Annotated in this window: 89 protein-coding genes, 1 other RNA gene and 1 CRISPR repeat array (2 of these 91 cut by a window edge); of the genes, 35 read left to right on the forward strand and 55 right to left on the reverse strand. The window is 44.9% G+C overall.

Annotation, left to right across the window (positions count from 1 at the left end; translation table 11 throughout):
- The 5 genes from ACYQ4O_RS00345 to ACYQ4O_RS00365 all read left to right on the forward strand — a co-directional run.
- Positions 1 to 17, forward strand: partial view of an SLC13 family permease gene (locus ACYQ4O_RS00345; RefSeq protein ID WP_308513496.1) — the 3' portion only. The gene continues 1,510 nt to the left of window position 1, outside the view; the window shows 17 of its 1,527 coding nt (coding positions 1,511-1,527); the start codon falls outside the window, past its left edge; its stop codon occupies positions 15 to 17.
- An 87-nt stretch (positions 18 to 104) separates the two neighbouring features.
- Positions 105 to 1,058, forward strand: coding sequence for a DMT family transporter (locus tag ACYQ4O_RS00350; protein WP_308513495.1), 954 nt, complete (start codon positions 105 to 107; stop codon positions 1,056 to 1,058).
- A 22-nt stretch (positions 1,059 to 1,080) separates the two neighbouring features.
- On the forward strand, positions 1,081 to 1,326 hold the full coding sequence (locus tag ACYQ4O_RS00355; RefSeq protein ID WP_460174410.1) for a type II toxin-antitoxin system RelB/DinJ family antitoxin: 246 nt from the start codon (positions 1,081 to 1,083) through the stop codon (positions 1,324 to 1,326).
- Positions 1,327 to 1,620: 294 nt separating this feature from the next.
- Complete coding sequence (locus ACYQ4O_RS00360) at positions 1,621 to 4,011, forward strand: AAA family ATPase (protein WP_460174411.1); 2,391 nt, start codon at positions 1,621 to 1,623, stop codon at positions 4,009 to 4,011.
- A 202-nt stretch (positions 4,012 to 4,213) separates the two neighbouring features.
- The gene (locus ACYQ4O_RS00365) at positions 4,214 to 5,323 is read left to right on the forward strand and encodes a 5-methylcytosine restriction system specificity protein McrC (RefSeq protein WP_460174463.1); all 1,110 of its coding nucleotides are present in this window, start codon (positions 4,214 to 4,216) and stop codon (positions 5,321 to 5,323) included.
- 152 nt (positions 5,324 to 5,475) lie between these two features.
- On the opposite strand, the gene ACYQ4O_RS00370 is transcribed toward ACYQ4O_RS00365, so the two are convergent.
- Genes ACYQ4O_RS00370 through ACYQ4O_RS00380 form a run of 3 tightly spaced genes read right to left on the reverse strand, consistent with a single transcriptional unit; the run spans position 5,476 to position 8,038 of the window.
- Positions 5,476 to 6,984, reverse strand: a complete 1,509-nt coding sequence (locus ACYQ4O_RS00370) for a sodium:solute symporter family protein (protein WP_460174412.1) — start codon at positions 6,982 to 6,984, stop codon at positions 5,476 to 5,478.
- Between the two features lie 9 nt (positions 6,985 to 6,993).
- Positions 6,994 to 7,254 carry a hypothetical protein gene (locus ACYQ4O_RS00375; protein ID WP_308513492.1) on the reverse strand — a complete coding sequence of 87 codons (261 nt, stop codon included), beginning with the start codon at positions 7,252 to 7,254 and terminating at the stop codon, positions 6,994 to 6,996.
- Positions 7,255 to 7,267: 13 nt separating this feature from the next.
- Positions 7,268 to 8,038, reverse strand: a complete 771-nt coding sequence (locus ACYQ4O_RS00380) for a creatininase family protein (RefSeq protein ID WP_460174413.1) — start codon at positions 8,036 to 8,038, stop codon at positions 7,268 to 7,270.
- A gap of 268 nt (positions 8,039 to 8,306) precedes the next feature.
- Here ACYQ4O_RS00380 and ACYQ4O_RS00385 point away from each other — a divergent pair, with 268 nt between their 5' ends.
- Genes ACYQ4O_RS00385 through ACYQ4O_RS00395 form a run of 3 tightly spaced genes read left to right on the forward strand, consistent with a single transcriptional unit; the run spans position 8,307 to position 12,111 of the window.
- Entirely contained in the window at positions 8,307 to 9,722 is a 1,416-nt protein-coding gene (locus tag ACYQ4O_RS00385) for an FAD-dependent oxidoreductase (RefSeq protein WP_460174414.1), read from the forward strand.
- Positions 9,719 to 11,497: a sensor histidine kinase gene (locus ACYQ4O_RS00390; RefSeq protein WP_460174415.1), complete on the forward strand. Its 1,779-nt coding sequence runs from the start codon at positions 9,719 to 9,721 to the stop codon at positions 11,495 to 11,497. The genes ACYQ4O_RS00385 and ACYQ4O_RS00390 overlap by 4 nt, the downstream gene beginning before the upstream one ends.
- The gene (locus ACYQ4O_RS00395) at positions 11,497 to 12,111 is read left to right on the forward strand and encodes a response regulator transcription factor (RefSeq protein WP_460174416.1); all 615 of its coding nucleotides are present in this window, start codon (positions 11,497 to 11,499) and stop codon (positions 12,109 to 12,111) included. The genes ACYQ4O_RS00390 and ACYQ4O_RS00395 overlap by 1 nt, the downstream gene beginning before the upstream one ends.
- 41 nt (positions 12,112 to 12,152) lie before the next feature.
- Here ACYQ4O_RS00395 and ACYQ4O_RS00400 read toward each other — a convergent pair whose 3' ends face one another.
- Positions 12,153 to 13,622 (reverse strand): FAD-dependent oxidoreductase, encoded by a 1,470-nt coding sequence (locus ACYQ4O_RS00400; RefSeq protein ID WP_460174417.1) that lies wholly within the window; start codon positions 13,620 to 13,622, stop codon positions 12,153 to 12,155.
- A gap of 424 nt (positions 13,623 to 14,046) precedes the next feature.
- On the opposite strand from ACYQ4O_RS00400, the gene ACYQ4O_RS00405 reads away from it, so the two are divergent.
- The gene (locus ACYQ4O_RS00405; RefSeq protein ID WP_460174418.1) at positions 14,047 to 17,094 is read left to right on the forward strand and encodes an autotransporter family protein; all 3,048 of its coding nucleotides are present in this window, start codon (positions 14,047 to 14,049) and stop codon (positions 17,092 to 17,094) included.
- Between the two features lie 243 nt (positions 17,095 to 17,337).
- Here the strand turns inward: ACYQ4O_RS00405 and ACYQ4O_RS00410 are convergent, their stop codons facing one another.
- The 9 genes from ACYQ4O_RS00410 to ACYQ4O_RS00450 form a co-directional block, all read right to left on the reverse strand.
- Entirely contained in the window at positions 17,338 to 17,673 is a 336-nt protein-coding gene (locus ACYQ4O_RS00410) for a transposase (RefSeq protein ID WP_460174419.1), read from the reverse strand.
- Between the two features lie 83 nt (positions 17,674 to 17,756).
- Positions 17,757 to 18,338 (reverse strand): hypothetical protein, encoded by a 582-nt coding sequence (locus ACYQ4O_RS00415; RefSeq protein ID WP_460174420.1) that lies wholly within the window; start codon positions 18,336 to 18,338, stop codon positions 17,757 to 17,759.
- Complete coding sequence (locus tag ACYQ4O_RS00420; RefSeq protein ID WP_460174421.1) at positions 18,335 to 18,727, reverse strand: hypothetical protein; 393 nt, start codon at positions 18,725 to 18,727, stop codon at positions 18,335 to 18,337. Before ACYQ4O_RS00420 ends, ACYQ4O_RS00415 begins: the two co-directional genes overlap by 4 nt.
- Positions 18,728 to 19,032: 305 nt before the next feature.
- Entirely contained in the window at positions 19,033 to 19,335 is a 303-nt protein-coding gene (gene bamE / locus ACYQ4O_RS00425; RefSeq protein ID WP_460174422.1) for an outer membrane protein assembly factor BamE domain-containing protein, read from the reverse strand.
- A 747-nt stretch (positions 19,336 to 20,082) separates the two neighbouring features.
- Positions 20,083 to 20,448: a transfer-messenger RNA gene (ssrA, locus tag ACYQ4O_RS00430) on the reverse strand.
- Between the two features lie 50 nt (positions 20,449 to 20,498).
- On the reverse strand, positions 20,499 to 25,946 hold the full coding sequence (locus ACYQ4O_RS00435; RefSeq protein WP_460174423.1) for a DUF748 domain-containing protein: 5,448 nt from the start codon (positions 25,944 to 25,946) through the stop codon (positions 20,499 to 20,501).
- Positions 25,947 to 25,996: 50 nt separating this feature from the next.
- Positions 25,997 to 26,647 (reverse strand): HAD-IA family hydrolase, encoded by a 651-nt coding sequence (locus ACYQ4O_RS00440; protein WP_460174424.1) that lies wholly within the window; start codon positions 26,645 to 26,647, stop codon positions 25,997 to 25,999.
- A gap of 45 nt (positions 26,648 to 26,692) precedes the next feature.
- The gene (locus ACYQ4O_RS00445) at positions 26,693 to 27,331 is read right to left on the reverse strand and encodes an OmpA family protein (RefSeq protein WP_066591050.1); all 639 of its coding nucleotides are present in this window, start codon (positions 27,329 to 27,331) and stop codon (positions 26,693 to 26,695) included.
- Between the two features lie 597 nt (positions 27,332 to 27,928).
- Positions 27,929 to 28,216, reverse strand: a complete 288-nt coding sequence (locus ACYQ4O_RS00450) for a HigA family addiction module antitoxin (RefSeq protein ID WP_308513484.1) — start codon at positions 28,214 to 28,216, stop codon at positions 27,929 to 27,931.
- A 140-nt stretch (positions 28,217 to 28,356) separates the two neighbouring features.
- Here ACYQ4O_RS00450 and gyrA point away from each other — a divergent pair, with 140 nt between their 5' ends.
- The 9 genes from gyrA (at position 28,357) to ACYQ4O_RS00495 (ending at position 39,379) form a co-directional block, all read left to right on the forward strand.
- The gene (gene gyrA / locus ACYQ4O_RS00455) at positions 28,357 to 31,086 is read left to right on the forward strand and encodes a DNA gyrase subunit A (RefSeq protein WP_460174425.1); all 2,730 of its coding nucleotides are present in this window, start codon (positions 28,357 to 28,359) and stop codon (positions 31,084 to 31,086) included.
- On the forward strand, positions 31,079 to 32,143 hold the full coding sequence (gene serC, locus ACYQ4O_RS00460; RefSeq protein ID WP_308513482.1) for a 3-phosphoserine/phosphohydroxythreonine transaminase: 1,065 nt from the start codon (positions 31,079 to 31,081) through the stop codon (positions 32,141 to 32,143). The genes gyrA and serC overlap by 8 nt, the downstream gene beginning before the upstream one ends.
- A 10-nt stretch (positions 32,144 to 32,153) precedes the next feature.
- Positions 32,154 to 33,290, forward strand: a complete 1,137-nt coding sequence (gene pheA / locus ACYQ4O_RS00465) for a prephenate dehydratase (protein WP_308513481.1) — start codon at positions 32,154 to 32,156, stop codon at positions 33,288 to 33,290.
- Positions 33,287 to 34,387, forward strand: coding sequence for a histidinol-phosphate transaminase (gene hisC / locus ACYQ4O_RS00470; protein ID WP_308513480.1), 1,101 nt, complete (start codon positions 33,287 to 33,289; stop codon positions 34,385 to 34,387). The genes pheA and hisC overlap by 4 nt, the downstream gene beginning before the upstream one ends.
- Positions 34,388 to 34,404: 17 nt before the next feature.
- Entirely contained in the window at positions 34,405 to 35,310 is a 906-nt protein-coding gene (locus ACYQ4O_RS00475) for a prephenate dehydrogenase (RefSeq protein WP_308513479.1), read from the forward strand.
- On the forward strand, positions 35,288 to 36,577 hold the full coding sequence (gene aroA, locus ACYQ4O_RS00480) for a 3-phosphoshikimate 1-carboxyvinyltransferase (protein WP_308513478.1): 1,290 nt from the start codon (positions 35,288 to 35,290) through the stop codon (positions 36,575 to 36,577). Before ACYQ4O_RS00475 ends, aroA begins: the two co-directional genes overlap by 23 nt.
- A 2-nt stretch (positions 36,578 to 36,579) precedes the next feature.
- Positions 36,580 to 37,245, forward strand: coding sequence for a (d)CMP kinase (gene cmk, locus ACYQ4O_RS00485; protein WP_308513477.1), 666 nt, complete (start codon positions 36,580 to 36,582; stop codon positions 37,243 to 37,245).
- Positions 37,246 to 37,342: 97 nt separating this feature from the next.
- Entirely contained in the window at positions 37,343 to 39,040 is a 1,698-nt protein-coding gene (gene rpsA, locus ACYQ4O_RS00490) for a 30S ribosomal protein S1 (protein ID WP_308513476.1), read from the forward strand.
- An 18-nt stretch (positions 39,041 to 39,058) separates the two neighbouring features.
- Complete coding sequence (locus ACYQ4O_RS00495; protein WP_066595594.1) at positions 39,059 to 39,379, forward strand: integration host factor subunit beta; 321 nt, start codon at positions 39,059 to 39,061, stop codon at positions 39,377 to 39,379.
- 591 nt (positions 39,380 to 39,970) lie between these two features.
- Positions 39,971 to 40,296: a CRISPR direct-repeat array (repeat unit 37 nt; unit sequence GTTTCAATTGTACAAACTTACATCCTTCAACTGAAAC).
- Between the two features lie 219 nt (positions 40,297 to 40,515).
- Here ACYQ4O_RS00495 and ACYQ4O_RS00500 read toward each other — a convergent pair.
- On the reverse strand, positions 40,516 to 41,472 hold the full coding sequence (locus ACYQ4O_RS00500; protein ID WP_460174426.1) for a LysR family transcriptional regulator: 957 nt from the start codon (positions 41,470 to 41,472) through the stop codon (positions 40,516 to 40,518).
- Positions 41,473 to 41,633: 161 nt separating this feature from the next.
- On the opposite strand from ACYQ4O_RS00500, the gene argH reads away from it, so the two are divergent.
- The 3 genes from argH to ACYQ4O_RS00515 are packed head-to-tail and all read left to right on the forward strand — an operon-like array spanning position 41,634 to position 45,120.
- Positions 41,634 to 43,142 carry an argininosuccinate lyase gene (argH, locus tag ACYQ4O_RS00505; RefSeq protein WP_308513474.1) on the forward strand — a complete coding sequence of 503 codons (1,509 nt, stop codon included), beginning with the start codon at positions 41,634 to 41,636 and terminating at the stop codon, positions 43,140 to 43,142.
- Between the two features lie 9 nt (positions 43,143 to 43,151).
- Positions 43,152 to 44,483, forward strand: coding sequence for an anaerobic C4-dicarboxylate transporter (locus tag ACYQ4O_RS00510; RefSeq protein ID WP_282164181.1), 1,332 nt, complete (start codon positions 43,152 to 43,154; stop codon positions 44,481 to 44,483).
- A 34-nt stretch (positions 44,484 to 44,517) separates the two neighbouring features.
- Positions 44,518 to 45,120 (forward strand): MarC family protein, encoded by a 603-nt coding sequence (locus ACYQ4O_RS00515; RefSeq protein ID WP_308513473.1) that lies wholly within the window; start codon positions 44,518 to 44,520, stop codon positions 45,118 to 45,120.
- 329 nt (positions 45,121 to 45,449) lie between these two features.
- Here the strand turns inward: ACYQ4O_RS00515 and ACYQ4O_RS00520 are convergent, their stop codons facing one another.
- The 5 genes from ACYQ4O_RS00520 to ACYQ4O_RS00540 all read right to left on the reverse strand — a co-directional run bounded on the left by ACYQ4O_RS00520 (position 45,450) and on the right by ACYQ4O_RS00540 (position 53,642).
- The gene (locus ACYQ4O_RS00520; RefSeq protein WP_308513472.1) at positions 45,450 to 46,883 is read right to left on the reverse strand and encodes an NAD(P)/FAD-dependent oxidoreductase; all 1,434 of its coding nucleotides are present in this window, start codon (positions 46,881 to 46,883) and stop codon (positions 45,450 to 45,452) included.
- Between the two features lie 921 nt (positions 46,884 to 47,804).
- Positions 47,805 to 48,539 (reverse strand): HIRAN domain-containing protein, encoded by a 735-nt coding sequence (locus tag ACYQ4O_RS00525; RefSeq protein ID WP_308513471.1) that lies wholly within the window; start codon positions 48,537 to 48,539, stop codon positions 47,805 to 47,807.
- Positions 48,532 to 49,425: a HipA domain-containing protein gene (locus ACYQ4O_RS00530; RefSeq protein ID WP_308513470.1), complete on the reverse strand. Its 894-nt coding sequence runs from the start codon at positions 49,423 to 49,425 to the stop codon at positions 48,532 to 48,534. Before ACYQ4O_RS00530 ends, ACYQ4O_RS00525 begins: the two co-directional genes overlap by 8 nt.
- Positions 49,426 to 49,559: 134 nt before the next feature.
- Positions 49,560 to 50,846 (reverse strand): DEAD/DEAH box helicase, encoded by a 1,287-nt coding sequence (locus ACYQ4O_RS00535; protein ID WP_460174427.1) that lies wholly within the window; start codon positions 50,844 to 50,846, stop codon positions 49,560 to 49,562.
- 15 nt (positions 50,847 to 50,861) lie between these two features.
- A complete protein-coding gene (locus ACYQ4O_RS00540; RefSeq protein WP_460174428.1) occupies positions 50,862 to 53,642 on the reverse strand; it encodes an SNF2 helicase associated domain-containing protein in 2,781 nt (926 codons plus the stop codon).
- 85 nt (positions 53,643 to 53,727) lie between these two features.
- Here ACYQ4O_RS00540 and ACYQ4O_RS00545 point away from each other — a divergent pair, with 85 nt between their 5' ends.
- The 3 genes from ACYQ4O_RS00545 to ACYQ4O_RS00555 all read left to right on the forward strand — a co-directional run bounded on the left by ACYQ4O_RS00545 (position 53,728) and on the right by ACYQ4O_RS00555 (position 54,957).
- Complete coding sequence (locus ACYQ4O_RS00545; RefSeq protein WP_308513468.1) at positions 53,728 to 54,222, forward strand: 3'-5' exonuclease; 495 nt, start codon at positions 53,728 to 53,730, stop codon at positions 54,220 to 54,222.
- A gap of 238 nt (positions 54,223 to 54,460) precedes the next feature.
- The gene (locus ACYQ4O_RS00550) at positions 54,461 to 54,631 is read left to right on the forward strand and encodes a type II toxin-antitoxin system RelE/ParE family toxin (RefSeq protein WP_308513503.1); all 171 of its coding nucleotides are present in this window, start codon (positions 54,461 to 54,463) and stop codon (positions 54,629 to 54,631) included.
- Positions 54,631 to 54,957 (forward strand): HigA family addiction module antitoxin, encoded by a 327-nt coding sequence (locus ACYQ4O_RS00555; RefSeq protein WP_308513467.1) that lies wholly within the window; start codon positions 54,631 to 54,633, stop codon positions 54,955 to 54,957. The genes ACYQ4O_RS00550 and ACYQ4O_RS00555 overlap by 1 nt, the downstream gene beginning before the upstream one ends.
- Positions 54,958 to 55,034: 77 nt before the next feature.
- Here ACYQ4O_RS00555 and ACYQ4O_RS00560 read toward each other — a convergent pair whose 3' ends face one another.
- From ACYQ4O_RS00560 to ACYQ4O_RS00570, 3 genes are all read right to left on the reverse strand, one after another.
- On the reverse strand, positions 55,035 to 56,732 hold the full coding sequence (locus ACYQ4O_RS00560) for an FAD-dependent oxidoreductase (protein WP_308513466.1): 1,698 nt from the start codon (positions 56,730 to 56,732) through the stop codon (positions 55,035 to 55,037).
- A 68-nt stretch (positions 56,733 to 56,800) separates the two neighbouring features.
- Positions 56,801 to 57,616 (reverse strand): helix-turn-helix domain-containing protein, encoded by an 816-nt coding sequence (locus ACYQ4O_RS00565; RefSeq protein WP_308513465.1) that lies wholly within the window; start codon positions 57,614 to 57,616, stop codon positions 56,801 to 56,803.
- Between the two features lie 2 nt (positions 57,617 to 57,618).
- On the reverse strand, positions 57,619 to 58,503 hold the full coding sequence (locus ACYQ4O_RS00570) for a DMT family transporter (RefSeq protein WP_308513464.1): 885 nt from the start codon (positions 58,501 to 58,503) through the stop codon (positions 57,619 to 57,621).
- A 203-nt stretch (positions 58,504 to 58,706) separates the two neighbouring features.
- On the opposite strand from ACYQ4O_RS00570, the gene ACYQ4O_RS00575 reads away from it, so the two are divergent.
- Positions 58,707 to 60,404 carry a zinc-binding metallopeptidase family protein gene (locus ACYQ4O_RS00575; protein ID WP_460174429.1) on the forward strand — a complete coding sequence of 566 codons (1,698 nt, stop codon included), beginning with the start codon at positions 58,707 to 58,709 and terminating at the stop codon, positions 60,402 to 60,404.
- 9 nt (positions 60,405 to 60,413) lie between these two features.
- A complete protein-coding gene (locus tag ACYQ4O_RS00580) occupies positions 60,414 to 60,824 on the forward strand; it encodes a peptidase dimerization domain-containing protein (protein ID WP_066591099.1) in 411 nt (136 codons plus the stop codon).
- A gap of 175 nt (positions 60,825 to 60,999) precedes the next feature.
- Here the strand turns inward: ACYQ4O_RS00580 and ACYQ4O_RS00585 are convergent, their stop codons facing one another.
- Genes ACYQ4O_RS00585 through ACYQ4O_RS00595 form a run of 3 tightly spaced genes read right to left on the reverse strand, consistent with a single transcriptional unit; the run spans position 61,000 to position 65,218 of the window.
- Positions 61,000 to 62,424 carry a lyase family protein gene (locus ACYQ4O_RS00585; RefSeq protein WP_308513462.1) on the reverse strand — a complete coding sequence of 475 codons (1,425 nt, stop codon included), beginning with the start codon at positions 62,422 to 62,424 and terminating at the stop codon, positions 61,000 to 61,002.
- Positions 62,425 to 62,434: 10 nt separating this feature from the next.
- Positions 62,435 to 63,889: a lyase family protein gene (locus ACYQ4O_RS00590; RefSeq protein ID WP_308513461.1), complete on the reverse strand. Its 1,455-nt coding sequence runs from the start codon at positions 63,887 to 63,889 to the stop codon at positions 62,435 to 62,437.
- A gap of 12 nt (positions 63,890 to 63,901) precedes the next feature.
- Positions 63,902 to 65,218 (reverse strand): anaerobic C4-dicarboxylate transporter family protein, encoded by a 1,317-nt coding sequence (locus ACYQ4O_RS00595; protein ID WP_460174430.1) that lies wholly within the window; start codon positions 65,216 to 65,218, stop codon positions 63,902 to 63,904.
- Positions 65,219 to 65,419: 201 nt separating this feature from the next.
- On the opposite strand from ACYQ4O_RS00595, the gene ACYQ4O_RS00600 reads away from it, so the two are divergent.
- The 8 genes from ACYQ4O_RS00600 to ACYQ4O_RS00635 all read left to right on the forward strand — a co-directional run bounded on the left by ACYQ4O_RS00600 (position 65,420) and on the right by ACYQ4O_RS00635 (position 74,680).
- A complete protein-coding gene (locus tag ACYQ4O_RS00600) occupies positions 65,420 to 66,412 on the forward strand; it encodes a LysR family transcriptional regulator (protein WP_460174464.1) in 993 nt (330 codons plus the stop codon).
- A 109-nt stretch (positions 66,413 to 66,521) separates the two neighbouring features.
- Entirely contained in the window at positions 66,522 to 67,382 is an 861-nt protein-coding gene (locus ACYQ4O_RS00605) for a DMT family transporter (protein ID WP_308513458.1), read from the forward strand.
- Between the two features lie 670 nt (positions 67,383 to 68,052).
- Positions 68,053 to 69,246, forward strand: coding sequence for an ATP-binding protein (locus tag ACYQ4O_RS00610; RefSeq protein ID WP_308513457.1), 1,194 nt, complete (start codon positions 68,053 to 68,055; stop codon positions 69,244 to 69,246).
- Between the two features lie 195 nt (positions 69,247 to 69,441).
- Positions 69,442 to 71,991 carry a molybdopterin-dependent oxidoreductase gene (locus ACYQ4O_RS00615; RefSeq protein WP_460174431.1) on the forward strand — a complete coding sequence of 850 codons (2,550 nt, stop codon included), beginning with the start codon at positions 69,442 to 69,444 and terminating at the stop codon, positions 71,989 to 71,991.
- Positions 71,992 to 72,005: 14 nt separating this feature from the next.
- Entirely contained in the window at positions 72,006 to 72,767 is a 762-nt protein-coding gene (locus tag ACYQ4O_RS00620) for a 4Fe-4S dicluster domain-containing protein (protein ID WP_308514431.1), read from the forward strand.
- A gap of 86 nt (positions 72,768 to 72,853) precedes the next feature.
- On the forward strand, positions 72,854 to 73,378 hold the full coding sequence (locus ACYQ4O_RS00625) for a molecular chaperone TorD family protein (protein WP_460174432.1): 525 nt from the start codon (positions 72,854 to 72,856) through the stop codon (positions 73,376 to 73,378).
- Positions 73,362 to 73,670, forward strand: coding sequence for an ArsR/SmtB family transcription factor (locus ACYQ4O_RS00630; RefSeq protein WP_308514427.1), 309 nt, complete (start codon positions 73,362 to 73,364; stop codon positions 73,668 to 73,670). The genes ACYQ4O_RS00625 and ACYQ4O_RS00630 overlap by 17 nt, the downstream gene beginning before the upstream one ends.
- Before the next feature lie 98 nt (positions 73,671 to 73,768).
- Positions 73,769 to 74,680, forward strand: a complete 912-nt coding sequence (locus ACYQ4O_RS00635) for a permease (RefSeq protein WP_308514425.1) — start codon at positions 73,769 to 73,771, stop codon at positions 74,678 to 74,680.
- A 254-nt stretch (positions 74,681 to 74,934) separates the two neighbouring features.
- Here the strand turns inward: ACYQ4O_RS00635 and ACYQ4O_RS00640 are convergent, their stop codons facing one another.
- Positions 74,935 to 76,206: a glycosyltransferase family protein gene (locus ACYQ4O_RS00640; RefSeq protein ID WP_308514424.1), complete on the reverse strand. Its 1,272-nt coding sequence runs from the start codon at positions 76,204 to 76,206 to the stop codon at positions 74,935 to 74,937.
- Between the two features lie 194 nt (positions 76,207 to 76,400).
- Complete coding sequence (locus ACYQ4O_RS00645; RefSeq protein ID WP_308514422.1) at positions 76,401 to 77,069, reverse strand: Fic family protein; 669 nt, start codon at positions 77,067 to 77,069, stop codon at positions 76,401 to 76,403.
- A gap of 456 nt (positions 77,070 to 77,525) precedes the next feature.
- Between ACYQ4O_RS00645 and ACYQ4O_RS00650 the strand changes: the two genes are divergently transcribed.
- Entirely contained in the window at positions 77,526 to 79,118 is a 1,593-nt protein-coding gene (locus ACYQ4O_RS00650) for an AAA family ATPase (RefSeq protein WP_460174433.1), read from the forward strand.
- 639 nt (positions 79,119 to 79,757) lie between these two features.
- Here the strand turns inward: ACYQ4O_RS00650 and ACYQ4O_RS00655 are convergent.
- The 28 genes from ACYQ4O_RS00655 to ACYQ4O_RS00790 form a co-directional block, all read right to left on the reverse strand.
- Positions 79,758 to 82,649, reverse strand: coding sequence for a conjugal transfer protein TraG N-terminal domain-containing protein (locus ACYQ4O_RS00655; RefSeq protein WP_308514418.1), 2,892 nt, complete (start codon positions 82,647 to 82,649; stop codon positions 79,758 to 79,760).
- A complete protein-coding gene (locus ACYQ4O_RS00660; protein ID WP_460174434.1) occupies positions 82,649 to 84,082 on the reverse strand; it encodes a conjugal transfer protein TraH in 1,434 nt (477 codons plus the stop codon). Before ACYQ4O_RS00660 ends, ACYQ4O_RS00655 begins: the two co-directional genes overlap by 1 nt.
- Positions 84,083 to 84,087: 5 nt before the next feature.
- Positions 84,088 to 84,930 (reverse strand): conjugal transfer protein TraF, encoded by an 843-nt coding sequence (locus ACYQ4O_RS00665; RefSeq protein WP_460174435.1) that lies wholly within the window; start codon positions 84,928 to 84,930, stop codon positions 84,088 to 84,090.
- 18 nt (positions 84,931 to 84,948) lie between these two features.
- Positions 84,949 to 87,264, reverse strand: a complete 2,316-nt coding sequence (gene traN, locus ACYQ4O_RS00670; protein WP_460174436.1) for a conjugal transfer protein TraN — start codon at positions 87,262 to 87,264, stop codon at positions 84,949 to 84,951.
- Positions 87,261 to 88,541: a hypothetical protein gene (locus ACYQ4O_RS00675; RefSeq protein WP_308514410.1), complete on the reverse strand. Its 1,281-nt coding sequence runs from the start codon at positions 88,539 to 88,541 to the stop codon at positions 87,261 to 87,263. The genes traN and ACYQ4O_RS00675 overlap by 4 nt, the downstream gene beginning before the upstream one ends.
- A 2-nt stretch (positions 88,542 to 88,543) precedes the next feature.
- On the reverse strand, positions 88,544 to 89,170 hold the full coding sequence (locus ACYQ4O_RS00680) for a TrbC family F-type conjugative pilus assembly protein (protein ID WP_308514408.1): 627 nt from the start codon (positions 89,168 to 89,170) through the stop codon (positions 88,544 to 88,546).
- 3 nt (positions 89,171 to 89,173) lie between these two features.
- A complete protein-coding gene (locus ACYQ4O_RS00685) occupies positions 89,174 to 90,190 on the reverse strand; it encodes a TraU family protein (RefSeq protein ID WP_308514406.1) in 1,017 nt (338 codons plus the stop codon).
- Between the two features lie 8 nt (positions 90,191 to 90,198).
- On the reverse strand, positions 90,199 to 90,960 hold the full coding sequence (locus tag ACYQ4O_RS00690) for a conjugal transfer protein TraW (protein ID WP_460174437.1): 762 nt from the start codon (positions 90,958 to 90,960) through the stop codon (positions 90,199 to 90,201).
- Positions 90,961 to 90,973: 13 nt separating this feature from the next.
- Positions 90,974 to 91,486, reverse strand: coding sequence for a S26 family signal peptidase (locus ACYQ4O_RS00695; RefSeq protein WP_308514402.1), 513 nt, complete (start codon positions 91,484 to 91,486; stop codon positions 90,974 to 90,976).
- Positions 91,483 to 91,974, reverse strand: coding sequence for a hypothetical protein (locus ACYQ4O_RS00700; RefSeq protein ID WP_308514400.1), 492 nt, complete (start codon positions 91,972 to 91,974; stop codon positions 91,483 to 91,485). The genes ACYQ4O_RS00695 and ACYQ4O_RS00700 overlap by 4 nt, the downstream gene beginning before the upstream one ends.
- Complete coding sequence (traC, locus tag ACYQ4O_RS00705; protein WP_460174438.1) at positions 91,971 to 94,691, reverse strand: type IV secretion system protein TraC; 2,721 nt, start codon at positions 94,689 to 94,691, stop codon at positions 91,971 to 91,973. The genes ACYQ4O_RS00700 and traC overlap by 4 nt, the downstream gene beginning before the upstream one ends.
- The gene (gene traV, locus ACYQ4O_RS00710; protein WP_460174439.1) at positions 94,688 to 95,329 is read right to left on the reverse strand and encodes a type IV conjugative transfer system lipoprotein TraV; all 642 of its coding nucleotides are present in this window, start codon (positions 95,327 to 95,329) and stop codon (positions 94,688 to 94,690) included. The genes traC and traV overlap by 4 nt, the downstream gene beginning before the upstream one ends.
- Entirely contained in the window at positions 95,326 to 96,180 is an 855-nt protein-coding gene (locus tag ACYQ4O_RS00715) for a DsbC family protein (protein ID WP_460174440.1), read from the reverse strand. The genes traV and ACYQ4O_RS00715 overlap by 4 nt, the downstream gene beginning before the upstream one ends.
- Before the next feature lie 11 nt (positions 96,181 to 96,191).
- The gene (locus ACYQ4O_RS00720; RefSeq protein ID WP_460174441.1) at positions 96,192 to 97,424 is read right to left on the reverse strand and encodes a TraB/VirB10 family protein; all 1,233 of its coding nucleotides are present in this window, start codon (positions 97,422 to 97,424) and stop codon (positions 96,192 to 96,194) included.
- On the reverse strand, positions 97,421 to 98,176 hold the full coding sequence (locus ACYQ4O_RS00725; protein WP_304703123.1) for a TraK domain-containing protein: 756 nt from the start codon (positions 98,174 to 98,176) through the stop codon (positions 97,421 to 97,423). The genes ACYQ4O_RS00720 and ACYQ4O_RS00725 overlap by 4 nt, the downstream gene beginning before the upstream one ends.
- Before the next feature lie 2 nt (positions 98,177 to 98,178).
- A complete protein-coding gene (gene traE, locus ACYQ4O_RS00730) occupies positions 98,179 to 98,772 on the reverse strand; it encodes a type IV conjugative transfer system protein TraE (RefSeq protein WP_304703122.1) in 594 nt (197 codons plus the stop codon).
- 6 nt (positions 98,773 to 98,778) lie between these two features.
- Positions 98,779 to 99,072: a type IV conjugative transfer system protein TraL gene (gene traL / locus ACYQ4O_RS00735; protein WP_277030656.1), complete on the reverse strand. Its 294-nt coding sequence runs from the start codon at positions 99,070 to 99,072 to the stop codon at positions 98,779 to 98,781.
- Positions 99,073 to 99,117: 45 nt separating this feature from the next.
- Positions 99,118 to 99,414, reverse strand: a complete 297-nt coding sequence (traA, locus tag ACYQ4O_RS00740) for a TraA family conjugative transfer protein (RefSeq protein ID WP_066591176.1) — start codon at positions 99,412 to 99,414, stop codon at positions 99,118 to 99,120.
- Between the two features lie 106 nt (positions 99,415 to 99,520).
- Complete coding sequence (locus tag ACYQ4O_RS00745) at positions 99,521 to 100,006, reverse strand: lytic transglycosylase domain-containing protein (RefSeq protein ID WP_460174442.1); 486 nt, start codon at positions 100,004 to 100,006, stop codon at positions 99,521 to 99,523.
- A 23-nt stretch (positions 100,007 to 100,029) separates the two neighbouring features.
- Complete coding sequence (locus ACYQ4O_RS00750; RefSeq protein WP_277030660.1) at positions 100,030 to 100,629, reverse strand: DUF4400 domain-containing protein; 600 nt, start codon at positions 100,627 to 100,629, stop codon at positions 100,030 to 100,032.
- Positions 100,626 to 102,614, reverse strand: a complete 1,989-nt coding sequence (traD, locus tag ACYQ4O_RS00755) for a conjugative transfer system coupling protein TraD (protein WP_304703121.1) — start codon at positions 102,612 to 102,614, stop codon at positions 100,626 to 100,628. The genes ACYQ4O_RS00750 and traD overlap by 4 nt, the downstream gene beginning before the upstream one ends.
- Positions 102,611 to 103,408 (reverse strand): hypothetical protein, encoded by a 798-nt coding sequence (locus ACYQ4O_RS00760; protein WP_304703120.1) that lies wholly within the window; start codon positions 103,406 to 103,408, stop codon positions 102,611 to 102,613. The genes traD and ACYQ4O_RS00760 overlap by 4 nt, the downstream gene beginning before the upstream one ends.
- Before the next feature lie 21 nt (positions 103,409 to 103,429).
- The gene (locus ACYQ4O_RS00765; RefSeq protein WP_460174443.1) at positions 103,430 to 108,874 is read right to left on the reverse strand and encodes a hypothetical protein; all 5,445 of its coding nucleotides are present in this window, start codon (positions 108,872 to 108,874) and stop codon (positions 103,430 to 103,432) included.
- 6 nt (positions 108,875 to 108,880) lie between these two features.
- Entirely contained in the window at positions 108,881 to 110,167 is a 1,287-nt protein-coding gene (locus tag ACYQ4O_RS00770) for a hypothetical protein (protein ID WP_277030786.1), read from the reverse strand.
- Between the two features lie 218 nt (positions 110,168 to 110,385).
- The gene (locus tag ACYQ4O_RS00775) at positions 110,386 to 112,008 is read right to left on the reverse strand and encodes a VWA domain-containing protein (RefSeq protein ID WP_460174444.1); all 1,623 of its coding nucleotides are present in this window, start codon (positions 112,006 to 112,008) and stop codon (positions 110,386 to 110,388) included.
- 65 nt (positions 112,009 to 112,073) lie between these two features.
- Positions 112,074 to 113,222 (reverse strand): DUF3150 domain-containing protein, encoded by a 1,149-nt coding sequence (locus tag ACYQ4O_RS00780; RefSeq protein WP_281523648.1) that lies wholly within the window; start codon positions 113,220 to 113,222, stop codon positions 112,074 to 112,076.
- A 151-nt stretch (positions 113,223 to 113,373) separates the two neighbouring features.
- Positions 113,374 to 114,396 (reverse strand): AAA family ATPase, encoded by a 1,023-nt coding sequence (locus ACYQ4O_RS00785; protein WP_281523647.1) that lies wholly within the window; start codon positions 114,394 to 114,396, stop codon positions 113,374 to 113,376.
- A gap of 208 nt (positions 114,397 to 114,604) precedes the next feature.
- Positions 114,605 to 115,343: the 3' portion of a DUF7146 domain-containing protein gene (locus tag ACYQ4O_RS00790; RefSeq protein ID WP_281523646.1), read on the reverse strand. It continues 245 nt past the right edge of the window; 739 of the gene's 984 nt are visible here — the last part of the coding sequence; its start codon lies beyond the right edge, outside the window; the stop codon is at positions 114,605 to 114,607.

Here is a 115,343-nt window from a genome sequence, read left to right on the forward strand (position 1 = left end):
TCAAGCTGCCGGTGTAATCCTTTAAGCAAAACTTTAAGAAACGGCCTCTGATGCGAGTAGGATCAGAGGCCGTAACTATTTCTTCCCTCAATTTCGAATAAAAAATGCAGTCCCTCTGGATGCTTGTAGCGGGCGTTTTTTACGCGCTCTATGGTGTATTCATCAAGTTAGCCGGTGAATGTTCTATCAATTCTTGGCAGATTCTTTTTTACCGATCCGTTTTCGGCGTAGTTGTCTTTTATATCTTGATGAGGGCCAAAGGCATACGAGTGACGACGACTCATCCTGTCGAGCATATTATCCGTTCACTGGCAGGAACAGCATCCATTCTTGCCGGCATCTATTCCATGATGCATTTAAATCTTGGCCTGGCGATGACGCTGAACTTTACGGCTCCTTTGTTCTTAGGGGCGGGCGTAGTCGGATTTTCTTTGTTCAGACACCAAAGCATTAATTGGGGCTTAATTGCCTCTTTGGTGACCGGCTTTTTGGGTGTTGTCATCATGCTTGGACCAACGATTGGCCCGCATGAGTATTTTGCAGCCTGTGTAGGTTTATTTGCAGGGTTGTGTACTGCAACGGCATCCGGGTTCGTTAAACGTTTAGGCGTGCTTATGGAGCCGGAAACGAGGATTATTTTCTATCTGGTTTCAATGGGGGCGGTTGCCGGTACCGTGGGCGTTGTGATGACTGGCGGATTTTCTGCTTGGACTTGGACCAGCGCTATCTACATTCTCGCATTGTGCTTATGCGCCAATCTCGGACAGTTGTGCTTGACAATGGCTTTCAGCCGAGGAAATCTTGTTTTGTCCAGTTCATTGCAGTATTCCGTGATTCTGTTTTCCACTATCTTCGGCGAAATTTTGTTTGCCGAACCTGTGACCCTTCCGGTTGTCGTCGGCATGATCATTATTGTGGCTTCGGGAATTTTTGCTAGTTATCTCGTCCGCAAAATTTCACCTAAAAAGAAAGCTGCGGCATCCTCTACAACAAACGGTGCAGCTTCTGTACAGACCATTGTGAAAGCCTCGACAGAGAACAGTGGAAACCGTGCGTGAGCACACAAAGGATGAGCGGTAAATGGCAGATGTTCTGATCTCCTTTGAAGTTTCAAAAGAAACATTGGATTCAGCAAAATCCGTATTGAAAACAAATGGAATGACTGTTGAGGAACTTTGTCAACAAGTTTTGACTTACATAGCCGAAACTGAAGAAATTCCTTTTCGAAAAATCAGAGCTAGTGAAGAGGATGATGAGCTTGTCGCCGTCGCCAGTAAAAGGCTTCAGGAAACAGGAACAATTCGAGTCAAGCTTGAGGACCTATAAAGTCAAGTAGAAGAAGATTCGAGGCGGGCATTTATCCGCTTGCGTGTTTTTTGAGTCAAGCCTGTTCAGGATTCGCCTGAATAAAGTGGTTCTTGTATAGTATTTTCGAAACTTCATCTTCCAAGAATCTGAGAACGTATTCGAAATCTAGTTATTTAGAGTTAGTAATTCTACTTAATAGGTATGTTCAGAACAGCCTTTGGATAATTTCGGTTCCTAGCTCTGGATCGTTCCGTGTATTCTGTTGAAAATATTATTCACAGTCTGTACTTGAACGAGTGTGGGAGGTTTGAATTGGTATTAGGGCTTGACCAGAATGAATGGGAAAAACAAGCAACGAAAGTTTGGGGTGCTTTTCTAGATCGCTTCCCTTATGAAAAGTTCTCTTCTCTCGCTTTAGATGAGTACTTCCTTGGGGGAGGAGGCAGAGATAACTTTTCCTGGTGGCTTGAGCAAGGCACCAAACTACTAGGGAGCATAAGCGGAGGGACCTGCGCGAAATTTCTCATTTACAAACCGAAAGGAGAAGGTAAGGAACTGAAAATAAGTTCATCGTTGCCGCAAGATCCGAAAGAAGCGTTTACAGAACTCAAAACATTTATCTTATCGATCGCCAGCTTCTCCAGAGCAAAAGATCTAGATTCTCTGAAAGATTTGGAAAATAAATATTTTGGTCCGGCAGTTTTTTGGAAAATTGCCTTTTTATACCAAGACCCGAAGGATCCTTGGATTTATCCCGTCTTTAGCATTTCAGCATTTAGAAATATATTTAAGAAAAGTCCAAAAGTTGATACCTCAAGTCAAGGACAGGAGCTCCTTGCCAAAAAATATAAAGATACTGCTTTCTGGGACGCTTCTTTTCTTATCAATGACTATTTGGACAACTTCTTATGGATTTCTGCCCAAGACCTAGCTGTCGAACTGGGATTCGAGGCCGTTGGTGGAAAAGATGAAGGAAGAGAAGAAACTCTTAAATCTCAACTTTTTTCTCACGAATCGGGAAAACTTTTTCTCGTTACTAAAGACAGCAAGAATCTCAAGATTTATACCCCTTCTCTTCCTTCCGAACTCCGAAAACTTTTGGGAGAAGAAAATGTCGAGATTTACGAATACAGTTCTCAAGAAGAGCGAGCTTCTTTTTTAAATCAAGTAGAAGAACTTAGACAAGGAAAGGTAATTCTTAGATTAACGTTCAAAGAGCTTTCCTCCTTTGATACCTTCTTAAAAGCCTATATCGATGAAGATGTACCATTGAAGGGAGAACCGATGATGCCACCTGAAGTAGAAGAGATTTTGAAACTGCTAAAGTTTAAGAAAAACGTTGTTCTTCAAGGAGCTCCCGGAACAGGGAAGACTTTCTTAGTTCCTGATATCGTTTGTGCCGTTTGCGGTAAGTATACGACCGGAGCTAGCAGGGGGAAGGTAATAGAAGAATTTCGAAAACTTCAAAACGAGGGCCGAGTGATTTTCTGTACTTTCCATCCGTCATTTGACTATGAAGATTTTGTTGAAGGGTACAAACCAGCAGAAGATCTAGAAGAGTCCTCCGATAAATTGACACTTGAAGTTCGTCCAGGCGTAATTAGACAAATATGTGAGAAGATATTATCAAAAGAAAACAGTTCGTTGGATGCCTCCGTTCCGTTGATTCGCGACAACGTTTCTGTATGGAAGGTATCCCTGTGCAAGACACGAGAGAATCCTCTAAGGGATAAATGCTTGGAGGAGAACTTTATTTCCATTGGTTATACAGAACAGGATAAAGATATTACTGACTGGGCTACCGTAACTAATGGCAAGTCTAGCTTGAAAGCCTTTTACGAAAGAATGCAAAAAGGGGACGTTGTTCTTTCTTGTTATTCTTCCACAGAGACCGATGCGGTTGGTATTATCACAGGAGAGCCTGAGTGGGACGATGATCTTGGTGACTATCCAAGAAAGCGTGCGGTTAAATGGATATACAAAAGAAAAAAATCAGAGGCCCCGCTAAACATTGAAGAGCTTAATGACGGTAAGCAGTTAACGCTTTCTGCTATTTATGAATTAAAGTTTTCTTCTGCGCGGTTGCGTCAATTTTTGGAAGAGAAGGGCGTTCTGAGTAAAGAAGCCCAACATCTTTCATCTAAACGCGAAGTCGAACCGTTTGTTCTCGTCATTGATGAAATTAACCGCGGAAATGTAGCCAAGATATTTGGGGAACTAATAACATTACTTGAATCCGATAAACGAAAAGGACAACTTACTGAGGTCGCAATCACTCTTCCGTACTCTCATACAGAGTTCCGCCTTCCACCAAATTTATATATCCTGGGAACAATGAACACAGCCGATAGAAGTATCGGCATGATGGACTACGCTCTAAGAAGAAGGTTTGCTTTTTTCAAAGTTTGTCCTAAGAAGTTGAATGTCCCGGGATTTAACTCGAAGCTTTTTGAGGAAGTGAGTTCTTTGTTTGTTTCTAATTTGGAAGCACCCTTTGAGCCAAGTCAATATTTATCTCCGGAGTACGATCCATTGGACGTCTGGATTGGACACAGCTATTTTATTGAAACGAAAGAAATGCCAATAGCTGAACGTTTCAAATACGAAATTCTGCCAATTTTGGAAGAGTACTTGGCTGATGGAATTTTGCAGCCACATGCAAAGCAAAGAATTCTGGAAATAAAAGATTCTTTGGCGGCTTAAAAATATGTTGGAGTTTAGTGAGCATTATGACGGAAGAGTTGACCTAGCCAAGATTCTCTCTGAGGAAGAATTAGCGAAGATAAAAGGGGAGCATTGGACAAGAAAGGAATTCTTTCCGGGTAACGAATTTGAGAATCAAGAGGTCTTTGATTTTTCGCTTTACAAAGAAGAAACACATCTCAAAACTTCATACTTTGTTGGGATGAGCTGGCTAGTTCCCGGCAAAGTACCTTTCCGCATCAGGCCTAAACTCGATAATTCCGAGGTGGAGATAGATTACTTTCAGATGTTGAAAGTTGCCCTTGAGGAACCTCAGGTAGAAGGGCATTTGAGCAACTTGATTAAAATCGACTTTTCCCAAGAGTCTATGGAGATCAGCGCAAAGGAAGAAGGTCTAACTTTATTTTTGGTTGTTCAATTTGTCTCCCTTCTTGAGAATCTTTTAAGAAGAGGACTTCTAAGGTCCTTTCGTCAAGAAGTCGATAAGTACAACAACAAAATCAAAGGGAAAATTCTCATTTCTCCATCTGTCTCTAAATGCAAAGACGGATTACCCTTAGCAAAAGAATTCGTTTGTGCTCACCAAAATTTCGATGAGAATGTTTTTGTAAATCAACTTTTAAAAACAGCCTTTCTAGCAAGTCAACGACTTTTAGATGGAAATAGAGATTTTTATCAGCAAGATCCATCTTTGAGAAGAAAAACGACATTGATTTCAAAAAAACTTCAAACCATAAGGCCGTTAGAAAGAGGAAAGGCATTGAATCGGGTTAAGTTGAGTCCTTTTTTCAAGAAATATCGAGAACCAGTAAGGCTAGCCCAGTTAATCCTGAGGTTGGAAGGATTGAGTAAATCGAAGGATGCTGTACCAACGGTGAGAGTGCCTCCATACTGGATAAACATGACCAAGCTGTTTGAGTTATACGTTTTCTCGAAACTCAAGAAGTCAATCAGAGAAGGAAAAATTGACTACCACCTGAGATTTAGGTTCAAGGAGCCCGATTTTCTTATAAGAGATTCGGAACTGAGTTTAGGAACCTTTATCGCAGATGCAAAATATAAGCTGCGGTACGCTACCCGAGAATCAGCCCTATGGGAAGATGGCAAACAGCTTGCTGGCTATAGCAGATATTTGCCAATTAGAAAATATTTAAACTTTGAGCCTCATTCGAATATCCCTTGTGTGATTCTCTACTCGGATCAAGGCAAGGAAGAAGATTTTAATTTTGATGATTTGGAGGTTGACTACCTTTTCGAAGACCTCTATAAGATTGGAATTAAGCTACCTCAGAAGCTCATAGTTCAAAAATAGATCTTCTAAGAAAAGGTTGTTGGTAGAAAAGTGAAATAGAAAAGATAAGTAGGCGTTTTCCAGCCAGATTAAGGAATGCATGCACTTTGGGTCATTCCTGAGCATCTTAATGAGAGACAATAGAAGATGCTCAGGATGAAAGGGCGGAAAGTTTAATCCACTACCAGGTTTCCAGGTACAGTTTCTTTCCTTGGTTCATCTTCTTCAGTGAAGAAGTTGTTAAGAGAATCAACTACGGAAGCAGTATGAGCCTGCGGCTTGGTAACGAGAGAAACTCCAATGAAGATGGCTAGAGAAATCATCATGGACCAGAAAGCACCTGATAAACCAAATGGTGCGATCTTGAAGATGAAGGTCATGCTGATCATGCAGACTTCACCAATGATGATTGATGCTAAAGCAGCTTCTTTGGTTGCTCGCTTCCAATAAAGTCCGCCGATAACTGTTGGAACCAAGACAGCAACGCCGCCGTTGGATAGAACCAACAAGTCTGCCAGAGCGGTAGGGCGAGTTAATGCGAAGACGACGGAGGCAAGCCCGATAATCAGCACACCGACTTTTGCTGCGTTATAAAGCGTCTTTTCATCGGAGTTTTTGTTGATGTATTTCTTGTAGATGTCCGTGGCTACCATCGTGGAAGTTGCATGAAGCTGGGAGTCGCCGGTGGACATGGCAGCCGCTAAAGCACCGCTGATGATAAGAGCTGCAAAGACAGCAGGTGTGTATTTAAGCAGCAATTCCGGGAAGATCGTATCCGGAGCCGCAATATCCGGCATCAACAAACGACCAATCATTCCGACGCATGGGGTAAATACATAAATCATCGTCAGATAGATTGAAGAGAATACCGCCGACCATTTCATGACATTCAGACTCTTTCCTGCAAAGAAACGCAATGTGACTTGCGGGAACATCATCATGCCAAATGTAATTACCACCCAACGAGAAATCCAGTCTTGTGGTGTAACCACACCATTTGGTCCGGGCATCGTGAATAATTCCGGTGTATGAGCGTAGGCGGCTTGGTAGGCATCAGCAACGGAAGGGAAGTTTGCAAGGATTACCCAAAGAGAACCGCCGAGTAAGCCGGCAAACATGAAGACACCTTGTGCAGCATCGGTAATTGCTACGCCTTTCATTCCTCCGAGCCATACCAAAGCAATCATCAGAGCGAAGAAGATGAGAGCACCGACGGTGTAGCTCAGCATACCTCCGGAGATTGTTTGGAAAATATAGCTGCATCCGATGGCCTGAATAGCCACGTATGGAATGGTGAAGACCATGGTGATCAAGGTTACCAACAGCCCAATAGTTTTAGATTGATAGACGTCAGAGGCGTAGTCAGAGATGGAAAGATAGCCGTAACGCTTGCCGAGATACCAAAATCTACGGCCCCAAACCCAGAAGAGCACTCCCGGGAGAACTGTCCATAAACCGTTGCACCACCAGCCGATACCGTTTTTATAAGCAAATCCGCCGGCGCCCATGAAGGCATAAGCACTGTGGTAAGTGGCCGAGAAGGTTAGGGTGAGGATGAAGATTCCAAGTCCGCCTCCGGTGGCGAAATCTTTGATGTTTTTCTTATCTTGCTTTGATGCGTAGAGCGCGATGCCAAGAAGCACCACCAGATAGACAACAAGAATAACTAAACCTACATTCATGATTGGCTCCTACAGCTCCGGTCGGGCGACTTGTTCGATTGGACGGTTGTCCTGACGGCAGTTCCAAGCTTTAAGTTTCCATGCTGCCACGACAAAATTGGCAATCATGACCAGGAACCAAAATTCCAGCCATAAATACATGGTTGGCCAGCCAAAGGTTAAAGGATGAACAGTGCAGTAATCATTGACCCAAAAGACGATAGGCGGATTGACCATCAACACGCTCACAAACAAAATGGCGTAAAAGAGTTTGTGTCCTAGGCTTTTCATGGGGCCTCCCGGATTATGAGTTCTGCAAATCTTTGACTACCTTGACCAGGTTTTCAACTAAGTGATCATGGTAGATTTGTCCGCGTTCGGCGTCAGCCTTGCTCGGTTCGCCTGTGCATCCGCCAGACTTTTCAGCGGCTGCTTTTGCATGTTCTAAAGTGCTTGGAACATAGCAAAGCGTGTCATGTTCATAAGTTGGATCAACCGAGTAAAGCGGAGTGTCTTTAATCGGATTATCGACGGCTTTTTCAAGATGAACTAGGTCAGGATAGCGGGCCATCATATGAGAGGTTTCAATTTCTTCTGCATGACCAACAGGCCCGAATCCGAGTTTCTTCACAATGTCTTTACTCATGTAGGCCGGATCAAAGATTTTGACGGTACAGCCGAGTTCGGACTGAGCTTTTTGAGCGCATAGTTGCATCCAGACAACGTTGACAATGCGGTGACCATTGATAAGGATAACTTTGTTCAAACCATGGGCTACTAAGGATTTGATGATGTCGTAAGTCAGTTCGGAGAGCACTTCGGGCCTGACTGTAAGTGTGCCGGGAAGCACCATGTGGTGAGGGCTCCAGCCAAACCAAACCGGAGGAGTGAGAACGGCGCCTGTTTTTTCAGCGGCTTCTCCCCCAATTGTCATTGCAACGTAAGTATCAGTTCCGACAGGCAGATGATAACTGTGTTGTTCAACACTTCCGATTGGGACGATGGCCACGCCTTTACTTTGTTTAATGGCTTCTTTGGCTTCTTCCCAGCTTTTTGTTTGCAGCCAGACGCTCATGTTCTTCTCCATTAATGGGATTGGTAGGATAAAAAAATTGTAGGAATTAATTATTGATAAATTCAAAATAGCAACATAGGAAAACCCTAACTGCTTGAAGTGAAAAGTTTTTTGGTGGTATTAGATAAAAGTAAATTGTGAGGAAGGTTGAAATTGAAGTTAGATCGGAGAGATTTTGCGATTTATCGCGTAAATAATTCTCAAAAAGAACCTTCGAATTAATTACTGTATCTCTAATTTAACCGAGGCTAAGACTTAGTTCTAACAAATGATTAGAAGAACACTTATTGGGATGGCAACGCTGGTGGTCGGTGGGTCAGTGGGGGCTTTTTGGTTTAAGTCGAAGGAGACTGTTTCAGATGTAATTGTTGTTGGAGGAGGTTATGCAGGTTTGGCAGCCGCTGTCAGTGCAGCCAAAAAAGGTCTCAAAGTTGTAGTGATTGAGAAAAGGGCTAGAGTGGGCTTGAATACTCACTCTGATCGAGGTCTGTTTGCTTCCAGTAAGTCTCCAAGCGGAGAACCATCTTTTGGCGACTCCGTTGAGAATCATTTCAGACAGTCATATGATTCCGGAGGACGCCTGGCCGACCCTGCTGTTCTTCAAGCTTTTGTCTCAAGAGCACCCGAAACTTTGGCATGGCTAGGGAACCTCGGAATGTCTTTTGATAAAACAGCCATAAACTCTAATTCCTTGTGGAGAAGGTGCTATCAACCTCTACAAAACGGTTACGTTGAAACTTTGTACCGCGAAGCTATTCGACTTGGAGTTTATTTTGTATTCAACGAAAAGGTCATCGATATTCAGCGAACGAGTAATCGAATGGATGTCGTGATTACATCGACAGATAGGGGTAATAAAAAAGAATACAAAGGTCGATATGGGATCATTTTATGTGCAGGAGGTTTCGGAGCAAATTTAAGTTTAATCAAAAGATTTTCTCCTAAATATGAACAATTAGAGTCTGACAACGAACAAGGATCGAGCGGAGAGGTGTTGCTCCTTGCAAAAGAAAAAGGGGCGGCTTTGTGCGGACTAGACAGAATTCTCTGCTTGCCTAGACCGCCTGGGAATTTTAAATCTCAAGGATATCTGCACCTTAATGTCTCTCGGTTTATTTTTATTAATTCTCAAGGAAAAAGATTCGTTTCAGAAGATGCGCTTCGTCCAGCTATTACCGAGGCTTTTTTCCGAGAAGGCAATAATCCGGTATATGAACTTGCAGATGACTTAGCAGTAAAGAACTACCAACTCGATATACAAAAAGATCTTTGGAGAGGAATTGAGCATGGGACGGTTTTTAAAGGGAAAAATTTAGCGGATTTAGCGAGCAAACTTTCAATTCCTCCCGATCTGCTGGTTGACACTGTAGAAAGATATAACAGTTTCGTGGAGAACAAAAAGGATTTGGATTTTGGCAAATCTAGCCTAAACCTTTTGCATAAAATTGCTCACGGACCTTTCTGGGCCGTGCGTGTCAATATGAAAATTCATGAATCCCTAGGAGGATTAGTCATCGATGAACGGTGTCGGGTTCTTGATGAAGCTAATCATCCGATTCTTGGTCTATACGGGGCCGGTTCAATTGTAGGAAACGTTCACGGTAACAATCGGCTTGGCGGTAATGGACTGTCTTCTTCGATCACTTTAGGAAGATTAGCTGGTCAGGAGGTGGGCAGAATATGAGGTTCATATCAAAAATAGTTTTGTTGACCTTCTTAATATTTATACCGTCAGCATTCTCGGCTGAAGTCGGTCAAATAGAGAAACGTCCAACAATTTTGATAGGAATTGCGGAAGGTTTTAACCCGGGTCTGTGGCCAACCTTGATTGGTCCGACTTTGGAATATTTAAGAGAAAGTCTTCCGGGCTATCTGATCAAAACAAAAGAAGTTGATATTCAGAAGAACGATTCCAAGGTTCAAGAACTCGATTTCTTCATAGCTCCCCCTTTATTTTTCTGGAAGGAGCTTTTAGAACATGGCGCCTCAGCCGTCGGTATGCTTAGTCCTTCTCATAGTGCAAATCCGACGGAGTCAACCGGAGCGGTACTGATAACGAGAAAAGACAAAAATGAAATAAAAAATGAGAAGGACCTAAACAACAAAACTCTTGCTGTCCGAGAAAAAGGTTTTGAACATGATTATTTGATCTTGACTTATTGGATGAAAGAGAAAGGTTTAAATATTGATAAAGACCTTAAAGATATTTTAGAAGTCGGCTTCAGAAGTCCGGGCGTCATTTCAGCTGTCCTTTCGGGGGCTGCAGATGTTGGTCTTCTCGGGTATTGTGAGTTAGAGGACGCAATTAAGAAGGGTATCATTCAGCAGGATCAGATACGCGTTCTTTCTCCCAGAAAAAAAGAAACTGAAGCTTGTGTTCATACGACTAATCTCTATCCGAATATAGTCGTCGGTGCTTATCCCAACAGCTCCTCAGATATGGCGGCTGCAATTGCTGCGGCCCTTTACAAGATGCCTGAACTTCCGGAAGGATACCGCTGGAGTTATCCTTCCGGTTTTAGCAGTCTAGACGAAGTAACTAAAAAATTAGCATTGGGTCCCTACGCTTATCTTCAGGAGTGGCGTCCGGGGGCACTATGGAAAAGATTCTCTACAGAAATTATTTTGTTTATCTCTTTCATTCTTGCAGTCTGCTGGCATATCTTTCGAGTTAATCGAATGGTTCATTTGCGTACCCTAGAGCTAAAAACAGCCCTGAAGGAAAAGGAACTCTTATCACAAAAAGAAAAGAAGAGCAGAGAACAGCTGAGTGCACTTGAGAGATCAAGTGTAATCAGTCATATTTCAAGTTTGATCGCCCACGAATTAAAACAGCCGCTAGGGGCAATAAGCAACTACTCGGCCGGATTAAAAGCCCATTTAACCTCCGGTGACCTAAATCCGGAGTTGGTGAAAATGGTGATAGATAAAATCTCCAAACAGTCGGAGCAAGCTTCTTCAGTTATTGATTTTGTTCGAGGCTTTGCGAATCCTCAGGACGCGTCCAAAGTTAAATCCTTTAGATGCAGCTGTTCAGAAGTTGTCGCCCGCTCTATAGAATCTCTGAAGCTAAGCGGAAATTTTCATGGAACGTTAAAAGAAAACATTTGGACAAAATCTGATTGCAGAATTGATCCAAGAGGATTAGAGCTGTCGCTTTATAACTTGCTTAAAAATGCTGCAGAAGCAACAGATTCAATATCTAAACCAGTCATTGAAATTACAGTGCGTGATGCTGGAAATTTCGTTGAATTTGTTGTGGCCGATAATGGAAAACAATTGTCGGCAGCTGACGTTGAAAAGATTGCTAAGACTACTTCCAGCACCAAACCCAATGGGTTGGGACTGGGGATTAAAATCATCCAGGATATAGTAGAAAAGGCCGGAGGGAAATTGGTTCTCACGCCAAATAAGCCGAGAGGATTAAACGCTCTTATTCGACTTCCAAAGAGAAAATGATGACAAAAAATAGAATGGCAGTCGTCCGAATAGTTGACGATAACGATGAATACCGTAATTCAGAAGCATTTATGCTAAGAATGTTTGGTTACAACGTGGTTGAGTACGTCAGCGCACTTTCTTTCTTGGAGGAAGATAATCCTGCAATTCCGGGATGCGTAATTTTGGATGTAAAAATGCCGGAAATGACCGGCATTGAACTGCAGCAGGTTATGACTGAGAAGGAGATAGGCCTTCCGATTATCTTTTTAACAGGCCACGGAGACGTTGAAATGGCAGTTCACACTCTTCAGCGAGGTGCTAGCGGGTTTCTTCTTAAGCCAGTATCGCCGGATAAGCTTAAAGAAAGTGTAGAGAAGGCTCTGGAGACAGACCGTTCGCTGAGGGAGCTACAAAGAAATAAGAAGTTGGCTAAAGAGAAGTTCGAAAGCTTGACCATGCGCGAAAAAGAAGTTTGTGAGCTGGTAGTGAAGGGATTACTAAATAAGCAAATTGCAATAGAGTTAGGCATCACGGAACATACTGTGAAAGTACACCGTGCTTCAATAAAGTACAAACTTCAAGTCAACACTCCTGTCGCGCTTGTTAATCTCCTCCAGGAGGCGAAGAGTTAAGAAACGGGCGCAAAGCGCCCGTTGCCAATCTAGAGAAATTGTTATTTGCCGTTTGCTAAAGCAATTCCAGTTAATCTGCCAAAGGTGAAGACGTCAGCAATTGCATTCCCACCCAGTCTGTTGGATCCATGGATACCTCCGGTGATTTCCCCAACAGCATGCAAGCCAGGAATAACTTTGCCGTGCCTATCAATTACTTGTGTGTCAGTGTTGATTACAACGCCGCCCATGGTGTGGTGAACGGACATGCCGGCATAGCCAGCCCAGAAGGGTGCTTTTTCAATTCTTCTAAGATTGTGAGGTTTCTTGCCGCCAGGATCTTTACCGGCATCACAGCCTTTGTTGTATTCTTCAACGGTTTTGACTAGATTCTGAGGATCGATGCCTGCCTTCTTGGCCAATTCTTCTAAGGTATCGGCTCTCCAAGCGTCTCCTGTCTCCAAACCTTTGAGGTTGTCTTTTTGGTGACCTGTATTGTTCAGACTTTGTCCATAATCATCCTGAATGCAGAATGCTGTCTGTTTAGGCAATGCAAGGATCGCGTCTCTCATCTGGTCTCTTCTTGAGTCTTCTGCGATAAAGCGTTTCCCGTCAAAGCCGACCATGATCATGTTCTGTGGCCAAGAGAACATATTTACGCGTAGTTTACGTCCCGGAGGGCAGCCTGGGTTGCATTGGATATGATCCATGCCTGTAACGTCGGCGCCAATATCTTGCATCATCGTCAGGACTTCACCGGTAGAAGCCGCCGGATTATTTGTGGTTGTTAGATTGTATAGACGAGGATCATGAAGAGATCTCATTTCTCTATTGGCTCCGAAGCCACCTGCACAGGCGACGACAGCCTTTAGTGCGCGGACAAAGACAGATTTTCCTTCTTTATTGACATATTCCAGACCTAACACGCGTCCGCTTAGAGGTTTCTCGCGGATGATGTCGACAACCCGAGCCTGAGTAAGAATTTCAACGCCAAGTTTCTTAGCTTCATTAGAAAGGACGCGGATGTAGTCTGAACCCTTGCTGGCTTCGGTTGCGTGAGAACGAGGCCATAAGGCGCCGTAAACCTGAAGAATCTTTGGCTGGAAACGTACACCTTTTTCTTCGAGCCATCTCAGGGTCTCATATGAGTTTTCTGTCAGTTCATGGACAAGAGTTGGATTGGCTCTGAAGTCGCCGCCCTTAAGGGTCTGTTCTGCATGAAGCTCCGGACTGTCTTTAATTCCCTGTTCTTTCTGTTTCGGATCAGAAGTGTTGAAAGCGCCGGTGGCGATAGCCGTATTCCCGCCTAAAAAAGCTAATTTTTCTAAAACCAGAATGTCCTTAACGCCATGTTCTGCCGCTGAAACTGCGGTTGCTAAACCTGCACCCCCGGAACCGATGATGACAACGTTAACAGTTTTATCCCAATGAATTTGTTTTGAGTCAGCAAATCCAGCATGTGCCGTTGAAAGTGCTGTTCCTGCTACACCAGCAAGAGTTGAACCTAAGAATAGTCTCCTGGACAAGCTCATTGTTATCTCCTTGTATTTGTAGATTAAGTGATTCACATCCATGAGTGAATTTTGAACTGAGCCTCCGTTTTGTACATTGCTGAAAAGGTGACAGAGAGAACTAATACTTTAGTGACAGAAGTTTTTGAAATTGTATGAAGCAGGAGTGCCAATAGCAGGTTAGGGATGAATATTTTTCATACATAAGTACATAATTAGAACAATCAAAGAAAAGATTCTTCTTTCATCATCCGTCGCTAAAACCAGGGAGGAGCTGCAGGGGGCTGAATGGCAAGAATGTTACTAAAAATTAAAAACATAAAGTTTTAGCATATTGATACTCAGCGCATCATCACCCACTAGGGGGTTCCTAAGATATTTGCCCTATAGAAAAAACATGACCTTCTTTTAGACTCGGCGAAGTTTTAACTCAATAAATCTAGCCATGCAAAAGAGAAGTTTCAAAAAAAATTTGGTTATGGTTGCAGTGGTAACTGCTTTCGTGGGAGTGGGATATAACGTAGATGTCGTGAATGCAGCTGCGTTTTCTAGAAACACAGATAAACCCATTTTTGTCGACACAAGCTCAGTCATTACTGGAGATTTAGTAATAGTAAACGACAAAACTGGGATCTCCTCAAGAAGGGCTTCAATCGTAGTAAATAACGATGGAAGTCAGTTGACTTTTCAAGAAGGAGATCTTTTCGCCTCGGATATTGACGATGACTATACGGCGTGGGCGACCGCTAGTAATTCAGAAACCTCGATAATTAATTTCAACGGAGGAAATGTCACTTTAAACGCTGTTAGCCCATATGGTGCACAAGCTTTAAACTCTTACCCGACAACTCAAAACTTTAATAATTCCGGCAATGTTAGCGTCAATTCGATTGTTGAAGGAGGAGGGGTAGGAAGATCAAGCGCCATAGGAATTAACTTGAATGGTTCAAGCGTGTCTTTTGCCTCTTCTGTAGAAGATTTAACTGTTAACGTTGTTGGTAGCGGCCGATTTTCGGGAGATTCACTGGACAGTAACGGTACGGCCGGTATTCGCTTGGCAGGAGGTCCCGAAACTAAGGCGACTTTTAATGCCAAAAATATCAACGTAAAAGTTATCGTTGGTCAAGATTACTCACAGACTATTCAACTTGGGCCAACAGAATCGAAAGACTATCAAATTATTTTTGACCGTGAAAAAGCAGAAAAGCTTGGCACTGAATTCGCTGTGAGCTATGGTTTGGAGAACAAGAGCACTACAGTATTTGGAGAGGATACCAATACTTCAATTGTTGTAAAAAATGGATATTGGAATGCCGTTGGTATTTCTAACGACTCCTTGTATGTCGATTATGACAAAGGTGAGCCTAAGGATTATTCGGAACATAACGCCTCAAATTTAAAAATTTTAGGAAACCTAAACGTTAGCGTAGAAGGATCAAGCTTTGGAGCAAAGCACGGGTATGAGTACACAAAAAATCCGCTTTACACTCGTTTAGAAGGTACCTACGCTTTGTACGCTTATAACGGTTTGCATGCAACAGATAACTCTGAGCGACCCGAAAATTCTGTGACCTTAGGTTCACAAGGAAAAACGGTTGTTCTGTCCGCAAAAGATCTTTCTCAAACCGAATACGACAGCGGTGTGTACGGTGTTTTTGCCAGAGACTCTAAAGTTACGATTGAAGGTTCCAGTATCACGGTGACTGCAGAGGCCGATAAGTCTGCTATCGCAGTTGACGCTAGTGGCGGGGCGGCACTGTCAATCGGTACAAGCGAATCAAATACCTTAATTGAAGCCGTTTCAAAAAACAATCTTTCTACTGCGCTGAGAGTAGAAGGAGAGGGGACCTCTGTAACATTCGGTGGTTTCACAACGCTTAAAGCAGACAATGCTTTGGTTGGCAATGGAACGGTCAATGCTTTGTCTTCTTCTACTTTAATTATTGACGGCGGTGTAAACAACTGGACGGGCACACTGAACGTGGAAGGGAACGTGGCGATTGGAGTGGAAGCTAAGACTGCAAAGGCTCTACTTACCAACAGTGCAAAACCGACTTTACTCTTGTCTGCCGGAACTGTAATTGCAGGCAGCATTAATTTAGGAAATGCTCCTGAACCCGCAGCAGCAACGCGAAGCTTGGCAGACAGCATCTCCAATGAGGCTGCTTCATCTATTACATTAGACGGCAACGGAACTTTGTTAATCCTTCCGAATGCAGACTATGACGGTTCGTCTCCTTTGGTTAACGTGGATGAGGTATCTGCTGGCAAAGACAGCTCTGTGTACGTGGTAAATTCAACAAAAGTTGCTGATGGAACAGTAGTATTTAACGTAAAAGATTCTGACGCTGTAAAAGACTATTCTCTGGCCACTGACAATCTCTTAAAGAAAGTTGTTGATAACACTATCGTGACGGAGAAGGCAGAAACAGTGTTTAATGGAAGCGCTCTGCTTTCAAACACTCTGAATGAATCTTTCTTGTCCAACGGGCTTGGTGCAAAGCGATTGGTTGCATTGACTAGCTGGACCACTTTAGAAAAAGCGACTGCGGAGATCAATAAGATTGCGTTAATGGGCACGGCAAGCGGCGCTCAGAACATTTCCATCAATACTGCCTCTCTCATCGGCGACACTATTACTCGTCACGGTTCTGTTTTAGCCTCAGAAACTCATGAAAAAACCGGTGCAGATCTTTGGATTGATGTTAATGGTTCTTTCAGCAAAGCCTCTTCCTTGGCTGCGGGTTCTCAGTCGTACGGCTATAAGAGCGACATGAGCCTTATCACGATTGGTTCGGACTATGCCTTCGGTAACGGTGTGGCGGCAGGTGCCTCCGTGAACTTTGGTAAAGGCTCCGTTAGGGGTCAAGGAGCAGGCGCCGGGACGAAGAATAATGTTGACTTCTGGGGTTTGAACGCATATGGCGTTTGGAGCGCCGGGTATGCGGACGTAGTTGGCACAGTAGGCTATCTTGAATCAACTAATGAGATCACGCAGACTGGTTACAAAGGAAAACCGAAGGTAAAAGCATTTTCGACGGAAGTCAGAGCAGAAAAGCCTATTGCTATTTCTGAAGCAATTCAAGTGACACCGCATGTTGGGCTTCGTTACTTGCATGTGGATATGGATGGTTTCTCTGCCGGTGGTTTTAAGTACAGCTTTGAAAAATCAAATTTGGTTCAAACACCGGTTGGTGTGGCTTTTAATGTAAATTTAAAGGCGTCCTGCGGAGCCGATATTTTACCGTTTGTGGACGTTGAGGTCGCACCGGCTTTTGGCGATAAGAAGGTCAAACATACTGTTGCTCTGGAAAACAGTTCTGCTGGAGATTCGTTTAAAACCAGAATCGCCGAGGATGCGCTGTACACGGGCAGAGTTGGTGTGAGTGCCGCAAAAGGCAATCATGCATTGAGTTTTTCTTATGGCGTAAGCGGCGGCAATGACGGTCGTGTCGATCAGAATTTGAAAGCTAGATACCTTTATCAGTTCTAATTCAGATCCTTAAGAGAACCTTCTCTTGGACTCTAACATCTCAGCTGTCAGAGGAAAAGAAAGGTCCCATTAGATTCCTGGCAACTGTCCCATGGCTGTCTGAAGGCCATGGGATTAATATTTTTTGGAGTTTTTGAAAAGGAAAAAGCACCTTGCGGGGCTTCATAAAAATCGGTTCTGGTGGAGAGGGGAGGAAGCGAAAGTTTAATAAAATCAATTGATTGAGTTTAATTTATTAGCTCTTCACCTATTAAGAGGAAATGGTAGGGTATCCCATAAGCCAGACGTGAGTACCGCGTAGCTCCGTTTCATCGTATCCCGTGGCGAGAAACGCTTCCCTGGTAGAGCGCCTTTTATTTTCAGCGAGAAATACTCGAAGTCTCTGCAGCCGTAAACCTTTCGTTTGAGCATCTTTATCTTGTTGTTCGCCTCTTCTAGCTGGCATGAGCTGTGGCCGTATTTGCCGGCACAGATAATGCCGGCTTTCCTTCTCTTGAGCATTGTGGAAAACTTTTTCGCCGGAGCAAAGCCGTGTTTATTGTTGATGGCAAACAGAAACTTGCGAGCGAACTCTATCAACTCATCTCAGGATTTTGGATCTTTGCACCGCCCTATCTTTCTGAGCACCCTAATGAAAGCTTAATCCTCTGTTGAAGAGTCTATTATTTTCCTAAAATTTCCTGTAGTTCCAATCTTCCAAGGAATAATTCGTTTAGTTGTAAAGCGGTGATACGTTTTTTCAGTAGCTTTATTTTGTTTTGCTTGAGGAAATTCAATTCAGACTGTTTTTCATCCATAAATTCTTTAAAGTCTTTCATGCCATTCTCGTTGTAACAGGAATTATTTTTATTTACTGCATCGATAATGCCATTTATCTTAATTTGTTGTCCCTCTATCATGTAATCAAATGCTTTTTCAGACAAAACCGCTTCAGAATCTGGTTTGCCAGCTGTCACTTCTAATCTATGTCGAAGTCTGAGGGAAATTTTTTTTTCAAGAAGTTCTTGGGCAAATTGTATTTCTCTTTTGCATTTTTCCGATTCCTGAATGCTTAAAGGATTCCACCCGGCCTTCTTATAGCATTCTGCTAGCATAATCATATTCTTAGGATTTTCTTTTTGGCACCTCTCACTCATTTGTTGGAACTGATTTGGAGCGGGAAAAGGATGATGCCAAATGACCGAGGGTTTAGACGCACAACCTACAAGCAAACTTGTAAAAAAGATAAATACTAATTTTTTCATTTAAAGGCTCCCGGCTTATGTTGAACATTGATGGTTTCTTCTCCGGTACACAAGAATCTCATCCAAATTTTCCCATTTAATAAGTATCCATAGCCGTTCACCCGACCCTCCCAATTAATTCTGTTATTAATGGGTTCAGCGTCGTTGTATCCCCATTTTTTGCACATTCTGCGCGCAACATCTATTGCGTGTGTCCAATTGGCACTCTGTCCATCATCTGAAAGGGGGGCACCGCTATGATAAAAACCAACATCTACGGTGCCGTTGGGTCTGTTAGCGTCGATTATTTCATCTGCCATATACTTATTGGATGAGGCGCAACCCGCGAGAGAAACAACACATGAAAAAAGAAAGACTTTGAGTGTGCTTGGGAAAGAGGAAACTAGCATTTTCATGATCATAATTCCAGTTTGATAATAACAAACGTTTACATTTTACCCTATAGAGCGTTTGGGGCTTATATGATGAACACAAAAACAAAAGCCGAGGTCTAAAACTCTCGGCCTTGTCTCTAGTCTGGAGTGGAAAATACTTACTCCTGCTCTTTCTTCTTTTTTATAAGTTGTTCTATCTTTCCGTTAACAAATTCAAAGCGTGATCGTGAGTAGAGAATTATCTATACAGTTAGGAATTCGTAAGTTAAATAGGAATTCCGGAATGTGAGGAAAGAAACGAATTTACAAGATTTAATTTGTTATTCTTTAGTTTCGCTTATGCCAAGAAGTTTGACAAATTTTCCATCCTTGAAGCCCATATCGACGCTTTTATGTTCAGGATTTCTCATAAAAATATTGGCTTTAGTTTGACTCCATCGAGCGACCATTTTATTGTCGGGAAATTTCTGAACTATAAATGGTTTTCCCATGATCTCTACAACTTCTTCATAGGTCATACCTACTTTAATTGTTTCGGCTTTTTGAAGATTTACTTCAGTATTTCCGATTTGGGCGCAACCAATTAAATATAAGAAGATAGGGATAAGTAAAAATTTTTTCATGCTTATTCTCTCTTGGAAGTGGTTAAGTAAGGATGTATCAAAAAAGTATATAACGATAGAGGCTGAGGTCTTAAACACTCAGCCGTGTCTCTAGGTTCTTAATGGCAATTATTTACGCTTGCCTTTTATTCTTTTCTTTAATAAGTCTTCTTGTTTTCGTTAACAAATTCAAAGCCTGGTTTTTACCGTGGTTGTCGGCAGCGCTGTTTCTAATGTAGTTAGTTAGCTTTGCATTAGTTTTTTGGAATTAAAGTATTGGAAAAATAAATTTCGTAAGAAGGCGCTGCCGCCGCTGTCTTTGAAGAATTGAGAAAGTAAATGATTAGTATTCGGACTCCGATACACCTGCGTCTCTGTTGAATGGTGCACTGAGCCTAATTGAGTGTATCCGTTAAGTTTACTTTGAGGGAGTTGCGTTCAGCGCCGGCTCTTTTCCGCCCCTTTGCTTTCTGATGATATGGTTGCCGTCTCCGGTTGTTTTTGATTCTGTATTAGCCGTTTTGAAGTTTGATTTAGTTAACGCTATCTAATTTGAGACGGTGAAAACAGAAAAACGTTCGACCTAAAAATAAAACAGTTCGATTTATGAGCTTTAAAAATTAAACAGCTTTAACCCAGCTTTCAACCCAGCTAATACATCGAAATCGAGGGGGATATCTAAAAATTTTAAATTGAGAAGGATTGTTTGTAATCGTTTGATTTAAAAATAAGAAATCCGAGATTTTTTGTCTCGGATCAAATCGGTTCTGGTGGAGGCGGCGAGAATCGAACTCGCGTCCAGAAGTTATCAACAACAGCCTCTACGTGCGTGTCTAATTCATTTTAGTTCTCACTGTTATCTCTGCAAATTAGCGATGCCGGATAACAGCCAGTTGCTGAATTTCGCCAGTTTCGTCACAACTCCAAAACTGACTAGCTTTTATAGTATGTCGCTGCCGCTGCTTTCGCAGCCCGATCTAAAAGCGAACCGGTTGCAGCGTCTCGCCTAATTAAGCGGCGAGAGCGAAACGCTCATCGTTGGCGTTTGATTTTTCGTAAGTGGTTTAGCGAGGAACTCACACCTCGGCACGCGTCCAATCATCTCATGACCCCTGTCGAAACCAGGTCGCCCCCACGTGCTAATATTCCAGTGTATTTCATGCGGGGTTTCCTGTCAAGTTTTTTTATTGCTGAAGTTCGAGTTTCACTCCTGCGGTATTTCCGGCATTGTCGATGACATCGCCCGCTACCACAAATAAGCGGTCAGGTTTAATCTTTTCTTTGTTAATCAGATAATTTCTGACGGCCTCTGCTCTTCGAGTAGCCAATTCCTGAAGATCTTGCGTTGGTACTCTGATGTTCTGCAGCAAGAAGTCCATCATTTCCTGAGGATTATCTGTCTTCGGCTTATTCGGAGCATCGCTTTCTTTGAAGAGATTTCTGATGGCTTGGTTCATTTGAACCGGTGTCAGTTTCTTCGCATCCGTAGAGCTTGTACTGTCGCGATAAATGGAGAAGATCATCTGTCTCATTAAGCGTTTTTCTTTGAGACCTTTTTCATCCAGAGCAGTATTGCCGATACCGGTAATTTGAATCTTGATGCCTGGTCTTTCGGTCATGGCTTTGCCGACAACGGCTAGAGCTTTTTCAGTCTGGTCGCTTATTCGGGCCGATCCCGTTACGAAGGCAAGATTATTCAAATCAAGATTTTCTCCTCCGAACATGGAGCCGATAAGAGCAAACGGGGCCGTTACAGCCTTCGTAATTAAGTTGACGATTACCTTGACAATAATGCCGCCAACGGAGAATTCAGGATCGTTCAACGAACCGGTAACCGGCAGGTTCAAATCAATTTGTCCTGATCTGTCTTGAAGCAGAGAGACAGCTAAGCCAACTGGCAAAGTTTCTTTTGCTTTCGGGCTAACGGCTCCGAATTCAAGACGGTTAATGACGATGTTATTGGTGGATGTTAGTTCTCCATTGTCAATCTTATAAGCACCCTTGTAAGTCACTTGACCTTGTTTAATCGGGTAGCCCGTAAATTCGACCGAGTACGGTGAGAGGATCGGCATATTCAGAGAAGTGACAGAACCATCTAAGTTTAGAGATAATGACTTAGCAAACGGAGCAATAGAGCCTTTAGCGCTTATAGGCGTTCCGTTAAGGTTGCCAGTGACATCTAAGTTAGCTGGTGTTCCTTTTGCCGTCGTAAAGTCTGTAAGACTTCCCTTAAGTGCAGATAAGTGCAGAGTGAATTCCGGTTCCATTGCGCTGTCTCTGTAGAAGACTGAACCGTTGTTAATGGATATCTTGTTCAGCGTAATGCTAGGAAGTCCCGAAGAGGTGCCCGCGGATTTAGTACTGCTTGTTTTAACAGTTGTCTTTGTTTCAGCGGTGGCTGATTTTGCAGAGCCTTTACTCTCTGACTTAACCAAAGTTTCGATATTGAATTTGCCTTTGGCACTCTTTGCAATATAGAAAGAAGGAGATGATAAGGCAATGTTCTTAACGACAAGGGACAGATTTGAGTCACTTGAGAAATTAATGCCCGTTACCTTTAGATCTTGCCACTTAGCAAAAGGTGTTCCTTGTGCATCCGTCAAGTTAATAGAAGTGACTTCAGAATTTCCATTGAAGGTAATGTCCGGAGCCGCGCCTCCTAATTTCACCACAACATCGCCTTGGCTTGCTAATTGACCGTTGACGACGTGGGCGTTTGTAAACTGCTTGATATAAGGAGTTAACTCAGCGAGATGGAGTCCTTTAACTGACTCTTTCAGGTTAAGTTTGAACGGAGAAAGGTTGAAGGATCCGGATGCATTCAAGCTCCCGCCAAGAGCTCCGAAAGATGCTGTAAAGGCTGAGGATGTACCGGGCTGACTAGACAGCCCCGAAACCGTAGCCGCAAGGTTAGAAATGGTCTTGTTGAAGTTAACGGTTTGGTCATTAAATTGGATCTGGCCGTTGGAAACCGTGGCTTTGCCAATACTCCAAGAAACCGCAGGAGCAGGTTCGGCTTTAGCCGCAGTCTTAGGAGCGGAGGCTTGTGTAGTCGAGGGAGTGCTCTTAGTCAGTTTGTCAAAATTAAAGGTACCATCGGAGAACCTAATAACGTTCACAGAGGGTCCTGCCAATGCGATATCGCCCAAAGCAACGGAAATATTCTTTCCGCTCTTCACGTCGATATTGCTGACATTCAAAGAATTCCATTTAGCGACCTGAGCATTGTTGGCATCGGCGACAGCAACGGAAGACGCCCCCGCACTTCCTGTAAACCCAATGTTAGGGGTCGCCTGACTTAAATCAAGAGTAATCTTGCCTTGATTAGAAAGTTTGCCGTCGTTAATCTTGGCAGCCACGAAGGGGCTGATGTACGGCATTACTTTAGGAATATTCAGATCTTTTGTGGTTTCTTCAATGTTGATTACCAACGGCGTGAGACTTACGTCACCCTTTGCTTCAACATTTCCGTCAAGAACATTCAAATTAGCTTCAAAGTTAGCTTTGCTTCCTTTTTCTCCGTTAAGAGAAGAAACGGTTGCATTAATATTTGAAAGGTTCTGTTGGAATTTAACCGTATTGTCAGTGAAGTTAACCGTTCCGTTTACAACGGAAATCTTATCGAAATTCCAATACCAACCGGGAGCGGCGGTTTCAGCTGTTTGAGTGTTTGCCTGAGGCTCGGAAGCAGGCTGCTCGGTTGCTTCAGCTGAGTTCAACGTAGGCTGATTGGAAACAGATGGCGTTCCTGAGTCTGCAGATTGTGCAGCGGGAACTGATTGCTCAACGTTTGTCTTGGCGACGGATTCGGCTTCCGGTTGTGTTTGCTGAGGAGCCGAGGTGGTTTCTTCTGCTTTCGGAGCTGGGGCGTCTGCTTGGATTCCAGAAGGCTGGGCCGCAGGTTGAGCTGTCTGAGGAGCTGGGCTGGCAGCCTGAGTTTCCCCAGAAGCCTTTGGTTCAGCTTCAGCGTTCTGTGGAGCTGGCTGCGAGGGAGTATCCGGTTTATTAGCTTCCGAAGGTTCCGGCGCAGTCAAAGAAGTTTCTGCCTTTGACTTGTCTGGTTCAAGTCCAGTTGGGGCCACCACTTCATTGTTCGACATCTCAGAAACTTTTAATGCCTCTTCAGCGGCCGCAGGTTCAGCCTTGTCCGAGGTTTGAGCTGAAGCAGGAGTCAAGAGATAGTTAACAAGGTTTACAGCGGCAGAAGTGCTAGTACCTGATCCGGCTGATGCCCGAACCGATTCAATTCTGGCATATGAAGGAGCTGTCTTAAGTTGAGAAAGCGGTGTGACCGTTTCCTTTATTTCTCCGGGCGGAATAAACGTTGCTCCGGGAACGACCGTTTCTTGTGCCGGTTCGGAAGAGGTTGCTGCAGGTGCGTCTGAAGCCGGCTGAACCTGCTGCTGCGTTTGAACAGGTGAAGAGCTTCCCGGCAGGGCAGACTGCGGAATGTACTCGATTGTTTCTCTGATGACGTTGCTCTGAGGAGCGGGTACCGCCGATTCTGCCGCACTGACAACAGGCCGAGATGGAGCTGTTTGCTTAGATGCAGCCTTCGAAGCTGGTTTAGGTTCTTTCTTTGGAGAAGTCTTTACAGCAGGTTTTGGAGCCGATTTAATTGCTTTGTTTTGAACTGCAGGGTTGTCGGCCTTCGCGGCAGCTTCTGCTTTCTGCGCTGCCGGTTGGGTCGATGTGGCAGACTCAGCGGCAGCAGTTTCCTTAGCTGGCGGGACGGAAGCTTCACTCTTCACAGGTTCCGCTGCCTTTGTATCCTGCTTGGTTTCGGTCTTGGCTACATCATTGGAAGCAGATTTTGGTTCCGTATCGGGAACGGCTTTTTGCTGTTCCTCAGGACTTGCTTTCTCATCAGCTTTGACCGCCGGTTCGGCTTTTTCTTGTGTTTCCGGTTTAGCTTCACGAGCAGGTTGAGTTTCACCAGACTCTTTACCAACAATAGCCGGGGTTTCTGTCCTTTCGGCTTCAGAAGTTGGCTCAGTCTTCGGTTTGCTTTCCGGCTTAGCGGTATTGTCGGAAGCTTGTTGAGTTGTTAGATCAGAAGTTGGTGCTGATTCGGCTTTTGCTGCTGGCTCTGTCTTCTCATTTGCATTGGCAGGAACAGGAGATTTTGCAGTTTCCGCGGTTTGTTTTGCCGTAGAAACGTCAGCCGCTTTCATTGGGGCCTCGGCAACAGGTTTGTCTTCCGGCTTTGCTTCAGCCTTGTTTGGCTCTACGGGTTGTTTATCGGACTTATCTTGTACAGTCTTCGTTTCTGACTTAGTTGATTGTTCCGGTTTTTGTTTTGTTTCTTCGGAAGCAGCTTCAACATTTTCATTAGCTTGAGCTTTGGCATCCGAAGTTGGTTTTGATGCTTCAGTAACCTTTGCTGCAGGGGCTGTTCCATTATTCTCGGTTGCTGTCACAGGAGCCGTAGGTTCCGGTTTAGCTTCAGCCGTGGCAGACTCTTCGGCACTAACTTTGGATTCTGGCTTAGCTGTTGGAGCCGAAGCTGTTTCTTTAGCTTCTTTTGCTGCTTCCTCGGTTGTGGCAGATGCCCGATCTTGAGATTTAGACTTTGAGGAATCATCTTCTTTGATAATGTTCTGAGCCAAAATCGCGAGATTTAATCCGTCAGTATTTCTTGTCACTACAACGTCCGGATCCGTAACTTTGATTTCCCCGAAATCGAGACGTTGCGCAAAAAGCGCAAATTCTTTCAGATTTGCATCAATCCTCTTAACCTTCAAGACGTCATACGGTTTATTGACATCGTCCTGAACAACAAGATTATTGATTGTGATTTGACCCTTGAGACGCAAATGCTTAACTTCATGGATCTTGGCGTCTTCATTCGCAAAAGCTAAGTTAAGTTTTGCATCTGCCGTGCCGCCGACGATGTGAGCATTCAGCGGAACTGGGTTAAAGGAAGCGGCATTGGAAAGATTCAGCGACTTCAGCTCAAAATCAACCCCCGTCTTCTTCGAAATCGAGAAGGGAAGGCTCTGAGCATCAATAGATAAAGGTTCGCCGTCAAATCTAAGAGACAGTTTCGGAGTAATCGGATTTTCCGCCTGAGTCTCAAAGTTAGAAATCAAAGGAAGCGCGAATTGAAGATCCGTTATCTCGTCTACTTTTCCTCTGAATTTATCGTCAAGTTTGACGCCGGAATTAATAATCTCGAAGTTGTCAATACTGAACTTCTGAGGACTTTTGTCCTTGTCCTCTTCTTTTGGCTCTTCGGGCTGATTAACAAACTTATCAATAATGTCCGAGAAATTAAATGTTGCTAATCCGGTGCGAACGATGTTGGCTTGAAGCTGGTCAACTTTGAAATGCTGAACCAGAGGAGCAAGCTTGAAAAGTGAGGTCCATTTCAGCTTTGTATCGATTTCTTTGATGTGGAGAAGGGCGTCCGGGGTGCCTGATTTCTGAACATTGAGTCCTTTGACGTTCAAATGCAGAGTAAACGGATTAAATTCCACTTTCTCCGTTGTGACCTCACGGTCAAGCAAAGGATCAACGTATTTTTTGAGAGCCCAGTTGGTGCTCGCTGGAATGGCCCAGAAACCGCCGGCTGCATAAACCAAAACTAAGCCCGCGACTATACCCCCGGTAATATACAGTTTCTTGCCCATGACAACCCCTTATTATTTTTCTACCAAAAGATTGTCTTAAGTATGGCAAATTAGGGGATCTGAAAACGAATTAGCTCGCTCGGATTGCGCATGATTAAATCGGCTCCCCACTCTTCAATCGGATAGGTTTTTCCGAGATATCCCCATTGGGCCGCAATGCTGAAGCATTCAGCAGCGTTCGCTGCCGTGATATCGCGTTTATCGTCTCCGCAATAAATGCCTTTGGTGATGTCTTTACCGACTTTTTCTGCGGCGTAAATCAAGGGCAGAGGAGAAGGTTTTCTTTCCGGAAGGGTGTCTCCGCACACAACCACATGAGGATGGATCCTCAATGCTTCAATAAGCGGGTAAGTAAAGCGTTCATGTTTGTTGGTAACTACGCCCCAAACTATCGAGTTAGCATCAAACCAATTCAGAAGTTCACGCACTCCGGGGAAGAGGCCGCTGTGGTCAGCTAAATGGTTCTGGTAGTAATCTAAAAACTCCTTGACTATTTCGTCGTAACCCGGAGAGTCCGGATCCATGTCAAAGGCCGCTTTAATCAGACCCCTGGCTCCGCTGGAGGCGGTCACCTTAAGTTTGTCGTAGGGAACGGGAGGAAGGTTTCTTACCAGGCGTAAATGATTGGCTGCTGCTGCAAGGTCAGGAGCAGAATCAACCAACGTACCGTCAAAGTCAAAAAGAAAGATTTCTGGAGTCATAAAAAATAAAGGGACCCGCAGGTCCCTGTACGCATTAGTTATGCATTACTTTGCCGGACGTGTACCAACAACTTCGATAACAGCGCGGCGGTTAGGCTGCAAGCAGTTGATCAACTGTTGGAATGTCTTGATTTCGCCAGCCTTGGATGGGTTCGGGCAATCAACAACCGGATCAGCCTGACCTTTACCTTCAGCGTGGATGCGGGCAGCTGGAACACCGTTTTCAGCCAAGAAAGCCTTAACAGCGTTAGCACGGCGATCGGAGAGCTTCAAGTTGTAAGCAGCACCGCCGATACGGTCAGCATAGCCGTTGATCATAACAACGTCGAGGTTCAAACCAGCCATACGGCTTGTGAGTTCCTTGAGCATTGCCTTGCCTTCAGGTTTAAGAACAGCTTTGTCGAAAGCGAAGAGTGTGTCAGCAGAAAGAACAACTTTTTCAGCGCCGGCTTCACATTTGATGATGTCTGTATCGCAGTCGCAGTTCTGGCCGAGAGCGCCCTGGGCTTCAGCAAGAGCAGGTGTCCAGTAACCAGTGCGAACGCACAAACCGTAGGCTGTCTTCAATGTCTTGCCAGCGGCCTGAACGTAAGGATTTGCAGGCGCATCAGCTGAACAAACTACGCCGGAAGCAGCCATTGCGAGGGAAGCAATAAGCATTCCGATTTTTGTCTTTGTATTCATCATTTTCCTCTTTGATGCAGATAAAACAACATGATACGGCATTTTTATAGGGAACGGCCGTAATCAATATCGAGTGTACCAAACGGCGCACTAAATTAGCCGCCCATAGTATCTCACACTCACTATTTTGCCACGACATAGCGTTTCTTTCCGAGAGTCGCGCCTCCGTTCCGTGAATTTCGAAAATTACTGTTGTTTCTAAACAACAGTAAAATTTTTCCATCCAAAACATCTTGTTTGTAATTGTGTACTAACGAAACATTTTGGATCTGCCTCGACCTCCAAAACGGGCAACGCTTGAGAAGCACCTATGCCGAAAACAAAAGAGTCAGCACTTTTTTTGATGCCAACTAACGGAAACGGATTGTAACGCTTTTGGAAATTAAAAGTAGCAATTATGTTTGTTGGCAAATAGGAAGAAAAGTGATATTAGAGTCTTAATTCCTTGAATAGGAAGAAGATTCTTTTACAAAGAGCGGTTGTTGTGCCTAGTAAAGTTTTGCTTCCGAAAAACTGTTTCAAAACTCTTATTGCGAATAATTCTCACTTTATAAAAATGCCCGAATTGACGGAATTCGATTCAATATTTGAAATCATTTAGGCGTCATAAGGCCGAATCTTTTCTATCTCTTCTTCCAATTTCTCTTTTGCTTTTTGAATGTCGTAGATCATTTGAGCTTGCAGCCAAAATGAGTCATCAAGTCGAAAGAATTTGGAAAGCCTTAAGCCTGTGTCTATAGAGATAGCTCTTTTGCCTTGAATAATCTCGCTGATTCTTGTTTGACTGATTTTTGTCTCTTTAGCTAATCGGTAAGCCGTGATTTTGAGCGGATCTAAGAAAGACTGCTTCAAAATAATTCCTGGGTGAACAATTCGACCATTCATAAATACTTACTCATAACGATACTATCGCAAGACGATATTATAAAAACAAAATAATGCTATTTTTGAGCGATTTAAAGGCTTATCTAAATTAAAATCTACGGATTCACTATATCTGTATATAAGTAAGAAGGAATATTTAGATGGCCAAGTCACCTAAAGATAAAGACGATATCCGCGACATTCTCGAGACTCATTACGAGAAAGTAAATCTGACCGACGAGATGCAGACCTCTTATTTGGATTACGCCATGAGCGTGATCATGGGACGTGCTCTGCCGGATGTCAGAGACGGTTTAAAGCCGGTGCACCGCCGTGTGCTTTATGCCATGAGCGAACTCGGCAATACTTACCGCAGTCCGTATAAAAAGTCAGCTCGTGTGGTCGGTGACGTCATCGGTAAATACCATCCTCACGGCGACGCAGCTGCGTACGAAACTATCGTCCGTATGGCCCAAGACTTCTCCATGCGTTACTGCACAGTCGACGGGCAAGGAAACTTCGGTTCGGTTGATGGTGACAGCCCGGCTGCTCAGCGTTATACCGAAGTCAGAATGACCCGTATCGCTTCCGATATGCTTGCCGGCATTGATCAAGAGACCGTTGACTTCGTGCCGAACTACGATGCCAGCGAAGTGGAGCCGACCGTTCTTCCGACCCGAGTGCCTACACTCTTGATTAACGGTTCTGCCGGTATTGCCGTGGGTATGGCTACTAACGTTCCTCCTCATAATATTGTTGAAGCCATTAATGCTTGTCTTTTAGTACTTGACCGTCCTGACTGCACTATCGATGAAATCATGGAACTGCTTCCGGCTCCTGACTTCCCGACAGGCGGCATCATTTACGGTTTAGGAGGCATTCGCGAAGCCTACAGAACCGGCCGCGGCAAAGCTATTATCCGTGCTAAGACGGAAATTGAAGAAATCGAAGGCACCGATAGAGAAGCCATCATCGTTAAAGAAATTCCGTACCAGGTTAATAAGAGCCAGATGCTGGAAAAAATCGCCCAGCTCGGTTCAGAAAAGAAGATTGAAGGCATTTCTTTCGTTCGTGATGAATCCGATAAAGACGGTATCCGCGGTGTTATCGAATTAAAGAGAGGCGCTAATACGGAAGTTGTTCTTAACAACCTCTACAAACTGACGGAATTGGAAAGCAGCTTCGGCATTAACTTAGTTGCCTTGGTAGACGGCCAGCCTAAGCTTCTTAATATCAAAGAAATCATCGAGGCCTTCATCAACCACCGCTGGGAAGTCACGACCCGTGCAGCCTTGTTCCAGTTGAAGACAGCTCGCTCCAAGATTTATCTCTTGGAAGGTCAGGCCGTAGCACTGGCCAACATCGATGAATTTATCGAAGTGATTAAGACCAGTGCTAACGGAGCCGAAGCTGAAGAAAGATTGTTGGCCAGATCCTGGCCGTCTGCTTTGGTCGGAGAGCTTATTTCCAGAACCAAACTCGAGCCGAAGTATTTCCGTCCGGAAGGAGAAGACTTAACCAAAGGCTTGCAGCCTGACGGTACCTACTACTTGACCAGTGCGCAGGCCAAGAACATTCTGCAGTTAAGACTGCAGACATTAACCGGCTTGGAGCATGAACGCATCGAAAAAGATTATGCAGACTTGGCTGAGGAGATTCATCAGTTGGTCACCTTGCTCAACAACCGCGATTTGATGCAGCAGAAGATTGCTGCTGATTTGCGTGAAGTTCAAGAAAGCTACGGCGATGCCCGCAGAAGCGAAATCGTTGCCGACGCCAAAGACTTCAAGACTAAAGATTTGATTCCGCTTCGCGAAATGGTTGTTACCATGACCGATACCGGCTACATCAAGAGTCAGGCTTCCGCTGAATACCGTGCTCAAAAGAGAGGCGGTCAAGGCAGAAAAGCGACAGAAGTTAAAGAAGGCGATATCATCAGCAAGCTCTTCGTTGCTACGACCCACGACGTTCTTCTTTGCTTTACCGATAAGGGCAGAATGTTCTGGCTTAACGTTTGGGATTTGCCGGAAGGTTCTTCCAATTCTAAGGGCCGTCCTATCGTCAACCTTCTCGAACTTAACGACGAAAAAGTTTCCGTGGTTCTTCCGATCTCCGACGAGGACTTCCAAAAAGACTTGTACGTCTTTATGGCAACAGCCAACGGTACAGTTAAGAAGACACCGATCAGCGATTTCAAGAATCAGAGAAAGGCCGGCATTATCGCCGTTAAACTTGTTGAAGGCGACTATCTGATCGGCGCCGCTATCACCGATGGTGTTCATGACGTTATGCTCTTTAACGATGAAGGCAAAGCTGTCCGTTTCGCCGAGGAAGATGTCCGCAGCATGGGCAGAACCGCAACAGGCGTTCGAGGCATGAGATTGGAAGGCGACTCCAAGGTCATCGCGATGCTTGTCGCCCAGGATGAAGACGTAACCGTCCTGACCGTTACTGAAAACGGTTACGGCAAACGTACTCTTATCAATGACTACACTCGTCACGGCCGCGGTACCAAGGGCATGATTTCCATTCAAACCAGCGAAAGAAACGGTAAAGTCGTTTCCGCCTTGCTCGTCAATGACAATGATGAAATCATTCTGCTCAACTCTGCCGGCAAACTGGTAAGAACCCGAGTCAATGAAATCCGTGTGCTGGGCAGAAATACTCAAGGCGTTCGTTTAATTTCCATGGATCCGGGCGTCACAGTCATCGGTGTAGAACGCGTTACGGAAAACGATGACGGCTCTGCTGAAGACCAAATTAAGCAGCTCGAAGGCGAAGCCATCGCAGAAGAAAAAGAAAAGCAGGAAGAAATCCAAAAACGCGATGATGAGATCATCGCCGGTGAAATCATCGAAGAAATCGATGACGAGGAGAAAAAGGATGAATAGAGTTCTGAATTTCGCACCGGGACCATCCCCGCTGCCTCTTGAAGTTTTACTGGAAGTTCAAAAGGAACTTCCCGACTGGAACGGGACGGGCATTTCCGTTCTGGAGATGAGCCACCGAAGCAAAGACTTTATGGGCATCTATTATGAAACCGTAAAGAACCTGCGTGAACTCTACGGTATCTCTGAAGACTACGAAGTTTTATTTGTACAGGGCGGAGGTCACATGGAATTTGCCATGGTTCCTCTTAATTTCAACTTCTACGGCACAGGCAACTATCTGGTCAACGGCGTTTGGTCGCAAAAGGCTTTCAAAGAAGCGGTAAAACTCGGTGGTGCAGCTGAAGCCGCCCGAGTTGTCAACAGGGTTCCGAGACAAGATGAAATCGCAATGTCCGACGGGGCAGGCTATCTGTATTACTGCTCCAACGAAACCGTCAACGGCATTCAGTACCACTATGTGCCGCAGTCCGATGCTATTTTAGTGAGCGATATGTCCAGCGACTTTTTGTCCAAACCTGTCGATGTTTCTAAGTACGGCTTGATTTATGCCGGTGCACAAAAGAATTTCGGGCCGGCGGGACTTACCGTTGTCATCGTCAAGAAAGATTTGTTGGGCAATTGTTCTCCGACAACGCCTTCCATGCTGGATTATTTGACATATGCCAATTCGGAGTCGATGTACAACACACCGCCGACATTTGCGATTTATGTTTCCTGCTTGGTTTCCAGATGGCTTCTAGCCCAGGGAGGCGTCCAAGAAATGCACCGCCGCTCTGTAGTTAAGAGTTCCATGCTTTACGACGTGATCGACGGCTCAGACGGTTTCTATACAAATCAGGTCGAAAAAGACAGCCGCTCTTTGATGAATGTCGTGTTTAATTTGGCTAATGAATCTCTCAATGATGAATTCCTCGCTAAAGCCAGAGAAAGAAACATCGTCAACATCAAAGGACACCGCATTGTCGGAGGCATGAGAGCTTCCTTGTACAACGCCGTGACGATTGAAGCGACTGAGAAATTGGCCGAGTTTATGAAAGATTTCAAGGCTTCTCACTGAAGAGGACCCAATGTCTCAAGAATCCCATTCCACAGATAAAGAAATCCAGCCTCTGAGAGAAGAAATCAATCAGATTGACGCTCAGATCGTTGAACTGCTGGATAAAAGAGCGAAGAACGCCAGAAAAATCGGAGAAATTAAAGGCAAAACCGATTCTCCCGTCTATCGTCCCGAGCGAGAAAACGAAGTTATTTTGATGGCTGTAAACCACAGCGACGGGACACTCAAGCCCGAAGGGATCTCCAGCATCTTCAAGGAGATTATGAGTGCCTGCCGTTCCTTAGAGAAAAAGACGACCGTCGCTTTCTTGGGGCCTCGCGGAACTTTCAGCGAGATGGCGATGTTCAAGCAGTTCGGCCGATCCATTCAAGGGATTGCCTGCGACCAGATTGAAGAAGTCTTCCGCGCAGTTGAAGCCGGCACCGCGCAGTTCGGCATCGTGCCGATGGAAAACTCCACGGAAGGTTCGGTAAACCGTACCCTCGATGCTCTGCTCAGAACCAGCTTGTCGATTATCGCCGAAGTATCCGTTCCGGTTCATCATAATCTGCTGACAAAGTCCGGCACGCTTGAAGGCATCACGAGAATTTATTCTCATCCTCAGTCTTTAGGTCAATGCGTCGGATGGCTCAACAGCAATGTCCCGGATTTGCCGAGAATGTCTGCAGCAAGCAACGGAGACGCCGCCAGAAAGGCATCTGAAGATCCGACCATCGCGGCCATTGCAGGTGAAACCGCTGCCGAAGCATTCGGGTTGAAGCCGGTATTTGAGCATATTCAGGACGACGCGGGCAACCGTACGCGTTTTGTGGTGCTGGCAAAGCAGGGCACCGAGCCTTCCAAAGCCCCAGCCAAAGACAAAACTTCGCTGATTATTTCCGTTCCTCATAAGGCCGGTGCGATTTATCACGCGTTAAAACCGCTTGACTATCACAATGTCTCGATGACCAAGTTTGAGAGCCGTCCGGCAAGAAGCGGGACCTGGGAGTACTACTTCTACATTGATATTGAAGGGCATTGCAAATCCCCGGACATCAGCCGCGCCTTGAACGATTTGAAAGACGAATGCGCATTTTTTAAAAATTTAGGGTCTTATCCCGTTGAAGAGGATTTCGGACCGAAACACAATACCGGAGCAAAACTGTGACCAATATTGCAACTTCTACTCCTGCATGGGTTCAAGCTTTAGATAAATACGTTGCCAGCAAGCCGATTGAAGAATTGGCTGCTGAGTTAGGTCTGAAACCTAGTGAAATTATCATGCTCGTGGCCAATGAAAATCCCTACGGCATGTCTCAAAAGGTCAAAGATAAGATTGCTCACGCAGCATTGAACTTAAACCGCTACCCGGATGCAGACTCCTGCTATCTGCAGAAGGCTTTGTCCGAGAAATACGGTCTGCCGCAAGACTGGTTTGTGATTACCAGCGGTTCGAGTGAATTGTTGGGTTTAACTGCCCAAACCGTTTTATCCGAAGGCAAAAATGCGATTATCCCGCAGTACAGCTTTTCCTTATATCCGATGGTTGCTAAGCTCTGCGGTGCAGAGACCAGAGAGGTTCCGGCAACTGACGACTACAATGCCGACCTGCTGGGAATTCTTGAACAGATCGACGAAAATACTCGTTTAATCTTCTTAACTAACCCGAACAATCCGACAGGAACTTATTTGTCGGAAAAAGAAATCATCGAGTTCTTAGAAAAAGTTTCCTCTAACGTCGTTGTGCTCTTTGATGAAGCCTATGTTGAATTCTTGGAGAAAGAACTCCAGCCGGATTCATTGGAAATCGTTAAACGCTTCCCGAACGTTATTATTGCCAGGACCTTCTCCAAGGCTTATGGCCTGGCCGGCTGCCGCGTCGGTTACGGCATTGCTCAGCCGGAGCTGCTTGAGCTTATCAACCGTGTACGCCATCCGTTCAACGTGAACGATTTGTCACAGCTTGCTGCTATCGCAGCCTTAGGAGATCAGGAGTTTTTGGAAACAACGCTCAAAAACAATAGAGAAGGCATTGCACAGCTTGCTAAAGCTTTTGATGAATTGGGACTCCCCTACATGGGACTTCATTCAAATTTCATCACGGTCAAAGTCGGAGACGGGGCTAAGATTGTGGGAGAACTTCTAAAGAAGGGCATTATTGTCCGCAAGATGAATTCTTACGATTTGCCTGAATGGATCCGAGTGACAGTTGGTACCAAAGAGCAAAACGAAAGATTTTTAGAAGAGTTGAAAGAGCTTCTGTAAGCAAGGAATCAGAAAGAATGACAAAAATGGCAGTTATCGGCTTCGGTCTGATTGGCGGCTCAATGGCTTTGAGCTGGAAGCAGGCCGGGTTGGTCGATGAAGTTATCGCCTGCGGACACCGGGAGGAAAGTCTGAAGCTGGCTAAGGAAATGGGAGCGGCAGACAGCTGGACCACTTCCATTCCGGAAGCCGTAAAAGACGCAGATATTGTTGTCGTGGCCGTGCCGGTTCAAGCGATGGAAAAGGTATTTTCTGATTTAGCAGACTATCTCAAGCCGGACGCAGTCGTCACCGATGTCGGGTCAACGCGCATGACGGTAATTGAGGCGGCCAGAAAAGGGCTCAAAGAGAAATTCCGCCAATATGCGCCGGGTCATCCTATTGCCGGCGGAGAACTGCCCGGCGTTGCTTACGCCACGAAGGATTTATTCAACGACAAGTGGGTCATTTCTACGCCGACCGATGAAATGGATCCGGAGAAGGTTAAATTTATTGAAGATGCATGGACCAAAGCCGGCGCGAAGATCAAAGTGATGTCTCCTGAGATGCACGATGCTATCTTTGCTTCGGTCAGCCATTTACCGCACGTTCTTGCCTACGCATTGGTAGATATGATTACCAAAGAAAAATATGCGAAGGAAAAGCTCGGTATGGCCGGGGCCGGATTCCGTGACTTCACCAGAATCGCGGCCAGTTCTCCGGCAATGTGGCGTGATATTTGCCTGAGCAACCGCGCGGCGATATCTAAAGAGCTGAAGCGGTATAGACAGGAGCTTGAAGAACTTCAAGAAGCCATTGACAACTCAGATGCGCAAAAGCTTGAAGCCTGCTTTGAAAACGCCATGAAAAACCGCAGAGGACTCGTGTTTTCTGCCAGTAAACAAGATCCAGGAAAAGACGATGGAAGAAGTAAGAGTCATTAAACCCATTAAGAAAGTCGGGGGGACGGTGAGCCTTCCCGGCTCAAAAAGCATTTCTAATCGTGCTCTTCTTTTAGCGGCGTTGTCCAGAGGGACAACGCATTTAAAGAATCTGCTTGTTGCTGAAGACACCGACATGATGATCGGCGCGCTCAAAGAATTGGGAGTAAAGCTTGAACAAAACGGCGATGAAGTCATCGTTGAAGGCTGCGACGGCAACTTCCCGGTTAAAAGAGCCGATTTGTTCTTAGGCAATTCCGGAACTTCCATGCGGCCGCTGGCTTCTGTCCTGGCATTCTCCGGCGGAGAGTACGTTTTAGACGGCGTTCAAAGAATGCGTGAAAGACCGATGGGACATTTGGTTGAAGCACTGAACTCCATCGGCGCACAAATCGTTTGTTTGGGAGAGCAGGGATTTCCGCCGTTAAAGATTTATCCGAGTACACGAATTACGAGCGATGTCGTGCACGTTAAAGGAAACGTTTCAAGTCAGTTTGCCTCGGGCCTCTTAATGGCTGCTCCGCTGGTGGCACCTGCTCAAGGCCTCAATATCGTGATTGACGGCGAGTTGGTTAGCTCTCCCTATGTGTCTCTGACATGCAAGCTGATGGCACGTTTCGGCGTCATCGTCACAATCGATGTAGAAACCTACGTTGTTCCGTCTCATCCGTACATTTCTCCGGGAGAAATGATGGTTGAGGCAGATGCCTCGAGTGCATCTTACTTCCTTGCTTTAGGTGCTCTTGTCGGTCCGCTTACTGTCAAAGGCGTAGGCCGAGACAGTCTGCAGGGGGACGCGGCGTTTGTTGAGTATTTAGCAAAAACCGGTGCTTCGGTTACCCGCGGAGAAAACTGGATTAAGACCGCTCCTTCCATCTACGGTCCGAAGCTGCAAGGAATTGATGAAGATTTCCGGCAGATTCCGGATGCCGCGATGACCATTGCCGCTATCGCACCCATGTGCGAAGGCCCGACAACTTTGAGAGGAATCGGCAGCTGGCGCGTTAAAGAAACCGATCGCATCGAGGCGATGGCAAAAGAGCTGAGAAAAGTGGGCTGTCAAGTAACTTCGGGCCCTGACTGGCTGAGAATTGTCCCGCCTGAAAAACTGCAGGGCGCTACATTTGATACCTATAAAGATCACCGCATGGCGATGTGCATGTCTTTGATTGCAGCCGGCGGCGTTGAAGTAGAAATCCGTGACCCGGGCTGCGTGGCCAAGACATTCCCGGATTATTTTGAAAGACTGGCTTCGGTCATTAAGGAGTAAGCATGGATCAGAACATTCCGATTATTACGATTGACGGGCCGGTTGCTTCGGGCAAAGGCAGTGTCTCTGCCGGTGTTGCCAAAGTTTTAGGATTTAACGTTCTCGACAGCGGCTCACTTTATCGCTTGACGGCTTATGCGGCCTTAAAACAGCAGAAACATCTCGACGATGAAGAGCAGATTGAACAGACCGCCGTCAATTTGAAAGCGGTTTTCAATGACGGAAAGATTTTGCTCGAAGGAGAGGATGTCACAGATGCTATCCGTCAGGAAGAAGTAGGTTTAGCCGCAAGCAAAGTGGCAGTGCACCCCAAGGTGAGAAAAGCATTGTTCAAGCTTCAGAGAGATTATGCGCAGGCTCCGGGGCTAGTTGCCGACGGCCGAGACATGGGAAGCGTGGTGTTCCCGGAAGCAACATTGAAAATTTTCCTCACAGCTTCTGCCGAGGCTAGAGCAAAAAGACGCTATAACCAGTTGAAAGAGAAAGGAATTCATAGTAATATTGCTGACCTTGTGAAGGATTTGAAAGAGCGAGACGAGCGTGATTTGAAGCGATCTGTTGCTCCTTTAGTTCCTGCACCCGGCGCGAGAATCCTTGATTCATCGGACTTGACGCTGGAAGAAACGATTAACCAGGTTCTGGAGTGGTACCGCGGAACCGAGGCTTAAGCCTTTGAAGTGTGCCCCTGTATTTCGCGTTGGAATATGGGAATTTAACTAACCCGTTTTAAAGAAATTGTCTCTTTAAAACAACTTATTTATTTACATGACAGATAAACAAAACCAACCCGTAAAAGAATCCTTTGCCGATCTTTTTGAACAGAGCCTTGCTAAACAAGAAATGAAACAAGGCGAAGTCATCACAGCTGAAGTTGTTCGTGTTGACTATAACTTCGTTGTTGTTAACGCAGGCTTGAAGAGCGAATCCTTCATTCCTATCGAAGAGTTCAAAGACGACCGCGGTGAAGTTGACGTTCAACCGGGTGACTTCGTTTCCGTTGCTATCGAAAGTCTCGAAAACGGCTACGGCGACACAATTCTTTCCCGTGACAAAGCCAAGAGACTTGCTGCTTGGATGAATCTTGAAAAAGCTCTTGAATCCGGCGAACTCGTTTCCGGTACAGTTACCGGCAAGGTTAAGGGCGGCTTGACTGTTATGACAAACGGCATCCGTGCTTTCCTTCCAGGTTCCTTGGTTGACACACGCCCGGTTAAGGACACTACTCCTTACGAAGGCAAGACAATGGAATTCAAGGTTATCAAACTTGATCGCAAGCGCAACAACGTTGTTGTCAGCCGCCGTGCCGTTGTTGAAGCCAACATGGGCGAAGAAAGAGCCAAACTTCTTGAAAACCTTCAGGAAGGTGCAGTTGTTAAGGGTATCGTCAAGAACATTACCGACTACGGTGCATTCGTTGACCTCGGCGGTATCGACGGTCTTCTTCACATCACCGACTTGGCCTGGAGACGCGTACGTCATCCGAGCGAAGTTCTTGAACAAGGTCAGGAAATCACAGCCAAGGTTCTCAAGTTCGATCAGGACAAGAACCGTGTTTCCCTCGGTATCAAGCAGCTTGGTGAAGATCCATGGCTCGGTATTGCACGCCGCTACCCACAGAACACACGTTTGTTCGGTAAAGTTACCAACATCACTGAATACGGTGCTTTCGTTGAAATCGAAACAGGCATCGAAGGTCTTGTCCACGTTTCCGAAATGGATTGGACAAACAAGAATGTTGATCCGAAGAAAGTTGTTCAGCTCGGCGACGAAGTTGAAGTCATGGTTCTCGAAATCGACGAAGAACGCCGTCGTATTTCCCTTGGCATGAAACAGTGCAAACCAAATCCATGGGAAGAATTCGCAGCTTCTCACCAGAAGGGCGACAAAGTCAGCGGCCAGATCAAGTCCATCACTGATTTCGGTGTATTCATCGGCTTGCCAGGCGGCATCGACGGTTTGGTTCACCTCTCTGACCTTTCTTGGACAGAACCGGGCGAAGAAGCCAAGCGCAACTACAAGAAGGGCGACGAACTCGAAGCTACAGTTCTCTCCATCGACGTAGAACGCGAACGTATTTCTCTCGGCGTCAAACAGATGACAGGCGACCCGTTCTCCAACTACACATCCACTCATGAAAAGGGTGCTGTTGTAACAGGTAAGGTTAAATCTGTTGATGCAAGAGGTGCCGTTATCGATCTCGGCAACGAAGCTGAAGGCTACCTCCGCGCCAGCGAAATCTCTCCGGACAGAGTTGAAGACGCCAGAAACGTTTTGAAGGAAGGCGACGAAGTAACAGCTGCCATTACTAACATTGACCGCAAGGCTCGCACAATCCAGCTTTCCATCAAGGCTAAGGATCAGGCTGAAACTCGCGAAGCAATGGAAAAGATGACTGCTGATGCACAGTCCGGCACCACAAATCTCGGCGCTTTGTTGAAAGCAAAATTGGACCAATCCAAGTAAGAGGCACCTCACGTGGCAATGACTAAATCTGAATTGATAGCATTGCTTGCAGAGGATCCGCTTCTTGTCCAGGATCGCATGTCAGCAAAGGAAGTTGATGAAGCTGTAAATAAGATCATTAACGTGATGGCAGCGACCCTGGCGGAAGGGAACAGGATTGAGATTCGCGGATTTGGGAGCTTTGCTTTAAATTACAGACCTCCAAGAAAGGGACGTAACCCAAAAACCGGCGCCTCAGTTGAAGTTCCGGCCAAATATGCCCCTCACTTCAAAGCAGGCAAAGAGATGCGTGAAAGAGTAGATTCCGACGCTTGTAAATCTATTCCGTTATCTCAATAACTTTGCGATAAAAACACAAAAACCCGCTTTCGAGCGGGTTTTAGTGTTTGGAGACCCGAAAATTTCTGAGGAATGTATTCTGGCTTGTCAAGAGTTGACCCTTTTAACTTTTTCATTATCACGAAATTCAGCTATCACAGTTTTTACGAAGCCTTGATCTGAACAAAGGAAAAGACATAAAAAATGAGTAAGCGATAACAAGAAAGACAGGCAGGGAAGATGGGGGGTGAATTAATTCTAGCAAAATAGCCTGCCACTCTAACTTCGTTGCCAAAAATCTTTTAACTGGTTACTGGGAAATCATCGTGAAAAATGCGAGTGACGATGGCGCTGGAACCAATGACGACTCGAGCGAGAAATCCACAATTTTTCGAAAAACAACAAGCGAGAGTCCTTTTCAGTTTAAAAGGAAACTAACTCGGAGGGAGCGCTGGATTGAGAGAAGGAAGTTACTTTGGTCCCGGTAATAGGGATAGGGTGAATATAAAATTTTTCGAAAATTATGGAACTTTTCGTGCAATTTGAAGTGTTTCGAAGAAATCCTCAGCTAACACAAAATAAAATTTATATATTTCATAGCATTAGCTGAGGGTTTCAATTGTACAAACTTACATCCTTCAACTGAAACGAAGAAACATGGTACTTATGGAGCGGTTTCGGCAAGTTTCAATTGTACAAACTTACATCCTTCAACTGAAACACCTGAAAATCTTTCTTTTCAGACCCAAATTTCAAAGGTTTCAATTGTACAAACTTACATCCTTCAACTGAAACCTCAATACTGTGATAATTGAATTTCGCGACAATGAGTTTTAATTGTACAAACTTACATCCTTCAACTGAAACAAAGCACTCTTCCGCAAAAAATTGCTGTTTTTCTGTTTCAATTATACAAACTTACATCCTTCAACGGAAACTCAACTGAAATACCGTGTTGGCGAGGGCTACAATTATTTTTTCACTCAGAGTGAAATTCTAAATTGAAGGGTTCAAAATTCAGAATAGCAAACCTCGTTTTCTAACGCGCTATTCTAATAAAAATCGACATATTCTAACATTCTATCAATTCGAATGTTAGAATAAATGAACAGCATTTTTTTGGTAGAGAGCTTTCGGCATTTTTGTCTAGCACTCAATCAAGATTGATAGAGCCAAGGAATTAGCTGTGTTAGATCTCTTTTGAACTGTCCGTTCAAGAATTCTATTGATTTCTGCTTGACCTCTTCATAGCCAAATATATGGCTGTTCTTTTTATGAATCAGCACGATTTTTCTTGTGATTACAGGAGAGGGCATCGGCAAAATATTAAGGCTGTTAACAAACTCTGAATGCTGAAGCAAGGTTGCAGGTCTTAAAAAACTCCATCCAATGCCTTTCTGAATAAGTCTCACCATTACACCACCTGTGTCGACCTGAAGCCGGTAAGGTAAATGGAGAGAAAGTGAGTTCAGCATAGATTCTGTTATCACATCTCCTCCGGATGAGCGGTTGTATCGTAAGAACGGAAGGCCGCAATATTTAAGGTTATCCCAGGTAGGATGGTCTGTTGGAAATTTCAAAGATTTCGGCGTTGCTAAAACGGAAGGTTCTTCAAAAAGAACAGTCTTTGCGAACTTAAGAGCATCTGGAGTCCGGCTTGTAATAGCCCAATCGAGTTCATTATTCTCCAATTGCTGAATAAGCCTCTCTGAAGTTCCGGAAACCATCTTCACATGTTGGCTTTTTGAAAAAAAACTTTGTATCAGGTCAGTACCCAAATTGTAAGAAAGACTTTCGATGATGCCGAAGCGAATAACAGGTGCATGCAAGTTTCTTTGCTGCAGCTTTGATAAAAACTCCGTCAGGTGTCTTTGTTCGTAACTCAGCTCATCAAATAGCAATTTTCCTTCTGGTGTCAATGAAATCGGTTTTGTTCTCCGATCCAGCAGAGGAACGTTCAGCTCTTTTTCCAATTGGTTTAAGTGGTATGAGATGCTGGATTGTTTTATGCCAAGAACATCTGCGGCTTTCACTACAGAAAGGTGTTCTGCCACTGTCAAAAAGACTTGACCGTGCTGACTAAAAACGGTTGTTTTGTTCATGGCACCGCTCATTTGGATATGTTAGGTAAAAGCTTAATCCAAATACTTAAAAAATTATAAAAATTTATAAAAAATCAAACTAATAAATCTAATTATTTGAACTTTGTTGAGTCTTATTGTCCAGGGCTTATAGTTGGTTCTATCTCATTCTCAAACCAACAAGGAGATCCAAAATGGACGAAAAGCATCGCGGCAAAATTTCTAAAAAACCTTCACCTGAGGTTGTGAAGTACTTAATCAATCCAGCAATTAAGCAAGATTTAGAAAGAAGTTATCAGACGATTTTGGACATCAACAAAGCTCACGTCATTATGCTTGTTGAAGAAGGGATCATTACTAAAGAAGTCGGAGCAAAGATTCTCGCCTGTACTCAGGAAATTTCAAAAATGCAGGATCATCCGGTTTTCGAAATCAATCCCAATGTTGAAGATTTGTATTTCAATTTAGAGAGATATCTCATTGAACAAACCGGCCCCGAAGTAGGAGGACAACAGCACACAGCTCGATCCCGTAATGATCTGTTTGCCACAGAACAAAGAATGGATATTCGCGGATATTTTCTCAAACTTTGCGAATCTTTCAATGGACTGCGCCAATCCATTCTTGAACTAGGGCAGAGCTGTCCTGATGCCGTCATGAGCGGATATACGCATCTTCAGCCTTCTGAGCCGATTACTTTTGCTCATTACTGTGCCGGCATGCTTGAGGCGTTAGAAAGGAGTTACTGGAGAATTGAACGCTGCTGGGACGCCTTGAATCTTTGTCCGTTGGGTGGCGGCTCCATGGGTTCTACGACCTTCATGATCAATAGAAACCGCACAAGCGAGCTCTTAGGTTTCAATAAACCTCTTCAAAATTCTATTGACTGTACCGCTAGCCGTGACTATTGCCTGGAAATCATCGCTGCTTTATCTATTGCTGCATGTACATTATCTAGATTTTGCTTTGACTTGTATGTTTGGAGCACGCCGGAATACGGATATCTGGAAGTCGATGATTCCGTTGCCGGATGTTCTTCCATCATGCCTCAAAAGAAAAATGCGCTGACTTTGGAATGCTGTAAGGCTAAGGCAGCTCACTTAGAAGGCTTCTTTGTTTCCGTTTTCAGTTCATTGAAGAATATTCCATTTACTCACTGCCGTGACTCTTCAACAGAAGCCATGAGATTTGTTTGGACGGCATTGAATGAATTTGAAGCACTTATTGCCTTGCTTGACGTTACTGTTAAGACCTTGACTCTCAAGAAAGAGAGAATGCTTCAAGCGGCTGTCGGGAATTATTGCACCGTTACTGAATTGGCGAACTACTTCGTTCGTCATGACGGCATCTCCTTCAGAAGTGCTCATAACGTTGTTGCCCGTCTGGTCGGATATATGCAGGATCATGGCAAACTCGCCAATGAGATCACCCGAGAGGAAGTAGATCTCATTTGTCTTGAAGTTCTCGGCAAGTCAACGACTCTCACGGATGAATTGATTAAGCAAGCTTTAGATCCTGAACTCAATGCTCAAAGCAAACGGACAATCGGCGGCTCAAACAAAGAAGAAGTGCTTCGTCAGTTAACAGAATTGAAGAATCAGTTAGGAAAAGACGAACGAGTGCTCGCCGGTAGAGTTGAGCAAATCAATAACGCAAAAGCGTTGCTTGAGGAAACCACGAACTGCCTGGCTCAAGGTAAATAGGAGCTGATTATGTTCTTTGCAGAATTTCTAATTGTCATCTTGGCCATGGTAGTTGGCGCTCACTGGGGCGGCATCTTTTTTGGTATGGCCGGCGGTATCGGGCTTGGTATCTTAGTAGTTTTCTTCGGACTCGCTCCGGCAAATCCTCCGATTAACGTCATGTTAATCATGATGGCGGTTGTGTTGGCCGCTTCTACCTTGCAGACGGCTGGAGGTATGGATGTTTTGGTTCGCTGGGCAGAAAAGCTTCTTAGACGAAATCCTAAAAATATTGTTTTTGTTGCACCTGTCATTGCGTGGCTCTTTACCTTCATGGCAGGAACAGGCAACGTGCTCTATAACCTGCTTCCTGTGATTGCAGAGGTGTCAAGAGAGACGGGGATTCGACCGGAAAGACCGATTTCTATTTCCGTGATTGCGTCTCAGCATGCAGTCCCGTCGAGCCCGATTTCTGCGGCTACCGTAGCTTTAGTCGCTTTCTTAGCCCCGTTGAATGTCAGCTATTTTCAGATCTTGGCAATTGTAGTTCCCGCAACTTTGATCGGTTTGTTCTTCGGTGCATTGTCGGTCTATAAAAAAGGCTTGGAACTATCAGAAGATCCTGTCTATCTTGAAAAAGTAAAAGCCGGTTTGTTTAAAGATATGGATGCCGGTAAGAAGGAAGCTTTAGGCGGGCATAACTTTTCCGGCTATGCTAAAGCATCAGTGGCAATCTTCTTGATATCTGCCGTTGTCGTCGTTTTGGTTGGTACTTTCCCATCGTTACGTCCAGAAGTGACGAATGCAGCTGGAAAGGTTCTTAAGGTCAATATGACGCAAATGATCGAAATGGTGATGCTGATTTCGGCCGCCTTTATGGTTATGTTCTGCAAAGCCGATCCAGGCAAAATTACTTCGAGCTCAGTATTTAAGGCAGGCATGATGGGCGTTGTGACAATTTTTGGCTTAGCATGGATGTCCGATACCTGGATTGCAAACAATCTTCCGCTTATCAAGTCTGAAATTGCTAGCTTAGTTCAGGGACAGCCTTATTTATTTGCTCTCGGGTTATTCGTTGTTTCTGCTTTAACTCATAGTCAAGGCGCAACGGTTGGAGCCATGATTCCGTTAGGTGTGGCCTTGGGAATTGATGGATTGACTTTGACCGCAATGTATCCGGCAGTCTGCGGCTATTTCATTATTCCGAGTACTGGAGTTTTGCTTGCCGGCGTAGCTTTCGATGATACCGGCACGACAAAAATTGGTCGTTGGGTGGTTAACCATAGCTACATCGTTCCAGGTCTTGTGACTACGATTGCTGCTGTAACAGCTGGTTTCGCCATAAGATATATCTTCTTCTAACATCTAGGGGGCGGCGTTTAGCCGCCTTTCCAAAATGACAGCAACAGATTTTTTCGCACTTTTTGTTAAGTTCTTCTTTCTGCTGACTCCACCGTTTGTTATATCGGTTTTTTTAGCTGTAGCGCAGAATTATTCTCCTCAAGAAAAAGCTTCTTTGGCTTTACGTATTACGGTTGCGACTCTGTTGGTCAGTACCGTCTTGCTTCTTTGCGGAGGCTATATCTTTTCAGTGTTCGGCATCACTATTAATGCTTTCAGAATAGGAACAGGGGCAATCCTCTTTTTGACATCAGTGAGTCTGGTCAGAGGAGAGGATTCTGCTTTGAAAGTAAAAGGTTCACTTCAATCAATCGCAGTAGTACCTATGGCGATTCCTATCACCATTGGTCCGGCAACTGTCGGCGCACTAGTTGTATACGGCGGTGAAATCCACGGCTTTGTTGAATGGATTGCGTCATTTTGTTCTATCGCTTTGGCGATTTTATGCGTCGGTTTCCTTTTGTGGTCTTCAGCTTACATTGAAAAAGCCATTGGAAAGAACGGTCTTGTGGTTATGAGCAAACTTACCGGGCTTATTCTTGCGGCTCTCTCCTCACAAATGATATTTGATGGAGCGAAAGCGCTTCTGTTTACCTAGAACTCGCTCCTGTAGCATGTGAAGACCGGAAACAATAATGATTTTGTTCCCGCTTATCGATGTTTACAGATCTGAGAAGTTAAGAGGTAATTGAGGTGGGGCAGTCGGCTTTTTCCTAACCTCCGAATCTAACAAAAATCTGTTTAATTTTCCGGATCTGGAAAAAGCTAGGCCTCCTTTTCTAAACAAAAAGGAGGCATACTCAGACTGAGGCTAACTACAAACCGAAAGAAACATGAAACATCCGGCTTGAATTGACCCAACTGCTCCTGTTCTTGTAGACATACTACAGACAGGAAGAAATTGGAGGAAAAATCTGCCCAAACCTTTTAAGAAGCAGTGTTGCCGGGTGCCTTAGGAATCTCCGGACTGTCCTTAACCGGATTCGAACATAGCGCTTCATCCTTACGAATTGAAATGGTATGGCGCTTCTTGCGTAACGGAAGAACAATGATTTGCAGAGCATTGCTGTACGTGAGATAACTCAAGAACCAGTCCATAAATATAACAATTCGATTCTTTACACCAAGAATATAAAAGAGGTGTAAACCCAGCCATAAGAGCCAACCTAGTATTCCTCCGAAGCAGAAACTGCCTATTTCTACAACGGCGTGGCTCTTGCCAATAGTTGCCATCTGACCCTTATCAAAGTATTTAAACTCTTTGAGAGGTTCGCTATTAATCATTTTCTTTAAGTTGTAGGCAATATTAGTTGCCTGCTGCATCGCCGGCTGAGCAACCTGTGGCAGCCCATTAGGGTATTTTTGAGTCGGAAAGTATGCTGTGTCGCCGATGGCATAAATTCGATCAAACCCTTTAACTCTATTAAATTGGTCAACGATAAGGCGATTGCCCGGACCATAGAGCTCTTTATCAAAGCCTTCCAGAGAATTAGCACGTACGCCTGCCGCCCAAAAGACGTTATAGGTATGAATGTCTCCATTCTTTAACTTCAGGATGCCGTTCGAAAAATCTTCAACTCTGGTATTAAACAAAAGTTCGACTTTTCGAGAAGTCAGGTAATCTGCAGCCTCTTTAGAAGATTTTTCTTTAAAGGCCGGAAGCAGACAGCTGCTGGAGCTGACAACGACAATCCGCATGAGATTAGCGTCTAAGTCGGGGTAGTCTCGCGGAAGCACGAATTTCTTCATTTCCGCTAATGCCCCAGCAAGTTCCACACCGGTTGCACCGCCACCGACAACCACAAAAGTCATGAGTCTTTGTCTTTCTTCTGCACTGTTGGTAGAAAGAGCTAGTTCAAAACTTTCTAGGATCTGATTGCGGTTATAAAGAGCTTCGGACGTTTTCTTCAGAGCCATTGTATAGAGGGCCAAGTTTTTATTGCCGAAGTAGTTTGTGTCCGCGCCGGTTGCTATGACCAAATGATCAAAGGTAAGTTTTCCGATAGTGGTGTAAAGAATGTTTTCTTCCGGGTCTACACGCAACGCTTCGCATGCACGGATGTGAAAACATTCTCTTCCGCGGAAGATGTTTCGAAAAGGAAACGAAATAGTACTCGGTTCAATAGCGGCGGTAGAGACTTGATAAAGCAGCGGCTGAAAAACATGATGGTTGCTTTTATCAATTAAAACGATCTGGAAGTTTTCATCCTTGAGCTTGCGAGCCAGAGTTAATCCGCCGAACCCGCCTCCGATAATGACGACGCGCTGGCGCCCTCGTTTATCGGGAATGTTCATCCAAACATGTTCGTCCTTGTATGTTTCTTCGCAAGCGCAATCTTCAGATTCAATAAATTCACTCACTTTTCGCACCTCATATACCGTTTGTGGTGGTATATCACACTGTGTTTCCTATGGTCTTTTTCAATCCAAAGCTTGAGCCTGCTCAGTTCGGTATCGAAAAAAGACATTCTTTCCTTTTGAGAAGGTGGAAAATCTTAGAAGTGGTAGAAAACGGAGGCAATAAGAAGTATGAAAAAATTAGTGAAATTTTCATCCGTTTTATATAAAAAATCATCCGTTTGTTCGAAATACTTCTTGCTCAAAATGGTGCGGCGGAAAGCCGGCCATTTTTGTAGTAACAGCCGGCATGTTGTCTAAACGCTAAGAAGTTTCAAAATTTCTTCCTTACTGAGCTTGCCCGACATATCTGCGCCTTCTAATAAGGCGTCAGCTAAAGAACGTTTGGTTAAGTGAAGGTCGATAATTTTTTATTCAATGGTGTTCTTTGTAATGAGCCTGTAAATTGTGACGGATCTTTCTTGGCCAATGCGATATGCGCGATCGGAAGTTTTATATTCAACAGTAGGATTACATCTCGGATTAAGGCGGATTTTAGATACAGACCGGGTCCGTGACTTTTTGGCTAAATAAATTCTCTTTTCTCTTCTAATCTCAGATGATGGCTCAGAAAATCTTTGAATTTTTTCTAAACCCACACTCTTACCCACCGTGTGATGAGTCCTTATAAGAAGGAATAGATGGCACAAGACGAAAGAATACTTAAGCAGTTGAGCAGTTGCTTTGAAATTTCTTGTCTTTTTCTGTTTCAGCCATCCATTTGAACTGAGATACAAAACTCAGCTTAGTTTGAGCAAGTTCCGAATTACGGTCTTTAAGTGCATTGGGGCAGTCTTGGATCCGAGCTAACTGTCATAACCTGATAAAGGCCAAGTTCATGAGTTCAACTTATTTAAAGATATGACGTAGCCCGAAGTTGTTGCCTCAGCAGATATCCTCAAATTCTTTATTTTGATTAAATTCATTGAAAAGTTCCGGAGACACGAGTCCTTGAATTTTGCATAGTAGCCGGTAGTGATATGGGATATCCGGGCGGATAGCCTGCACTTGAACCGTGAAAGATTCGGGAGATTTTTCTTGGAGAAGAAGAAGTTCTCGTGACATGTAACGCGGAAGATAGCCTACACGTTGCTTTGGATTGGTAGCAGTTACTAAAGCCGCATATGGATCTTTCGGGTTATCCTTCTCATGGACGATCTCAAGTTTTTCCCCCTGGAACAACTTTGAAACTCTTTCATCTGCCTTGTCTGTCAAGTGAGATAGACCATGAGCGAAGAAATATGCGGCTAATTTTCCATCTTTTTCCGGCAGGAGTCTCTTGAAAATCTGAAGAGAATCAGTAGCTCTTCTTCCTCCCGAGCGAGAAAGAATATCCACAGGAGAGGAAGTTTCTTTGGGAAGCTCTAGCCACTCAATGAAAGCACTATACTCAGGCCTAGTATCTCTAATCAGACGATTAGAAAACAGAGGAAATAATGTAGTTGAAAAATATTTTCTATATAGATCGTCGAAACCTGGAAATGGGACAAAATTCTTCGCTTTGATGGCACCTTTTGTGTATGCGAACTCATAACCATCTTGTTTTTCGGTTAATCGGCCTACTACATACCAAGCATGACTGCCTGGGTCTTTCCAGGATACATAAGCGGTATTAAGCATTTTGTTTAATTCTTTCCAAATTCACTTCTATTAATTTTTTTGCAAATGTCTTATCAAGATCTGCCATCCATATGGATGGTATCGAGCTGATTATCTGAGAAATCTTTTGTTGTTCACATATCCTGATAAGCGCTTCCAATCTTTGTTTCAGTGATGGATCCAACTCTAAAAAAGAAAATAAAACCTCTACAGCGTCCAATCTCCTACCAATTGTACTTTCATAAAAAGGAGTTTTAGCTTTTTTTGAATAGGCAAGAACTGAGTAGTTCTTATCCTTAGTCTCTAGGCGGTCTTTTTTCCGTTTTTCTGTTAACTCTCTCCCAAGAGAAGAGGCATGATCAAACGTAACGGCAAGACTTTTTGTTTTATCTAGAGAATTAACGACGATGCCCCAATTTTCATGGTGCCGGTCAACATTGCCAACTAAAGCGTCTAGAAAAAGGTAGTCAAAAAAAATATTTGTGGGAGACTCACCCTTCCATTGAAAAGGTTCAAGAGCTTGAAATTTTTTTAAACAATCGAAAACTTCTTTAGGAGTGTACGCTTTTGGGGCTTTCTCTTCCGAGGAAGACGAGGGGTAATAAGGATCATAGTCTTTTAAGATTTCATTGCCCATTACTAAATATTCGTTTTTTTCTACAAAACTTGGAGTAACAACGCCAATTTTTCCCTCCCAACGAGAAAAGTAATATTCCGCATGAGCTATTCCTAGTTTATTAGCAATAAGTGCTGCACAAACTTCAGACCAGTGTTCACCTGTCCCTGGCCGAGAGAACTTGAAGAGCCAATTAACTCCCTTGGGTGATACTAACCAAAATTTTTCTTTGGTCCCTAATTGTTCGATATCCAACTTTTTGAAATCAGAAGTTTCGATATAAATTTCCATACATTCCGGCATGTTTTCTCAAAGCGTGGGTGATCATAAACCATCCTACCCAAAGTTTTAAATTAAGGAGGGACCATTTCTCATGACGGAAAAAGGGAAGCCGGCCGTTTTTGTAGTGACAGCCGGCATGTTGTCTAAACGCTAAGAAGTTTCAAAATTTCTTCCTTACTGAGCTTACTCGACATATCTGCGCCTTCCAATAAGGCGTCAGCTAGAGAGCGTTTTGTTAAATGAAGGTCGATAATTTTTTCTTCAATTGTGTTCTCAGTAATGAGCCTGTAAATCGTAACGGCTCTTTCTTGACCAATGCGGTAAGCTCGATCGGAAGCCTGATCTTCAATGGCAGGATTCCACCATGGATCCAGATGGATAACGTAGTCCGCTCCTGTCAAATTCAAACCAAGTCCTCCTGCCTTAAGGCTAATCAAAAAGATTGGCGTTAAGCCGGTTTGAAATTTCTCTACCAAGCCCTTTCTTTCACTGGTTGGTGTTGAACCGTCTAAATACAAGTATTCGATTTTTGCCTCATCAAGAACTTGTTTAATCAAAGCAAGATGAGAAGTGAACTGACTGAATACCAAGGCGCGGTGGTTATTTGCAATCAAATCTTTAACCAACTCCAGGAATACGGAAGCTTTGGATGAGGGAATGTCCAGTTTGGCATCAACGAGCTTGGGATTACAGGCGGCCTGACGCAGTTTGGTCAAAGCTGCCATAGCCTGAATAGAGTTGATTTCACCGGAAGCAAGGTTCTCCAGAGTGTTGTTTCTGAGATTTTCGTAAAGCGCGGTTTCTTCCGGAGACATCGAGACTTTAATAGTGATTTCCGTTTTTTGCGGCAGCTCTTCCAATACCTCCGCCTTCGTTCTTCTCAACAGGAACGGAGAAATCATTTTTTTTAGAAGGCGTTGTTGTTCTTTATCCTGATATTTCTCAATAGGAATGATGAATCGTTCGCTGAAATCCGGCAATGAACCGAGCAGACCCGGGTTGGCAAAATCAAATAAGTTCCAAATTTCACTTAAATGATTTTGGATCGGAGTACCAGTCAGCAAGACACGGGCTTTGCTCTTTAAAGAATGAACATTCTTTGATATCTGGGATGTTCTGTTTTTGATGGCGTGAGCTTCATCAAGCACTACCACATTCCATACGGTCTTAGACATGTTTTCAATTTCTGAGCTAAGAACGCCGTAGGTACAAAGCACGACATCGTTGTTGCCCGCGGTTTCTAAGATCTTTTTACGGTCTCCCGAATTAAAGATGTGAATATTCAGCGACGGGGCAAAGCGGGAGATTTCATCACGCCAGTTATAAAGAACGGAGCTCGGCGTCACGACAAGACTTGGGCCTTGCGAGGCTCTAAATAACAACAGTGTGATGGTTTGAATCGTTTTACCCAGGCCCATGTCATCAGCCAAAATGGCACCTGCACCTCAGTGGGCCAATCTAGCCAACCACTCGAACCCATCGATCTGGTAACTTCTTAGTTCTGCTTGTAAAGACGGCGGGACAGAGACTTTCAGATCGTTTGCGGAATCAATCCGAGAGAGAAGATCTCGATATTCTTGGTCTGCATTTAAGCTCACCCCGGCATCTTCTAACTCTTTCAAAGAGCCGGCGTTAAAAGCAGAGATTTCCAGTTCTTTCTTCTTTTTATGAGTGACTTTGGCGATCTGCGAGAGAACTTTTTTGAGCTTATCGCTGATTGCTACGTACTCTGTGTCATTGAGTTTAATGAACCGGCCTTTAGCTTCGCGGATTTTATCGAGGAGCTCATCCATTTCTAAGGCCGTTTTGCCGTCAAGCTGAACTTTTCCTTGCATTGTCAGCCACGAGCCGATGCTGCGAATATTGAGATTTATGGAGTCAAATGTGATTGGCGGTTTATCTACTTTGAATTTGACTTCCTGAGGCCAAGCGATGTCGCAAATCCCCTTGTTTTCTCTTAATACTTCCATGAATTCCAAGACTTGCTCGGTATTGAGTATCCAGGTGTCGGAATTTTCTTGGTAGTCAGAAAAGCCCAGAAGTTTATTTTCGATTTCTTCCCAATTTGTCTTTTCTTTCTTCAAATCTCGGCTGACCGAGACAGGCTCTTTATTGACGTTAACCGTGACAAATTGCAGGCCATGACCCGGCTCAAAAGCCATGGTTGAGCCCGGTACCGGCCGTACGACGGCGTGAACTGAATAACAGTTGTAATCTGCCGGTGAGAATTGAAAAGTAATTTTGCTTACAGCTTTAGCCGTCGGCTTCATCTCCTTATCGCTGACAAGATTAGAGAGTACCGGAATGTCCGTACTAATCTCTTTGATCATTTGGGTCAGCGGCTTTACGCTTCTTGCCGGAAATGATTTGACTTTATTGAGCTGACCTAGGATCTGCTGTTCTTCATGGGAGAGATGGTAGATTTTTAATACTTCGGGAGACTCCCAAACGGACAGATAATCATATGTCAGCAGGGCGGCCTGCGAAAACTCTTCCAAATTATGATGAGGAACGATTTCTCCGTTCTTATTTTTAGTAAATGATAGCTCCAACGAACCTTTACATACCTCTATCCTCTGCGATAGATCTGTGTCCAAACGGTAGACGTAGGGATAGCCTATGAGGTGAGACATGGCCTCCGCGCCTCCCAGTCTGGAAGAGACAAAGCGTTCGCCTCCTTCGACCAAATTTCTAAGTGCATTTTCAACCGGGCCTGACGGGGAAGTTGATTTCTTAAAAGCAGAAAGAGTTAAAGATTTGCCTGATGTCCAGGATCCATTTTTAGTTCTTTTCTGAAGTCTTGGCCAAATCTCGAGCGTATCCTTATCAACCTCATAGACAAAACGCTCAGAATCTTCAGTATCCGGTCTTCGGGTTCTGCTGTTTTGTATCTGGATAATCCGCTCTATTACCCGTTCCCATTCCGCTTGAACTTTGATGAGAGACATTAAGGGAGGAACGCCAAAATCGCAGGTCTTGTTGTCATAACTGAAAGTGGTTTCTCCGTTTTCATATTTTTCCGGGTTGAGGACAGCATCAGCTTCTCTTCGGAAGAACATGGGAAGTTCCGGAGCGTCTGCGTAAGATTTTAGCTTGTCTCTCTGGGTGGACTCGGGCCTCAGTTTAGTGCAAAGGAGTGCCCACCAAAAGCTAAAAGATTCGGGATTGAAACCTTGCAAATAATATCTGACTGCGTTGTCCCATTCGGAGGATTCCGTATCTGTAATCCGACTGCAGAGTTCAAACAGAATTCCGCCGTCTCTTGGGATTTTTGTTTGTTTAAGTGATGCTAAAGAAACGGCTTTTTTAAATAAAGAAGGATCTTGCTTTCCAAGCAAAAGATAGATTCCCAAAAAAGTATTGAGGAAAGGATCATCTACCACACGCTTATTAGAAATTTCCTTGCATGCCTTCTGAATTGTAGCGACAGCTTCTTTGTAGTGTCCTTCAAAAGTATAAAAAAGAGATAAAAAGAAATAGGCCGGGATCCGGGCTACAACTTCGGCCGATATCTTGTGAAGATTTGCGCCGTTGAAGCAATCAATATAGAAAAGGAAGAATTGACTTGGTGTAATTTCAGCGGCATCCAATACTCCTTCTTTTTCTTTGTCTAACAGGAAACTCTTGAGGTTTTCTCGTAAATTTGCTGCCAAAACTATCGGTTCACGTCGAAAAACGGCTACAAATTGATCCCAAAAAGCCTCTAACACATCAGAAGGAAGAGAGCTCAAAAAGTTGGTTTTGCCGCTTAAGAAAGCCATCCACACGAGAACCGCCTGGATGTACCGAGACTCAACCATTCTTTGGTATTCTCGCTCGGAGAAGGTATTGCCTTTGGAGAGATTCTTTTTGAAGCAGCGAACGACTTTTGCGAGTAGGAGTGCTCCGCTTTTATCCGTAAAACAATACTTTTGGGAGATTTGGTCCGCAAATCCGGTGATCATTGTTTGAGAAACGTGCAGAAACAAAGAAGCCGCAAACAAAGGATTTACGCAAATGTCGTCCACGTCAGAATCCTTTGCAAGTTTGTACCAATAATCTTCGTCAAACATCCAAGCAGGCACCGAAGAATCTACGAGGTACCAAGGCAGCCCGAGTATGCTCCGCATTCCCTGAATCGCATACGGATCTCCATCGCCGTTGGTAAGACAGACCAGTAAGCAAAACTCAATACTATCTGAAGTTTTTTCGTCGATAAAGTCTTGGATGCTTGGTAGGAGAAACATGATGTTCGGTTTCAACTCTTTAAAAATATTGATTTTAATTGCCCGTTAGGACAAAATCTAAAGATTCAAGAGAGGAAAGGAAGAGATGCAGAATTTTGCGGCGATTGACTTTGAAACGGCCAATATGTACAGAACCAGTGTATGCAGCGTTGGTTTAGTCATTGTGCGAGACGGCATCATTGCGGATAAGTTCTACAGTCTTATTCGGCCTACACCTCACTTTTACACGTCTTTTAATACAAAGATTCACGGTATTTGCAAAGAAGATACTTTGAATGCACCGTTATTTCCGGATGTCTGGATGCAAGCTGCCCCGCTTGTAGAAGGTCTGACGCTGGTTGCTCATAACAGTCCGTTTGACGAAGGATGTTTAAAGGCTGTGTTTGCTCATTATGAGATGCCGTATCCGGAATACCATTTTCTTTGTACTTGCCGTGCCTCCCGAAGAGTCATTGGAAATATCCTTCCAAACCATAAACTTCATACGGTCGCCCGCTATTGCGGCTACAACTTACTTAATCATCACCATGCACTAGCAGATGCCGAGGCATGCGCCGAAATTGCTTTGAAGATCCTTTAATAATTCGGTGGAAAGCAAAACGAATACACCGCAACGCGATAAAAAGAGATCTTGATTTAGAGGAATTTATTCACTGTTGCATAAGATTCAACATAAGGCTATGCTGTTGCATATTGGTAAACGGAAAAAGACGATTAAAAGCTGGTCTCACAAAGGTTTGAAGAAGTTTTTTTGAAACGGGCTTTAAAGCCGGAATACAAGCGAAATACTCAGATCGGCTAAGTGAACTTCTGTTGACCTGGGACTCTATAACAGAGTACAACAGCTTCGTCATCCTGGTTATCGCCTCCATAACTTATCAGGAGATCGACAAGGTACCTGGTCTTTGACTGTCTCTGGAGGATGGCGCATCACCTCTGAATTTCGAATGGGTGATGCCTATATTACAAATTACGAGGACTATCATTAATGTCAAAAATGTTCAATCCGCCCCATCCGGGACATATCGTTAAGTCAGTAATGGAAAGTCTGGGACTGAGTGCTCGTAAGTTTGCAGCTAATCTTGGTGTCTCTCCGGCTACTGTTACAAGGCTCGTTAAAGGAGAGATAGCTATTTCTCCGGAAATGGCTGTTAAGCTCAGTGCGGCAATTCCGGGACCTGATGCTGCTATGTGGCTGCGTATGCAGGCAACCTATTCAGCTTGGCAGGCTGAACAGCGGATAGATGTGAGCTATATTCAGCGCTATTCCATCGACGAGACTGCCGCGCAGAATTTGCTTAACCAAGATAGTTAACGAGGACTTCCGCTGACCTTAGTCCGCGAAAGTCCTAATCCCTTCCTGATTTCAAGGAAGCATTTGTTCCATGTCAGTTATTTGGCTTTGGCAATGTCGTCTGCTGCTGAATCGGCAGCCAGCTTGCCTAAGATAACGCCAATTGAAACACCTTGGCCGTATTGAGCCGCAGCTTCTCCGCTGGCGTAAAGTCCCGGGATGACCTTGCCTTCAGGAGTCAATGCTCTTCCTTTCAGGTCAATTTTGATGCCGCCGTATGTAGTCTGGCTTGCCGGGCTGATCTTGGCACCGTAATACGGAGCTTTGTCGATTCGCGAGAAGCGAGAATCTTTACGTCCGAACTCTTCATCTACGCCTTTGTCCATTCCTTGGCGGTAACTTTCTACGGTTTTTTCTAAATTTGCAGCGGAAATGCCAAGTTTTTCCGCTAATTCAGGAACAGTAGCTGCTTCCACGAAATATCCGGCTTCCTTGTATTTTTTCATCAAGGCAGCTCTATCGATAGAAGCCTGATCAAAAATCAGATAAGCATGTCCGCCTTGTTGGTCTTTGATAGCTTTGCCAAGAACCGGAGTAAGGGCTAATTCATTAACGAAACGCTTTCCATCTGTATTAACAAGAATGGCACCGTTGTATCTGACATTGGTTAATGACACAGCTCCATGGCCTGTGTCATAAGCCACTGTTTGAGGTCCGGATTTTTCCATCTGAGCCAGACCTGCACCGACTTTTTGCGCCATCTCTAAACCGTCGCCTGTGGCGCCTCTGCTGGCCGTGGAAGGATAACCGGCCCACATAGGTGTGTATTTCTCAACAAGTTTCGGATTGGAGGCAAATCCGCCGGTAGCTAAAACGACTGCTTTCGCATAAATTGTATAAGTGCCGTTATCGTTTTTAACTTTAACGCCCGCGACGCGGCCGTCTTTGACATACAGTTCTTCGGCTTTCGTGGACACTCTCGGTTCTATTCCAAGACTATCCATCTTCTTTTTCATTACCGGAACAAGCATGGATCCAAGAGCGCCGCCATCTTTCGGCGTGTGCTGAGAGCCGTTAATAACACGGCCAAGATCAGCTCCCATGTTAACGAGCCAGTCTGTGGTTGGCCCCGAGAGTTCTGCCAAATTCTTCAAGGAAGCATCATCCGGTCCTTTACCTTTTAGTTTTTTGTAATAGTCTTCGGCGGTGTATGGTTTCTCAAGCGCCATCTGAACCTTGCTGCCACCGGCGTTAAAGGCGGTAGAGGACAATGCCGTTGTACCGCCAATCATCGGAAGCTTTTCTACAAGAATAACGTTAAGACCTCTTTCTTTTCCTTGGATGGCGGCTGCCATACCGCTGCCGCCGGCACCAACCACTACCAAATCCGTAGATTCATCTTTGTTTGGCACAGCATCTTGTTTCTTTAGCGCAACCGGCTTTAAGTCTTTTTCACTTCCGCCGGCTTTGACTAAAGCTTCTTTAACTGCGTTTTTGAGAGCGTTGCTGGTGTTGGTTGCTCCGCTTAAGCCGTCAATGGTCAAGGATTGTGAAGCAATGATTTTGGACGGCAGCTGCTGAATAGCTGTTTCGCCGATCATGGGCGTTTCGGAATTCTTAAGAACCTTGATGTCTTTGATTTGAGAATTTTCAATGGTTGTTTGAACGACAACCGGACCGTTATTTCCTTTTCCTGTTGTTTCATAAGTGCCGGCGGTTAGGGCACCGACGGCGGCAGAACTGGAAGTGAGGACGACAATAAGCGCAGCTGCTTTGTTTAATCTGAAAACTTTCATTTTTTCTCCTTGGGAATCAACTTATTTTTTTCAGAATAAACCTTGGTGTAACACACAGGTCAAGTGAGTTAATCGGTATTCTTTTCTATTCTCACTCGAATCAAAATGAAGAATTCAGTCTCTTTATCGTTTTCCTCAATAGCCAGCAGGCGTCCGGATGATTGATGAGAAAAGCAGACTCCAAGCTCTTCAGCTTTTTTGAATAAGGGCAAAAGGTCTTGTCTTGTGAGATTGAATATGTCAGAAACTTTCAGATAAATAATCAGAAAACGACCCGGCGGAATGGTTTCGACAGGCGGTGCAATCTTAAGCTGAAATTGTTTGGCGTATTTGTTGATTATGCCGAGGCCGAGACTGACAGAGTAGGGGCCGGAAAAAGCAGGATTTTGGAGCTCTTCCTTTGGTATTTTGATGGAGATGTGCGTGAAAGGGAAATGCTCAGCCCACAGCTTCGCAATTTGTTTTATCTCTTTGGAGGGAGCTGCAGAGCCGAAGGTATAGATGCCGTGAATTGAATCTCTCTCCACCACTTCTACGGTAGGCATGCAGCGGTTTGTTTTCTCCAAGTATCCTTGGACCTCGTGCAAACGCAGTTCCAGTTCTTGTAATTTCTCTATTTGTGCTCTTACTTGACGGGACTTCTCCGACAATATTTCTTTCTGATGAATAACTGAAGAATTGTTGTATTCCAGTACTTCAGGCAATGGAAGGCCGAGGCTGCGCAGGATTCTGGCGTTGGCGAGCTGAAGAAAGTCAAATTCGTCGTAGTATTTATATTTGTTCTCAGAATTCGTTACAGGCGTAACGAGTTTGCATTCCGTATAGTGTCTTACAACATCTGATGTCACACCGAGAGCGTCTGCGATGGCTTTAACAGTTTGCATAGTTAATTATCCTGCCGAACTTGACGGTTCTTTTTAAGTCTGGAAATGATGAAATAGCTGCTTACGGCACTTCCAACGATGAAAACTATCCCGAGTATTTGGAAGGCTGTGGGCATTTCATTAAGAAACAACCAGCCTAAGATTACAACAAATGGCGCACCTAGGAATAAATAAATGGAGTTCAGAGCGCTGTCGCCGTATTGCCAGGAAAAGGTCTTTGCTATTTGGAAAAGCAGCGTCAAAAGAACAGCTAAAAGCAAGAAAGGATCTGCAAAGAGACTCAATAGATTTTTGTCGTCGGTACAAAGGCTTCCTATCAGACCAACCGTTGCGGAGGCCAGTGAAAAGTAGAAGGTTGTCACCAGTGTGGCTTCATGTTTCTCTCCAAGTTTTCTTAGAACCAACATTCCTAAGGCTGCCAGAAGACCGTATGCAACACAAATAGGAGTTAAAGGATTTGTCAAAATTTCGCCGTTCATTTGAGGATTCAGAACAAGGAGAATTCCGCCGAAGCCTAGAAAGAGAGGAAAGAGCACGGCGATGCTGAAACTGCGGGAAGAAAAGCAAAGCGCCAAGACCACCCAAAAGGAGGCCGTGTAATTGAAGCTTTGCGCTACCGCGGCCGGCATATTGAAAATGAGAATGATGTTGGCGAGCACGGTCAGGACGCCAAAAAGACAGCGGAGAAAAATTAAGCCGGGATTTTTCGGTATGAAGCTTTGATGTTTGACGGTTAACAGTGCAGCTGTCAGCAGTGTTACCAACAGGTATTTTGCGAACATGAATTCGTAAAAAGAAAAAGTTTGTCCGCAAAGTTTGGTAGCAATGGTCAGACATGAAAAGAAAAATGCTGAGGCAATCAACCACAAGGAATTGGTAATTTTCAAAGCTCTCCTCCTATAGGACTTGAGGTTAAGGCGGTTTGAAAAACCTGTAAATGCGAGTTAATTCTTACGGCTTCAGCCGCTCTCTGAATTTCTCTTAAGCCGCATGTGTCTTTTACGACACTTGTAAGTAGTTGTTATTGACCAAGTGTAAGGCAGCAAGTAGGATAGACGCGTCACTTTAATTTTCCTAAGGAGGTGTACACATGAAAGTAAAACTTTTGGCTGTTTTGGTCTCCAGCGCCGTTTGCTCTTCACTGGCTTTGGCTGCTGTACCAAACGTTTCTGAAGCGACCAAAGCTTCAGCGGAAGCTATTAATTCTGATCCGGTAATGCAGAAAATCAAAAAAGAATTAGAAACACCGGAAGCTCAGAAATGGAGATTCAATACTCACATGGAAGTCGTCAGAATCGCTTCTCCTTCTCGTTCTGAATTGAGAAGACAAGAAGAGCTGATGAGAAGATTTGTTCAAGAATGGGGTATTGACGAAAAGAACGTCATGTCCAGAGTCGGCGGAGACCTGCCCGGAGCAGGACTCCAAAAAGTTGACGGACTTCCAGTTTACAACGCCTGCGTAAGAATTCCCGGAACTTATTCTCAGACTGCCGGCGCTCAAGCTTATGCCGGTCAGGGTCCGAAAGTTTTGTTAGAAGGTCATATCGATACTGTTAATCCTCCGGTTCTTCCTCCGAAGGATAAACCCTACATGCCGATCAAGCTTCAAAAAGCCGAATCTCCTTTGGTTAAAACACCTCAGGAATTAGCTGCTATTCCGGATGAACTGCATTTCGATAAGAACGGCAAAATCATTGAAGACGAAAACTATAAAAAAGCCTATAAGAGATATGACAGCCTAGACGATGCCATTGCTAAAGGCGGCTATCGTCTCTACGTTCCGGGCTACAACGATGCAATGATTAATACTGCTGCGGTTATGCAGATCGCTCAGATCTTAACGAAATACAAAGTTAAGCCGGTTTATGACTTGTGGGTATGCGGGACCGCCGGTGAAGAAGGAAAAGGCAACTTGGCAGGTATGAAACAGTTATACGGCTACAGCCAAGACACGGGCAAAGGCAACAATGCATTGAACTTCGTGGCCAATATTTCCGCCGACAGTACACGTCCCGGTTCCGGTGCCGTTAACTATCTCGGCTCTTATCGTTTTGAAATTAAGTACATCGACCCCAAAGGCGTGAAAGCCGGAGCACAGCAGCCGTCCGCTTTGATGGCAATGAACCGTGCAGTCGCTGCGATTGCCGATCTCAAGACTCCTTACGATCTTGACAAGAAAGCTGAAAGAACAACATATACCGTTGGCGTCGGCGAATGTACAAAGGCTCCTGAAGGCGGCAGAAGCGAAGAGTGCACTTTGATGGTTGATATGAGAAGCCCGACACCGGAACCACTCTTAGCGATCAGATCGAAGATCGAACCTAAGTTCCAAGAAGCGATGGATGCCGAAAATGCAAAATTCGGTCTCAAGAAAGGCGATCCTAAAGCAGTTAAGATGGAATTGGTTTGGTTCGGCGACAGACCAGCTCACCGCAGAACTAACTACGACGATCCGGTAGTTCAGATTCATTGGCAGGCTGCAGATACAGTCGGCATTGACCAAAGAAAAGCACTTGCTGAAGGAGCTTCTTCTTTGAACGACAATGTTCCTGCTGCCGTTGGTGTTCCGACTATCAATATCAATGTAGGAACTCCTGCTGCGGGCGGCGGGGGACACACATGGTATGAATGGGGCATTCCGGGTGACGGAAAAGCCGAAGGAAACCGTGTATACCGCATGATTCTTATGGGCTTGATGGCCGCAGGCTACAACACCGCTGACGGTAAAGTCGTTAAACCGCTGCTTGACCCGATGGGCAAGAGAACCACTGAAGAAGTTTATAAGTAGGAGGCAGAAATGAAGAAATTACTTTTAATTGGTTTGTTCGGTCTTTGTTCTGCCGCTAATGCAGCTGTTTTTGAAGTTGAAATGACCGGTCCGGGAGGCCACTCCAACGGCAACTACGGCAACGTTAATGCCGTTCATGCCGGAGCTCGTGCCATTCTTGCATTGGAAAAAGCACTTCCTTGTGCTTCCGCCTATAACTTCAAGGGCGGCGCAACGGTAAATGCTATTGCCGGCGATGCCAGATTCTTGGTTAACACCGGCGTGTGCAAAGAAGATGCTGCTGCTCTTCAAGAAAAGATCACTGCGGCGGTAAAGCAGGGAGCTGATGAAGAAAACGCATTCCGCTCCGTGAAAGCTGGGGACCTTGTCAAAGGTTTTCCGGCCGAGATTCGTTTTTCTGTAAAACAAGTCGGCAAATAAACTTGGAACCACTCAGCTTTTTAAGAAAAGGCTGAGGCCTAAAAACGAAGACATCCTTCCTCTTTGAATCTAGAGGAAGGATGTCAAATTTTTAGTTTAGGAACCTTTTTTCTTATTTTTCGAAGAAAAGCGAGGATTGGAAGTTCCTCGCTTATTTAGATTACGTTAGAAGACACTAGACCTTTCTGTAATTTTGATATTTGGCGAATAAAGCTTCCATCTTTTCAGGTTCGACCAAATTGTTGATATCAAAAAGTTCGTCAATGACTTCGTCAGGAAGGACTCCGGCCTTTTTGGCGGCTTCTTTGCAGGTGATATCTTCGTCGATGGCGATGTGGGCAATCTTAGTACCAACTTCATATCCAAAGAGAGCTGAGACCATCGTCGCTAATGAGGTGGATTTCTCAGTCATTGCTAAGCAATGCTCTTTATTCGCAGTAATGCCTTTGATGCATTTGTCGGCGAAAACTCTCATTGTTCTACTCAGCAAGTCGCTGCTTTCAATGAAACTTTTGATTGGAACGCCTGAAGAAGTTCCGAGTTCCAGCCAGCCGGAAAGAACGCCAGCAACTAAGCCTGCATGATTAGAACAGACTCGGTCTGTTGAAAGGAATACCATTTCCGGAATAACAGGATTGACTTTGCCTGGCATGATAGAGGACCCCGGAGCTACGGCAGGCAGATTGATTTCTCCGAAGCCTGCTCTAGGTCCTGAACCGAGAAGTCGAATATCTCGGGCAACTTTCCATACTAAAGTTGCTAAGGCCTGAAGGTGAGCATGAGCTATGACCAAGCCATCTGTTGCCATCATTCCGTCAAACAAATCTTCTTCCGTATGGATTGGGCGACCACAAACGTCGGACAGGTGTTTGTCAATAACTGCTCTAAACCCTGGCATGCATCCCATACCTGTGCCAACACAAGTTCCGCCGATGCAGGATTGGTTCCATCTTGCTTGTTCCACGGCTATTCGCTTGGCCAATCGTTCAGCGGCGTGAGCAAAAGCTCCAAATTCCTGGCCGAGAGTCATGGGAACAGCATCTTGCAGGCAAGTGCGTCCCATCTTGATGACATCCTTGAACTCTTCTTGTTTTTGGCGAAGAACTTGAGCAAAGTACTTCGTAGCTTCAATAACTTTTCCAAGTTCATCATGGACAACAATTTCTTTGGCCGTTGGAATCAGGTCATTGGTTGACTGACACATGTTGACGTGAGTGTTCGGATGAATGCCGCCTTTACTTTTATCTCCGGAAATTAATTCATTAGCTCTGTGGGCAATGACTTCATTGACAATCATGTTAGCCGGGGTGCCCGAGCCTCTGTAAATGTTGACAACGAAATTGCCTTTTAGTTTCCCCTCGACGATTTCCCAAGCGGCTTTCTCAATGTATTTTGCTTTTTCGGGATCCAAAGCACCAATTTCTGCATTTGCACGTGCACATGCGATTTTGCAAAGAGCAACTGCACGCATGTAAGGCGCATAATCATCCAATGTCAGCGGTCCCACATCAAAAGCTTCTTTATTTCTTTCAGAAACGATGCCCCAGTAAGCTTCGTCCGGAAGCTCCATTGTGCCTAATCCGTCATGTTCTTGTCTCATTTGGTTTCTCCTAGTCGATTTTTCTGAGGCTCTTAAACTTATTGAACATTTCAATTGTGGCTTTTCTATCGGCCAGCTTTCTGACATCAAAGAGTTCTTCAGCTACTTCAGGCGGAATCAATCCTTCCTCCAAGGCAACTTCTTTGCACGATTTTCCTTCGTTCCAGGCTTTGTGGGCAATCTTTGTACCGGTCGGATAGCCGTAAAGAGCAGAAACCATCGTTGCTAAAGAGGTACTCATTTCTGCATTCTGTCGTGCTTTTTCTGCGTTGACCTTTATACCTTTAATGCATCTGTCTGCTACAAGGCGGAAGCCTTTGTCAATGAGTTCAAGAGACTCCATTGCTCCTAAGAAACTGCCGCAAGTTGAAGAGCAAAGATCCAAGTCGGATTCGTTCACCGTCAAGGTTGCCATCATGTCATGCGAAATAATTTGCTGCATAATCTGGAGGAGTAACTCAGGCATGTAAGGATTGATTTTGCCCGGCATGATGGAGGATCCGGGAGCAATCGACGGAAGGATAATTTCGCCAATTCCTGTTCTTGGACCGGAACTGAATACATAGAGGTCATTGCCGATGCGGCCGCCTGCACATGCGATAGCCTTCAAGACACCCATCAAGTAGATGAATGAATCATTGTTCTGAGAGCCGTCAAACAGAGCAGAGTCCTCGATAACTTCTTCAGCAAACTTAGCTTGCTTCATCTCAAAGCCAACGACTTTAGACAAATGCTTATAAACTGTTTCGTTATATCCCGGAAGTTCGCCCATGCCGCTGCCGAGTACAGTTGCGCCAAGGATAGTTTCTTGATATTCCGGCAGCAGATTCTCCAGCCGTTTTCTATTTCTGGCGATGAGGCTATGCCAAGCACCGAAGACTTGACCAAACGTCATCGGCACTGCATCTTGCATACAGGTTCTGCCTAAACGGGGAACATCTTTAAGCTCCTTGGCTTTTTCCGCGAGAGAATCTTCAAAATACTTCACGGATTTCAATGTTTTGGTAATCATTCGGTACAGAACGATTGCTTCGGCTGCAGGATAGATATCGTTTGAGGACTGACACATGTTCACGTGAGTGTTCGGGTGAACGGCATCATATCCTTTCTTCCCAGTAAGAATTTCATTGGCTCGGTTGGCAATGACTTCGTTAACGTTCATATTGACGCCCGTGCCGTGGCTTCTCCAAATGTTTACCGGGAACTGATCAGAGAATTTTCCGTCAATGATTTCCTGACAAGCCTGCACAATGGCTTTTGCTTTTTCCGGCTCAAGGGCGCCGATCTCTTCATTGGCAAGGGCAGCGGCCATTTTGACTTCAGCAACAGCTTTAATTACATGAGGTAATTCATTGAAGGTATGGTCGGTGACGTCATAATTCTGGGCACAGCGGACAGTTTGGATGCCGAAGTAGGCATCATCCGGAACCGGCAAAGAGCCTAATGAATCTTTTTCAATACGCATTTTTAGTTCCTTTTAGAAAACAAAGTAAGAGATAACAAGACCGATCAAGATTGAGCTAATGCAGGTGACAAATCCCGGAAGTTGGAAGCTGTGGTTGAGAACATAGCTGCCGATCTTTGTAGTCCCCGAACGGTCGAATGTGATCGCAGAAATTGCACTGCCGGTTGCGGGGAAGAAGAAGAGACCATTGACTGCGGGTGCAAAAGCTACTAAAGAGCCGAGCGGCAAACCAAGGGAGACGCCTAGAGGCATAATTGAACGGGTTGTAGCACCTTGGCTGAGGAGCAAAGCAGACATAACAAAAATCATGACCGCGAAAAGGATCGGGAATTCGCGAACGATTCCGCCGAGATTATCGATAATCATGGCTTTATGGGCCAGGAAGAAAGTATCCGTCATCCATGCGATACCGAAGATTGCGATAACACCGGTTATACCTGCAGAAAACACGCTGCTCTTAGCGATATTTGAAGGTTTGAGGCCGCAGGCGAAGACAATTAAGAAGGAAGTGAAGAAAGCAATGATTTCAATTGCATTGGGAATCGAAAGGTATGTATCTTTGCCGTTAATCATCCAATGAGGCATTAAGGATTTAACGCTGCCGAGAAGAACGATGGAAGCAACACCGAGAGCAAACAGGGTAACGGAAATTAAGGCTTCTTTTGTTGGTTTGTATTCCCGAGAGGCTCCTTTTCCTAAAGTAATTTCACCCGAATCAATAAGCTTTTTGAATTCCGGATCGTTTTCCAGTTCGAGACCTTTCTTGTAAACACTTACCGCTCCAATCATGATGCCTAGGAAAATGGCAGGCACTAAAACAAGCATTATCTGTCCAAGAGAAACGCCTTGAGCTGCAAGAACAGCAAGGAGGGCAGCGGTGGAAGCTGAAACCGGAGAGGCAGAAATACCGTGTTGACTAGCAATCAAAGCGATTGACATGGGTCTTTCAACTCTGATCTTGGCTTCTAAAGCAACTTCGCAAATAACCGGATAAACAGCCAGCGCAACGTAACTAGTTCCGGTGAATACCGTGAAGAGAAAAGTGACAATTGGTGCCATAAAGGTGATTCGGTTGGGATTTCTTCTGAGAAGCTTTTCCGCCAAATGTACCAATAAGTCAAGACCCCCGGCTACTTGCAGACAAGCGGCCATGGCCGATACTGCAATAATGATAAGTAAGACATTAACAGGAGGCGAGGCGGGTCTTAGACCGAAAATAAAAACGAGTATGAAAAGACCAACACCGCCTGCAAAACCCATGGCGACGCCGCTCTTTCTCGCGCCGATCATAATACACGCCAATATGACTAAAGCTTGAATCCAAAACATAGACAGCTCCTTATCAGGTTGAGGTTTGTTCTTGTATAACTTTGCAGCAATGGTGGTAAAGTGTTAAAGAACATGCTTCCAAAGAATGAAAAACATTCCTGTGCAAACTCATAGCACAAAGGAATATTGACGGAAAGACCTTTGCCGACGGAGGTTCTGACAATATGACTGATATTTCTAACGCATCCGATTTGTTTCTGAATAAAGCAGCTCAAATTTTTTTTGAAGGCAGCCCAAACGTGCAGTTTTACAGAGGCCGGAGAGATGTTCGGAATGACTCAGAGCGCGGTTTCCCGAATAATCAAGCATTGGGAAGACGAGTGGAGAGTGCCTCTCTTTGAAAGGAACAGCCGGCCGGTAAGACTAACCCCAGAGGGCCAGGTGCTTAAGCAAGAATTGGAAAGGTATGTGCTTTCTTTCGGAAATTTAGCTCAAAACATCCGACAAGAAAACAAATTGAAGCCGTTAATCAGAATTGGATGCATTGAAAGTCTGAGTGTTGATCTGTTACCGAAACTCATCATTCGGCTCCGGAATAAAACCAGACAGTTGGTATCAGTAGTCGGTACTTCAGATGTCCTCCATCAAAAGCTCTTAAGCGGAGAGCTTGACGTGATTTTCTCGAGTGATTCAACGGTGGATTTAGCAAATTTGAAGCGGCAGAAGATTTTTCAGGAAGGAAGTTTGCTGGTTTTTCCAAAAAAGATGGAAAACTCAAAATGTTGGAAGTCTTGGGACTCTCTTAAATTTTGCGGTTTGCCTTTCCTCAAATACCATCACTCCAGCGGGGGAGGAAAACTTAATGAAGTTTTCTTAGATACCTCAGGGATATCTCTTCCTCATCAACTTGAGGTTGATAGCAACAGTACAATGCTCGCTTTGATCAGTGAAGGAGTCGGCTGGACAGTGTCGAGGGCGTCGACGATTCTTCAAAATAAAAATTTCATGGATAAGGTGAGCTATCGACCAATGCCGGCGCCTCTTCTATCTAGAAAAGTATATGTGCTTGCAAGAAGAAATGAGCCTGAGATTCTTATGAACACTTTTATTGAAGAGGCGTGCCGAATTCTCCGTGAGGATATCTTGAAAGAGCTGGTTGATATTGCTCCATGGATGAAACAAGAAATCTTTGTGTTGGATCCTGAGACAAAGTTGTTGAAAAACATTCAGGGAAAACCTCTGAAGGATTCGTAGATGGAATGTTAGGCATTCTGTTTGCTCACTTCTGTTAGCAAAAAATATAACGATAAAAGAGAATTCCTTCCTAAGAGAAGAAGGAAGAATTCCAAGGGAAAGGAAGAAAATGAGATTATCAGGCCCTCTTTTTGTTTTGATTGGTGCCTTGTGCTTTAGTTTTTCGGGAACGATCCAGAGTTTTGCGCCAGAGGGAGCAACACCATTTACTGTAACTGAAGCAAGAATGGTTATTGGCACTTTAGGTCTAGCTGCTTTCTGCTGGGCTGCAAAAAAATTTCCGAGCTCTTGGTCCTCTTTTAATTTTAAATTTCTCGTGTTGGTGGCTTTGTGTTTATATGGCTTCCAACTATTGTTCTTTTCGTCACTTCCAAAGACGGGCGTAGCCGTTGGAACCATTGCAGCCATTGGTTCAACGCCTATCTGGACGGCGATCATTGAGAAGATCGTTTACGGTAAAAATCCCTCAAAGATTTGGTATTTCTCGACTGTGACAGCGATTGTCGGCATTGTTTTATTGAATTTAGAGAATTTTAATTCAACCATCCATTGGATTTATTTGCTCCTTCCTCTGTTGGCCGGGCTATGTTATGCCGGCGAAATTGTAGCCGCACCGAAGGCGATGGAAGGCGTCTCTTCAGAATCCGCCATGGTAGTTGTCATGGGGTTGGTGGCTATCATCAATGCACCCATGCTGATGTTTTTCCCGATATCTTGGATCGCTACGGCACAAGGCCTTAGCTGTGCAGTCGCACTTGGCTTAGTAACGGCATCTCTAGCGTTTGCCTTTTTCTTTACCGGTGTTCGACACACTAAAGCAAGCGTAGCTTCTACTCTAGGTCTGGCGGAGCCGATGGGAGCCGCTTGCTGGGGAATCTTCCTTCTTCATGAGCCTTATTCTGCTTGGACTTTGATGGGTATCGGATTAATTCTGGTTTCTATTTTGGCGTTGAGTTTGAAGAGCGAATAATTGCCAGAAGGACTTGAGTTGGAATTATATGGACAACCATTAAAAAGTGAGCAAGCCACAAGGCGTGCAAGACCACAGGGAATGGTCTTTTACGATGAAAGTGTTTTGATGAAATTCGTTTGCATTGTAGAGGGGACCTTTATTTAGATGGTCTTCTCTGCCATAAGAGGTCTCCTCAAGCGCTTCCGTATTTAAGGTTGTCTTTTTAGAAGTATTGAATCAAACCGAAAACAACAAATCATTCAATATTGCATCGGCCGTTTGCAGAGACACCAAAGAACAATTTGTTCTTACACGAGCGCCATCAAAAGTAATGTCTGGTCCCTCCGAGCGGCATTGGAGGGGGAAGTCTCGGACGCTTTTCTTGTTGCCTTTCCCCAGATTTAATTGAAAAAAAGATGCCGGATTCCGATGGGATTAGAGGGATTTGTTTTGGTTTGTTCTCTTCTCCCTTTGTACGACCACAGATTCCATTGCATAAAGGCTACTGTTCTGTGAATGGCGACTAAGATGAGACTCCGTGAAAAGAAAGGCACCATCCAAATGTAAATTCATAGGAGGGCTTTTTTTAAAAGTTGGATTATGTTCCAATAATTTAAAATTTTGACTAAAAAATGGAGCGTAGTCCAAAAAAGTGGACTTCTCATGTGCCATTAGGAAAAGGACTGCAATGGAAAGAGAGGCATATCTTTCAGAGTTAGATAAGTGGAAAGAACTTCCATTCATTAAGATTGTTACTGGAGTGCGCTGGTGCGGTAAGTCTGCTTTATTGGAAAGCTTTGGCCGACGCCTTCTTAAAAGCGGAGTCAATCCTGACCAGATTATTGAAATTAATTTAGAAGATCCTGATAATCAAAACCTCAGTGACTGTGGAGAGCTCCACCGTTATATTCTTGCGCATGCTGTAAGTCCTTGTAAATACTATTTGTTTTTCGATGAGATTCATCATGTTAGGAATTTTGAAAAGACAATCGCAACTCTTTTTCTTCATGAAAATTTCGACATTTATCTCACCTGCTCAAACAATCAAATAATTTCCAGTGAGCTGGCTACGCTTGTATCCGGCCGGAACGTCCAAATTGAAGTGTTGCCGCTCTCTTTGAAAGAATTCAGAGAAGCTTTTCCAGAGAAAAGCCCAGAGGAGCTATTGGCGCTCTATCTTTCGACAACTTCTTTTCCGTTCTATTTAGAAGTTCCCGGCAAAACCGAATTTGTGGACAAAGTTCTTGAAGGAATTTTCAGCACGGTTATTATTAAAGATATCCTCTCATCAGGAAAGATTCGCGAACCATTAACATTGGTAAAAGCAGCCAAGGTTTGTTGTGAATTCATAGGTGATCGAATTTCGATTGCAAGAGTCTCAAAGTTAATGAGGTCTGGTGGTTATCAGCCGGATAACAAAACAACAGAGAAATATCTTCGTAGCTTATTAGATTCTTTCGTTTTGTACGAGGTTCACCGGTGGGATATTAAAGAGAAAAGACTTCTGAAGAACTCTGTTAAGTATTACGCCGTGGACTTAGGTCTGGTAAGAACGCTGTTGGGAAGTCGCTCTCTGGCTGACATAGGCCACCTCTTGGAAAACGTAGTATTTCTGGAATTGAAGCGGAGAGGCTATAAGGTCTTCACGGGAAAACTTGAAGAATTTGAAGTTGATTTTGTATGTACTAACGGTCAAGAAAAAATTTACATTCAAGTTGCAGCTTCGGTGAGAGACGAAGAGGTTTTGCATCGAGAATTGCGTCCTTTGCTTCGAATTCAAGATAATTTTCCCAAGTATCTTTTAACATTAGACAATGATCCGAAGGCAAGTATCGATGGTGTTCACAAAATTAACGCTCTGGACTGGCTCCTTTCCGGGTAATCAGTTATACGTAAGATTGAAAAAAGTTCGGATGATGAATCCAGCCAGCAGAGTTTTTAAAGAAGTTTAAGAAAATCAGAAATACTCAACCGGATTAATGCTGTTCATATTTATTTTTCTTTAGGTTATACTTAGCAATATAGCTAAATATAAAATTAGCTAATTTCTAATCTCTTTCCCCAAGGAGAACCTCTTATGAAACTTACAAGAAGAGTATTTATGCAGCTTACCGGCAGCGCTGCTTTGATGGTTTCTGCACCAACAGTGCTGGCACAAGGCCTCTCAGTAAAAAGACTCCCGCTTCCGTGCAGTCCAGCTGAAGGCAAATGGATTGGATCGGCTTGTCAGGGATGCACTCAATACTGTGCTATCGAAGTTTTTAATCAGAATGGGCGAGCCACAAGAGTACGCGGAAATCAAAATTCGAAAGGTAATCATGGATTCTGCTGCCCAAGAGGACATTTGATCCCTCAAGAAAATTATGATCCGGATCGTATTAAACAGCCTCTTAAGAGAACAAATCCTCAGAAAGGACGCGGGATCGATCCAAAATGGATTCCTATTTCCTGGGATGAAGCTCTGGATATAGTAGCCGACAAGATGGTTGAACTTCGAAATGCAGGCGAACCGGAAAGACTTCTTTATCTCAAAGGAAGATACGGCAATACTTCCCATGCTCTTCTTTATGGCACTCTGACAAAACTCTTCGGATCCCCAAATAATTTCTCAACTTCTGCTCTTTGCGCCGAAACAGAAAAAATGGGGCCCGGTTACACACAGGGATTGTTTTCTTACAGGGACTATGACCTAGGAAATTCAAAGTGCGTTGTGTTCTGGGGTACGGATCCTTTTGCTTCCAACAGACAAGTTCCTAACGTTATTTCAAGACTTGGGGAGCTTCAGAAAAAGGGCATCTTAATAACTGTCGATCCGAGGCTATCTACTGCGGCCGCTAAATCTAAAGAATGGCTTCCGATACTTCCGGGAACTGACGGAGCTCTTGCTAATGCTATAGCTCATGTGCTTCTTACCGAAGGACTATGGAATAAAGATTTTGTCGGAGACTTTGCTGACGGTAAGAACTTGTTTGTTCCGGGAAAGACGGTAGATCCTCAGGCCTTTAAAGAAAACAACACCCTCGGACTGATTACATATTGGAACGAGGAGGCTAAAGACTGGACTCCTGAAAGAGCAGCAAAAGAATGCCGTTTGGATGCGGAACAAATTAGACGGGTAGCTAAGGCTATGGGACAGGCCGCCCCGAACGTGATCGTGTGGATGGGGCCCGGTGTTTGTATGAACCCAAGAGGTACATACACGGCAATGGTGGTTCATGCGCTCAACGGCATTTTAGGCTCAGTTGATAACGTTGGAGGAACCCACGATCCTGTCAAATCTCTCAGCGGCAAGTATCCGTCAATGGATAAATATATTGACGAACTCGCCAAGGCTCATGGTAAAGGGAAGAAAATCGATGGCCGTGGAGACCTGGATATGCCGGCGGCTATGAAGGCCAAACTGGGCAGTGGCGTTGTGACCAACAATATTGCCAACTATATGCTCGAGAATCCAGATTTCGTGAAAGTTATGATTAGTTCGTGGACTAACACTCCTTTTGCTGCAGCCGACGGCAAACGCTGGGAAAAAGCTTTGGCTAACGTACCGTTCTTTGTGCATATGGTTCCGTTCCCATCAGAAATGACTCAGTTTGCTGACATTGTTCTTCCTTCTACCTTTAATGCAGCTGAAGGGATGGGCGCAGTAACAGGTTTCGGTTCCATGCATGCCTGGACCTCGTTGCAACAACCAACATGCGATAGGATTTGGGATGTAAAACAGGAAGAAAATGAAGTCACTTGGCTTTTGGCAGAAAAACTAGCTAAGAAAGGCTGGCCGACACTGCTGAACTATTACTCAACAGAATTTGTCGATCCTGAGACAGGTGCTAGACCAACTAATGAAAAAGAGTTCCAGCTTATCACTACCAAGATAGCCTCAGCACCATGCTGGCTCCGTACGTCGAAGCCGATTCCGGGCGATCAAATCAATGGTTGGGAAGATTTTAGGAAAAGAGGAATGCATAATTCCGCTCCTCAGGTTTACAAGAAACATTGGGGCGGAAAGTTCCCAACACCGAGCGGTAAATTTGAGTTTGTTTCCGGAGATCTAAAAAAGGTCTTAGAAGCTCACGCAGCTAAATACAACACTACTCCTGACAAGATTCTTGATGCTTGCCATTATCAAGCTAAAGGGATCAAAGGGTGGATGCCTCACTATGAAGAACCTTTGCGTCATGGTGAAGAGAAGCAATATCCGTTCTTGTTCATTGATCACAAGAGCCGCTTGAACCGTGAAGGTCGCTCTGCCAACCTTCCTTGGATGCAGGAATTCAAGAAATGTGATGCCGGGGATCGTTCATGGGGAGATGTCCTTAAGATTAATCCGATTGATGCTAAGGCTCTCGGTATTCAGGATAATGACATCGTCGAAATTTCTTCTCCGGTCGGAACCATTGTCACTGAAGTGAAACTTTGGGAAGGTGTAGGTCCAGGTACGGTTGCAAAAGCCTATGGTCAGGGCCACTGGGCCTATGGCCAGATTGCTGCAAAAGAATACGGGAAAACACCCCGGGGCGGCAATAACAATGAAATTCTAGTGGACGACTACGACCGCTTATCCGGTACTTCCTGCAGAAATGGCGGATTCACCAGAGTCAACATTAAGAAAATTTCTCAAAAACTTTAAGCCAGGAGAGAGAAATGAGATTTGGAATGATCATTGATTTGAATTTATGTTCTTCCTGTGGGGCCTGCGCTCTGGCTTGCAAAGCTGAGAATAACACAAGAACCCGAGGAGAAGGCCAATCATTTAATTGGGCAGATTTCATTCAAGAAACCAGAGGAGTATTCCCAAACACAACACAGATTGCTATTCCCGTCATGTGCAACCATTGCGAAAATCCGCAGTGCGTTAAAGTCTGTCCGACAGGAGCCATGTTTGTCAGCCCCGAAGGAGTTGTTCTTCACAATGACGAGGCATGCGTAGGATGCCGTCTGTGTCAGAATGCTTGCCCTTACTCTTCTGCTGAGTTAGGACCCGAAAGCTTGGACGGTAAGACTTACTCTGTCATCAGCTTCAATCCTAAAGGAGTTGATCCGAGAGGGGATGCTGCAACCCGGCCTGTTCTTGTAAGAGGAGCCACAGGCGATGCTCAGGAACTTGGCCAAAAGGCCGGCGCTGTTCCAGCATATGCTAATCTATTTAAGGCAGGCGATTCCGCCGCTCAAAGAAGGGAGGGAGTAGTAGAAAAATGCAACTTCTGCTACCACCGTACTTCCAACGGTATGAATCCTGCCTGTGTAGATGCCTGTCCTGCGGGGGCTAGGATATTTGGTGATTTAGATGATCCAACCTCTACTATTTCTGCAAAATTGAAGACGGGCAAAGTCCAAAGACTTCAAGAAGAAAAAGGAACTAATCCAAAGGTCTTCTACATGGGACAGTTCTCTCCGAGAGAGTGATCTATTAACCTATTAACACGGAAGGGGCTTAAGCCTCTTCCTTGCCGCGAAATGTATTTATGACGAAGAGACCTCTTAATCTTGTTTTGCTCGGTTTATTTGAACCCAGTCAGGAACTTAGAGATATGCATGTTTTTTTGAAAGCTGCAGAATCTTTGGATGGACAATTAGCAGAAAAGGCCCGACGTCTGGACGATTTGTACACTCAAGGGACCCAAGATGCAAAATCTTTTGAAGCAATGCTTTTGGACTACACACGGCTTTTTTTAAGTCCTGGTAGTCCTCCTGCTAAGAATTATCTTACTTGCTGGAAAGATAAGTTGGGCGACAAGATTCTGGACGAATATTTATCTTACCTAGGAAGCAGGGGTTTTGAAGTAGAAAGAGACATAAAAGAGCCACCGGAACATATTGTTCCGGTTCTCGAGATATACGAGCTTTTAGAACCAGAAGAAAAAGCCGAATTTTTTGAAAGATTTCTCAGTAAATTCATCCTAGAATGGTCTCTGCTGTTAGAAACAGAAGCCAAGCACGAATTTTATAAAGAATTAGGAAGATTCTTTGCTGAGTGGAGTAGGTGGGAGTCTAAAGAGAATGGCACAATTTCCTGAAGTTTACGAAGAGCAAGCGAAAATATTTAAAGCTCTCGGCCATCCTGCTCGCTTAATGATGGTAGAGGCGATGCTTGAAAATCCAAAAACAGTTACTGAGCTCACAAACATGGTTCAGTTGGAAATGCCTACTGTTTCTCGACATCTTGCAGTTTTGAAAGAAGCTCAAGTCGTTAAGGCACAAAAGAAAGCTAATTCTATCCTCTATTCGATTGAGTTGACTTGTCTGAAGGGCTTCCTTCAATGTTCGAGAAATACAGTAACAATGAGAAGAATCAAAAGAATGATGTAAAGGATTCCGAAACCTCAGCTTCTCTACATTCTTACACCTTCTAAGAAGCATGCAGGCTCTAGCTTGCAGAGGAGTCCTTATTATCTTTATTTAGGATCATGATGCCTTCTTTTCTGCTTGAATTTTTAAAACTTACTTTTGAGCTTATTGGATTGTTTTTTCTGATTTCGTTTTTAGTTGGGATCGGTCAATTTTTCATCAATCCAAAGAGCAAAATTTTTAAGTTTTCGAGAAGCAATAAATTTTTATCTGCGTGCTGCGGGGCTCTTCTCGGAGGCGTTACTCCGTTTTGCTCCTGCTCAACTATTCCGTTATTTGTGGGCTTTGTTAACTCAAAGGCTCCTTTCTCCACTTCGATTGCTTTTCTTTTAGCATCTCCGATTATGAACCCTGCCATCATCACTCTGATGGGAGTGTTTTTCGGGATTAAAACTGCAATTCTGTACGGTTTATGTACTTTTATCTTTGCAGTTTTGTGCGGACTGGTTTTGGAGAAATTTGGGTTTGAAAAAGAGATTTATGACATTAGTATCACCGGAGGAAAGAAAGAGCTACAGATGTGGTCGGAATTAGCCGGTACGTTTGGAATGAAACTAAAAACCGTTATTCAAACGTCAATCCTCAATTCTCTTTTGCTCCTTAGAAAAGTATTCCCTTACCTTCTTGTCGGTACTGCGATCGGAGCTCTTATTCATGGGCTCCTACCGGTTTCCGTTGTTCAAAAAGTTGGAGGGATCCCAGCGTGGTTTAGTGTTCCAGCTGCAGCGCTCATTGGAATTCCCCTCTACATAAGAACGGAAACTATTATTCCAATGGCCACGGTTCTTCAGAGTGTAGGGTTAGGGCCCGGTGTTTTAGTGTCGCTAATGATTGGGGGCGGAGGCGCAAGTCTTCCCGAAGTTTCTTTGCTCAGCTCTATTTTTACCAAGAAGATGCTGGCCGCCTTTCTTATCTCAGTTTTTGCCGTCGCTTGCGCAACGGGCTTTATTTTTAATTCATTATTAGGATAGTTCATCATGAAAGACTTAAAGAGCATATTCAAAAAAATCCTTATTACCCCTGAAAAGGAATGTTGCTGCAAGGTAAAAATTACTAGAGAGCAGAATGACAAAAAAGAAAGTTCCAGCAGATCTTCGGACATCCAGAAAACTAAAACGGAATAAAACGTCATCTAATCTGGGGCTTTTTTCAAAGATCGGCGGCTCAATTGGGGTGAATAAGTATTTTTATGCTCATTGAATGAAAGGATTTTGATTCATATCTCCTAAGACGGTTTCATATAGCATCTTTCGTAGACTTCAATTAGGTCATTCGGAGTTCGCAGATTTTTGAGTTCATCTTCTAAGAAAAATTCTTCCCTGATTGCTCCAGTTGTTTGATTCTGCATAAACCTTTGAGCATTAGGCGTAAGAGTATGGATAGGACATTGATTGATCACAAAGTTCCATTGCTCAAGGAGAGGTAAATTGTCTTTTTCAAGAAAAACGAGCGGATCTTGAAACTCCTTTTCGGATTTCGATGACATTACAGCGGTAGGAATTCCCAAAGATGCAGCTTCAAGCGGAACTTGGCCAATTCCAGCGATGAACAGATATTGTCCAGCTGAATGTCTGAGGTAAGAATTAGAGGACACCGGTCCGATGAATTCAGCATCGTTTAGTTCAAGAGAAGAAAGAAAACGACGTTGCCACGGCAGCCGTGGCCAATCGGAAGCAATATGAAAATCTAGTTCATGTTTTCGGCAGAAGTTGACAAACTTAGAGAAGTGCATCTTTTTGTCTTTGGAGAGGCGAGAAATTAATAGTGCTTTCTTTTGATTTTTGTAGCTCCAGAACGAATTTGACTTAGAGGCGTCGATCCAGTTTCGAATGACTTTAGTTTTGGGCACAAAGGCCAATTGAGAGGAAACAATGTAATGACAATATTCAAATTGTTGTTTCAGTTCCTGCGTCAATGCAAATAGGTTATGGATTTGAGCTCCTAATATTATTTTATCTTTCCACTCAAACAACGGAAGGTCGTAAAGTACCCGAGGATTTTTGACATGGAATTCAATGCCGTGGATGAGTCCTTCGTCAATCCATTTACCAATGACTGTACCGATGTGCGGATCTCGATAATTCAAAATTAAATTGGGGAATTTTTGAGAAGCGGCATGAGCATTATGTTGGCACAGGAGGATGGGAACAAAATTAAGTTCAGATAAAAGTTCTGCAGTTCTTACGATCCTGGTTTCGGCACCTCCGACTAAAGCGAGATGGTCGGTCATTAAGAGAATGACTTTTCGTTTGAAGCAACTCTTATCTTCATTTGTCTCCGGCGTAAGAGATTCCGAAGGCATAGATGCTTTAGTTTTCGATTGTTGTCGGAGTGTCTCTCTGTTTTGACGAGAAAAGACTGAGTTAATCATTGAAGCTTGCGAGAAAGCCAAAGGAAGCGGACGCACAAAAATCTTTCTTCCAAAGAGATAAAACTCTTCCCGATTGAAAGTTCTCACCAGAGAGAAAAGCTCAATTGTTGCAATCTGAGTCGTCAAAACTTTTCCAAAAAAGCCATACCGTGTAACTTTGAAAATGGGCATCAATATCTTATTCTTTACTCACTCAAAAGTTGGTTTCAAAAGTGATGATTTTTATTAGGATTGAATGAGTTTAGAGGAAGGCCCTCTTTTGATGTTGCGGTTTTGACGTAAACACTTAAGCCGTTAACTTTCCAAAGGGTTTTTAAGCTCTAAAGTTTGCAAGGGTGGGAGAGCCGGAGGAACAAATCAAACATTGGGTTGGCATCGCCAGTCTCGTAGAACCTTCCCAGAGCTGCATGAAAAATCCGAGTATTGCGCGGATGTATTGAAATTGGAAAGAATCCGCTTTTCATCAATAAGCCATTCATCAGTAAAGATGCGGCTCGTTTGTTTGCATCGTAGAACGGCTGATTTCTAGCCACAAACAGAAAAGTTGCAATTGCTTTTTCTGCCGGATTGGAAATGCACTCTTCCAAGTAGCGGAAACCATTGTTGATGATCTGAAGGAGATTAGCAGTGGGGGGACAAAATTTGATATTTCTGAGAGTGACGGGAGCGTTTCTGAGGCGTCCCCATTCAAGAGCTTCGTGGTTGCCGACTTTGCTATGAAGATTACAAGCAATAGGCACAGAAAGGTCAAATTTTTGTTCTTTTACAAGGTTCAATAAGAACTCAGCGCCGTATGCAAAATTCTTAACCTGCATGGCATCAAAAGGATTTAAGTCATCGCTGGCCCTCCCTTCCAAAACAGTAGTTGCTTGACTAAGCGAAGCAGGATTGTTTTCGAGCAGACTCAGCCAATTCCAGGTTAGATGATTCAGATTTGCCCGGAAAGAGTTGCAGATTTCATTCGTTTTTGCGGAACATAGGAGGTTCATTTCGAAAGCTCCTGTATTCCAAAAAATACCGTTTAAATGTTCTTTCATCGATGAGATTTGTGAAGCATCTAAGTGTTGAGTTGGTCTAGAAAGAAATCATATCTTGGAATTTGTAGAAAAGAAGGAATCGAGATTTTTTAGAAGAATTACTTGGTTCATGCTTCAAAAGAAAAGGAACCGGTGAGAGACCCATTTCAGATATTTCTTGATTTTTTCAGCTCATACTTATGTCCCGAAAGAGAGAATATGGATCTTAGGCAGAACTGGATTTATCCAAAGAAGTAGTAGTTGAGTTGAGTAGGTTAACTGAGCGTGCTTTGAACTCCTCTGAATCAAGATATAACCCGAGCCGGCGTGATTGTAAGGCGGATTTGTTCAATTTTTTGAGTTACTCCATGAAGAGGGAAGGCTTGAGAAAAGCCGACACTTTATAATGATGAGAAAAGGAAGGACTCTATGAATACGGAACTATTGCGACAGTTGCCCTTGGGTACATCATCATTCCAGAAGTTAAGACAACTTGGCCAAATATATGTTGACAAGACAGATAAGGTCTACACCCTGGCCTGTCAGAATGGGAAGTATTTTTTAGCTCGTCCGAGAAGATTTGGGAAATCGTTGTTAATTTCCACGTTTGAATCTTTATTCAAATATGGAATGAGAGACTTTCATGGTCTCAAGATTGAAAAACTTTGGAAAGAAGAAGAAAAACTCCTAGTGATAAGACTAGATTTCTCTGAAGCAAAAAGTTTCCGTAATTTGAAAGAGTTTGAACTCCAATTTCACGATTTAATTGTTGAAGCTTTTGCGCCTTACGGATTTCGTTTTGAACTTCACGGTACCTCGCTCATAAGTCAATTGTCTACTTGGTTTAAGAAGCAAGCTTTGAGTTCTGTAGTGTTGTTGATAGATGAGTATGATGCGCCGCTTACCTCATGCTTAGATAGAAAAGATCTTTTTGAAGATGTTCGAACAGAACTTTCTCGTTTTTATGCAACTTTAAAATCAAACGATGCTGCCTTACGTTTTTTGTTCATCACCGGAATAACAAAATTTAATAAGACCAGTATTTTTTCGGAATTAAATAATTTATCGGATATTTCACTGTCGGCAGAATATGGCTCGCTTTTAGGATACACACATACTGAGGTGCAGGAGTACTTTTCTGAGTACTTGATTTCTGCTTCGGAAACACTAGGCACTACAAAGGAAGAACTTTTGCTAGAACTGACGGAACACTATGACGGTTTTTGTTTTGAAGAGACAGCAAAACAAAAGGTATTTGCTCCTTGGTCTTTGTTGCGTTTTTTCTCATCACCTGAAAGAGGCTTGAAGGATTATTGGTTTGAAAGCGGCGGAAAACCGAGCGTATTAATCCAGTATCTTCAGTCTCATTCATTAAAAAATCCGGAAGAATACGATAAGGAACAAAGTTTGCCGTTAAATGTCCTTAGCAGTTCATCCGATGTTGAAAATTTGTCAGATGTCGGATTGTTGACACAAGCAGGTTATCTGACGATTAAATCTGTAGAGTATGGCGACACTGTATTTCTAGGATATCCCAATAAAGAAGTTAAAAGAGCCATAGCCCAGCTATATTTGGAGCAACTTTTAAATGGAAGAGTTCCGGGCCAGGTCGGAGCGGGTCCGATTGTGAAAGTTTTATCCAAAGACAAGCCGGAGGCGGTATTTCATATATTGAATCGATTGTTTGCAGCCATTGATTATGCCCGTTATCCCGTCAGAGATGAGTCTTCGCTGAGAGCATTTGTTCAGGTCTACTTCTCTGGAGCCGGTCTGAATTCACGTGTTGAGCATCACAATGCGCATGGTCGTGCGGATCTTGAAGTCGAAATTGGAGAGAGGACTTGGATATTCGAATTTAAAGTTTCAAGAGAAGGTGAAAGCGCGGAATCTAAACTGCAAGAAGCGTTAACTCAAATACAGGCAAGGAGGTATGGGGCTGACAGTGCGAGTAAAGTTCTTTACCGGATGGCTCTTGTATTCGGGTTAAAAGAGAGGGCTTTCATAAAGTGGGGCTGCTGTTAAGTTAGAACAATGATACGAAGAAGTGGATAATCATATCTTGGTTCTGCCGGAGGAGGTTCCCATCCTCATTGAGCTCGGAGAGGCCGACAAAGGAAAACAAGACCATCGTCCCGCATTTTTGTAGCTAGGTTTGCTTTTGATTCCTAAGAAGTGCGATGCTAAAGGAAAAATCTTTTTTGGGAGCTCAGATTAATCATTACGATTCTGATTTAAATTATGAAGAGCTCAGTGTTATTGAGTCAAGGAGATATTTTTTCGAAAATTTCGGTGCTTTTCATGCAGTTTGATCTGTTTCGAAGAATTCCTCAGCTAACTACAAATAAAATTTAAAAATTTCATGGGGTTAGCTGAGGGGTTTCAATTGCACAAACTTACATCCTTCAACTGAAACTGGGTATAAGTAGTCGAAGCATTAGACAATTCAAGTTTCAATTGCACAAACTTACATCCTTCAACTGAAACTTTTAAGGCCTCTTGTAAATACTCTTGTTTAACTTCGTTTCAATTGCACAAACTTACATCCTTCAACTGAAACGAAATGTAAGTGGCTGCTACACTGGCCATTTCAGTTTCAATTGTACAAACTTACACCCTTCAATTGAAACAAGTCGCCAATGAGGTTAAAAAGTCTTTTGAGGCTTAGTTCATCGGACTTTTATAGCCAAGACCACCAGCTAAGCTCACTGCTAGGACTGTGCTTAATCCTTTCTGGTCTAGATGGTACCTTTCAACTGCGTTGATCACTCCTTGCTCTTGTTCTTTCGCATTATCTTCTAAGTTAGTTTTAGTGTTGTCGATGGTTTGCGCCTGATTTCTAACGGAATCAACAAAAGCTTTATTGCGCTCAGGTTCGGTATTTTGTTTTCGACTTTCTTCATGAATTTGATTTCTGAATTGGTGATTTTGCTTTAGGACTTCTTGTTCGTTTTTTTGGAAGTTTTGTTCGATCATTGCCTTTCCGATGGCTTTATTAAGCTTCCGCGGTGCGTCAATCTGACCAGCGCCAAAGGTTTCTTTGCCCGTTGCAGCTATTTTGGCTTGGGCCGCACGATCAAAACCAACTTGTTCTCGGACTTCTGTTCGGTGAAAGATCTCTTCTAAAGAAGACTCTGCGCTTCTGCCGTTGTGTAGAAGCCGGTTCATCACTAAGACATCATTATTGACTGAAGTTGAATCAGAACCCGTTTCAGCTGAAGCTCTTGCTTCCGATGTTCCTTCCGCAGTATTGAATTGTTTGCTTCTTTGAAGAGCCGCGTGATGAGCTTTATTTAAAGAGGCTAGGAAGTTCTCAGCAGCGTTCTTAATGTGCGAATCAGAAGTAGAAGCAACGATTTGTTGGGCAGCAGATCTGACCTGAGAATATGCCTGATTTCTTTGTTCAGCTGTTGCGCTAGATTTAGCCCCGGTGGCTGTATCAATAATATTTTGAGCCGTAGTAGTTTTCAGCCCGGCTTCTAGTCCCGCTATTTCGCCTACAGCAGAACCTGCGGACTGGATTGTGTTCAATATGGAGTTTTGCCTTGCAGCAGAGGGGCCGCTGGCAGCCGCATTTAGAAGTGATGCGTTTGGATTCAAGGGCAATTGTTGTCCACCCGGATTATTTGCAGACGCCTCCGCTTCTCCGGAGGCAGCACCGACTTTAACTCCGGCTCCCGTGCTAAAGCTGAGATTTTGATTTGTTGCCAGGCCGGAAGAAGCTGTAGAAGACCGAGTGTAGGAATTAGAGCTGTTATAAGAGCTTTGGTCTGACAGGTTCTGGGAACTCGAGTGGGACTGATCCAGCTGATGAGAAAGAGCTTTCGCAAAACTAACAGAGCCGGAATCCGAGGAAGTAGCTGATTTGGACAGAGATAAGTTTGTCATATCCGAAGTCGTCAACGAAGTTGAAGACATTGAAGATGCCGTAACTGACCTTGACTGCTGAATTGTAGAGGAAGAAGAAATTCCAAGATCAATTCCGGAACGCACCATCCCAGTGACGTGATTGTCACCGTCTCGCGTTACCGTACCGTACGCTGTCGAAATTTTGCTCGTATAAGGGTCTGCAAATGATGAAGAAGTATCGTTTTTATTGGCGTTAACGGAGTTTGAAGAAACATTTCCTGTTGACAAGTTTCCGGAGGAAAAGTTTCCGGAAGAGAGCTGCCCTGAAAGACCTTGAGAGGCTGATTGAGCCGGTCCCATTAAACCTCCTACCAAAGCAGCGGCGGCATAGTCGCTTCCCTTAGCAATAGCAAGAGCCAACATAGGAATAGCAAGCATTAAATATCCAGCCATTGCCTGCGAGCTTGCTCCCGTCTGCCGGATTAAATCAACCGCCATTAAAGAATTTCCGCCATACTCGGCAATAATTCTGTTCATCGGATTCGAATCAACCGAGATAAGAAGATAGTTAGCAACGGCATAAAACGGTGCCCAAAGCTGAACCCAAATCAACAGCACAAAAAAGGAACGAAAGATGAGGCCCGCATTACTTCCGGCGGCAATGATGAGAATAAAAACCAATGGAAAGGCAGCAATGATGACAAATTCAATGCAGTTTCTGATTTTAGGCAAAGAGACCTTCGCGATTTCGCTCATGGTGCGATAACTGATTTCGCTTGCTAAATTACCTTGAGCTTTCGCAAGATTTACTGCCAGACTCAAAGGAGAACCTGAAAGTTGAGCAATGGAAGAAACACCTTCCGGAATAGCCTGAAGCATAATGGAATGCTTCAGAGATGAATCGAGAGAACGGGAGAGGCCGAGCAAAAGACTTTCTGCATGAGGCAGACTTGTCATAATGGCTTGAGCCGGATCGGCTCTGTCCGGAGTTAAAAGTGCTCCTAGTTTTTTCTTGATTTCGTCTAGTTCGGAGCCGTTTAAAAAGGTCTCCAGCTCAACAGCTGCTTCATCACAGCGTTTTACTTCCCCGTTTTCGTTTAGAGTGCTTCTGGCCGGATTTAGCCAACCGTTAGCCGTGACGGTTGCCCAAAGATCCGAGCTTTGAGCGAGCTCGTTAACTTTTTCAGGATTATCGGTGAGTTCAGGGGTTAAACAGTCGGCCACAAAGCGGTTGACTTTACGTCGTCCAAGAGGAGTCACCGTACCGATTCCTTGCAAAACAGAAACTGCTCTTTGAGGATAGACCATGCCGAATTTAGAAAACTTTTCTGCATCAGGAAGAGCAAAAGCACTTTCAAAGCCTGTGGTTAGAAAATGCCCGATTCTTGAAGTGACAGACGCAAAAAAGCCGATGCCGAAAGGCACATTTTGGACGACATGTACCGTCCCGGCTCTTTCATCGTGAATGGAAAGGTCAGTTTTTGGGATTAATAAGAGAGAATAAAAGAGGACGACCGCAAATAAGAAAGTTTTTGCAGCCATTCCTTGCCATCTAAAAAGTGCTGTAGTGAGCGTCACGAGAAAGCCGGCAAGAACCGCACTTTTAATTAGGCCTTGATAAGAAGGGCCGGAAGTAATTGCAACAACAGCTTCGAAAAGATCTCTTAATTGAGCGCCGTTCCAATAGGCAAAGTAGTCTAAAACCATCAGTTCTTATCTCCGAAGGATAAATTCGCAGCTAAATCAGCAGCCAATGCTCCTTTGACGCTCTTTTCCAAATGTTCGATTTGCGTCACGAAGCTGTGGGCCCGGCTCATCTGCTGAAAAACGGCATCGCTTCTTCGGGAAAGATCTGCGCGGACCTCAGAAATACGGACTTCAATTTGTTTGAGGTGCTCTTCGGCGATTCGGCCGGTTTGTGAGGCTGAAGAGGAAGCGGCCGCCGCTTTAATATCTAAGGCCAAAGCATCCATGGCTCGAATAATTGCTTCATAAGCCGCCGCTTCCACATAGACGGCAAGCAAATCTTGAGAAAACCCAAGAAAACGCTTTGATGCCGTGGTGTTGATCAATCGAATCAGCGGGATGGTGGTGGAAGTGGCCAATAACATCAGGTCATCTTCCGAGACCAAGTCAGGATTTCTTTCGAGGATGGAGAGACGGTAGTTGGAAGCGGCCTGCATAAACATAAAGGGAAGGTTGATATCTTCTAAAGCAGTTTTAGTGACGGTAAGGCAAAGTTCTTCGTCTCCTTTCTGGCAACGTAGACGAAAAGCTTCGGTCTCTAAGCTCGGCGCATCGGTTCTGCCGAACATAAAGCCGACCAGGTCTTGTCCCGCAATCGGAATAGCCCGAGTGACCGTATTCTCGCCGGTTCCTTCATTAATGTAGATGACGGTGCCTACTAAGGTCATCATCAGCTCTCTAAGTTCTTGGTTGTATTTTGTAGAAAATGAGCCGCCTGAGAGTAAAGCCCAAGTGAGGTTCAGTTCAGGAGCATCAATGACGGAACCGCCGGAATCCTTTTGTGCCGGGGCGTTGCTGACAACTGCGGAGCCGTCGGTTCTGGTTTTAGCGTTAGCTTCGGACTCATCGGAGACGATACCTGTAGAACGGAGATAGCTTCTGGCTTCGAAGGCTGATTTTTCTAGAAACTGCTGAGCCCCTGTCATTTTGAGAAGGTTTTGGCTTGCAGTGCACGAGTCGGAAAACATATTGGTGTACTGGCGAATCAAATCTCGGAAACTGGTGACTTGTTCATTTAGATCAGGAGCCAAGGACTGAAGTGCTAATTGAAAAGCCAGACCCGGAAGTGCGGTGCCGATGTTTCTTAAGAACGCTACGAATTCTTCTCGGCTCGGTATGCCGAAAGCTCCTAAGAAAATATCGATGCCTCCGCATCCGGCAGACAAAGAAGGAGGAGTGAAATAAAACGCATTGAAATCTTTTCTGGGAGCTCTGTAGACAAAACCGCCTCCGGTGATGGTATTCATTGAGTTGGACTGATAGATGCCTGCAGATGTAATGTTGCCCTGATAAGAACCGGCCGAGGCGTAGAAGTCTTTCATAAAGCTGGCTTGGGCCGGTAAAGCAATACAGGCGCACACGGCTAAAGAAGTTAGGGTTTTTGTAAATTTCATCGTTGTTATTCTTGATTTAACGGGTTAGAGGCGGATGGATAGGTTGTGTCTTTGAGAGATTCGCCTCCGAATAAAGAAGCTCCCGGCTCTTTAGTACCGAGCAATGCAATGCGGGAGAGAATATCTTCGAGCGCAACAACGCCGGAAGAGACAAGATAGCTCTTGGTTTGTTCGCGGTTGACCATAAAGAGTGCCGGGACTTGTTGGATGCCTTGTCCTTTAGTCAATAAAGCACCAATGCCGTTATCGGGCAAAGATTCCGGAAAATGCTCATTAACCGAGCCGTCCAATGAGACGGCAATCACTTCAAAACCGTAGTCCGTTGAAAGTTTTTTAATTAACGGGCTTTGAAGGTGACAGAAACGGCAGTTGTCTTTAAAGAAATAGACTAAACCCCATTCGTTTGAAAGGGATCCGAGATCCAGAGCCTTTTGTTTGTTGCGTTCATTTTTTAAGTCCACCTGGGCAAAGTTTGCGGCAGGATTTCGGGCGGAGAAATCGTATTCCGGATTCTGCCAAGCGACTCTTCTCCATTGGTCGGCGAAGAGGGCAGATTTTTCTTGAACGAAGTGATTAGCCTCTAAATAGAGTTTCATGTTTTCTTCGGTTGGATTCATGACGGCGGTATTGAGGCGCCTTTCTCTTTCTTCTCTTAAGCCTTCAATTGTCGGAATGCTTTTAAGGTCTAAGGGAGCCGGTTTTACTTCTTTAGGTTTAGGCGAGGGATAGTAAAGAAATCCGCGTTCGTCGGATTTCCAGACATCTTCAGTCCAGAAGTTGTTTTCTTGGGCTGCGGACAACGAAGCCATAAAGCCCAAGAGGACGGTGAGTATTAGTTTAAGAGACATATTTCAGAAATTCAGTGATTATTTTTTCTTAGGTGGCGAAGAAGGCGTGCCGGTAAAGTCGGGATTGACTACACCGGAGGTTCCTTGATTAGGGGCAACGTATCCGCCGAGGTTTTCGTTAACCAGGCGGTTGAAGTGAGCTTGACCGCGGTCCGCAGCGGCTTCTTTATTGAGTTCGGCCTTGGCTTTGATTTCTGCTTCAAACTCAGATAAATCCATGGCTTCAAAATCCAATGCTTCGAGCTCTTCTAAAGTAAAGCCGGAACAATCCGGATTTTTAGCAGAACCCCAGGATTTTCCGGTTTGCTTACGGCCTTCTTCCTGAATGATTCTGGCAAGACGAGAATTGAAACAGCAATAAGATTCCGAACGTTCGATGCAGCCGAACTTTTCTCCTTTGGAGCAGTAAGTGCCGACATAATGACAAAGGTTTTGGCCTTTTTTCAGCATCAAAGCCTGTTCGGAAGGTTCACATTGCAGAAAGTCCATAGCAATCTGGAAAGCTACGGTGACGGCAAAGGAAGTCGGGTCAAACGTGAAGTACATGGTGCCTCCCTGCAGCGTCATCCCGAATCCATAGAAAGACAACGACGGGTTGTAGACTCCTGATGAAGCATTGCCGTACAAAGCCGTCAGCAAGCCGGAAGTAGAATCGGATGCCGAGAGAACGTCGTAAACATAAGGACTGCCGACATATTTAATGGCTTCGACGGTGGCGTCTCCGGCAAATGTCAAAGCTTTACCGAAAGCATCCGAATTAGCGGAGCCGGATTTAACTTTAGTGTCGCAGCAGAAAAATCCAAGAACCTTCTTAGAGCATTTATCGCTTTCGCCTTTAAAGAATTGATTGCCGTCGAAGTCGCCGTAAACGGCGCCTTCGCGGGCAACTTCCAGAATGCTTAACACCCAAGCAAAATCTTTATCGGCAGGTACAGGCTCTCCGCAAAGGCCGTCGAGACATTCTGCCGGCCGGCAAATGACTTCAGTGACGGTAGAAGATTCTTTTTCTTCACACTTGTAGATATGAGAATAAGTCAAACACTTGCCGGCATCATCCTCGAAAAGACAGACGGAATCTACTTTGACGCATTTCTTATTTTGTTCCAAGGAAGTGCAGTTGGAAGACGGGCCGTTTGCGGCACCGCAGACGTAAGTGGTTTCGTATTTCCAGCAGTCCTTGGTGATTAATTCTCCGTTGATTTCTTTTGTTCCTCCGGGTTCCGTACAGACGGTATTTAAAACGCTGCAGTCGGGATTGTTCTCTAAAGGCTGACAAGTCTCGGACCAAGTTAATCCCGAAATCACGATGTCTGATGTGATTTCTTGCGCCGGACCCGGGTCAATAGCTTCATTGGTTTGGCAGAGGATTTCTTTTTCCGTTGCATAACAGCGCAGACCGACTTTATCGATGCATTTGGAGGACTGTTCTTTACAGGCTGCAATTTTTTCTAAGGCTTCGCAAGAGTTTTCATTGACGGTTTCTATGCAGCGGTACTCCTGGGTTTGCTCCCAGCAGTCGGCCTCAATTTCCACGCCGTCGATGATTTTGACACCTCCGGCTTCCGTGCAAGAAGAACTCTGAAGAGTACAGCTCATGCCGGCAGTGGCGTTTTGGCAGTTTAAGGTATCAAAGCCCGGCAGAGCGGGGGTGCCCTCCGGCGTGATATCAGGCCCTTCGATAAGGCCGGTGTTGACGCAACGGTAAGTTTTCTGCCATTGCGCGCATCCCGTCTCATCCTCTTTGACACAAACCGGTTCTCCGACTGCCGTGCAGCCTGAGGCTGCTTCCAAAGTCAGGCACGAATTAGAAACGCCGGAAGAGGCGCAAGCGTAATCTCTTTCGTAGCGCCAACACTCTTTGTAGACGGCAACCCCGTTAATGACGCGAGTCTCTCCCGGCTCTACGCATCGCTGGGCCGCGACATAACATTCTTTGTTGTCGATGAAGGATTGACATTGATTGTTCTGCTGGGAGGAGGAAACGGTATGGCTGTAGTCCAAGAGTTCCACATTTTCTTCCGGAGGCATTTCTTCCGAGCAGGAAAATTTTTGTTCCCATCTAAGACAAGTTCCTGAAAGATCTGCGGAGACGCAGACTTTATTAACAAGATTACAGGCAGGCGTTTGTTCTAAGGCAGCGCAATAGTTGACTTCAGCGGCTTCATTACAAGAACGTCTGAACTGATAATTCCAACATTCTCTGTAGACTTCAACACCGTCCACATATTTGGAACCGGGACCGTCAACGCAGACGTATTCTCCGTCCGTGCATGCCGCATGAACGTCAACAAGAACCAAAGAGGAAAGGAGCAGGCCGAGGAAGATTCTTATCATTGGTACTCCACAGTTGAGCCGTCTTCCAGGACGCAGGACATGGTCCATTGATCGATTTCGGCTCCATGAGAATAAGTCTGATAACCGAAAACTTTAGAGAGACTGCCGGAGCGGACGAACTGATTTTTCTTTTTATAGTAGACATCCATTTTGACTTCGGTGGTGCAGGAGCTGCCAACACAGCGGGTTTTACCGGTCCAACGGCCTTTGCAGTTAGAGAATTCTCTTTCTTCATCAAAGTCCAACGCTTTAACCTCAAAGCCGAAGTTGGCTGAGTTCTTAACATTAGTCTCTATTCGAATGGTCGGGATTTCGTCTTTAGAGCAAGCGTATTTAAGACTAACGATATCGCCGCCGTTGCACTCGTCGGTGCCTAAGCCTAAATGGTCTTCGGCTTGGGCCTGCTGCATTTTGCCGATTTCACAGCCCGGGGTAGCCACAACGGAAAGGACTTTATTGCAGCGATAAGTTTTTGCTTGGACGAGCTGCTTAGAGCATTGATATACGTATTCAGACTCAACATCGACATTGATGCCGACCTGACAAGACTGTCTCGGAGCTTCCAAGCAGGTGTAGTTTTGGACGGAAGAAACGTAGGGGTTGGTACAGGTAATGTTTTTTACGTTTCCGGTTCGATTAATACACTTGAATAAAGACGTGATTTCCAGTTGCTCCGCCCAACCGGAGAAGCATTGTTCGGTGGTTGCTCCGGTTGTTTCTTCGCAAGCGGTGTATTCGTATTGGGGAGGTGTGGTTGTGGTGATGGTCTCGCAAGTTATTTCATTTGAGTCGCTGACGTCCGGATGAGGCTTTTGCGCTCCTGCAACAACGTGGTCGCGGTCTCCTAAGATTTGATCAAAGTCAGATTCCGGCCAGGAAGGACGAGAGTTGGTGTCATAGATCACTTGGACGGCACGGCAATCCATAGAAGATTTATCAAGACAGCCGTCAGCTTTGATTTGACCCGGGCCGAGCAAATCTCCCTGTCCTTTATTAAACAAGTTTTTAAGTTCCGAGACGTCTGAACCGTAACCGGGAACGGTTTGGGTGGAAGAGCCGGAGGCCAGGATGTTTTTGATGGAGACGCCTGCAGCTGCATCCTTGGCTGCATTCATTGCATCCTCCTTGTTCATTTTGCTGTTAGCTGACATAGAAGCAGAGCGGGCACGAGAGGAGTTAACCGGTGTTTCTGCGGCTGATGAACATCCGGCTCCCTGGAAGGTCAGGGCCAATGCGGTTAGGAACACGGCGGAAAGGGCAAAGGAGAAAGTTCTCATGATTAGGGACGCTCTCCGAGTTTTTGGCGAAGACGTTGAGCTTCTTTGCCGATTTCATCTTGTCTGTCCGTGAGCGTATCGAGCATGTAGCCTAAAGTCACATCTCCTAAGACCAGAGCCGCGTTTTGTGCTGCGTCCGGATTTTGATTTCCGCAAGAGCCTGAGGATTCGGGAGACTTTTGTTGATGCTGACGAATTATCAGCATGGGCACTTCGGTGACTCCGAATTCTTTAAAGATTTCCGGATTGAGTTCCACGGAAGCTCCTAACTCCACTAAGAAGTTAAAAGCTTGGAGACTTTGCGGATTTAAAAGAGGCTTATTTGCAGCGGCTTTCTGGTCAACGGGAACACCTCTGAAAACCAAAGGAACGTCGGCATCTTTTGCGTCAACGGCTAATCTTTTAAGAGAAGCTTCAGGCATGGAAAGAGAGACCAAAAGCAGGGCTTCCATGCGGTTTTGATTGAGCATTTCAGTTTGGATGGCCTGAGCATTGCTAAGGATATCGTCAATGGTTAACGGCAACGACTGCTCGGAGGCTGAGTCACCGGCCGAGACACTTACAGAGGCAGCATGAGAAAGGCTAAAGGACAACGCAATAGCCACTATTAGGAGAGAACGTTTGAACATGATTTAAATTCCGGTAATGCCGGATCCCTGGCAGCAGTCGCGTTTACGGTAAACAAGATAGGCAGCATCTTCGCCCCCGGAGGCCCAAGTTTTACCGGAAGACCAAAGAGCTGTTGAAGCTCCAATCGGATAACAGCAGCGGCCGTCAACTTTGTCGGTTGTACGAGCCGGATACACCATTTGGGTGCGATAGACGGATTTATCCATGATGGGTTCGAGATAAGGTCCGCATTGTCCTTTCTTGCCGTAAGCAGCCCATTGAAGACCTTGACGGTGAAGCTTCATCAGAAAACGAGAAACTAATAGAGAAGAGGCCTGCGGTAAATGAACATGAGAAGCAACCCATCCGGTGAGAGGGAAAATATTTCCGCTGCAACCCCCGCACCAGTAAAGCTCAGAGACCGGTAAGCTCGTGGTGCTGGCCACGCAGTCGGCCGCACAAGCGGCTTGAGCCGGAAGGTTTGCAAATAAACTGACGTCCGGGTTTAAGAAAAAGGTGGTCACCGAGTCATCCCAAAGAGGATCGAGTTCGGTCATGTAAGCTAAATCCCACGCAGACTGTTCTAAACAATCGGTATCGAGCAAGACTTCCAGAACAAAGAGCCAAGGCGTGAAATACCAATGCACTTGATAAAAGGAAGTTCGCCCGGAAGCAGCAGTTTTAGAAGGAGTTCTACCGTGGGCCGGCGCACGAATGCCGACATCTAAATCCAATCCGCCGAGCGAGGGGAAGCAGTAAGGCTGACGGACGATTTCTGCCGTTCTTAACGGCTCCCAGAAGGACATATTCATGCCGACTTTGATATTGGCACCGGAAGTGCAGGCACAAAAGGTGTTTGCGCCGGTATCCGGATCCGGATTTTTGCCGGAAGCCAGCGTAATGCCGCCTAACTTAATCGGAAAAATACAGCTCCAGCAGACATCGGTCACCGGATTAATGATTTTGCCTCGGCAAGCGGCTTCAGCAGAGGTGCTCAGCAGGCCGCAAAAAAGCGTAAAGATGAAGAGGAAAGTTTTCATAAGCAGGCTTAGAGGAGGTTAGATAGGACGGATTGAACTTCTTGGGGCGGAAACTCCATTCCGCTCGGGCCGTCAGTGCCGTTAAAGAGCATGGCCGGCGTCGCATGGATGCCGAAAAGACGAGTTAAAGAGCCCCCTTGGTCAAAAAATATTCTTCTATTAAGGGTACGGCTTGCTTCACTGATGTTGCCGTTGACAAGAACGACTCGAGAATCAGGCCTTTGTGCTGCGATGGCTTTGGCTGCATCTAATTCTTCTTTGTCGGTTCCGTCAATAAAAATCAACTCTCGAGAAATCCTCGGCAACTCAACGGAGGCAGCCTGACGAAGAAGGCTTTCGGGTAAGGTTTCAGGTATAGAAGCTTCCAAAGGCCAAATTCTGATTTCTTGTGCCTTGGCAAGACCAACAACGGCCGGAGGATTACGCATGAGTTCAGCGATTTTTTGTTTTTCTTGGTCAAAACGTTTTTGGTACTGACCTGAAGATTTAAGTTGGTTGATTCTTTCCATAAAAAGCTCCAACAAATCAGGCTCAGCAATCGGATAAGTCGGGCCGAGGGCCTTAGGCTTTTCTTTTACGGCAGGATTTTCTTTTACGGCTGCTGCCTTATGGTTTTTAAGCATCGAAGAACCGGCTATACCTTTTGCGGATTCAGCAGGAGCAGCAGAAATGCCGAGGTCGCGGATTTCTAGTCCGGCGTGGGTAAAGCCCGCCAAGGCTCCTACTGAAACCAAAAGACAGCAAGCTAAAAGCAGATGAGAGGTTTTCATGGAAGGGCGAAAATTAAAAAATAGGGTAGGCTTTGCCGATAAAACGGCAGCGGTTAATCGGTCCGAAGTTTGAATATCGAGAATCAAATGAGTCGGGATGGGTTCCCAAGAGAAAGTAATCCTCTTCGCCGAGGACTTGGTCTTGAATCTTCTGCAAAGGCTCTCCTTTGAGCGAGACTTTTTTTGCTACCGCAACCGGCTTGTCTTCACAAAAGATTTGCTGACCATAGGTGCGAATTCTTTCTCCGGGCAAACAAACTACTTTCTTAACAAACGGCATCTCATTGCCGGCGGTTGCGCTTTTAGGAGGATAGAAAGCTACATAGTCGCCTCGCTCAACATCCTTTTGTCCCAGCTGAATCGCAAACAACGTTTGGGGCAAAGAGTTGGTGTAGTTGTAAGCCAATTTCCAGTGATGCGTGAGAACGACCACAATCAATAATGCGAGCATCCAAATCCAGCCGTAGCGAGAGTAATGGCGTGAAATGCCTAAAAAGAATTTCACGGCGTTATGAGCTAAATTCATTTGAACGCCTTAGAAAAATCAGATTGAAGGGCTTTCATGCGTTCGGCGACTAAGATTTCCGCTTTAGCGATTTTGTCCGGTGTAAAACCGAGCTTTTGCAGCAAGGGATCGGTGTAGTCCGGCAGTTTTGTCGGTGAGATCACCGCAGAAGAAACCAATAAAGTGCAATTGCATTCTTTTTGAAGGTTTTCTATTTCGGCTTTCATGCGCCGTGCAAAGATTTTGGCTTCAACGGCTAACTCTTCAGGTTTTAATCCTTTAGAAGCCAGAATGGTTTCGTTGACTTGCACTACCTTGTTGAGGTTCAGGACCGCAAAGGCAGGAGTCTCTAGAGTTTGCTTGTACAGCATGAAGAAGGCAGCGGCTGCAAGAGCGGCGAGAACCAGGACTGCGACAGCTAAGATTTTAGGAAGCAGAGAAGGTGTCTGTACGGCAGGCTGATGCTGAGTGCTTTCTGTCTTCATGTTGCTTGAGGAAGGATTTGTCATTTGTTTCGATCCTTAAGGACAACTTCAATTGCCTGATGCATGGACAAGCCCTGCTGAAGGTAATGATTAACCGCTTCGATATCGTTCGGATGGGTACTGGTCATGAGCTGAGAGTAAGGATCCAAAAGCAAGCGGTTTACGGAAGGCGGCTGATCTCCGATTCTGATAAAAACTTCCGAGTAAGCACCCGCAACAGTCGTTAAAGACTCGAGCATTTGAATCTGATGGTCATCCATCGCAATATGACCTTTACGCTTAAGCTGCTCTAAGGCTTCCTGTTTTTGTCGAAGGATGAACAAACAGTCAGAGTTTTCTAAAGCCGAACGGGCAGTTTCGCTTTTCCAATAGTCAGAGGGAGACTGTGTAGCAGTAAAGAAAGAGCCATTGTATTTTCTGGCACGGCGGTAGCCTTCCTCAATAAACTTGCCGGAGTGTCCTTCGCCCATTAAGTCCCACGCCTCATCAATAATGACGAGCTTGGCTTCTTTACGGGAGCCCTGTTTCATTTCTTGGTCAATAAGGCACATCAGCAGCATGAGGATGACAGACTGAAGGGACTTCTTGTTTTTGAGCTGTTCCAGCTCTAAGACAACAAACTTGTTGTCAAAACGGATATTGGCTTGGCCGTTAAAGAAGGTTTCGTAAGCGCCTCCTTTGCAGAAAGGACTTAACTGAATACCGAGGTCGGAAATTCTCGGGTCGTTTAAATGTTCCTGCTCTGCTCGGGTAAGAGATTGGTAATGTGCTGTCCAATGTTCATCATCGATTTGAGGTTTAGTACCTCCGATTCTTCCGTTATGAATCAAAGACTCCGCTAGGTCAGTGACCGTCGGAATTCTTCCTTCTTTGACGGCTTTAACCCAAGTACTCTTAAAGTGGACGGCCAAGTGAGAAAGTCGCAGGTCATCCAAAGGCATAGAAGGAGAAACCATCTGTGCGATGACCGGCAAAAAGAAACTTAAATCTTTGTCGATATCTTCAATCAAGGAGAAGGGATTAAGACAGTCAAAGCTGCCGTCAGCGCGGGGAAGATCTGAGAATTCAATGTATTGGCCCTGCAGAACGGAACAAAGCTTCTGGAAGCTGCGTCCGTGGTCAATAATCCAAACTCTTCCGCCGGTTCTTAAGACGCCGGTTGCAATTTCATTTAAGAGTACGCTCTTGCCGGAGCCGGAAGCACCGATAACCGCACCGTTGTAGTTTCCATTCGGATTAGCAAAAGGATTAACGGAAAGAATTTGGCCTCTTCTACTGACAAGATTGATGACCGGTGTCGGCAGCTGCTTTCCTGCTAAGGGAGGAGAACCTTTCCAATCGGCAATCAGCGGCAGCATATTAGCGGCGTTGCCCGTGGTTTTAGTGGTTGAACGCTGAGCTGCTTTAATATCAGCTGCTAAAAGCGGTCCTCCGGTCATCGGCAAAGAGGCCAACAAGCCTTGAAGCTGCATAAAGTCATCTACAACGAGATCTAAGCCGGCGGTTTGGTAAATCGAGCGTGCGGTTTCTACGGCACTGTGCTGATTACCGCTTTCCGGAAACAGCAGGATTTGATTAGACATATGAAGGAGTCCTTCGCCGTTTTCAAAAGCTTCCACGGCTAAGCGCCAGTCTTCGGCTTCTTTACGCATAACCGGCATGAACTTGACGATTTCCGTGGAAGCGATTTGCTCGGCTCGTGCGCTTTTAAGCTGCGTCTGTGCCTTGGCCGATTCGTAGCTCTTGGTTGAAAGACAGGTTGTAATGAGATACGGACAAGGATAAGGAGCTTTATCGCCTTGAGGAGAACCTGTCAGTTTATTTACGTTATCCAAAGAAAAGGCTTCCGGATAATTACGTACGCTCATGGAAACCGCAGCGACTCGTTTTTGTCGATATAAAGAGTGGAAATCAATGAAGTTCGGTTCAATATTGATTCTGGTATCGGCGAGGACACACTGGGTTCTCGGTTCACGATCGGGATCGTGAACGGTAGGAGTCCAAGCATTCTCTAAAAACAAATGAGGATTTAACAGTTGAGAAAGCGTATTGATAAGGACGGACTCGTTCCAAGACCAAGGGCTTAAATGCCATTGGCGAAGAAGAGCCATGTGTCCTTCCCGAATCTTTTTAACTTTATCGCGAACGGCAGGATTAAAAGGATCGGAGGTCGGAATGACTACACTCATCCATGAGCGGAAATTGCATAGTCTTCCAGTTATTCCGGGTTTAGGATCTTGATAAGAGCCTTTTAATAAGAAGTCGGCACGGGCTTTGGAAAGCCCCTTCATGAGCTCAAGCTGCTCAGCGCATAAAGGATCATCTTTAGATGAGGGTTCAACGGCTGAAGAAAGAATTAAATCCGTCAAAGGCTTAACGTACGGAGAAGCAAACAAGCAGAACTGAATGCCGGTTCCTTCCGGAATTCCTTGACCGAAGAGATGCTTGAGGCTTTTAGCCATGACCGGAGTACATCCGGTTTGCGGAACAATCTCAATTACGTAGCCCAAGCCTTCAAAAGAATTGAAGTTAGGAGCGGCAATAGCGCATAAGTTATCCTCTTCGCTGAAATGAGCGTAAGGAAGAAGGTTGGAGAATCTGTCGATAAGCATAGGAGAGCCGGTTCTCGGCTCCATTTCTGAATCTTTCATGGATAAATTGGAGACAAAAGACATTCCGAACTTGGAAGAAAGTTTTGTTTTAAGGTTCTTCAAAAGAGAAGCTATTAATTGCCTGGTCATGAAGTTCTTCCTTTAAGGACATCTAAAGGGTTATGTTTCTTAGCCGAAGGCTCCGGTGTTTTATCTTGAGAGAGCGGGTAGACCGGGCGATAAGGACTTCTCGGCTTAGCCATTTCATCAATTGTCGGGACTGACCAGCCGGCGTTCAGCACTTTGACGTACATATAACGTTGGTCATGAAGGTCCCCTTCAGTGTCGGTAAAAGGCGCCATCCAAACTCTAAAAATGGTTTCGGGGCTTCTCCAAGGCGACGCCGGAGAAATTACGGCAAAGTTCGGGCTGGTGATGGGACTGACCGCTGAGGCTGCTTGCCGTTCTGCCTTGAGCAGGGCTTCTTCGGGAGAAGGGGCGGAAGCTGAGCCCTTAGCCGCTTGCTCTCGGTTCGGCTCAAAATACGGTTGGACAAATTCCGGCTCCTCCGCTTGGGCTGCGAAGGCCGCAGGCACCTGAAGGTTCTGCGCGTCTTCAGCTTCTTTTTGTGTTTGGGCATAGACATCCGAAATATTTCTGCAAGACGGCTTGCCGGTTAAATCGCCGCAGGAAAAGTCCGTCTGAGCATTGGAGAAGCCGGTCAAGGAGCCGCAGCCTGTTAAAAGAACTGCCGGAAGCAGACAAGTTAAAACTGCAATGGTTCTCATGATTTTGTCTTTTTATTGCCTTGATTGATGAATTCTTCGAGCTTTTCAAGAGGAAGGGCTCCGGCCGTTCGGTCGCCTGCGGCGTTAATCAGGGTCGGCGTGCCTCCGATGCCAAGCTCTGCGGCCAGCTTTAGAGTAGATTCGACCGGAGAAGTGCAAATCGGATTGTTAGCTACCGACTTAACCGTCTCTCCGTTTAAAGCTTTAGCCAGCTCTTTAACACTGTCGGCTGCACACCAGACGGCATCGCTTTTAGCTTTAGCTTCCGGATGGATAGAAACTAAAGGAAAAAGAAACGTATAGACGGTCACATCGGAGACTTGTTCTAAGGTTTTAGCGAGCTTTCTGGAATAAGGACAATCAACATCGGTAAAGACAATCAACGTTCGGGAGCCGTTTCCTTTAACTTCTTTAACGGCTTTATCTAAGGGAAGCTTTTTAATATCAATGCGGCGAATATCTTTAAGTCTTCGGTCGGTTAAGTCTTGACCTTTTTCCATATCCAAGAGACGACCGGAAAACAGAAATCTCGCTGTTTTATCAAAGTAAATGACTTCTTTACCGACAGCGGCTTCAAAGATTCCGGGAACGGGCGTTAAAGAAAATTCATTTACTTTGGTTTTTGGGTAACGCTCGGCAAATCTTTCAGAAGCTTCTTTTAAGTCCGCGGAAGGATCCACAATGACCGGTGCTGTTTTATCCGAGGCATTTGCAGACTTAACGGAAGCGGCTTTGACGACAGCTGCGGCCTTAACGGCGCCCGGAGAAGGATTAGTACAAGCTCCGGAGGCATGAACCGAGGAAGCCGCAAAGGCTGCTGCAATGAATAAAAAGAGAAGAGATTTTTGCATAGGAGAATTTCTTATTTATTTAAACGTTCAATAGACAAGCCTTGAGAAATCACGATTTCTACGTCACGGCCGGAATCCACTTCAAGGACCGGGAACATATCGCTGGCAAGTTTTAAGTAGTAATCGGTAATGCGATCCATGGCATGGGACGTTCCTTCGCCGAGACCGGCTCGCCATGGATTTTTAACGCTTTTTGAAACCGTTCCGGTAATAGAGGTGGTGGAATCTTCGGCCGCTAAAGAGACGGCTTTGCCAAGGCCCGATAAGGTTCCGGTAAAGAGTGCATTGGCGATTGCCTGTCCGGATTTGGTGACCAATCGAGCGCGAAGACCGGTTTTACCGTCTTCTCCGGAAACGTATCCTTGAAGTTTGGTGTCTACGGCTCCGCCGTTTTCGTCAATACAAGAAAGACGGTCTAAGCGGACGAGAACTCGTTCGCTGGCAAGTTCACCGGTGGCGTTAGCTGTCACAAAACATCTTTTAATGCCGGAACGATAAAGGTTAGGCATAACGGCGGCGTCAGTGAGCTCCATTAAGATTGGAACAGGGTTGCCGCTTCCCTGACCGCGGGTAGGAGCAATGGCGCCGTTAAGCAGCCTTGCTTTAGCAAAGGTTCCGCTCGGAAGGTATGTCAAGGCAGAAGGTTTGCTTTGCTGCTGCGGCAGTTTGCCAAGCACGGAAGAAGGTTCTTTTTTTTGCGAAAGATCGGTAATGACCAAGCGCGGCGAACGCTGAGAAGCCAGCTGCTCAGCTGCTTGTCTTTGGCGAGAGGTTTGCCCGGAAGAAAATCCTTGTCTGTTTGAGTGCGGGGCATTCTTGCCGAGGATTTGACCGGTTTGTCCTCCGGTAATCGCTTCAGCCGGAGGCCAGCCGTCCTGAGAATAATTGGAAACGGCTTTTGGTGCACGGATTTCTTCCGCTTGTTTTTTATGGAGTTCTTCCTTTAAGCGCTCTAATTCTTTAGTAAAGTGCTTTTCTCGTGCAGAGGCTTCTTTTAAAGAACCTTCGAGGTTCTGAAGTCTTTCATCGTAAAGTGCCTTGTAGCGTTCCACGTCTGTTTCGTTCGGCGTGATTTCAAATTTGGTCGGTGTTTCTTTACGCTCTTTAGGAACGGAATCTTTTCCGGTGAAATGCATAAAGAGGAAGACGACGAGTCCACAACCGATGAGAGCAAGAGCAAGCACTTTCCATTGCTTAAAAAGCGTTTTGCGGGCTGCTGCGCTTTGAGGTGTATAGCCAATCATTGAAAATCTCCCATGCGGACAATCCAAAGATCTGCTTTTTCTTTGGAAGAAAGAGAGGCTTTATCTACGCCAATAGCCGCGACATTCCTTTGCCAGAAGCGGGACTCTTCTATTGGGGTGGCAGCAGAACCGGTGTTCTCCAGCGCCCAAAGTTCCAGTCTGAGTCCGGCAGTTTCCCAATAACGAACGGGGACAGCCGTTAAAGAATCACGAATCATTTTGGATGCAGAGAGTTTTTTAGAAGGCTCATTGACTATTGTTGTGAGTCCTCTAAAAAGCTTTTGGATTCTTTCTTCTGCCGGATGAGAAGTTCCGGCTGCCGCGTTAGAAGAAGAGGTCAAGCTGCGGGCTTCTTCGATTTCTAAGTTTTGGCCGGAAAGCTTTTCCGTGGGCGTCAGAACTAAAGAATGGGTTTGACCGGATTCGGTCATTACAAATACGTTTGTGCTTTCTCTGGTCAACGGGACGGCAAACAAAGATCCGGTCGGTTCGTCATGTTTAATGTCAATTGCCTGAGGGTCCGAGACATAGCGGAGGATTCGGCCGTTTTTAACGGAGATTCTGTTTGCCTGACGCATAGAAATCGGAGCATAGCGGGCATCTCCAAGATTTTTGAGTTTGGAGGATGCTTGCACCGTGTTTGGCACTGTCTCATCAAAGTCAAAGCCCGGCGGAATTTCTTTAGCGACAAGCGCCTGTAAAGACAATGCTGCCGTAAAAGCTAAGGCAAGTTTTAACGTAGTTTTAGTCATGTTTAAACCTCCTTCTTAGAAGAATTCTCAAAAGGCTTTTTGCAGTTGGTTTCATGTATGCTCTGAACCCAAAGACGAGTTCCGGCATAACGGAACTGAAGCGTCCAGCACTTCTGTGTTGTAGACGTAAGCACATTGCCGATGAACTGACGGACATTGCCGGAGACGGCAACTTTCATAGAGCGGGGAAGAACTTCAACCGACTGAGGAATAAAAGAAGTCGAGGAATTAGAGCTTTTCATTTGGCGTCCCTGCTTTAACAGCATGAGTTCAATGTCGCCGCGTTTTTCGGGGTCCGCATATTTAAGGAGCTGAGTCATGTTGTGCTCAAAAGTTTCAGGAGAATTGTTAAGAGCCAACTGGACTAAGTAGGAACTCATTTGTTCGAGGTATTCGGGAGAGACGGTTTTATCGTCCATCCAAAAGGATTTAGAAGGTTCGGCCGGAAGCACGACGACCCGGCTTTTATCTTCCATTGCTACGATGCCTCCGGCCAAGATGAGGTTGACTCCGAGGCTTGCGGCAAAGGCGTAGATGAAGAACTTTCTGACGGCCAAACGGCTCGCAAGCTCGGATGTGTATTCATGGATATTCATAACAAATTAACCAATAAATGTTCTGCGGGCAGAAGCCGGCATACGTTTAAACGGATTCATGGGCAGATGCCAATAAAGGAAGTGGAATCCGTAAGCCGGATGTCTTCCCGCTTTTGTTCTTACCCATGCCCAAACAAAAGCAATGGAAAAGAGAAGTCCTAAGGGCATATTGTTGGCAATAATGCCGATGCCTATACCGGCAAAGCCGGCAGCCACTGTGTCAAAGTCCCATAAGAGAAATCGAGGCGGGGCATCAAGCCTTTTAGGAATCAAGTGAGATTTATCTTCTGAGTAATGCATATGAGTGGGGATGACCCAAGGAGGCGTAGACGCCTCCCGGGTTTATTAGATTAATCCGGTGAAGATGTTGTCGATGATGTCAGGTCCGATGAACAAAGCCATGGCTGCGGCAACGCAGACAACAGCGCCCATGATGGAGCCGCGGATAACACCGACTCCAAGGCCAACCAATAAGAACATCAAAGAAATAGAACGGCCCAACGTACCTTGGGACCAGCTTTGAAGCTTGGTGTAAAGGTCTTGGAAGTCAGTGTCGCCGTTAGCTGCAAAAGCAGCGGAAGCGGCGAAGAAGAGGGCGCAGGCGCCGACGGATTTCAATGTTGCTGTGTTAAGTTTTTTCATGAAGAAAACTCCTTAGATAGTGAATTAACAGGATTTTTAGAAAAAGCTTCCCTAAGGGCGCCCCTGTTAAAGCGTCCTGAGAAGAGAAAAACTGGTAAATGGGGTTTTAAGAAGCGATGGCTTTAAGCTTCTCCCGGGTCTTGTCGTCTAAAGACTGAAGATTTTTAAAAACTCTCCAGGCATATTTTTGTCTGGCATCCGTACAGTTTTGCCCCTTGAGTCTGGAGCAGCCGGCGTTATAGGCTCCGACGGCCTCCCACGGATTATCAAAACGCATCAAGTTGTCTTTTAAAATTCGGGCGCCGACTTCAATGTTTAAGCAAGCGTTACTCAGCAGTTCCGATTTCGACAGGTTCCATTTAGAAAGCCATTGAGAATTAATTTGCATCAAACCTATATCCTGAGAACATTTAGGCCCGGCGAGTGCAGACGGATTGCCGGAAGACTCCGTGATAGCAATTGCGCGAAGAAGGTCGGGTGCTACGCCGAAGTTTCGGCCGTGGATATCAAAGCAATCGGCAAAGACCGGCTGGAGGCCATAGATTAAAAAGCCGATTAGGACTGAAGCAATTTTGTGGGTCAAAGGAATCATCAAATCAAACAGAATTCGGTTAGTTAGTTAAATTTATGGAAGTTCGCTGTAACGGTATGCAGGGCAATCAAAAACAATACAAAAGCGGCTTGAATCAACCAAACGTAAGCGGGATAAGGCCAAATCAGCGATAAAGCAAAGAAACCGCCTAAATAAATCGGAGCCGAAAGCGCAACTTTGTATAAAACCGGATGCGGGGCAGCTGTGGCTTCAAATTTGAGCTTTCTTTCAAAGAAGCCGTCAACGAGGACTGCCAATGGAGCCGGCAACAAAACCAGAACCCAAACCAAGGCAATGAATAAACGGAAAACTGCTAATTTCGTCAGAGCTCTCAGACTTTGGAAATATGGAATATTCCAAATGTTGTCGCGTTTCTCTTCAAATAAAGCTTCACTTTCATCTCTGATTTTGCTTTCCGGAAAAACAGTCGTCTCTTTAAGTGACGTGAGCTTTAAAGCATTGCGTGTGACCCAGTCTCCTAAATCTTTGTAGAGAACCGCACCGACTTGGTGGACTTCTGCAGAAAGTCTGGATTCGAAATGGTCTGAGTCAAAGTGAAGCGGCATCCACATGTAGACAAAGATGAAACTTAGGATGAAGAGAAGAGTGGCTTTAGAGTTCATGCTTGATCCTTCTTTTCTTCTTCGTCCTGCTCGAGGAGTTCGAGTGCTTCACGGATTTCTTCATCCGCAGTTTTAACCGGTTTAGGAGAGTCCTTCTCAGAGGCGTTTTCCTTGTAGTCATTTTCGTCGATCAGAATCGGAGAACGCAGCTTATAGAGTTTGCCCCCGCTGACGTTCGCAAAGAACTGACAGTTCGGAAGCATGCTGTAATACTCGCCGGGAATAACATCTTCTCGCTTAGAAGAACTCTTGTGAGAGGCTCCGGCGTTATAAGACGGGATGCCGCTGTAGTTATCCGCATGAGTAGACAAGGAAGTATCGACATGCTTGATATAAGTCTTACCCATGGTTTCGGTAAAGACGTCTCTGGTTAATCCGTCTTTAGTACGCAGAGCAACCATATTATTCAAGTTGCCGATAACTTTACGGGCAGCAGCGGCACTGCCGAGGCGTTCTTCCAAGTCAGCCATCGTCTGCATGGCAACGGTTGTATAAATGCCGCCTTCAGCACCTTTGTTGAGGATTTCGATAAGAGGAGCATTGACCACGTTGCTAACTTCGTCCACGAACAAGCAGATTCTGACACCGCCTTTCTTAAGCTTATAGCGGTGACCGGCAACGGAGGCTAAGTCGGCAAGCATCATGGAGGCGGCTGCGTTAGCTACGTCAGCGTTCTGCATGGAGCCTAAAGCAATATATAGAACTTGCTTTTGTTCAATCACTTCCGGCAAAGAAATGATGGGACGAAGATCTTTCGGGTCATTTCTGTCCGGAGATATGATTTTCTGCATATCGCCGTTATTAAGCAATGCAAAGACCGGAATCAAAGAAGCCGTGATCTTGGCATAGTGCTCAGCGCTATGGTGATAGACTTTTAAAGCACTCTCAACCGGACGAGTGTGATGAGTTTTATCGAGAACGTTTTCGTACCAAGAAATTTTGAGCTTTAAAGGATCAACGTTTTCTAATTCCTTTTTGCTGCCTTTAATGAAGGCCAAAGCCTTTTGTCTCCATTCGGGACAAGCTTTGTTTTCGATAAGCTTATCCAACATTAAACCCAGTAATTCATTGATGCCGTTATTGATATGCGTTTCAATCGTGCGGACGGAAGGACTGATATTAAGCTCTATCAAAGCTTGTGCGACGGTATCAACGGCAACCCAGGCAAATGCGCGGAAAGTGCCGTCAGAACTCGGGGGCATGACGGAAATAATGCGGGTGGCAATTTCTCCGGAGGAGCCGTAGGTGTAAAGCGGATCTAAACGGACGGAGCCGGGATCATTGTCGGTGGTAAAAATCAACGGTTCATCACGGCCGACGATAGCGCAAGTTTTACGGATAACGTTTTCCATACGTCCGCCGCCTTTCGGGTCAATGGTAATAACCACATCCCCGCGGATAATTGCTTGTGCAATAGCTGTTCCTAAGAACACACCTTTACCGGCTTGGGTTGTGCCGACAATACATAAACCTCCTTCAAAGTTTTTAAGGGGACGATAGATATCGGTTTCTCCGCAGTTAAGGCCATGAAGGGCAGCTAAACCTTGATCGTCATCGGACATGACGGATTTGCTTCTGCCGGTCAACCACAAAGCGAGCTTATTGAGGCGCCAATGCTTAGCACTGTACTTTGATAAGTCATAAAGCTTCTGAGAATGGTCAGGCGTCCATTCAAAACCAAGGCCGAGCCATAAATGATCTGGATTGGTTTTCTTGATTAAGGTCTGAATACTCATAAAAGCGGTTCCATAACCGTGAAGATAACTGCGGGCTACCAAAATGCTCCAGCCTTCATAAAGACGCCAAAAGAACATGGCTCCACAAAGGCCGAAAACAATCACTGCTAAGTCCCGGTCAATAATTTCCAATTGAAAAAGACCGAAGAAATAAACAGCACAGAGCAGCCAGCCTACGGCCGAGCATAATTCCCAGGCGTTGCGGTAGGGCTGTTTAAACCGGCGGAAGTAAGTTGAATCGGCTCTCATTTCATCTCCGGCTTAGGAAAGTAAGCAAAATCGAAGGCTTCTTCCGGGATGTATTTGTCTCGAAAGTTGTACCAGTAGGTTTCGTTGTAGACGCCTTTATAGGGTTTAAGCTTCGGGCAGCCGAGGTACTGCAAGCCTTTAGCTCGAAAATATTCTTTCCATCTTTGAACTTGTTCATTGAAATACAGGGCCCGGGCTTCCGTGTTGGCTCCAACGGTAGCTCTCCAACGGGCGCGGCGGCGCATAAACAAAATTTCAGATGAAGAAAAGATTCGGAAAGCTCTTTCGATCAACTTCTTTTGTTCTTTTTTAAGCTGACGGTCACTTATGCCCATCTTCTTGACTTCTCTCTTCACTAAATCAAATACGTAATCGTTTTTCCATTGACGTCTATGAGGACGGTTGGCTTTGTAAAGCTGTTCGAATTCTTCATGGGAGTAACGCATATTGCCGATATGAAGCAGTTCGTTTGAAGCTCTTGACTGACGGTAAGCCGCACGGCAGTCGGCTAGGAAGTACCAATACTTTTGGTCTAAATCTTCCAAGGTTCTATAACCGCCTTCGCCGTAGCTCGGCTGATACTCGGGCCGGAGGATTCTTCGGGCGGTTTTATAAACAACCTGACCGTAAGCGTTTACTTTGCTTTTAACTCTGTCTCTCTTAAGAGGCTGAATCCGGTTTGCTACGGCGGTAATGACCATGCCCTGACCGTAGAGAACGCAAGTTCTGGCTAAGTTGGATAGTTGTCTTTTCTGCATTCCGTTAAGAACCGGCAATTCGTTATCTGTTGTCATGTTTTAGTCCTACAGGCGTTATTACTTCAATCCGAATCTGCTTGCGAACAAGCTCACACCCAGGTGAGAGATTTTGCTGGGGAGCGGCGCCGGCGGTTCAGATTTCTTGCCGTGCTTGCGACCGGATTTCTGGGATTTGTCTCTGACCTCTTTTTTGGTTTGCCCCCGAATAGTTGCCAATTGAGCTTCTTTGATTTTCTGAGCGCGAGTTTTCTTGCCGGTATGCTGTTTGGCCGGTTCTTTAGTCTCCGGATTTGTCAGCTTGGCTACGTTGGCTCTGATGGTCAGTATTCCGCTTTGGTATTCTCTTCCGGCAGAAGAAGACCCAAACATATGAGTACGCGTGATTACGCATTGACCTCCTAAAGTAGGGTCAACGGACGTTTTCGCAGGAGAATGCCCGGCTTTGGCGGCTCCTTCAGATAATCTGTTGGAGCCGGAAGATGAGCCTGCTTGGACTTTAGAGCTTGTAGCCTTTGCAGAACGGTTCGAGCGAAGTTCTTCATCATCGGATATCTTCTCGTCAGAAACCGAATAAATAAACTGAGCTCCTTTAGCCACCAACGGATTATTCGGATCCGGGATGAATTCTTTGATTGCTTTTGCCACAGCAGGTGCCCTGGACTGTCCCTTAGCGGTTCGGCTTAAATCAGCGTCGGCTTCTGAATCCTCGGAAAAGAAGTCCTTAATATCCATGGAAAACAGTTGAGCTAGCCCCTCTTCAAGAGAAATCTTGTCTGAATCAGACTCTGCTTCAGCTTCTTGACTGTCGACGGCGCATTTTTGTTCTGCAATGGAAACAGATGCCGGAGCACAAAGAAGCAAAGGCTTCGAAGGCAACTGAAGTTCGGTGACTTGAGGGCAGATAAATTTTTTCTTTACTACGTTCTTATCGGATACGATGTCCGTACGAGAAGAGGGCTTTTCTTCCTTTTGAGTCTGAGTATTGCAAACTTCTTCCTGTTCTCCTGCTCGAGATGATTCTTCTAAAGAAGGGGAGAGGAGGTAAGAGGGGGAGAGGAGTTTTGCCTCCTCAGAAGAAATAGGAAGACCTACGCCGGCAGTATGCTCCTCCTTGAAAAGGGGAGAAAGCAGAAGGAGGACTTCGCCTACCGTAGAGTTGCCTTCTAAAGAAGTAGGCAAGACTTCAGGAGAAGAATTTTCTTGAGAAGGTGTCTTCTCCTCGGCTATCTTCTTCGCTGCCGACTTCTCTGCGAGCGGCTTCTCTGGATCCTTCTCTCCTAGGGTTGTCTCCTTTAACGTCTTCTCTTCCGCGGAAGTCTTCTTTTCCTCTTTATTGGAATTGATAAAAGCTGTAGGCACCGGTTCCACCAAGGCAGGCTCATCCTCGGAAGGGAGGCTTGTCGAAGTAAGTATGCGCTTAGCGGGAGATGATTGTTTTTCTGGAGAAACTTCTTCGCCTGGGGAGATGTTCTCGGTAGATGCCCCCTCCTGAGTAGGGGACGCCTTCTTCTGAGTAGGAGCCCTATCTCCCGCGGGGATGGTCGGAGAAGATGTACAGGAGGCCGGAGAAGGGGAGGCAGACTCTGCGGAAACCGTTTCTCGTGAAAGGAGATGTTCCTTAGAAGATGGCTTCTGTTCAGGAGACGATTCCTGTTGAGAGGACAAGTTTTCCGCAGGAGACAGCGAGGAGGGAGAAACTTGATTAGCAACTTTCTGGCTTGCATTCGTCTTCTTTGCAGAAGAAGACTTCTGAGGAGAATGACTTCCAGTAGGGGAGTTTTCAGTGGCCTTCTCTTCAGTAGTTGGTTTTTGAGTAGGTGTCTTCTGAGGAGACGACTTCTCAGGAGACGACGTCTTAATAGTCTTCTTCTGGGTAGACAACTTCTGGGAGGACAAGTCTTTGTCTTCTGAAGTAATTTTTTCTTCTCCTGCCTTCTTCTTGTTGACAGTTGAAGTAGATACTTTTCCTTTTTCGGAGGAGACAGAAGTTTTGCTGGAAGATGCCTTCGGCTGATTCTTCTTAGTTGAAGAAGATAATTGACTTTCGGTCTTTTTCTGTTTGGAAGCTTCATTCGAAGCGGAGGACGCAGCCACAGATTCGATCTTTGACTTTTTAGCTCCAGTAATTGGAGTCAAACCTTGGAGTTCTGCTTTAGGTTTGCCGGCAACGGCAAGAATGTCGTTAACTCTCTTGTTTTCTTTTCTTGCGGCAGCGGCTTTTTCTTTATTGTGCTGTTTTACGGCTTCATTACGAATGTCGGTTCTTGTTTGGCCTTCAGAATTTGTTCCTTCGCTGCTAATCGGCTTGGATTTAGCAGTTGAGGAGGTCGCTGGGAGGGCGCTTTGTTTTTGATTTTTATTATGGGTACTGAGTTTCTCGGTTCCCGTGGAGGCAGCTTTTTCAGAATTCTTTTTGTTTGCAACATGTTGCGAAGGCTTACTGTCAGCTCCTGTCATTTGAGTCTCAGATTTCTTCTGAGCAGAAGCTTCGTGTGCATTTACGGTTTGATTCTTAGTGTTTGAGTTTAGCTTGTGTGAAGCCTGTCCAGACGCAATGGCAGAATCTGCTTTCTTATTAGAAACTGACTCAGTAGAAACGGATTTAACCTGGCCTTGAGCCTTGGCAGCATTTTCAGCCTTATTTGTCTTGGCGGATTTGTTGGGAGAAGCATTCTTGGTTGTTGCGCTCGTAGTGGGCACTTGCTTAGTATTTTCTTGTCTAGAAGACTTCTTGGCCTCAGAGGATGATTTGTTCGAGTTCTTTTCTTTAGTCGAAGATGTCTTTAATTGGGCTGTTTGTTCCTTTGACTGCTTGTTGTTTGGAGAGGAACCAGAGGAATCCTCTACTCCATTGTTATTTGCAGTTTTAGCGCTTCCTTCTAAGGAGCATGAGCCGGAAACAGGTTTCACATCCTTAGATGCTTTGGCGGCTTTTACGTTTTCTTTTTGTTCTTCTTTAAATTCAGAAGAGATTGCTCCTTTCGGACTTACATCCTTTGAGGAAGCGGAGCTTTTTGATAATTCAGAAGGTAGAACTTCTGCTTTCGGTCTAATTTCTTCTGTTTTAGCCTTATTTTGTGAGGGCTGGTCAGACTGTTTCCGGACGGTTTGCTCAGTAGCTTCTTCAACTGTAGAAGCCGGTGTGTTCGAAGATTTTGAATGGTCTTCTACACTGCTTTCTGCTGAAGAAACTTCTGTAGCTACCAGGGAGGTGAGTGATTCTTTACTTGGTTCTAAAGAATCGGCAGAAGCGGAATTTTCTTGGCCAGCAGTACTGGTTTCAGGAGATTTTGGTTCCAACGATTTTTGGGAGCCTAAGGAGCCCGTCTGCTCCTGAGTTGAATGAACAGAGTCTTCTTCGGAAGAGAAGTTTTTTTCGGTTTCGGTTAAGGACTGAGAAAGCTCCGCTTTCTCAGAAAGGTTTGCAATGGAAGAAGAATCAATTGAAACGGTCGCCTGTTTGAGAGGTTCCGCTTCTTTCATAGAAACTGGAGAAACCTTGGTTTCGGAAGAATTCTCGGGAGCTTCGTGAACTGTCGGCTCTGCTGAAGAAGCCATTATTTCTTCTGTAGAAGAAACTTTGTCTTTAGAAGCAGCTTTAGTAGGGGCAACATAGTAAATACCATCTTCAGCTGAGACATTATCGCCTGTCGGCACACTTAAAGAAGGTTCTTTGGAAAATTCAAAAATCTTAACCTTCTTGATAGACGCAACAACTCCTTGAAACTTTGAAGTAAAGCTCCTTCCAAAACCTTTTAAGCGACTGCCTAAGGAAATGCCTGCAGGCTCAGAAGAGTTGACTTCGGTCGCTCTATCAGCCTCTACATTTGAAGATTCACTGGTAGTTGAATCTTGTTCGGTGGAAGACATGGCGGCTACTTGAGAAGGCTCCTTCGGGGAAGGCTGCACTACTTCGGTATCTTCGGATTTCGTTAATGTCTGTATTCCCGGAGCAGGCTTGGTGGCAGCGGCCTTTTTGTCAGCGTAGGGATAAACATTCTCATCGGAGAGCTGAGTTTTGATTTCTTCCGTTTTTTGATTAATTAGAGAATCTTTTCGGGATCGTTTGGCCTTAATTACGGCAAGTTCTGCCGGAGATTTCGGCTCGGAGTCTTTATTAATTTTGCTCTTTGAATCAGCATCCTTTTTAAGAACAGGCAAAATCGCATCAAACAGCTTAGAGAAGCCTTTGCTTCTTTCGGTTTGTTTATCTGAAGACCTATTTGAAGAAATATCGTATTCGGCGACACAGGTTTCTTGTTCGAGTCCACTTAAATCCTTTTCTCCATACTGAATTTTTTCTTTAACCAGTCGGGAAAGATTGTTCTTTACACGGTCTTGTTCGTGATACTCGCGTGTTTTGGTTCCCTCTGCTAAATACTGAGAAGGGTTGGAAAGGGAAACGGCATCGGCTTGAACTGTTACCGTCTTAGTCTTCTGTACCGGAAGTTCCGGTTCTTCAACAAATTTGAGCTTTATCATCAAAGAATTGGATTCTTGTTCAACCATACGGCTTTTGGTCATATAGGAGAGAATCTTCTTCGGGTTGATGGGAATAGGAGAATCTGCCCAGCGGCTGTCAAGCCTTTCTTCAATGTGAGAAAAGGCCTCAGGGTAACGAAGGTAAACTTTGCCTGCATGGAAAAGAACCATGCTGTTGCGCAGGGCTCCGCCCGTATCAATAGACCATTCGTTCTTAAAGAGTTCCGAAAGAATTAATGAGAGCTCTCTCTTGAGAGTCGGAGCCGTACGATCATCCAGATAACCGGAATTCAATAAATGGTTTCTGTCCGAGATTTTCTTTTTAGCTCTTAAAAGGCAGTCGAATAAAATCGGGTCAAGGCTTTGGGCATCCTTCATTCTGTTTTCTACAAAGGCACAGACAAAACCGTACAAAGAGGAAAATTCATGGTCAGGAATCTTATCCAGAATTTTCTTTCCTGCTTCGTGAAGAATTCGGGAGGCATAAGACTGATAAAGATGAAAATCCGGCTCTGTTTTTTTCCATAGGCGAACTCTTACGTGATCTTTTTCGAAGAATCGGGCTAAGGGAAGGCAAGGTGTCTTAGTGGTGCGGTTATCGTCCGCATCAAAGCCGTCAATGCGGTAGCGGACATCGCCGTCGGCAATGTTGCTGAATAAAGCGCAAAGGACAATGGAAAAGAAAACTCGTTCTTTTTGTTCTTCTCTTTTTACCAATGGCAAGTCCATATGAACGGGAATGCCTTTAAGCAGAACAAGAGCTTCGTTAGCTAAATCCAAAGCGGAGTGCATTGCTCCTTCTTCATGGTCGTAATCTGAAGCTTCGTGAAGGGGCAGACGCTGATGGTGCGCCTGCACTTCTCGAACGACATGAAGTACCTCTGAGAACTTGGATCCATAAGGCCAATTTCTCTTAAGTACATTCAAGCGGTCCTTATTTTTCTGAACGAATTCAGAAAAAGGACGCGGGCGGACAAAATCCGCTGCGTGAATGTGCTGGGAGGTGGAAGGGGAAAGCATTTGTATTTAACAGTGGTAAGGAGTATTCAAAATGAAAGAAGTTAAATGTTTGCCGCTGGCACCTTGGTATTGGCTGTATTTAGTATCGTTTGTCTCTTCCAGTTCCCCTTTGGCTTTTATTTCGGAGAATTTCTCAAGTTCTGAATCGTCCAGATAATTTTTGGCAAAGTTGGCAAACGACCAATAAAGATATTTCTGGGAACCATACTTTGGGGAGAGATGCATTAAGAATGAACAAACTCTTTTCGGCCTCAATAACATGCAGCGAGGACTTTCACCTGATTCGTAGATAGGAAAACTAAGGCTCTTGTGGGCACCTCTGGTAAAGTTCAGTTTCCAAAACGCAAGATGCTTGGTCAAGTAAAGTGTGTAAACGGCCGAGTCTCTCTTACAGAAACTGAAATTGGTGCGCCCCCATTTAAAAACAGTCATGATATCGCACAAGAAACGGATCACTTTGCAGTGACATTTGCGTCCGGATTGTCTGCATGCCACAGGTGTGTTTTCTGCTTGGAATTCTTTGTCGTTTTGGACCTCTCCTATCCACTCTCCTTCGGTTATATAGGACGGAAAAAGTTTTAACTTGGCGGCAATTTTATAAATGCATTTTTCCCAATTTTCTGTTGTTTTAGGAAGCGACAATTTGTTCCCATAGGCATCAGTAATGGCATCGGAAAACACTTCTTTAAAGATGTCGTGATCCCAGGTCGGGTCTTTTTCTTTAGTTTTCAATTTTTTAAAAAATTCTTCGACGATGGGCCGAGTCGCTATACGATAAGACTTGCAAGACGCTACCATCCAAAGATGTTCGTCAACTGTTCCATTAAGGTTCAGTCTTTCATCTTTTTTTCTTAAACCTCCGGCGAGTTGATAAGGCAAAGGAACTTTCTCATTTTTGAGGACATAATCCTGCAAACTCTGAAAATGGCCTTTAGGCAGAGCAAACAGCTTTTTGCTCAAAGCAATATCGTCAGTGACTCCTTTATGGAATTCGTTAAGAAATACATATTTCAAAACCGCTTGCCAACAATCTTTGCTATTGAAGTGTGGAAGATATTTGAGCAATCTCTTTTCCGCAGCCACAATTCTTTTCCCATCCATTGCGAGCATGCCGTTAACGGCCTCTTCAATTAATGCAATGGAAGGAAGCAGGGCAGAAACTCCGGTTTTGCGCTTTTTGATATCCGGTGCAGCCACGACAGAATATGGCACACGATAAGCAAATGTGCACATCGCTTCAATCAGCTCTGACTGGGTCAGAGTTGATTGTGGCAGGGCGTCTTTTTGAAACATATACGTCATCGTGATTGCGAGCCGGTTAATCGAAAAAACAAATGGCAACGGTTGTTGGCAAATAGTTTTCGAGGAAATCTTTTTAGAACTAATGTTTGTTTCTTTCATAGCAACCTCTCATAGGTGTTAACTTGGCCGGTACTCCCGGGGCCCCAACGGTATGTTGGGGGTTTTACTACCTATGAGAGCTTAGCTTTACCCCTAGGGTAATTCAAGAGCTAAGAAAGATTTTGCCGCCTAATTTGGTCTTCTTTACTCCAGTAATTACTTAGGAGCTGAAAGACTTTAGGAGCAAGTTGGTTTACTTCAGTGATCGTCTCTTGATACTTAAACAAGCGTTCAACATCATCGCCGATATTGATGCAAAGAATCTCAAAACCTTTATTCTCTAGGAGAGAAGCGGTCTTTTCTATCCTGTCGGCCTCGGGACAAAGTCCGTCGGTGATGATAAAAATGATTTTCTTTGCCTCAGGGCGCATCGAAAGCTGGACGGCTGCCGTATTGAGACTCTCAACGACGGGCGTGAATCCGAATGCTTTGATAGAAGCAAAACGGGACACGGTTCTTCTGCAGGTATCGTTAAAGTTTTTAACTTCCAGCAGTGTTTTTCTAGTTAAGCCGGGAAAGGCATAACATGAGGAAACACAGCCTTCCAAAGACTCAAACATTTCTGCTACGGAATAAGCACAGAGTTTTGCTTTTTCAAGCATCTCTTGAGTCATTGAACCGCTTCTGTCTAATAAAACAGCACAGGCAGCAGATTCTTGAATCTCAAAATTTTCTTTTTTGAATACGCGGCTGTCACCCACATTAATGCGGCTGAGAACCGGATAGTCAATAAAGTTTCCTGTTCTTCCTCTTAAAGAATCAGTTAACGTTTCAGCCTGAAAGAATCTTCTGAGCTTATTGGAATGCAGACCGCAAAGTTCTCTGGCTTCCGCCAGAAAATTTCCAGGAGTCTCACGCATAAATTCATCTCTCTTTACAGTCCATACGGCAAAGCCGTAAGGCTCTTCGGAAGAAAAGTCTTCTGCGCATTGTTTGGAATCCAACAACTGCTCGCAGTTCTTGCCAAGATCAAGATCATGACAATCCTCAAAAGCAGCCTCCAGAAATTTTTCCGCTTTCTTTTCGGCAAATTTCTGTTCCACCGGAGAGAGCCGAGGATTCGTTCCCATCGAAGCGATTTCTTTAGGAGCGCTCGGACATCCGGCAGGAACAAATTTAGCCAAAATTTTTCGGGCGATCTCAATGATTTCTGCCGTGCATGAAGCATTAACAGCAGGTTCTGCCATTGTGCATAAACGAGTAAATAGCGCTCGTCCATACTTTTTGCAGAACACCTGTTCTGTTTGCTGAATCGGAAGATCCGCCAAATGAAAACAATGCACCTTGTCAACTAAATGCCAGTAAAGCGCTAAACACAGCAGTCTCAGCGGAGAATCTTCTTCTTTTGCGAGAGGAAGTTTGCCGAGCTTGGCAAAAGTTTCGTACAGATCCCGGCGCATCAGATAAGAACCCGGGCAGCGGTCTGCCATGGCTTTATCAATGCGGATATCTTCTAAAACATTGACTAGCGGTTTAAACGATTTACAGTCTTCCAAGCATTCAAACTCGGAATACAGTACATGAGCAATTTCATGAACTGCATGACCGAACAGAATGGTTGTGGCTGCAGCGTCTTTCGGATCTACATTAGGCAGGTGAATCGTATTGCCGTCTGTAGAAGCGTGTTCCGCCCCGAAATTTAGATTGACCGGTTTATTGGCATTCACACCGGTAAAATTTGCAATGCTGTTTTGAATCTCTGCAAGAGTTAAAAAGTTTTTATCAATAGCCATTAGAATTCTCCTTCGAAGATGACCCGGAGAAGAAAATCTTCTCCGGAATCCGCTTCAGAGCGTTGTTAACCAATAAAGAGGCTTCGGCCTCGTGCTAAGACAGAATCCACGGAACACGTCCATTTCTTCACGGGCTCTTCATCTTTTCCCAAAGATGAAGAGTCATTTCCCTCTGAAGCATTTCTCAAAGCAAAGACTTGAGAAGCAGAATTTGCTTCTGAGGTAAGTGCTGTCTCGGCTATTGCCGGACAGTCATCGGTGTTCTCTTGGCCAGTATTGCCTGCCGGCTCAGTCGAATCCGATTGAAAAGAAGGTATATCCATGCCGTGAACATTGACCTGCACTCTTCCGTTTGCGGTGTCCTCTGCAGGACATTGGCCCTTGCCGAAAAAATCAATTGATTCCAGACGAGTAATCGAATCCAGCGCATCAATAATCCTTTCAGAAGTTTGCATAGCCTTAGGTCTCTGGGCAGTTACGATGTAGGCACCCTTTAATTTGACAGCGGCAGTACCGATGTCAGGGTGGGAACGCCTCCATGTATCAAGCTTTTCGCTCAGTTCTAAACACCGGTAGAGCAGGGCATCCGGAATCTCAAGAGAATCCTTCAGCAAAGTCTCGATATCCTGAGCTTCGTTTGACATCCGCTGACAGAAGTCAGTGAGGAAAGATTCATACGAAGAAGAATGTCCGTGTTTAAAACTTGCCAGAGAAAATGCGTCATAGTTGAAACGAATATGCCCAAGGACATATTTGAGGGAAGGGACGGATACCAGATCCGAACAGCCCCGAGGAATAATTCCTTGAGCCCGTGCCTCCCGCATTTTTTCGTATGCATGAGCAAAGTGTTCATCCCGCTGTTTAATAAACGACGCTCTGATTTCCTTTAACTCATCCAAAGCCATCCGGGCGCAATCAGCCGGCATTACATATCCGTTGAGATATGTTTCGCCGTGCTGCTTGCAGAACCGTTTGGCCCTATTACGCAAATCCGTAAACGGTTTCAAAATCTCGCTAGGAACAATTCTTTTGCGGAGTATGCTCTCAGAGCCATCCTCAACAGATAATTGTTCCGTTGTGGTTCCCGTCCAGACCGAGATCCGGAAACAAACCATCACTAACGATTGTTTGAAATTTGCTGCTTCCTTTTTATCGGTTGAAGCAACATCCTTTGGCTCCTCATGAAGGAGACCGTCAAATAAAGTATTTGTCATAAGACCATCCTTAAGGTAAAAAGGGGCCTTACGGCCCTCGTTAACGGGACATAAAGCCCCGTTAACGAGGTGGTGAAAATCTTTTGCAAGCTTTCACCGGAAGTGAAATTCGTATGCAGTCTCTCGGAAGCCTAAAAGGCTTCCGAAGAAATTAAGGCGCTGCCAGATGCGTGCAGATATCGCCGAGTTCCGCTTCAACAATTTTTTCGATTGTTAAAGCACTGGTTCTATCGACCGCTTCAGTCAGTGCAATCCGGAGGGCCCAATTAAGGGCCTCTCTGACGCTGAGTCTCCCGGAACTTCCTGAAATTATCAGAAGATCTTTGAGGCGCAGTAAAACCCGCGTAGAGATGGTTGCTTCAATCGGCTGAACACCGGGAGTTCCGTTGTAAGCCTCGCGCACTTTGGCGGCAGCTTTTCTGAGCCGAAGAGCGAACTCTTTTTTCCAGGTTTGCAAAGTCATACCGTGGACTTCTATATCAGGGATTTGGCTCTCAATGAGCTTCATCTCTGCAGAAGCATCGATATACTCCATCCTTAATTTCCAACAGCGATCCATTACTGCCGGATCCTGCAGATGTCTTCCAAGATAAAGACCGCTGCTGTCGTCGGTCATACCTCTGATATTGTCTGTCATTACAATCCGCGCCCGAGGGTGCTTCTTGATGACTTCTCCGGTTGCTTCAATAAACAGAGGCGAACCTTCAAGAAGTTCATTGACTGACAGCCAAAGATCAGCAGGTGCCGCTGACATTTCATTGATTAGAAAGACCATGCCGTATCTCCAAGCCCTGGTTAAAGGACCGTCGACAAAGCGCATGCTCTTGTCTTTATCAATGATGTAGTGGCCGATGAGATCGGTTCTATCGAGCCGGGAGCGAGCTGTTAATGAAACAACTGGAGCACCGACCCGAGCGCAAAACTGATTTACGAAACTAGTTTTGCCTGAACCGTGAGGGCCGCTGATGAACAAAGGTTCATCGGGTGCGGCTTCCCACCAAATCGTCATGATGCCGAGCTGCTGAGGCTGAAAGACATAATGCGGATTACGTTCGGGAATGAGAGCCAAGACGGACTGGTCCGCATTTCCGTTCGAAAATCCCAAGACAGAGCCCGGCTTGCGCAAACCAAATTCAGTCATGGCGACTTCTTTGTCATAAACCATATTCAACATGAGATAACTCCTTAGTAAAGAAAATTAAAAAGGGGCACCCCATGTGACCGGGGCGTAAGCCCCGGAGGGATAAGAAAGAAAGCCGTCTAGCGTCTTTCACGAATTTTTTTGTGTTCTTACGAACACGGGTTCTCTGATACTGCAGGCGCAGCTTTGTCTATGTGACGAAGCTCTCAGAGGAGCTTGGGTATTTCAAACGAAGTTTGAACTATCGCTTTGAAGAGAGAAGTACATCATTCCAATCTGAATTAACTTCAGGCGGGATGACGACCGAGATCTTCAAAGACCTGTATTTTTGAGCAAGGACAGAAGCCGCGGTGAACGCTTCTTTCTGTCCGACGAAGTTGGAATCGTTATCAGCGAAGATAATCAATTCCTTAACTCCTTCAGGAGGGACGAAGTTTTTAAAGTTGAAGGCCGAGATAACCGACCACACCGGCATTCCGTGAAGAATACCTGCAGACATTGCCGTCTCAACTCCTTCTGCTAATCCAAGCTTGCCGTCGTTAGAATTGATTTCTCCGAGCTTGATGAAGCCGCCGGAGATTTCTTTACCAAAGACTTTCTTTGGAGCCTTGACTTTGGCTTTTTGTCCGTTGTCTACGTAAATCCGAAGAATGTTGAAGCATTCTTCTTCTGAAGAATCTATCCGGCAGAGGATACCTTCATAGTATTTCTCTTCCCAGGAAGATCCGTCTTTAGACTTTTCTGAGTAACGCAAATGATCAAAGAAACGAAGTGATTGGAAGTTTCGGCCATTTAATCCTCTTGAAGAAAGATAACGATCCGCGGACGTATCTTTTTCAATCGGAGATCCTAAATTCCATAAGTCTTTCGAGGTAAAAGTTTTACGTGACTTGGCTTTTTTCGGCTTTGCTTCTGAAGAAACTTCCGCCGAGATTCCAAGTTGGAGTCCCAATGAAACGATTACTTCGGAGAAGTTCTTA

The sequence above is a fragment of the Turicimonas sp. TL08 genome, assembly GCF_054660695.1.

Coding starts and splice junctions, on each gene's coding strand:
- ACYQ4O_RS00540 (WP_460174428.1), bottom strand. CDS start 53,642: ATGTTTCTCCTACCAAGCATCCAAGACTTTATCGACGAAAAAACTTCA.
- ACYQ4O_RS00650 (WP_460174433.1), top strand. CDS start 77,526: ATGAATACGGAACTATTGCGACAGTTGCCCTTGGGTACATCATCATTC.
- ACYQ4O_RS00605 (WP_308513458.1), top strand. CDS start 66,522: ATGAGATTATCAGGCCCTCTTTTTGTTTTGATTGGTGCCTTGTGCTTT.
- bamE (WP_460174422.1), bottom strand. CDS start 19,335: ATGAAAAAATTTTTACTTATCCCTATCTTCTTATATTTAATTGGTTGC.
- ACYQ4O_RS00715 (WP_460174440.1), bottom strand. CDS start 96,180: ATGCAAAAATCTCTTCTCTTTTTATTCATTGCAGCAGCCTTTGCGGCT.
- traL (WP_277030656.1), bottom strand. CDS start 99,072: ATGCATTACTCAGAAGATAAATCTCACTTGATTCCTAAAAGGCTTGAT.
- ACYQ4O_RS00355 (WP_460174410.1), top strand. CDS start 1,081: ATGGCAGATGTTCTGATCTCCTTTGAAGTTTCAAAAGAAACATTGGAT.
- ACYQ4O_RS00510 (WP_282164181.1), top strand. CDS start 43,152: ATGTTCTTTGCAGAATTTCTAATTGTCATCTTGGCCATGGTAGTTGGC.
- serC (WP_308513482.1), top strand. CDS start 31,079: ATGAATAGAGTTCTGAATTTCGCACCGGGACCATCCCCGCTGCCTCTT.
- traA (WP_066591176.1), bottom strand. CDS start 99,414: ATGAAAAAACTTAACACAGCAACATTGAAATCCGTCGGCGCCTGCGCC.
- ACYQ4O_RS00770 (WP_277030786.1), bottom strand. CDS start 110,167: ATGTTTCAAAAAGACGCCCTGCCACAATCAACTCTGACCCAGTCAGAG.
- ACYQ4O_RS00500 (WP_460174426.1), bottom strand. CDS start 41,472: ATGAGCGGTGCCATGAACAAAACAACCGTTTTTAGTCAGCACGGTCAA.
- ACYQ4O_RS00610 (WP_308513457.1), top strand. CDS start 68,053: ATGGAAAGAGAGGCATATCTTTCAGAGTTAGATAAGTGGAAAGAACTT.
- ACYQ4O_RS00395 (WP_460174416.1), top strand. CDS start 11,497: ATGACAAAAAATAGAATGGCAGTCGTCCGAATAGTTGACGATAACGAT.
- ACYQ4O_RS00495 (WP_066595594.1), top strand. CDS start 39,059: ATGACTAAATCTGAATTGATAGCATTGCTTGCAGAGGATCCGCTTCTT.
- ACYQ4O_RS00390 (WP_460174415.1), top strand. CDS start 9,719: ATGAGGTTCATATCAAAAATAGTTTTGTTGACCTTCTTAATATTTATA.
- ACYQ4O_RS00350 (WP_308513495.1), top strand. CDS start 105: ATGCAGTCCCTCTGGATGCTTGTAGCGGGCGTTTTTTACGCGCTCTAT.
- ACYQ4O_RS00760 (WP_304703120.1), bottom strand. CDS start 103,408: ATGACAACAGATAACGAATTGCCGGTTCTTAACGGAATGCAGAAAAGA.
- traV (WP_460174439.1), bottom strand. CDS start 95,329: ATGAGAACCATTGCAGTTTTAACTTGTCTGCTTCCGGCAGTTCTTTTA.
- ACYQ4O_RS00615 (WP_460174431.1), top strand. CDS start 69,442: ATGAAACTTACAAGAAGAGTATTTATGCAGCTTACCGGCAGCGCTGCT.
- ACYQ4O_RS00400 (WP_460174417.1), bottom strand. CDS start 13,622: ATGAGCTTGTCCAGGAGACTATTCTTAGGTTCAACTCTTGCTGGTGTA.
- ACYQ4O_RS00365 (WP_460174463.1), top strand. CDS start 4,214: ATGAGCTGGCTAGTTCCCGGCAAAGTACCTTTCCGCATCAGGCCTAAA.
- ACYQ4O_RS00370 (WP_460174412.1), bottom strand. CDS start 6,984: ATGAATGTAGGTTTAGTTATTCTTGTTGTCTATCTGGTGGTGCTTCTT.
- ACYQ4O_RS00515 (WP_308513473.1), top strand. CDS start 44,518: ATGACAGCAACAGATTTTTTCGCACTTTTTGTTAAGTTCTTCTTTCTG.
- argH (WP_308513474.1), top strand. CDS start 41,634: ATGGACGAAAAGCATCGCGGCAAAATTTCTAAAAAACCTTCACCTGAG.
- ACYQ4O_RS00560 (WP_308513466.1), bottom strand. CDS start 56,732: ATGAAAGTTTTCAGATTAAACAAAGCAGCTGCGCTTATTGTCGTCCTC.
- ACYQ4O_RS00720 (WP_460174441.1), bottom strand. CDS start 97,424: ATGATTGGCTATACACCTCAAAGCGCAGCAGCCCGCAAAACGCTTTTT.
- traC (WP_460174438.1), bottom strand. CDS start 94,691: ATGACCAGGCAATTAATAGCTTCTCTTTTGAAGAACCTTAAAACAAAA.
- ACYQ4O_RS00635 (WP_308514425.1), top strand. CDS start 73,769: ATGATGCCTTCTTTTCTGCTTGAATTTTTAAAACTTACTTTTGAGCTT.
- ACYQ4O_RS00750 (WP_277030660.1), bottom strand. CDS start 100,629: ATGAACTCTAAAGCCACTCTTCTCTTCATCCTAAGTTTCATCTTTGTC.
- cmk (WP_308513477.1), top strand. CDS start 36,580: ATGGATCAGAACATTCCGATTATTACGATTGACGGGCCGGTTGCTTCG.
- ACYQ4O_RS00475 (WP_308513479.1), top strand. CDS start 34,405: ATGACAAAAATGGCAGTTATCGGCTTCGGTCTGATTGGCGGCTCAATG.
- ACYQ4O_RS00575 (WP_460174429.1), top strand. CDS start 58,707: ATGAAAGTAAAACTTTTGGCTGTTTTGGTCTCCAGCGCCGTTTGCTCT.
- ACYQ4O_RS00530 (WP_308513470.1), bottom strand. CDS start 49,425: ATGGAAATTTATATCGAAACTTCTGATTTCAAAAAGTTGGATATCGAA.
- ACYQ4O_RS00445 (WP_066591050.1), bottom strand. CDS start 27,331: ATGAATACAAAGACAAAAATCGGAATGCTTATTGCTTCCCTCGCAATG.
- ACYQ4O_RS00375 (WP_308513492.1), bottom strand. CDS start 7,254: ATGAAAAGCCTAGGACACAAACTCTTTTACGCCATTTTGTTTGTGAGC.
- ACYQ4O_RS00380 (WP_460174413.1), bottom strand. CDS start 8,038: ATGAGCGTCTGGCTGCAAACAAAAAGCTGGGAAGAAGCCAAAGAAGCC.
- ACYQ4O_RS00405 (WP_460174418.1), top strand. CDS start 14,047: ATGCAAAAGAGAAGTTTCAAAAAAAATTTGGTTATGGTTGCAGTGGTA.
- ACYQ4O_RS00385 (WP_460174414.1), top strand. CDS start 8,307: ATGATTAGAAGAACACTTATTGGGATGGCAACGCTGGTGGTCGGTGGG.
- ACYQ4O_RS00620 (WP_308514431.1), top strand. CDS start 72,006: ATGAGATTTGGAATGATCATTGATTTGAATTTATGTTCTTCCTGTGGG.
- traE (WP_304703122.1), bottom strand. CDS start 98,772: ATGAATATCCATGAATACACATCCGAGCTTGCGAGCCGTTTGGCCGTC.
- ACYQ4O_RS00525 (WP_308513471.1), bottom strand. CDS start 48,539: ATGCTTAATACCGCTTATGTATCCTGGAAAGACCCAGGCAGTCATGCT.
- ACYQ4O_RS00675 (WP_308514410.1), bottom strand. CDS start 88,541: ATGAGAACTTTCTCCTTTGCCCTTTCCGCCGTGTTCCTAACCGCATTG.
- ACYQ4O_RS00665 (WP_460174435.1), bottom strand. CDS start 84,930: ATGTCTCTTAAACTAATACTCACCGTCCTCTTGGGCTTTATGGCTTCG.
- ACYQ4O_RS00695 (WP_308514402.1), bottom strand. CDS start 91,486: ATGAATTTAGCTCATAACGCCGTGAAATTCTTTTTAGGCATTTCACGC.
- ACYQ4O_RS00595 (WP_460174430.1), bottom strand. CDS start 65,218: ATGTTTTGGATTCAAGCTTTAGTCATATTGGCGTGTATTATGATCGGC.
- ACYQ4O_RS00450 (WP_308513484.1), bottom strand. CDS start 28,216: ATGAATGGTCGAATTGTTCACCCAGGAATTATTTTGAAGCAGTCTTTC.
- ACYQ4O_RS00685 (WP_308514406.1), bottom strand. CDS start 90,190: ATGAAAACTTTCCTCTTCATCTTTACGCTTTTTTGCGGCCTGCTGAGC.
- ACYQ4O_RS00435 (WP_460174423.1), bottom strand. CDS start 25,946: ATGGGCAAGAAACTGTATATTACCGGGGGTATAGTCGCGGGCTTAGTT.
- traD (WP_304703121.1), bottom strand. CDS start 102,614: ATGAGAGCCGATTCAACTTACTTCCGCCGGTTTAAACAGCCCTACCGC.
- ACYQ4O_RS00765 (WP_460174443.1), bottom strand. CDS start 108,874: ATGCTTTCCCCTTCCACCTCCCAGCACATTCACGCAGCGGATTTTGTC.
- traN (WP_460174436.1), bottom strand. CDS start 87,264: ATGATAAGAATCTTCCTCGGCCTGCTCCTTTCCTCTTTGGTTCTTGTT.
- ACYQ4O_RS00660 (WP_460174434.1), bottom strand. CDS start 84,082: ATGAAATTTACAAAAACCCTAACTTCTTTAGCCGTGTGCGCCTGTATT.
- ACYQ4O_RS00590 (WP_308513461.1), bottom strand. CDS start 63,889: ATGCGTATTGAAAAAGATTCATTAGGCTCTTTGCCGGTTCCGGATGAT.
- ACYQ4O_RS00585 (WP_308513462.1), bottom strand. CDS start 62,424: ATGAGACAAGAACATGACGGATTAGGCACAATGGAGCTTCCGGACGAA.
- ACYQ4O_RS00415 (WP_460174420.1), bottom strand. CDS start 18,338: ATGAAAAAATTAGTATTTATCTTTTTTACAAGTTTGCTTGTAGGTTGT.
- aroA (WP_308513478.1), top strand. CDS start 35,288: ATGGAAGAAGTAAGAGTCATTAAACCCATTAAGAAAGTCGGGGGGACG.
- ACYQ4O_RS00690 (WP_460174437.1), bottom strand. CDS start 90,960: ATGAAAACCTCTCATCTGCTTTTAGCTTGCTGTCTTTTGGTTTCAGTA.
- rpsA (WP_308513476.1), top strand. CDS start 37,343: ATGACAGATAAACAAAACCAACCCGTAAAAGAATCCTTTGCCGATCTT.
- gyrA (WP_460174425.1), top strand. CDS start 28,357: ATGGCCAAGTCACCTAAAGATAAAGACGATATCCGCGACATTCTCGAG.
- ACYQ4O_RS00785 (WP_281523647.1), bottom strand. CDS start 114,396: ATGTTGAATATGGTTTATGACAAAGAAGTCGCCATGACTGAATTTGGT.
- ACYQ4O_RS00775 (WP_460174444.1), bottom strand. CDS start 112,008: ATGGCTATTGATAAAAACTTTTTAACTCTTGCAGAGATTCAAAACAGC.
- ACYQ4O_RS00580 (WP_066591099.1), top strand. CDS start 60,414: ATGAAGAAATTACTTTTAATTGGTTTGTTCGGTCTTTGTTCTGCCGCT.
- ACYQ4O_RS00680 (WP_308514408.1), bottom strand. CDS start 89,170: ATGTTCAAACGTTCTCTCCTAATAGTGGCTATTGCGTTGTCCTTTAGC.
- ACYQ4O_RS00420 (WP_460174421.1), bottom strand. CDS start 18,727: ATGCTAGTTTCCTCTTTCCCAAGCACACTCAAAGTCTTTCTTTTTTCA.
- ACYQ4O_RS00565 (WP_308513465.1), bottom strand. CDS start 57,616: ATGCAAACTGTTAAAGCCATCGCAGACGCTCTCGGTGTGACATCAGAT.
- ACYQ4O_RS00630 (WP_308514427.1), top strand. CDS start 73,362: ATGGCACAATTTCCTGAAGTTTACGAAGAGCAAGCGAAAATATTTAAA.
- ACYQ4O_RS00645 (WP_308514422.1), bottom strand. CDS start 77,069: ATGAACCTCCTATGTTCCGCAAAAACGAATGAAATCTGCAACTCTTTC.
- ACYQ4O_RS00725 (WP_304703123.1), bottom strand. CDS start 98,176: ATGACTAAAACTACGTTAAAACTTGCCTTAGCTTTTACGGCAGCATTG.
- ACYQ4O_RS00700 (WP_308514400.1), bottom strand. CDS start 91,974: ATGACAAATCCTTCCTCAAGCAACATGAAGACAGAAAGCACTCAGCAT.
- pheA (WP_308513481.1), top strand. CDS start 32,154: ATGTCTCAAGAATCCCATTCCACAGATAAAGAAATCCAGCCTCTGAGA.
- ACYQ4O_RS00545 (WP_308513468.1), top strand. CDS start 53,728: ATGCAGAATTTTGCGGCGATTGACTTTGAAACGGCCAATATGTACAGA.
- ACYQ4O_RS00655 (WP_308514418.1), bottom strand. CDS start 82,649: ATGGTTTTAGACTACTTTGCCTATTGGAACGGCGCTCAATTAAGAGAT.
- ACYQ4O_RS00555 (WP_308513467.1), top strand. CDS start 54,631: ATGTCAAAAATGTTCAATCCGCCCCATCCGGGACATATCGTTAAGTCA.
- ACYQ4O_RS00780 (WP_281523648.1), bottom strand. CDS start 113,222: ATGACAAATACTTTATTTGACGGTCTCCTTCATGAGGAGCCAAAGGAT.
- ACYQ4O_RS00745 (WP_460174442.1), bottom strand. CDS start 100,006: ATGATTCCTTTGACCCACAAAATTGCTTCAGTCCTAATCGGCTTTTTA.
- ACYQ4O_RS00440 (WP_460174424.1), bottom strand. CDS start 26,647: ATGACTCCAGAAATCTTTCTTTTTGACTTTGACGGTACGTTGGTTGAT.